Source organism: Kribbella sp. NPDC056345 (genome assembly GCF_042262745.1).
In the GTDB taxonomy this organism is placed as follows: Bacteria; Actinomycetota; Actinomycetes; order Propionibacteriales; family Kribbellaceae; genus Kribbella.
Genome location: NZ_JBHJQQ010000003.1, coordinates 345,076 through 458,783, shown reverse-complemented (window position 1 = coordinate 458,783; position 113,708 = coordinate 345,076). Strand labels below are relative to the sequence as shown.

99 protein-coding genes and 1 pseudogene (2 of these 100 only partly in view) are annotated in these 113,708 nt (G+C 68.1%); 44 read left to right on the top strand and 56 right to left on the bottom strand.

Annotation, left to right across the window (positions count from 1 at the left end):
* Window positions 1-259 carry the 5' portion of a class I SAM-dependent methyltransferase gene (locus ACFCV3_RS13000; protein ID WP_376029632.1) on the bottom strand. 428 nt of this gene lie to the left of the window's left edge, so only the first 259 of its 687 coding nucleotides appear in the window; its start codon is at window positions 257-259; the stop codon falls past the left edge of the window.
* A 213-nt stretch (window positions 260-472) separates the two neighbouring features.
* On the opposite strand from ACFCV3_RS13000, the gene ACFCV3_RS12995 reads away from it, so the two are divergent.
* A complete protein-coding gene (locus ACFCV3_RS12995; protein ID WP_376029630.1) occupies window positions 473-1,231 on the top strand; it encodes a carbonic anhydrase family protein in 759 nt (252 codons plus the stop codon).
* A 12-nt stretch (window positions 1,232-1,243) separates the two neighbouring features.
* Here the strand turns inward: ACFCV3_RS12995 and ACFCV3_RS12990 are convergent, their stop codons facing one another.
* From ACFCV3_RS12990 to ACFCV3_RS12980, 3 genes are all read right to left on the bottom strand, one after another.
* Complete coding sequence (locus ACFCV3_RS12990) at window positions 1,244-2,869, bottom strand: ABC-F family ATP-binding cassette domain-containing protein (protein ID WP_376029628.1); 1,626 nt, start codon at window positions 2,867-2,869, stop codon at window positions 1,244-1,246.
* A 193-nt stretch (window positions 2,870-3,062) separates the two neighbouring features.
* Window positions 3,063-4,472, bottom strand: a complete 1,410-nt coding sequence (locus ACFCV3_RS12985; RefSeq protein WP_376029626.1) for an amidase — start codon at window positions 4,470-4,472, stop codon at window positions 3,063-3,065.
* Window positions 4,473-4,532: 60 nt separating this feature from the next.
* On the bottom strand, window positions 4,533-5,348 hold the full coding sequence (locus tag ACFCV3_RS12980) for a helix-turn-helix transcriptional regulator (protein ID WP_376029623.1): 816 nt from the start codon (window positions 5,346-5,348) through the stop codon (window positions 4,533-4,535).
* 93 nt (window positions 5,349-5,441) lie between these two features.
* On the opposite strand from ACFCV3_RS12980, the gene ACFCV3_RS12975 reads away from it, so the two are divergent.
* Entirely contained in the window at window positions 5,442-6,224 is a 783-nt protein-coding gene (locus tag ACFCV3_RS12975) for an SDR family NAD(P)-dependent oxidoreductase (RefSeq protein WP_376029620.1), read from the top strand.
* Here the strand turns inward: ACFCV3_RS12975 and ACFCV3_RS12970 are convergent.
* Genes ACFCV3_RS12970 through ACFCV3_RS12960 form a run of 3 tightly spaced genes read right to left on the bottom strand, consistent with a single transcriptional unit; the run spans window position 6,215 to window position 10,715 of the window.
* Entirely contained in the window at window positions 6,215-7,567 is a 1,353-nt protein-coding gene (locus ACFCV3_RS12970; protein WP_376029618.1) for an acetyl-CoA carboxylase biotin carboxylase subunit family protein, read from the bottom strand. The two genes, ACFCV3_RS12975 and ACFCV3_RS12970, sit on opposite strands and share 10 nt — an antisense overlap.
* Window positions 7,564-8,775, bottom strand: coding sequence for an MFS transporter (locus tag ACFCV3_RS12965; RefSeq protein ID WP_376029616.1), 1,212 nt, complete (start codon window positions 8,773-8,775; stop codon window positions 7,564-7,566). Before ACFCV3_RS12965 ends, ACFCV3_RS12970 begins: the two co-directional genes overlap by 4 nt.
* Window positions 8,772-10,715 (bottom strand): PEP/pyruvate-binding domain-containing protein, encoded by a 1,944-nt coding sequence (locus tag ACFCV3_RS12960; protein ID WP_376029614.1) that lies wholly within the window; start codon window positions 10,713-10,715, stop codon window positions 8,772-8,774. The genes ACFCV3_RS12965 and ACFCV3_RS12960 overlap by 4 nt, the downstream gene beginning before the upstream one ends.
* A gap of 130 nt (window positions 10,716-10,845) precedes the next feature.
* Here ACFCV3_RS12960 and ACFCV3_RS12955 point away from each other — a divergent pair, with 130 nt between their 5' ends.
* Window positions 10,846-13,605 (top strand): BTAD domain-containing putative transcriptional regulator, encoded by a 2,760-nt coding sequence (locus tag ACFCV3_RS12955; RefSeq protein ID WP_376029613.1) that lies wholly within the window; start codon window positions 10,846-10,848, stop codon window positions 13,603-13,605.
* A gap of 3 nt (window positions 13,606-13,608) precedes the next feature.
* Here the strand turns inward: ACFCV3_RS12955 and ACFCV3_RS12950 are convergent, their stop codons facing one another.
* A complete protein-coding gene (locus ACFCV3_RS12950; RefSeq protein ID WP_376029610.1) occupies window positions 13,609-15,852 on the bottom strand; it encodes an NB-ARC domain-containing protein in 2,244 nt (747 codons plus the stop codon).
* Window positions 15,853-15,976: 124 nt separating this feature from the next.
* Here ACFCV3_RS12950 and ACFCV3_RS12945 point away from each other — a divergent pair, with 124 nt between their 5' ends.
* The gene (locus ACFCV3_RS12945) at window positions 15,977-17,140 is read left to right on the top strand and encodes a peptidoglycan DD-metalloendopeptidase family protein (protein WP_376029607.1); all 1,164 of its coding nucleotides are present in this window, start codon (window positions 15,977-15,979) and stop codon (window positions 17,138-17,140) included.
* 41 nt (window positions 17,141-17,181) lie between these two features.
* Here ACFCV3_RS12945 and ACFCV3_RS12940 read toward each other — a convergent pair whose 3' ends face one another.
* Window positions 17,182-18,357 carry an acyltransferase family protein gene (locus tag ACFCV3_RS12940; protein WP_376029604.1) on the bottom strand — a complete coding sequence of 392 codons (1,176 nt, stop codon included), beginning with the start codon at window positions 18,355-18,357 and terminating at the stop codon, window positions 17,182-17,184.
* Between the two features lie 407 nt (window positions 18,358-18,764).
* Here ACFCV3_RS12940 and ACFCV3_RS12935 point away from each other — a divergent pair, with 407 nt between their 5' ends.
* Entirely contained in the window at window positions 18,765-19,868 is a 1,104-nt protein-coding gene (locus ACFCV3_RS12935) for an acyltransferase family protein (protein ID WP_376029602.1), read from the top strand.
* On the opposite strand, the gene bla is transcribed toward ACFCV3_RS12935, so the two are convergent.
* Both bla and ACFCV3_RS12925 read right to left on the bottom strand, forming a co-directional pair.
* Window positions 19,869-20,774, bottom strand: coding sequence for a class A beta-lactamase (gene bla / locus ACFCV3_RS12930; RefSeq protein ID WP_376029600.1), 906 nt, complete (start codon window positions 20,772-20,774; stop codon window positions 19,869-19,871).
* Window positions 20,775-20,852: 78 nt separating this feature from the next.
* Entirely contained in the window at window positions 20,853-22,151 is a 1,299-nt protein-coding gene (locus ACFCV3_RS12925; RefSeq protein WP_376029598.1) for an epoxide hydrolase family protein, read from the bottom strand.
* Window positions 22,152-22,319: 168 nt separating this feature from the next.
* Between ACFCV3_RS12925 and ACFCV3_RS12920 the strand changes: the two genes are divergently transcribed.
* Genes ACFCV3_RS12920 through ACFCV3_RS12910 form a run of 3 tightly spaced genes read left to right on the top strand, consistent with a single transcriptional unit; the run spans window position 22,320 to window position 24,493 of the window.
* Window positions 22,320-22,787, top strand: a complete 468-nt coding sequence (locus ACFCV3_RS12920; protein WP_376029596.1) for a DoxX family protein — start codon at window positions 22,320-22,322, stop codon at window positions 22,785-22,787.
* On the top strand, window positions 22,735-23,403 hold the full coding sequence (locus ACFCV3_RS12915) for a response regulator transcription factor (RefSeq protein WP_132414066.1): 669 nt from the start codon (window positions 22,735-22,737) through the stop codon (window positions 23,401-23,403). The genes ACFCV3_RS12920 and ACFCV3_RS12915 overlap by 53 nt, the downstream gene beginning before the upstream one ends.
* A complete protein-coding gene (locus tag ACFCV3_RS12910; protein ID WP_376029593.1) occupies window positions 23,396-24,493 on the top strand; it encodes a sensor histidine kinase in 1,098 nt (365 codons plus the stop codon). The genes ACFCV3_RS12915 and ACFCV3_RS12910 overlap by 8 nt, the downstream gene beginning before the upstream one ends.
* Here the strand turns inward: ACFCV3_RS12910 and ACFCV3_RS12905 are convergent.
* The 6 genes from ACFCV3_RS12905 to ACFCV3_RS12880 all read right to left on the bottom strand — a co-directional run bounded on the left by ACFCV3_RS12905 (window position 24,441) and on the right by ACFCV3_RS12880 (window position 30,642).
* Window positions 24,441-24,884, bottom strand: coding sequence for a GNAT family N-acetyltransferase (locus ACFCV3_RS12905; protein WP_376029590.1), 444 nt, complete (start codon window positions 24,882-24,884; stop codon window positions 24,441-24,443). The two genes, ACFCV3_RS12910 and ACFCV3_RS12905, sit on opposite strands and share 53 nt — an antisense overlap.
* Window positions 24,881-25,489 (bottom strand): D-Ala-D-Ala dipeptidase VanX, encoded by a 609-nt coding sequence (gene vanX / locus ACFCV3_RS12900; protein WP_376029587.1) that lies wholly within the window; start codon window positions 25,487-25,489, stop codon window positions 24,881-24,883. Before vanX ends, ACFCV3_RS12905 begins: the two co-directional genes overlap by 4 nt.
* Window positions 25,486-26,505 carry a D-alanine--(R)-lactate ligase gene (vanA, locus tag ACFCV3_RS12895; protein WP_376029585.1) on the bottom strand — a complete coding sequence of 340 codons (1,020 nt, stop codon included), beginning with the start codon at window positions 26,503-26,505 and terminating at the stop codon, window positions 25,486-25,488. The genes vanX and vanA overlap by 4 nt, the downstream gene beginning before the upstream one ends.
* Window positions 26,502-27,485 carry a D-isomer specific 2-hydroxyacid dehydrogenase family protein gene (locus ACFCV3_RS12890; RefSeq protein ID WP_376029582.1) on the bottom strand — a complete coding sequence of 328 codons (984 nt, stop codon included), beginning with the start codon at window positions 27,483-27,485 and terminating at the stop codon, window positions 26,502-26,504. Before ACFCV3_RS12890 ends, vanA begins: the two co-directional genes overlap by 4 nt.
* A gap of 108 nt (window positions 27,486-27,593) precedes the next feature.
* Window positions 27,594-28,037, bottom strand: a complete 444-nt coding sequence (locus ACFCV3_RS12885; protein WP_376029579.1) for a hypothetical protein — start codon at window positions 28,035-28,037, stop codon at window positions 27,594-27,596.
* Window positions 28,038-28,140: 103 nt separating this feature from the next.
* Window positions 28,141-30,642 carry a tetratricopeptide repeat protein gene (locus tag ACFCV3_RS12880; protein WP_376029577.1) on the bottom strand — a complete coding sequence of 834 codons (2,502 nt, stop codon included), beginning with the start codon at window positions 30,640-30,642 and terminating at the stop codon, window positions 28,141-28,143.
* A 221-nt stretch (window positions 30,643-30,863) separates the two neighbouring features.
* Here ACFCV3_RS12880 and ACFCV3_RS12875 point away from each other — a divergent pair, with 221 nt between their 5' ends.
* Together ACFCV3_RS12875 and ACFCV3_RS12870 are read left to right on the top strand one after the other, a co-directional pair.
* Window positions 30,864-31,388 carry an EF-hand domain-containing protein gene (locus ACFCV3_RS12875; protein ID WP_376029576.1) on the top strand — a complete coding sequence of 175 codons (525 nt, stop codon included), beginning with the start codon at window positions 30,864-30,866 and terminating at the stop codon, window positions 31,386-31,388.
* An 80-nt stretch (window positions 31,389-31,468) separates the two neighbouring features.
* Entirely contained in the window at window positions 31,469-32,317 is an 849-nt protein-coding gene (locus ACFCV3_RS12870; RefSeq protein ID WP_376029574.1) for a hypothetical protein, read from the top strand.
* Between the two features lie 49 nt (window positions 32,318-32,366).
* Here ACFCV3_RS12870 and ACFCV3_RS12865 read toward each other — a convergent pair whose 3' ends face one another.
* Window positions 32,367-34,454, bottom strand: a complete 2,088-nt coding sequence (locus tag ACFCV3_RS12865) for a peptidoglycan DD-metalloendopeptidase family protein (protein WP_376029571.1) — start codon at window positions 34,452-34,454, stop codon at window positions 32,367-32,369.
* A gap of 171 nt (window positions 34,455-34,625) precedes the next feature.
* Here ACFCV3_RS12865 and ACFCV3_RS12860 point away from each other — a divergent pair, with 171 nt between their 5' ends.
* Window positions 34,626-35,450: an amino acid-binding protein gene (locus ACFCV3_RS12860; protein WP_376029569.1), complete on the top strand. Its 825-nt coding sequence runs from the start codon at window positions 34,626-34,628 to the stop codon at window positions 35,448-35,450.
* Window positions 35,451-35,458: 8 nt separating this feature from the next.
* On the opposite strand, the gene ACFCV3_RS12855 is transcribed toward ACFCV3_RS12860, so the two are convergent.
* Window positions 35,459-36,448: a YihY/virulence factor BrkB family protein gene (locus ACFCV3_RS12855; protein ID WP_376029568.1), complete on the bottom strand. Its 990-nt coding sequence runs from the start codon at window positions 36,446-36,448 to the stop codon at window positions 35,459-35,461.
* 52 nt (window positions 36,449-36,500) lie between these two features.
* On the bottom strand, window positions 36,501-37,193 hold the full coding sequence (locus ACFCV3_RS12850) for a GntR family transcriptional regulator (protein WP_376029565.1): 693 nt from the start codon (window positions 37,191-37,193) through the stop codon (window positions 36,501-36,503).
* A 184-nt stretch (window positions 37,194-37,377) separates the two neighbouring features.
* On the opposite strand from ACFCV3_RS12850, the gene ACFCV3_RS12845 reads away from it, so the two are divergent.
* Entirely contained in the window at window positions 37,378-39,168 is a 1,791-nt protein-coding gene (locus ACFCV3_RS12845; RefSeq protein WP_376029563.1) for an alpha-L-fucosidase, read from the top strand.
* Window positions 39,169-39,198: 30 nt separating this feature from the next.
* On the opposite strand, the gene ACFCV3_RS12840 is transcribed toward ACFCV3_RS12845, so the two are convergent.
* Together ACFCV3_RS12840 and ACFCV3_RS12835 are read right to left on the bottom strand one after the other, a co-directional pair.
* A complete protein-coding gene (locus ACFCV3_RS12840) occupies window positions 39,199-39,756 on the bottom strand; it encodes a sigma-70 family RNA polymerase sigma factor (protein WP_376029561.1) in 558 nt (185 codons plus the stop codon).
* A gap of 68 nt (window positions 39,757-39,824) precedes the next feature.
* Window positions 39,825-40,370 (bottom strand): hypothetical protein, encoded by a 546-nt coding sequence (locus ACFCV3_RS12835; RefSeq protein ID WP_376029559.1) that lies wholly within the window; start codon window positions 40,368-40,370, stop codon window positions 39,825-39,827.
* A 103-nt stretch (window positions 40,371-40,473) separates the two neighbouring features.
* Here ACFCV3_RS12835 and ACFCV3_RS12830 point away from each other — a divergent pair, with 103 nt between their 5' ends.
* Both ACFCV3_RS12830 and ACFCV3_RS12825 read left to right on the top strand, forming a co-directional pair.
* Window positions 40,474-41,889, top strand: coding sequence for a PepSY-associated TM helix domain-containing protein (locus ACFCV3_RS12830; protein ID WP_376029557.1), 1,416 nt, complete (start codon window positions 40,474-40,476; stop codon window positions 41,887-41,889).
* A 12-nt stretch (window positions 41,890-41,901) separates the two neighbouring features.
* Window positions 41,902-43,272, top strand: coding sequence for a sulfatase (locus ACFCV3_RS12825; RefSeq protein WP_376029555.1), 1,371 nt, complete (start codon window positions 41,902-41,904; stop codon window positions 43,270-43,272).
* A gap of 6 nt (window positions 43,273-43,278) precedes the next feature.
* On the opposite strand, the gene ACFCV3_RS12820 is transcribed toward ACFCV3_RS12825, so the two are convergent.
* Together ACFCV3_RS12820 and ACFCV3_RS12815 are read right to left on the bottom strand one after the other, a co-directional pair.
* Window positions 43,279-43,878: a hypothetical protein gene (locus ACFCV3_RS12820; protein WP_376029552.1), complete on the bottom strand. Its 600-nt coding sequence runs from the start codon at window positions 43,876-43,878 to the stop codon at window positions 43,279-43,281.
* 52 nt (window positions 43,879-43,930) lie between these two features.
* A complete protein-coding gene (locus ACFCV3_RS12815; protein ID WP_376029550.1) occupies window positions 43,931-44,503 on the bottom strand; it encodes an RNA polymerase sigma factor in 573 nt (190 codons plus the stop codon).
* Window positions 44,504-44,525: 22 nt separating this feature from the next.
* Between ACFCV3_RS12815 and ACFCV3_RS12810 the strand changes: the two genes are divergently transcribed.
* Complete coding sequence (locus tag ACFCV3_RS12810) at window positions 44,526-45,875, top strand: serine/threonine-protein kinase (RefSeq protein ID WP_376029548.1); 1,350 nt, start codon at window positions 44,526-44,528, stop codon at window positions 45,873-45,875.
* On the opposite strand, the gene ACFCV3_RS12805 is transcribed toward ACFCV3_RS12810, so the two are convergent.
* The gene (locus ACFCV3_RS12805) at window positions 45,857-47,017 is read right to left on the bottom strand and encodes a hypothetical protein (RefSeq protein WP_376029545.1); all 1,161 of its coding nucleotides are present in this window, start codon (window positions 47,015-47,017) and stop codon (window positions 45,857-45,859) included. The genes ACFCV3_RS12810 and ACFCV3_RS12805 overlap by 19 nt on opposite strands.
* Window positions 47,018-47,126: 109 nt before the next feature.
* Between ACFCV3_RS12805 and ACFCV3_RS12800 the strand changes: the two genes are divergently transcribed.
* From ACFCV3_RS12800 to ACFCV3_RS12770, 7 genes are all read left to right on the top strand, one after another.
* On the top strand, window positions 47,127-48,554 hold the full coding sequence (locus ACFCV3_RS12800) for an alpha-amylase family protein (protein ID WP_376029543.1): 1,428 nt from the start codon (window positions 47,127-47,129) through the stop codon (window positions 48,552-48,554).
* 25 nt (window positions 48,555-48,579) lie between these two features.
* Window positions 48,580-49,758: a serine/threonine-protein kinase gene (locus tag ACFCV3_RS12795; RefSeq protein WP_376029540.1), complete on the top strand. Its 1,179-nt coding sequence runs from the start codon at window positions 48,580-48,582 to the stop codon at window positions 49,756-49,758.
* A gap of 114 nt (window positions 49,759-49,872) precedes the next feature.
* Window positions 49,873-50,841 carry a penicillin-insensitive murein endopeptidase gene (locus ACFCV3_RS12790; protein ID WP_376029538.1) on the top strand — a complete coding sequence of 323 codons (969 nt, stop codon included), beginning with the start codon at window positions 49,873-49,875 and terminating at the stop codon, window positions 50,839-50,841.
* Window positions 50,842-50,852: 11 nt separating this feature from the next.
* Window positions 50,853-51,785, top strand: coding sequence for a peptidoglycan-binding protein (locus ACFCV3_RS12785; RefSeq protein WP_376029535.1), 933 nt, complete (start codon window positions 50,853-50,855; stop codon window positions 51,783-51,785).
* Window position 51,786: 1 nt separating this feature from the next.
* Window positions 51,787-53,004, top strand: coding sequence for a glycoside hydrolase domain-containing protein (locus tag ACFCV3_RS12780; protein ID WP_376029533.1), 1,218 nt, complete (start codon window positions 51,787-51,789; stop codon window positions 53,002-53,004).
* 17 nt (window positions 53,005-53,021) lie between these two features.
* The gene (locus tag ACFCV3_RS12775; RefSeq protein WP_376029531.1) at window positions 53,022-53,432 is read left to right on the top strand and encodes a hypothetical protein; all 411 of its coding nucleotides are present in this window, start codon (window positions 53,022-53,024) and stop codon (window positions 53,430-53,432) included.
* 110 nt (window positions 53,433-53,542) lie between these two features.
* Entirely contained in the window at window positions 53,543-54,538 is a 996-nt protein-coding gene (locus ACFCV3_RS12770) for an ArsR family transcriptional regulator (RefSeq protein WP_376029528.1), read from the top strand.
* On the opposite strand, the gene ACFCV3_RS12765 is transcribed toward ACFCV3_RS12770, so the two are convergent.
* The 5 genes from ACFCV3_RS12765 to ACFCV3_RS12745 form a co-directional block, all read right to left on the bottom strand.
* Window positions 54,539-56,089, bottom strand: coding sequence for a mucoidy inhibitor MuiA family protein (locus ACFCV3_RS12765; RefSeq protein ID WP_376029526.1), 1,551 nt, complete (start codon window positions 56,087-56,089; stop codon window positions 54,539-54,541).
* 57 nt (window positions 56,090-56,146) lie between these two features.
* Window positions 56,147-59,485, bottom strand: coding sequence for a S8 family serine peptidase (locus ACFCV3_RS12760; RefSeq protein ID WP_376029523.1), 3,339 nt, complete (start codon window positions 59,483-59,485; stop codon window positions 56,147-56,149).
* 471 nt (window positions 59,486-59,956) lie between these two features.
* Window positions 59,957-60,214 (bottom strand): hypothetical protein, encoded by a 258-nt coding sequence (locus ACFCV3_RS12755; RefSeq protein WP_376029520.1) that lies wholly within the window; start codon window positions 60,212-60,214, stop codon window positions 59,957-59,959.
* A 50-nt stretch (window positions 60,215-60,264) separates the two neighbouring features.
* Complete coding sequence (locus ACFCV3_RS12750; protein ID WP_376029517.1) at window positions 60,265-61,419, bottom strand: hypothetical protein; 1,155 nt, start codon at window positions 61,417-61,419, stop codon at window positions 60,265-60,267.
* Between the two features lie 95 nt (window positions 61,420-61,514).
* Window positions 61,515-62,354 carry an SDR family NAD(P)-dependent oxidoreductase gene (locus tag ACFCV3_RS12745; protein ID WP_376029515.1) on the bottom strand — a complete coding sequence of 280 codons (840 nt, stop codon included), beginning with the start codon at window positions 62,352-62,354 and terminating at the stop codon, window positions 61,515-61,517.
* Between the two features lie 75 nt (window positions 62,355-62,429).
* Here ACFCV3_RS12745 and ACFCV3_RS12740 point away from each other — a divergent pair, with 75 nt between their 5' ends.
* Both ACFCV3_RS12740 and ACFCV3_RS12735 read left to right on the top strand, forming a co-directional pair.
* Window positions 62,430-62,852, top strand: a complete 423-nt coding sequence (locus tag ACFCV3_RS12740; protein ID WP_376029512.1) for a MarR family winged helix-turn-helix transcriptional regulator — start codon at window positions 62,430-62,432, stop codon at window positions 62,850-62,852.
* A complete protein-coding gene (locus tag ACFCV3_RS12735) occupies window positions 62,852-63,127 on the top strand; it encodes a DUF167 domain-containing protein (RefSeq protein ID WP_376029509.1) in 276 nt (91 codons plus the stop codon). Before ACFCV3_RS12740 ends, ACFCV3_RS12735 begins: the two co-directional genes overlap by 1 nt.
* A gap of 13 nt (window positions 63,128-63,140) precedes the next feature.
* Here ACFCV3_RS12735 and ACFCV3_RS12730 read toward each other — a convergent pair whose 3' ends face one another.
* Window positions 63,141-63,875 carry a FadR/GntR family transcriptional regulator gene (locus tag ACFCV3_RS12730; RefSeq protein WP_376029507.1) on the bottom strand — a complete coding sequence of 245 codons (735 nt, stop codon included), beginning with the start codon at window positions 63,873-63,875 and terminating at the stop codon, window positions 63,141-63,143.
* Window positions 63,876-64,061: 186 nt separating this feature from the next.
* Here ACFCV3_RS12730 and ACFCV3_RS12725 point away from each other — a divergent pair, with 186 nt between their 5' ends.
* Entirely contained in the window at window positions 64,062-66,446 is a 2,385-nt protein-coding gene (locus ACFCV3_RS12725) for a ricin-type beta-trefoil lectin domain protein (protein WP_376029504.1), read from the top strand.
* A gap of 19 nt (window positions 66,447-66,465) precedes the next feature.
* Here ACFCV3_RS12725 and ACFCV3_RS12720 read toward each other — a convergent pair whose 3' ends face one another.
* The 4 genes from ACFCV3_RS12720 to ACFCV3_RS12705 form a co-directional block, all read right to left on the bottom strand.
* Window positions 66,466-66,660: a sigma factor-like helix-turn-helix DNA-binding protein gene (locus tag ACFCV3_RS12720; RefSeq protein ID WP_376029501.1), complete on the bottom strand. Its 195-nt coding sequence runs from the start codon at window positions 66,658-66,660 to the stop codon at window positions 66,466-66,468.
* An 8-nt stretch (window positions 66,661-66,668) separates the two neighbouring features.
* On the bottom strand, window positions 66,669-67,862 hold the full coding sequence (locus ACFCV3_RS12715) for a hypothetical protein (RefSeq protein WP_376029498.1): 1,194 nt from the start codon (window positions 67,860-67,862) through the stop codon (window positions 66,669-66,671).
* Window positions 67,859-69,355: an amino acid adenylation domain-containing protein gene (locus tag ACFCV3_RS12710; protein WP_376029495.1), complete on the bottom strand. Its 1,497-nt coding sequence runs from the start codon at window positions 69,353-69,355 to the stop codon at window positions 67,859-67,861. Before ACFCV3_RS12710 ends, ACFCV3_RS12715 begins: the two co-directional genes overlap by 4 nt.
* Before the next feature lie 83 nt (window positions 69,356-69,438).
* Window positions 69,439-70,437 carry a glycoside hydrolase family 5 protein gene (locus ACFCV3_RS12705; RefSeq protein WP_376029492.1) on the bottom strand — a complete coding sequence of 333 codons (999 nt, stop codon included), beginning with the start codon at window positions 70,435-70,437 and terminating at the stop codon, window positions 69,439-69,441.
* A 426-nt stretch (window positions 70,438-70,863) separates the two neighbouring features.
* Here ACFCV3_RS12705 and ACFCV3_RS12700 point away from each other — a divergent pair, with 426 nt between their 5' ends.
* The 6 genes from ACFCV3_RS12700 to ACFCV3_RS12675 are packed head-to-tail and all read left to right on the top strand — an operon-like array spanning window position 70,864 to window position 81,067.
* Window positions 70,864-72,333, top strand: a complete 1,470-nt coding sequence (locus tag ACFCV3_RS12700; protein WP_376029490.1) for an endo-1,4-beta-xylanase — start codon at window positions 70,864-70,866, stop codon at window positions 72,331-72,333.
* Between the two features lie 21 nt (window positions 72,334-72,354).
* Window positions 72,355-73,857, top strand: a complete 1,503-nt coding sequence (locus ACFCV3_RS12695) for a non-reducing end alpha-L-arabinofuranosidase family hydrolase (protein WP_376029487.1) — start codon at window positions 72,355-72,357, stop codon at window positions 73,855-73,857.
* Between the two features lie 54 nt (window positions 73,858-73,911).
* Complete coding sequence (locus ACFCV3_RS12690) at window positions 73,912-76,749, top strand: PQQ-dependent sugar dehydrogenase (RefSeq protein WP_376029486.1); 2,838 nt, start codon at window positions 73,912-73,914, stop codon at window positions 76,747-76,749.
* 1 nt (window position 76,750) lies between these two features.
* Window positions 76,751-78,454, top strand: coding sequence for a ThuA domain-containing protein (locus ACFCV3_RS12685; protein WP_376029484.1), 1,704 nt, complete (start codon window positions 76,751-76,753; stop codon window positions 78,452-78,454).
* A gap of 11 nt (window positions 78,455-78,465) precedes the next feature.
* On the top strand, window positions 78,466-79,749 hold the full coding sequence (locus tag ACFCV3_RS12680) for a ricin-type beta-trefoil lectin domain protein (protein WP_376029482.1): 1,284 nt from the start codon (window positions 78,466-78,468) through the stop codon (window positions 79,747-79,749).
* A 25-nt stretch (window positions 79,750-79,774) separates the two neighbouring features.
* Window positions 79,775-81,067, top strand: coding sequence for a ricin-type beta-trefoil lectin domain protein (locus ACFCV3_RS12675; protein WP_376029480.1), 1,293 nt, complete (start codon window positions 79,775-79,777; stop codon window positions 81,065-81,067).
* 236 nt (window positions 81,068-81,303) lie between these two features.
* Here ACFCV3_RS12675 and ACFCV3_RS12670 read toward each other — a convergent pair whose 3' ends face one another.
* From ACFCV3_RS12670 to ACFCV3_RS12660, 3 genes are read right to left on the bottom strand one after another with little or no spacing between them, the layout of a single operon-like run.
* Window positions 81,304-82,539, bottom strand: coding sequence for a nitric oxide synthase oxygenase (locus ACFCV3_RS12670; RefSeq protein ID WP_376029477.1), 1,236 nt, complete (start codon window positions 82,537-82,539; stop codon window positions 81,304-81,306).
* On the bottom strand, window positions 82,536-83,006 hold the full coding sequence (locus tag ACFCV3_RS12665; RefSeq protein ID WP_376029475.1) for a hypothetical protein: 471 nt from the start codon (window positions 83,004-83,006) through the stop codon (window positions 82,536-82,538). The genes ACFCV3_RS12670 and ACFCV3_RS12665 overlap by 4 nt, the downstream gene beginning before the upstream one ends.
* Window positions 82,954-84,249, bottom strand: coding sequence for a globin domain-containing protein (locus ACFCV3_RS12660; protein WP_376029473.1), 1,296 nt, complete (start codon window positions 84,247-84,249; stop codon window positions 82,954-82,956). Before ACFCV3_RS12660 ends, ACFCV3_RS12665 begins: the two co-directional genes overlap by 53 nt.
* Window positions 84,250-84,550: 301 nt before the next feature.
* Here ACFCV3_RS12660 and ACFCV3_RS12655 point away from each other — a divergent pair, with 301 nt between their 5' ends.
* A complete protein-coding gene (locus ACFCV3_RS12655) occupies window positions 84,551-85,201 on the top strand; it encodes a UdgX family uracil-DNA binding protein (protein ID WP_376029470.1) in 651 nt (216 codons plus the stop codon).
* Here the strand turns inward: ACFCV3_RS12655 and ACFCV3_RS12650 are convergent.
* Window positions 85,198-86,037, bottom strand: a pseudogene (locus ACFCV3_RS12650) (epimerase); the annotation flags it as partial. The gene ACFCV3_RS12655 and the pseudogene ACFCV3_RS12650 sit on opposite strands and share 4 nt — an antisense overlap.
* Window positions 86,038-86,200: 163 nt before the next feature.
* On the opposite strand from ACFCV3_RS12650, the gene ACFCV3_RS12645 reads away from it, so the two are divergent.
* Window positions 86,201-87,445 carry a glycoside hydrolase family 18 protein gene (locus ACFCV3_RS12645; protein ID WP_376029468.1) on the top strand — a complete coding sequence of 415 codons (1,245 nt, stop codon included), beginning with the start codon at window positions 86,201-86,203 and terminating at the stop codon, window positions 87,443-87,445.
* Window positions 87,446-87,480: 35 nt separating this feature from the next.
* On the opposite strand, the gene ACFCV3_RS12640 is transcribed toward ACFCV3_RS12645, so the two are convergent.
* From ACFCV3_RS12640 to ACFCV3_RS12625, 4 genes are all read right to left on the bottom strand, one after another.
* Complete coding sequence (locus ACFCV3_RS12640; protein WP_376029466.1) at window positions 87,481-88,164, bottom strand: class F sortase; 684 nt, start codon at window positions 88,162-88,164, stop codon at window positions 87,481-87,483.
* Window position 88,165: 1 nt separating this feature from the next.
* Window positions 88,166-89,059, bottom strand: coding sequence for a hypothetical protein (locus ACFCV3_RS12635; RefSeq protein WP_376029464.1), 894 nt, complete (start codon window positions 89,057-89,059; stop codon window positions 88,166-88,168).
* Between the two features lie 133 nt (window positions 89,060-89,192).
* Window positions 89,193-90,131: a zinc metalloprotease gene (locus ACFCV3_RS12630; RefSeq protein WP_376029463.1), complete on the bottom strand. Its 939-nt coding sequence runs from the start codon at window positions 90,129-90,131 to the stop codon at window positions 89,193-89,195.
* A gap of 111 nt (window positions 90,132-90,242) precedes the next feature.
* Complete coding sequence (locus tag ACFCV3_RS12625; protein WP_376029460.1) at window positions 90,243-92,384, bottom strand: bifunctional polysaccharide deacetylase/glycosyltransferase family 2 protein; 2,142 nt, start codon at window positions 92,382-92,384, stop codon at window positions 90,243-90,245.
* Window positions 92,385-92,420: 36 nt separating this feature from the next.
* Between ACFCV3_RS12625 and ACFCV3_RS12620 the strand changes: the two genes are divergently transcribed.
* From ACFCV3_RS12620 to ACFCV3_RS12610, 3 genes are all read left to right on the top strand, one after another.
* Window positions 92,421-92,573, top strand: a complete 153-nt coding sequence (locus tag ACFCV3_RS12620) for a hypothetical protein (protein ID WP_376029458.1) — start codon at window positions 92,421-92,423, stop codon at window positions 92,571-92,573.
* A gap of 560 nt (window positions 92,574-93,133) precedes the next feature.
* Window positions 93,134-93,634, top strand: coding sequence for a hypothetical protein (locus ACFCV3_RS12615; protein ID WP_376029457.1), 501 nt, complete (start codon window positions 93,134-93,136; stop codon window positions 93,632-93,634).
* Window positions 93,635-93,810: 176 nt separating this feature from the next.
* The gene (locus ACFCV3_RS12610; RefSeq protein WP_376029455.1) at window positions 93,811-95,490 is read left to right on the top strand and encodes a DUF885 domain-containing protein; all 1,680 of its coding nucleotides are present in this window, start codon (window positions 93,811-93,813) and stop codon (window positions 95,488-95,490) included.
* On the opposite strand, the gene ACFCV3_RS12605 is transcribed toward ACFCV3_RS12610, so the two are convergent.
* Window positions 95,435-96,112 (bottom strand): phosphatase PAP2 family protein, encoded by a 678-nt coding sequence (locus ACFCV3_RS12605; protein ID WP_376029454.1) that lies wholly within the window; start codon window positions 96,110-96,112, stop codon window positions 95,435-95,437. The two genes, ACFCV3_RS12610 and ACFCV3_RS12605, sit on opposite strands and share 56 nt — an antisense overlap.
* A gap of 4 nt (window positions 96,113-96,116) precedes the next feature.
* Window positions 96,117-96,413 carry a hypothetical protein gene (locus ACFCV3_RS12600; RefSeq protein ID WP_376029451.1) on the bottom strand — a complete coding sequence of 99 codons (297 nt, stop codon included), beginning with the start codon at window positions 96,411-96,413 and terminating at the stop codon, window positions 96,117-96,119.
* A gap of 60 nt (window positions 96,414-96,473) precedes the next feature.
* Here ACFCV3_RS12600 and ACFCV3_RS12595 point away from each other — a divergent pair, with 60 nt between their 5' ends.
* Entirely contained in the window at window positions 96,474-96,947 is a 474-nt protein-coding gene (locus tag ACFCV3_RS12595) for a MarR family winged helix-turn-helix transcriptional regulator (protein WP_376029448.1), read from the top strand.
* The gene (locus tag ACFCV3_RS12590) at window positions 96,944-97,330 is read left to right on the top strand and encodes a MerR family transcriptional regulator (RefSeq protein ID WP_376029445.1); all 387 of its coding nucleotides are present in this window, start codon (window positions 96,944-96,946) and stop codon (window positions 97,328-97,330) included. The genes ACFCV3_RS12595 and ACFCV3_RS12590 overlap by 4 nt, the downstream gene beginning before the upstream one ends.
* 3 nt (window positions 97,331-97,333) lie before the next feature.
* Here the strand turns inward: ACFCV3_RS12590 and ACFCV3_RS12585 are convergent, their stop codons facing one another.
* The 4 genes from ACFCV3_RS12585 to ACFCV3_RS12570 form a co-directional block, all read right to left on the bottom strand.
* Window positions 97,334-98,281 (bottom strand): aldo/keto reductase, encoded by a 948-nt coding sequence (locus ACFCV3_RS12585; RefSeq protein ID WP_376029444.1) that lies wholly within the window; start codon window positions 98,279-98,281, stop codon window positions 97,334-97,336.
* Between the two features lie 42 nt (window positions 98,282-98,323).
* Complete coding sequence (locus ACFCV3_RS12580; protein ID WP_376029441.1) at window positions 98,324-98,827, bottom strand: nuclear transport factor 2 family protein; 504 nt, start codon at window positions 98,825-98,827, stop codon at window positions 98,324-98,326.
* Window positions 98,828-98,884: 57 nt separating this feature from the next.
* Entirely contained in the window at window positions 98,885-99,844 is a 960-nt protein-coding gene (locus tag ACFCV3_RS12575; protein WP_376029439.1) for a hypothetical protein, read from the bottom strand.
* Between the two features lie 341 nt (window positions 99,845-100,185).
* Window positions 100,186-100,635 (bottom strand): Lrp/AsnC family transcriptional regulator, encoded by a 450-nt coding sequence (locus tag ACFCV3_RS12570; protein WP_132414440.1) that lies wholly within the window; start codon window positions 100,633-100,635, stop codon window positions 100,186-100,188.
* A 156-nt stretch (window positions 100,636-100,791) separates the two neighbouring features.
* On the opposite strand from ACFCV3_RS12570, the gene ACFCV3_RS12565 reads away from it, so the two are divergent.
* A complete protein-coding gene (locus ACFCV3_RS12565; protein WP_376029437.1) occupies window positions 100,792-104,277 on the top strand; it encodes an indolepyruvate ferredoxin oxidoreductase family protein in 3,486 nt (1,161 codons plus the stop codon).
* Here ACFCV3_RS12565 and ACFCV3_RS12560 read toward each other — a convergent pair.
* On the bottom strand, window positions 104,274-104,897 hold the full coding sequence (locus ACFCV3_RS12560; protein ID WP_376029435.1) for an SAM-dependent methyltransferase: 624 nt from the start codon (window positions 104,895-104,897) through the stop codon (window positions 104,274-104,276). The genes ACFCV3_RS12565 and ACFCV3_RS12560 overlap by 4 nt on opposite strands.
* Window positions 104,898-104,997: 100 nt before the next feature.
* Between ACFCV3_RS12560 and ACFCV3_RS12555 the strand changes: the two genes are divergently transcribed.
* Entirely contained in the window at window positions 104,998-105,789 is a 792-nt protein-coding gene (locus ACFCV3_RS12555) for an alpha/beta fold hydrolase (protein ID WP_376029432.1), read from the top strand.
* On the opposite strand, the gene ACFCV3_RS12550 is transcribed toward ACFCV3_RS12555, so the two are convergent.
* The 3 genes from ACFCV3_RS12550 to ACFCV3_RS12540 form a co-directional block, all read right to left on the bottom strand.
* Window positions 105,776-106,597 (bottom strand): hypothetical protein, encoded by an 822-nt coding sequence (locus tag ACFCV3_RS12550; protein WP_376029430.1) that lies wholly within the window; start codon window positions 106,595-106,597, stop codon window positions 105,776-105,778. The genes ACFCV3_RS12555 and ACFCV3_RS12550 overlap by 14 nt on opposite strands.
* Window positions 106,598-106,607: 10 nt before the next feature.
* The gene (locus ACFCV3_RS12545; protein ID WP_376029428.1) at window positions 106,608-107,990 is read right to left on the bottom strand and encodes a hypothetical protein; all 1,383 of its coding nucleotides are present in this window, start codon (window positions 107,988-107,990) and stop codon (window positions 106,608-106,610) included.
* A 117-nt stretch (window positions 107,991-108,107) separates the two neighbouring features.
* Complete coding sequence (locus tag ACFCV3_RS12540) at window positions 108,108-109,058, bottom strand: zinc-binding dehydrogenase (RefSeq protein ID WP_376029425.1); 951 nt, start codon at window positions 109,056-109,058, stop codon at window positions 108,108-108,110.
* Between the two features lie 72 nt (window positions 109,059-109,130).
* On the opposite strand from ACFCV3_RS12540, the gene ACFCV3_RS12535 reads away from it, so the two are divergent.
* From ACFCV3_RS12535 to ACFCV3_RS12525, 3 genes are all read left to right on the top strand, one after another.
* Window positions 109,131-109,706: a TetR/AcrR family transcriptional regulator gene (locus ACFCV3_RS12535; RefSeq protein ID WP_376029423.1), complete on the top strand. Its 576-nt coding sequence runs from the start codon at window positions 109,131-109,133 to the stop codon at window positions 109,704-109,706.
* Between the two features lie 84 nt (window positions 109,707-109,790).
* The gene (locus tag ACFCV3_RS12530) at window positions 109,791-111,089 is read left to right on the top strand and encodes a serine/threonine-protein kinase (protein WP_376029421.1); all 1,299 of its coding nucleotides are present in this window, start codon (window positions 109,791-109,793) and stop codon (window positions 111,087-111,089) included.
* A gap of 43 nt (window positions 111,090-111,132) precedes the next feature.
* The gene (locus tag ACFCV3_RS12525) at window positions 111,133-111,831 is read left to right on the top strand and encodes a GAF and ANTAR domain-containing protein (RefSeq protein ID WP_376029418.1); all 699 of its coding nucleotides are present in this window, start codon (window positions 111,133-111,135) and stop codon (window positions 111,829-111,831) included.
* On the opposite strand, the gene ACFCV3_RS12520 is transcribed toward ACFCV3_RS12525, so the two are convergent.
* From ACFCV3_RS12520 to ACFCV3_RS12510, 3 genes are all read right to left on the bottom strand, one after another.
* Window positions 111,828-112,511 (bottom strand): ANTAR domain-containing protein, encoded by a 684-nt coding sequence (locus ACFCV3_RS12520; RefSeq protein ID WP_376029416.1) that lies wholly within the window; start codon window positions 112,509-112,511, stop codon window positions 111,828-111,830. The two genes, ACFCV3_RS12525 and ACFCV3_RS12520, sit on opposite strands and share 4 nt — an antisense overlap.
* 233 nt (window positions 112,512-112,744) lie before the next feature.
* A complete protein-coding gene (locus ACFCV3_RS12515; protein WP_376029413.1) occupies window positions 112,745-113,122 on the bottom strand; it encodes a VOC family protein in 378 nt (125 codons plus the stop codon).
* Window positions 113,122-113,355: a CDGSH iron-sulfur domain-containing protein gene (locus tag ACFCV3_RS12510; protein ID WP_376029411.1), complete on the bottom strand. Its 234-nt coding sequence runs from the start codon at window positions 113,353-113,355 to the stop codon at window positions 113,122-113,124. Before ACFCV3_RS12510 ends, ACFCV3_RS12515 begins: the two co-directional genes overlap by 1 nt.
* A 75-nt stretch (window positions 113,356-113,430) precedes the next feature.
* Here ACFCV3_RS12510 and ACFCV3_RS12505 point away from each other — a divergent pair, with 75 nt between their 5' ends.
* Window positions 113,431-113,708, top strand: partial view of an iron-containing redox enzyme family protein gene (locus tag ACFCV3_RS12505; RefSeq protein ID WP_376029409.1) — the start only. The gene runs 709 nt beyond the window's last position; only the first 278 of its 987 coding nucleotides appear in the window; its start codon is at window positions 113,431-113,433; the stop codon falls past the right edge of the window.

Below are 113,708 nucleotides of genomic sequence, written 5' to 3'. Positions count from 1 at the left end.
CGCCGAGCAGGTACTCGATCTCGCCGGGTACCGACTCGGCGATCGCGATCATCTCCGCGGACAGGTCGACCCCGACCACCCGGTCGGCTCCTTGCGCGGCCCACAACCGGCTGTAGAAGCCGGTCCCGCAGCCCACATCGAGCACGGTCCGCCCGGCCAGCCCGCCGACCTCCGCGAGTACGACGTCCTGCTGGAACTGGCCGGCGACGGACAGATTCCATTGGTCGTAACGGCCGGCCAGCGTCGCGTACGTCTCCATACCGTCCCCCTCGTTGCCTGATGCATCGAGTCTGCCAGCCGTCGTGCGACGGTTGCCGGGAGTGGACCGGACGGACCCGACACCGGCCCCTTCGGGCAGCTCCCAGGGGCCCGAATCCGGGGGTGTTGTCATCCTCGTCAGGGACCAGGCAGATACTGCTGCAGGCGACCGGATGAGGCCGGCCGCCTCGATGCCACAGTTCGGAGTACATCAATGCCCGGTTTGTCCCGGCGTTCCGTTCTTTTCGCCGTACCAGCCGCTGCCGCCGCAATCGCGTCCCCAGCCCTGATCAGCAGAGCGACCGCCTCCACCCCACACCAGAGCCCGATCGACATCCACCGGCAGGGCGCTGTCGTCAGTCCCCATCTGCCCGCACTGCACGTGCACTACCCGCACTCGCTCGATCTCGACATCCGTTACGAGAGCAAGGACCAGGGCCAGCCGGACGGCTGCGAGCACCGCACCGCCGAAGAGACTGTGCTGGCCGAGATCCCCGAGGGCGCCGCGTGGGTGACGCTCGCCGGCGTCCGCTACAACCTGGCCAACTTCCACTTCCACACCCGCTCCGAGCACCGGCTCGACGGGCACCAGTTCCCGCTCGAGCAGCACTGGGTCCACCTCGGCCCGAACGGCGAGCGCCTGGTGATCGGCCAGTTCATCACCACCGGCGGTCACGGCGGCACCCTCCAGGACCAGGCCCTGGCCACCGTTCCCGAGGAGTGCGCCGAGGACGTCCGCCTGCACGGCGCCAACCTGGCCGCGGCGCTTCCGACGGACCTCTCCACCTTCCGGTACGACGGTTCGCTGACGACCGCGCCGTACTCGGAGCCCGTCTCGTGGCTGGTGCTGAAGCACATCCGCGAGATCAAGGCGTCCTCGCTGGCGCACTTCCAGTCCCGCTTCCCGGACGGCGACAGCCGCCCGTTGCAGGCGCTCAACGGGCGGACCGTCCAGTACCGGCCCCAGCACTAAGCACTGGTTGATTCAGAGGCGTTGCTCGGGCCAATCGGCCAGGTCGCGGAGAAGCTGCCGATCGTGGGTGGCGATGACGACTGCGGCCGATGTGGTCCGCAGCGCCTCGGTGAGCTCGTCGACCAGGGCGATCGACAAGTGGTTGGTCGGCTCGTCCAGCAGTACGACGTGCGGCCGGGCGGCCAGCAGCACCGCCAGATCGAGGCGGCGCTGCTGGCCGATCGACAGTTCACCGATCGGCCGGGATGCCTCCCGCGAACCCAGCAGCCCGAGCTCACTCAGCGACACTTGCTCGGACTCGGCGAGCTTGCCCGTACTGATGAGCCGGCCGACCGCTGCGTCGTACACCTCATGTGCACGGCGAGCGGACGGTTCCGGCGACTCCTGACTCAGCAACCCGATCCGGACGTTCGGTCCGTGCTGAACCACACCCGTTGCCGGAGGCAACTGACCGGCCAGGAGTGACAGTAGGGTCGATTTGCCCGCACCATTCGGACCGGTCACGACGAGCCGATCACCCGACTGCAGCAGCACCGATCCGACCGGTTCGAGCCGGCCCGGTACCCCGGCATCGGTGGCCTGCACCAGCGTCGCGCCTGGCCGCGAACCGAGCTCCGGCATCCGGAACCGCATCGGCGGCCGGGGGACCGCGATCACATGGGCGTCGAGATCCTCCTGCCGACGATGCACCGCCCGCACCAGCGCAGGCGCACGAGTCGCCCGGACATGTTTGCCCGTGCCTTTGGGCGGACGCCAGCCAGTGGACAACCGGTTCTGTGCGGTCGACAGGTCGTTGGCAAGTTGCTGGCGTTCGGCGACCTGAGTTCGGTACTCGTCCTCCCAGCGGTCACGTTCAGCCGCCCGGCCGTCCTGGTACCCGCGGTAGCCGCCGCCGTACGTCCGAGGCAGGTCATCGCTGGTCGGATCCAGATCAAGAATCGCCGTGGCGACATCCGAGAGCAGGGCACGGTCGTGGCTGACCAGAACCACGCCGCCGGGATGCGCTTGCAGCTGTGCGGTCAGATACGCGAGACCGCCCGCATCCAGGTGGTTGGTGGGCTCGTCGAGCAACAGCAGTTCGTGCCCGGCGCCCAGCAGACAGGCGAGCCGGATCCGGTACCGCTGCCCGACCGACAGCGTCGACAACACGCGACTCCGATCGTCGATCGCACTCAACGCAGCGAGCGCGATATCGACCCGCCGATCGGCGTCCCACGCATCCAACGCCTCAGCGACTGCGAGAGCATCGGCGTACTGATCGTCCGCGCCAGGCCGCTGCTCAGCAAGCGCCGCAGCCGCAGCATCGAACGCCGCCAAGGCAGCGCGAACATCGGTCAACTCGACATCGATCAGATCACCGACTGTCCGGTCGTCGCCGACCGGCATCTCCTGGTCGGCGATCCCGATCCCACCAGTACGGCGAACCTCACCGGAATCGGGAACGAGCCGCCCGGCCAGGATCTGGAGCAACGTGGTCTTCCCGCGACCGTTCTCGCCAACCACCCCGAGCCGATCCCCGGCCGACACAGTCAGATCAACCCCGTGCAGAACGCTGTGACCGCCCCGAGCGATCCCGACCCCGCTAGCCGTCAGGTGCGCCCGGGCACGCGTAGGCAGAACAGTAGTAATGCTGGACATACTTCCTCCGAAGCGAACCCAGGCAGAGCTCGGCCAGGGTTCGATGACATGGGTGAACAGCGGACACAAGAACCGCGGCCAAGCCCGATCAGGGCGCCGCAGGGTCCGGCTGTCAGAGGAAGTACAGATTTTGCATACCCAAACCCTACCAACCGCCCTACCCCCGAGTCCCCCCAATTTCGCGGGACGGGGGTCAGCGCGACTGCGGTGGGTGGAAGCCGCCGATGGCGTGCTCGAGGAGTTCGGCGAGCTGGAGCGGGGTGCAGTCTTCGAACATGAGGCCGATGAGTTGCACTCCGACCGGGAGGCCGTCGGGGGAGAGGCCTGTTGGTACGGCGGTGGCGGGGAGGCCGGGCATGGTGGGGAGGCCGGCCCAGACGAGTTGGTCGAAGTACGGGTAGTTGACGCCGTCGATGTCGAGCCGGCGTGCCAGCACATCAGGATTGTGGTCGTGGGGGAACGCGGGGGTCGGCGTGATGGGGCACACCACGGCGTCGTACTCGGTGAAGAACTGTCGCCAGCCGTGGCGATGCAGTTCGCGTTGGTTGTTCACCGCGAGCCAGTCGTGGTGGCTGAAGGCCATGGCGTGCAGCCGTGCGGCGTCGAGGCTCTGGTCGTCGACCGGGAAGCGTGCGACCGAACCCGAGAACAGGAGCTGCAGGTAGAGGGTCGCGGCCTCGGTCAGGTCGGGCAGCAGTGGGCTGTGCCGTACGACGTGGGCGCCGGCGTCGACCAGTACGTCGGCCACCCGGTTCACGGCCGCCCGCACGGCGGACCCGGTCGCGATCACCGGATGCTCGTCGAAGACCAGGACCCGGAAGTCGCTCAGTCGCTGGTGACGTGCGGGCGGTACGACGAACGCAGCCGCTTTGCCGAGCGTCAGCGGGTCCGGACCGGCCATGACGTCGAGCAGGAGCGTGAGATCGCGGGCCGAGCGTGCCATCGGACCGACGACGGCCAGGTCGAGGTCGATCGGCAACGCCGGTTCCGGCGGTACGACCATGCCGCGGGTCGCCGCCAGCCCAAGCGTCGGCTTGTGCGCGTAGATGCCGCAGAAATGCGCGGGCGTGCGCAGTGATCCGGCGAGGTCGGAGCCGATCGACAACGCGCCGAACCCGGACGCCAGCGCGGCCGCTGACCCGCCGGACGAACCACCCGCCGTACGAGTGTGATCCCACGGATTGCTGGTCGTGCCATAGATCTCGTTGAAGCTCTGAATGTCCTGCAGCCCCAAGGGCACATTGGTCTTCCCCAGCACCACCGCGCCCGCGGCCTTGATCCGCGACACCTGTACGGCGTCCTCGGTCGGCACGTAGTCCCGATGCTCCGGCAGGCCCCAGGTCGTCGGCAGCCCGGCCATGTTGTAGCACTCCTTGACCGTCACCGGAATCCCCAGCAGCGGCCGATCCGCACCGCGACCACGCAATGCGTCGGCATCCCGCGCGGCCGCCCGCGCAGCGTCGAAGTCCCGCACGCAGATCGCGTTGATCACCTCGTCATCGCGCTCGATGCGCGCAATCGCCTCATCCGTCAGTTCCACCGACGTCACTTCACCGGCCCGCAACGCCGTTGCCATCTCTTCGGCCGTCTGAAAAGTCTCCATGAATCGGACGCTATCGATGGCCGAAGCAAGCCACGAAATGTTGCTTCCCGCAACGGGAGATCAGGTGTGGACGGTGGTGAGCAACATCAACTTGTCGGCGTCGGGAGAGTGTGGCTCCGCGGTGTAGACCATGATTCGGAGGTCGTCGCCGGCCACCTGTAGTACGTCGCAGTCAAGGGTGATCGCGCCCGCGACGGGGTGGTCGATGATCTTGCGGGTGGCGTGATGTTCCGCGACGACACCCGACTCCCAGAGTTCGCGGAAGCGGGGTGAGCGGCGGAGGAGTTCGTCGATCAGGGCCTGCAGGTTCGGGTCGTGCGGATAACGGCCCGCCGTACGGCGAAGGTCCGCGACCTGCAGCTCTTGCAGCTGCCCGAGGGAGGCCGGGGTCTGCCGAACGCGCGACGCGGAACCGAGGAAGTTCCGCCAGGCCGCGTTGAGCTCGTTACCGGTCCGCTCGCCCATCAGCTCGATGTAGAGCGCGTTGGCGTGCAGCTCGGTCTGCATCGCGTCGAACACTGCGACCGGCGTGTCGTTCAGCCGGTCGAGCATCCGTTGTACTCCTGGTGAGATGGACCGCGGGATGCGATCGGGAGCAGGCGTAGCCAATCCGGCCAGCTGGTAGAGGTGACCGCGCTCGTCGGCCGTCAGCTGCAGAGTCCGGGCGAGCGCCTCGACGACCTGTGCGGACGGGTTGGCGGCTCGACCCTGCTCCAGCCGGGTGAGGTAGTCGGCCGAGATCCCGGCCAGCTGGGCAAGCTCCTCACGACGCAGACCCGGCGTACGGCGCGCGCCCCGCTCGGGCAGGCCGACATCGCCAGGCGCTACTGCTGCCCGCCATGTCATGAGCGCCTCGCCGAGGCTTGTCCGCGCCATCACCCTCAGTATGCACCGAGCTTGCCTGGCCCTGACAGTCCTAGGAAGGAGGGACAACTACCTGTCCGAGGATCGCGGGCGGACCGTAGAGACATGAACCCATCGAACAAACTTGCTCTCGTCACCGGCGCCACCTCCGGCATCGGCGCGGCCTTCGCCGAGCGCTTGGCCGCCGACGGCTACGACCTGATCCTGGTCGGCCGCCGGAAGGACCGCCTCGACGAGTTCGCCGCTGCGCATCCGGAGGTGGCGGTCACCGCCGTCACCGCGGACCTCTCGACCGACGACGGCATCGATACCATCGCCCGCCTCGCCGCGACCGAACCGCTGGACCTACTGGTCAACAACGCCGGCGTCTCGCACTACATGCCGATGGCTGAGCTGCCGGCAGACAAGGCACGTGAGCTGCTCGGAGTGAAGGTGCTCGCCCCCACCCTGATCACCCGGGCCGCGGTCGGCCCGATGCAGGCGCGTGGCGCCGGGGCGATCATCAACGTCGCCGGGATGATCGCGTTCAGCGGACCGGCGGACAAGTCCGTGATGCCACGACGAGCGACGTACGCCGGAACGCTGGCGCACCTCGTCGCGATGTCACAGGCCTTGAGCGCGGAACTCGACGGCACCGGCGTCCAGGTGCAGGTCCTCTGCCCGGGAGTCGTCGCGACCGAGTTCCACACCCGGCAAGGGCTGGATCTGAGCGCCATACCGCGGATGAGCGCGGCCGACGTGGTCACCGCCGGCCTGCGCGGTCTCGAACTCGGCGAGGTCGTCACCGCTCCTGGAGTCGAAGACGCCGGCCTGCTCGACGCCGTCTTCCAGGCCGACCTTGCCGCCTTCGGTGGTCAGAGCACCCACCTGGCGACCCGCTACCGCTGAGCTAGCGCGGTCTCCATACCGTCGAGGATTGCCCGGCAATCGCGCAGCAACGTGGGGGCGTCGTTCGCCGTGAGGAGGAAGACGCCCAGCCAGTTGCGTGATCCGCCGGACGGGTCGAACTGGGGGACCTGGGTGCCGGTCGGCAGCATGAACGCGGGCACCGGCTCGACCGTGCTGCCTGCGGAGAGCAGTCGTGACCAGTCCACCTGCTCGGGGTCCCACACGGGCTGGGTCTGCCAGGGTGTGCCGTCGGCAGCGGCTGGGACGACTGCGACGGAGGCGGCGGCGCGGCCGCCCTCGACCAGCATGGCCGGTGGGTACTCGACCTCTTCACCGAGCTGCTCGCGGATCAGCATGCCGATCGGGTCCAGCTCGAACGCGATCTCGACCTGCCGCGTGGTCAGCAGCCCACCGAAGCGCGCGCCCACCTCAATGACCACCAGCGAACCGTCCGCCCGCAACTTGAGCTCGGTGTGCGTACCGCAGGTGTCCAGCCCCAGCGCGTCGACCGCCCGCCGGGAGACATCCTCGATCCGGCGCTGCAGCTCCTCCGGGAGCACGCACGGCGACGTACTGGCGACCTCGATGTACGGCGGGACCGTCGGCAGCTTGGCGGTGATCGCCAACGGGTGGTAGATGCCCTTGGCAACAATACCCTCGACACTCAGGTAATCGCCGTACCCGTCCTCGGAGTACCAGCCCTCGGTCGTGCCGTCCATGATCTCTTCGACCAGGCGGTCGCCGTCGGTGTTCTGCTCGAACAGTTCGTTCATGCCGACCTGCCCGCCACGCTCCAGGGCCTGCTCGATCTCCGCCCACGCGTCGGCGACCTGGTCCTGCGAAGTCAGCACGAGCTGCGCCACCGAGCCCGCACCCCACGCGGGCTTGAGCAGCAGCGGCGGGGTCAGCGCGGCCAGCGCACCCCGCAGATCAGCCGCCGAATCGACCCGGCGGAAGCGGGGGATCGGCACACCCGCAGCCTGCCAGGCCTGCCGCATCAACCGCTTGTCCCGAGCCGCCCGGATCCCCGGACCGGCCCCAGCCAGCCCGAGCCGGTCGGCAGCGTTGGCCACCGCCAGTACGGCGAACTCGGACAGCGTGAACAGCGCATCCGCCCCGATCTCCTGCGCATGGGCCATGATCGCCTCGACCACCGGCTCACCCGGCGTCAGACCACCCGGGTGCACGGTGATCGACGTACAGCAGGGCGCCCAGATAGCCTTCGCGGCCTCGGGGAGCGGCGACAGGGCGAGCACGTGCAGCTCACCGCAGGCCGCGAGCCGCGGGAAGGCGGTCTCGAGCGGGGCACCGCCCTTGACGTAGACGTACAGGATCTTCTTCACGCGAGGCTCTCCTTGGTGGCCGCGCGGTCGCGGCTGCGAGTGACGAGTACGGCGAGGGCGACCATCGCGACCGTGACGGCGGCGGCCAGCGCGACCAGGAACTCCGGCATCGCGCCCCGGGCGAGGAACCCGCCCATGACGAACACGACCAGCGCACAGACAGCGCGGTCGGCGAGGGATTCGATCGACAGCAGGGTCGCGCGGCGGGCCGGTTCAGTGATGGCCTGGTTGACGAGCTTGCGCTGCACCGGGAACGCGAGGCCCGACGCGAGTGAGAACACGGCGAGACAGGCCATCGTGCCGACGAGCCCCAGCGGGATGACCGAGGCCAGCGCGACCGCCATCAGCACGGTCAGCGCCAGCACGACCCGGATCTGTCCGAAACGCGCCAGTACGGCGGATCGCGCGGCCCCGGCGACCTCGAACACGGTGGTCGCGGCCATCAGCACCCCGAACCAGTGCAGCGGCAGATCCTTCGACTCCAGGATCGGCTGGAACAGATTGGCCTGCCCGATCCGGACCAGCGTGAACACCGCGATGCCCTGAGCCATCAGCAGCATCAGCCGCTTCGACTTCGCCAGCGACCGCATTGCACCCACCAGGGCCGGCCAAACCGGCTCAAGCTTCGCAGGACCCGTTGCAGGCAAGGCTGGGAAGCCCAGCGCGATCACAGCCGCGATCCCACAAGTCACCGCGGACAACACATACGGCGAAGGTCCCCACCAAGCCGTCAGGAACCCGGCCGCCGGCAGACACACGATCCGCCCGATCAGCGTCCACGCTCGCGCCGATCCTTCAGCACCCTGGTACGACGCTTCGTTCCCCGTCCGCTGCAGATACTCGTACAGGTAGGCGCTGCCCGCACCCGAGAACAGCGAGTGCGCCAAGGCGATCAGCAGGAACTGAACGAGGAACCCGGTGAACGTCGGCTGCCAGACCGGGATCACGTTCGCCACCACGAGGATCGCGGCACCGGCTTGCAGGCAGCGCCGGTAGTCGAGGCGGTCGGCGATCATCCCGGTCGGGATGTCGAACAGACAGAACGCCAGGTAGAAGATGCTCTGGATCGAGAAGATCTCGGTGTCCGACAGCCCGGCGGACCGCTGGAACACGTAGAAGACCGGCAACCACCAGAGCAGTCCGGCGAACAGCTGGAAGGCGTTGTAGCGACGAATCACCCGCGCCGCATCGGGGGTGCGCCCGATCACGCGGCGAGCTGGTACGGACGGCACTGCAGCAGCACGATCCGGTCACCGTCGACCAGCCACTCGACGTCCACCGGCGCGTCCACCGGGCCGTCGGCGCCGGCGAAATGGGCCTGCAGCAACCGTCCGATCAGCGCGAGCCGGCCGAGGGTGGCCTTGGCCTGGTCGTCGACATCGACACCATCGGTGCCCAGGGCAACCGTTCGGCTGCCGCCCTCCATCGTGTTGTAGAGGTGCTGCAACGGGTCACCGGCACCGGAGACGACATCGTCGACCGAGTTGCGCGCCAGGTTCAGCAGGACGGACCGGAAGTCGGCCCGGTCGAGCGGGTTCGTGGTGACCATGACACCGCCGAGCGCGCCGTCGAGTTGCTGCTGGATGACGACACCCATGAAGCAGTCGGACAGACCGATCCCGGCCTCGTCGCGGAGCAGCACGCCACGCGTCGTCACCAGCGACGCCCAGACCCGCTGGATCGCGTGCACCACGTCCTCGATCGACTCGACCTCGGGGATCGACTCGTAGATCCCCGCGGCCGAGAACCCGATCAGGTCCTCGGCATTCGACGAGCTGCGCACGACGACCCGGCCCGCGCCGGTGAGGTGCCGCAGTACGGCGTCCTCGATCAGCGTGCGCAGATCCGCCGGCAGCGGGGTGTCGCGGATCAGCGCGCCCAGCTCGGCGCACAGCCCGTCGACCTCACCGCCGAGGGCGAGTGCCATCTTGAGCTTGCCGATGGTCTGCTGGATCGCCGGTGACGACTCCAGGAACTGCTGCTGCAACGCGAACGGCAGCGCAACCCCACGCGGCACGGTCACATACCGATGCACCATCCGCAGCGCGGCCTGAGACAGCACGCCCGGGTCGGTGTCACCGACCCCGAGGTGCCGCGCCAGGTACTCGAGCAGATGCGGCCGCGGCGGCCGCGGTGCGGTGTAGAACCCAAGCCAGTAAGGCGATCCGTCCCGCAGTACGGCGGTCAGTTCGCCGAGGTTGGCGGCCTTCGTGCCGAACCGGTGCGCGTCGCTGGCCCGCAACTCCTCCAGCGGCAGGATCTGGGCCGCGGCCAGGTCGGGCTTGCCGATGTCGACCTGCGTGATCGCCCACGCCGGACCGGCGTCGATCGAATCCGGCCGCGAGATCTCGTCGACCGAGACCGCCGCGGCGGCCGCGTCCACGGTCACCGCGACCCAGGCGCCGTCGAGAGCGGCGAGGCTGGTCAGCGCGTCGATCTGGATGGCGTTCGGGATGCCCCAACCGGCCGCGAGCACGTTCGTGTGCGACAGGGGAGTGGTGTGCCGGGAGTTGATCAGCCCCGAGACCCGCGGGATGTCATCGGGCATCCGGTCCATCACCAGTACGTCGTACCAGCGCACGGGATCGGTGGTCGTCCGGTACGCCTCCTCGGACCCGAAGACGCGCAGCCGGCCGGTCGTCGTACCGGGGTTGAGCGGCACGTACGGCGCGGTCGAGTACAGCTCGTGGGCGAGGATCCGCGGCAGGTCGCCGAAGTCGAAGCTCTCCTGCAGGTGGTTGGCGGGCTTGAGCAGCACCGGCACCGAATCGACCACGAGCGCGCGGACGGTGTCGTAGAACCTGCGCAACAGGTCGGCGCTCATCGTGTCGACCTCGACGGTTTCGAGGCTGAAGAACAGCCCGCCGTACTCCGGCCGGTTGTGCAGCGCGAGGGTGCCGAGCAGGAAGCGCCGGTCGTCGGCGCGGTAGACCGAGTCGTTGAAGGCATCGAGGTTCCGGGCCAGCTCGGCCCGGGTCATCCCGAGGATCCGCTCGGCGACGTACTGGACGTGCAGCAGGCGATCGGCGCCGTCGATGAGGTGCACGATCGACGTCTCTTGGTCGAGCACGAGCTTGACGTACGGATACCCGGCGACGGTGGTCGCGAGGCCTTCGAAGTCGGCCAGGGTCAGATGGGCATGGGGCAACGCGGGAACTGTGGGGGCGGAGGACACAACAGATCACAATAAGGTGAAGGCTCGAACTCACGGTAGTTTGCGTGACCCTCTGTGAGCACAATCACCAGACCACGGGGCTGAGATCAACTGGGAGTAGCCGATGCAGTTCGGAGTGCTCGGCCCGCTGGAGGTATGGGTCGGCGGGAATCCGCTGACGCCGAGTCGCGCGCAGGCGCGGCTGCTCGCCGTCCTCCTGTGCCGGCCCAACCAGTGGATGCGCGCCGACGCGTTGATCGACCTGCTGTTCGGCGCCGACGACAGCAACCCGGCGCGCTTGCAGGTGCTGGTGTTCCGGCTGCGGAAGTCGCTCGGTGATGCCGAGCGGATCGAGCAACGCGAGGGCAGCTACCGGATCGTCGTCGGCCCCGGCGAGTTCGACGTCGACCGGTTCCAGAGCTTTCGGCAAGCCGGTGCCGCCGCGCTCAACCGGGACGACCCGGAGTCGGCGGCGGTGCACATGCGAGCGGCCGTCGAGCTCTGGCGTGGAGACCCCTTCGCCGGGATGGATGAACCGGCCTTGGTCACTGCCGAGGCACTGCGCCTCAGGGGCGAGCGGATCGCCGTACAGGAGGCCCTCTACACAGCAGAGATTCAGCGCGGAGTGGCTGCGGAGATCATCGGCGAGCTCTCGGAGCTCGCCGCGCAGCATCCGCTCCGCGAGAGTCTGACCGCGCTGTTGCTGCGCGGTCTGCATCAGTGTGGGCGCCGGGCCGATGCACTGACCGTCTACCAGCGGACTCGCGCGCAGCTGATCGAAGAGCTCGGGCTCGAGCCCGGCGAGGAACTGCGCGCGACGCAGGCGATGCTGCTGACCGATGCCGAGGATCCGCCGGCCGAGCAGGCAGTGGTCCGCCCGCGGCAGCTGCCGCCGGAGCCGACCGGTATCGCCGGGCGTTCCGAGGAGCTCGCGCAGCTGACCGATCTCGTGCACAAGCACGGTACGGCGTCCGCGCCGCTCGTCATCGCGGTCGACGGGCCGGCGGGAATCGGGAAGACGACGTTCGCCGTTCATGCCGCGCATCAGCTGCGCGAGTTCTACGAGGACGGTCAGATCTTCGTCGACCTGCGCGGGTACTCGTCCGGCGAACCTGTCGATCCCGCGACCGCCGTACGGTCGATCCTGCTGGCACTTGGCGTGCGGCCGGCGGCGATTCCCGAAGGACTGGACGAGCGATCGGCGATGCTGCGATCCGGCCTGGCCGGCAAGCGGCTGCTGATCGTGCTCGACAACGTGCGGGGCGCGGAGCAGGTGCGGCCGCTGCTGCCCGCGTCCGACTGTCTGATGCTGGTGACGAGCCGCAGTCAGTTGCGCGGTCTTGCTGTCCATGACCGTGCGCACCGAATCACGTTGCGTCCCTTGGTGCCCGAAGCGGCTGGTGACGTCCTGGCCGGTGTGGTCGGAAGCAGCAGGGCCGCCGGCGATCCGGACGCCGTGGCGAGGCTCGTCGAGTTGTGCGGCCGGATTCCGCTCGCACTGCGGATCGCCGGCGAGCGGGCGTCGCGTTTCCCCGGGGACGGGTTGTCCGCGCTGGCGGCCGAGCTGTCCGACGAGCATCGGCGACTGGATCGGCTGGCCGACGCCGACGACCCGGCCGCGGATCTCCGGGCAGCGTTCTCCTGGTCGTACCGGGCGCTCGCGGCCGAGGATGCGCGGACGTTCCGGTACCTCGGACTGCATCCGTCCGGCGCGATCGGGCTGCCCGCGATCGCCGTACTCACGCAAGGCACGCCGCGCGAGGTCCGCCGGTCCGCCGATCGGCTCGTTTCCCAGCACCTGCTCGAGGAACCGCAGCCCGGCCGGTTCAAGCTGCACGACTTGCTCCGCCTGTACGCGGCCGAGCTCGCCGCCGAACAGGAGAGCGCGGAGGGCCTCCTAGCCACCACTCGCCGGATGCTGGACTGGTACCTCGCGACACTGGGAGCCGCCAACAACGCTGTCCGTCCGCGAGGTGCGGCGGCACCGGTCGTCGACGCCGCCGGACCTGAGGCGGGGCCGCTGCGGTTCGCCGGCGCCGCGCAGGCCCTCGACTGGTTCGAGATCGAACGCCCGGTCCTGGTCGAGCTGGTGCAGCGCGCGTACGACGAGGGTCTCGACGATCACGCCTGGCAGTTCGCCTGGGCCCTGAATGTGTTCTTCGCAGCCAGGCTCCACTTCGACGATTGGCGAACCGTCTCGGCGATCGGCCGGCGCGCTGCCGATCGGTCGGGCGCCGAGCGCGCAATCATGTTCACCGCGATCGTCGAGGGCATCATGCATCTCGAGGCGTCGCGGCTGGACGAGAGTGAGGCCTGCTATCTGACGGCGCTCGACCTGGCGGAGCGGTCCGGCGACCTGACGCGGCAGTCGTCGGTGCTGTCCAACCTCGGTCTCGTCGCCTCCCGGCGTGGTCAGCACGAAAGAGCGCTGGAGCTGCAGGAGAAGGCCTTGGCTGCGCAGGATGAGCTGCCGGAGCACGAGAGTGCGATCCTGCACACCGCGCTCAACCTGAGTGCCGCACACGGTGCCATGGGCAACTTTCACGAGGCGGTCCGGTACGGCGAGCTCGCGCTTGCGCACTTCCGCCGGCATCGCAACAGCACGATGGAACCGCTGGCCTTGGCGAATATCGCCGAGGGTCATCTCGAGCTCGGCGATCCGGAGCAGGCTCGTGCCCGCTGCCTGGAAGCCCTTGAGCTGTTCAACGCTCTGGACGCCAAACTGGGCCGGGCCAACACGCTCACCGTGCTCGGCCGCGCACACCAAGCCGCCGGGGAACCGGCACTCGCCGGTGAGGCCTGGAGGCAGGCCCGCGACCTCTTCCTCGAGGCCGCCAGCCCTCGGGCCGCCGAAGTCGATTCGCTACTGGCTACGCTGCGGTGACATCTAACGGCGGTTGATCTCTGCGAAGGCGGCGGTGGCTTCGGCCAGCCGCTGCCATTCGCCGACTTCCTCGAGACCTCGAACGGCCGTCCGGTACGCCGTTGCTGCCTCGCGGAGGCGGCCGAGTCCGGCCAGGGCGCGACCCAGTTCGTAGTGGGTGACCGCCGTACCCCATTGGTCGTCGTGGGCCTCGAACACCGCGAGCGCCCGGTTCCCGCGCAGGAGTGCCTCTTCATGGTGGCCCTGATGGTTGCGCAGGGCACTGAATCGGTACTCCGCCATCGCGACGCCGCGCTCGTCGCCGAGTCCGGAGCGCATCTTGAGTGCGAGCTTGAGACAGGCAGCAGCCTCGGTGTGCCGGCCGAGCATCTGCAAGGTGTGCGATCGCCGACCGACCGCGGCGGCCTCGCCGAACTTGTCACCGAGCACCCGGCACCGCTCGGCGTGATCAGCGTGCCGCGCCTCGGCTTCGGCGTACTGTCCGAGTCCTTCGTAGGCGAGGCCCATCCGGCCGAAGAGCTCGGCCTCCTCGGCGGCGAGTCCGGAGGCACGGGCGTCGGCCAGGCCGAGTTCGCACGACGCGAGGGCGGCGCGGTACCGATGCTGGCCGAGCTGCCCGAGGCCGAGCATGCTGTAGGCGAAGGCGCGTTCGGCGAGATCACCCGCGCGCTCCGCGACCAAGCGGGCGTGCTCGGCCACCTCGACCATGTCGGACCACCGGCAGCGCAGGTCGTAGTACCAGGGGATCAGCTGGGTCAGCTCTTGCAGCAGGACGTCGTACTCGCCGTCGGTGCGCTCGCTGATCCGCCGTACGGCGCCAAGGATCGTGCCTGCCTCGGCATCCAGCCAGACGACCGCGGCCGACCGGCCGCCCGGATGGTCGGCGGACTCAGGGGAGAGGGCTGCCGCGGCTCGGCGCGTCTCCTCGAAAAGCCAACCCAGTAAAGCCTTCTCGGCCTTGTCCCGGTGTGCGTCCTCTTGGAGCAGTTCGCACGCGTAGAGCTGCAGCAGATCATGCATGCGGTACCGCCCCGGCGTCGCTGCCAGCCCGATCAGGCTTGCGCCCGCCAATACCTCCAACGCGGCCTCTGCAGGTTCTCCCAGCAACGCACTGGCTGCCTGTACGTCGAAGTCGGCGCCTGGCGTGAGCGCCAGCCGCCGGAACAACCGGCCGGCCACGGGGGAGAGCTCGCGGTAGGACAGCGCGAACGCGCTGCGCATGGCCAGGTCGCCTGCGGTGAGGCGACCGAGCCGGTTCTGTTCGTCGCGCAGCAGTTCGGCGAGATGGGCGATCGACCAGTCCGGCCACGACGCCAGCCGATTCCCGGCGATCCGCACGGCCAGCGGGAGCCGACCGCACGCAGCCACGACCTCGGCCACCGACTCCGGCTCTGCTTCCGCACGGCTCGCGCCCACGATTTCGGTGAGCAAGGCCTGGGCGTCCGCGGGCGTCAGCTCAGCCAGGCTGACACGTCTGGCACCGGCCAACCCGGTCAGCCGCTGGCGGCTCGTGACCACGACGAGCACCGGGCCGGGGCCTGGCAGCAGCGCGCGAACCTGTGCCTCGTCCCGTGCGTTGTCGAGCACGAGCACACATCGACGCCCAGCCATCCGGGAGCGGAACATGGCCGCGGCCTCGTCCACCTCGGTGGGCAGCTGCGCATCCGGTACGCCGAGCGCCCGGAGCAGCCGGCGTTGTACCGCCTCGGGCTCGGCAGCACCCAGTTCGACGAAGAACTGGGCATCCTGCAGCCCGAGCCGGAACGCCTGCTGGGCGGCGCGCACCGCCAGGGTCGTCTTACCCGCGCCAGGCTGTCCGGTCACCACCACCGTCACCGGGCCACGCCCGGCCAGACAGTCGGCGGCTGCCGCGAGCACGGATGCAAGCTCCGCATTGCGGCCCTGGAAGTCGGCCGGGACAGCCGGCAGTTCGGCGATGGTGGCGGCGGGTGGCGCGGCGCCGTCGGTCCTGCCGGTGGCGTGTTCGGTGCTGTCGGACTTGCTGGTGGCGCGTTCGGCGAGGGCCGCGGTGCGGAGTGCGCGGAGCTCACCGTCGGTGATCTGGAGCTGCTCCTCGTACCGCTCGATCAGGTCGGCCGGGGCCAGCCGCCGACCCTTCTCGTAGTCGGACAGTCCGCCGTGACCTTGCATGCCGAGTCGCGCGGCGAGCTGTCGCAAGGACAGGCCACGGGCCAGGCGATAACGCAGCATGGCGGCGCCAAGCGCTGCCAGAGCCGAGCTGTCCATGACCTCACCTCACCCCAGTGGACAGTCTCTGGACGCTGATCAAGCCACAAGATAGCCGACTGTCCGTAGTCGGCGGATAGCTTTTCGCCACCGATCCTGTTCCGTCCCATCAGGAGGACCCGTTATGACGTTCAACTCGAGAGTGCGCTGGGCAGCAGTGCTGACCACCGGCGCTCTGGCAGTCCCGGTGACTGCCGCCGCCGCACCGCAGCAGCCAACCCTGCAGCAGGCCGTGACGGCGAAGGTCAGTCTGGCCAAGACCAGCAAGACGAAATCTGACATCCAGGTCAACGTGACCCGCGGCGCCGGGACCGGCACGGTCTTCGGCACCACCGTCGCGCTGGTGCCGAAGGGCCAGGACTCGCACCCCGAGGGCTGGCTGTTCGCGGCCCGGCTCGTCGACGGCAAGTGGCAGGTCGGCCTCGAAGGCGAGCGTGCCTTCACCGAGCTGACGGCCGCGTCGCCGGTGGTCTCGGCGAAGGAGAAGCAGCTGTTCGGCCAGCAGGGGTTCGCTCCGCAGGCGGCCGGCGGTGACTTCCGGACCGGCATGCGGCTCCCGTTCGCCAACGGCACCTCGTGGAGCATGCCCGGTGGCGCACACGGCTGGGCCGGGACAGACACGCCGTACAGCGCGTTGGACCTGGCCGGCGGCAACGGTCAGGTGCTCGCGGCGCGCGGCGGCACTGCGTACACGATGTGTGGCAACGGCAAAGGCTGGATCCGCGTCATCCACGACCGCGGCTACGCGACGGACTATTACCACCTGTCCGGCAACATCGCGGCCAATGGACTGGCCGTTGCCGAGGGCAGGTTCCTCGGCAACATCGGTACCGACGTCTCGTGCGGCGGCTCGGCCAACGGCCCGCACGTGCACTTCGCCCTGCGCCAGAACAGCGCGTACGTCGGCATCGCCGGCCACAACGTCGGCGGCTGGGTCTTCCAGAACGCCGCAACCGCCTACAACGGGACCGCACTGCACGGCAGCACGGTCCGCAGCCCCGGCCAGCAGCTCTACAACTACGGAGCGCTCGGCTTCACCCAGGGCATCATGGACGCCTTCGGTGGTGGCACGGTCAACAAGCGCACCGGACCGGGCACCAACTACGCACTCGCAGGAAGCGTGGCCGACGGTACGACGGTCAACATCTCCTGCTCCAAGAACGGCACCTCGCACAGCGGGCGCTGGGGGACCACCAGCCTCTGGAACCGGCTGAGCGATGGCACCTGGGTCAGTGACGCCTTCATGTGGACCGGACTGTCGACTCCGGTCAACGGCACCTGTCCCTGACCTGAGGTGGCCGGGGTGCCCCCAGCACCCCGGCTGTCAGGTCAGGCCAGTTTCGTGCTGATGAAGCGTTTGCCGACGTTGATCATCGGCTTCTCCACCCACAGGAAGCACAGGTGCGCCATCAGGATCGACATCAGCGACACCGCGACGAACGGCACCGGGCTCTTGCTGAGGTTCGCGCCGAACAGCAGGTAGAGCGCCACCACCGCCTCGTGCGCGATCAGCTGCACCAGGTAGATCGAGTACGAGCGTTCGCCCAGGAACACGAACGGCCGCATCGACAGCAGCCGCTGCGGGAACGCGTTGGCGAGCAGCGCAGGCAACAGCAGGAAGCCGACCAGTACGACGTACGGCGGGGGGACCGCGATGAAGCCGGGCACATCACCGGCCAGGTGGTGCTTGTCGATGAACGAGGCCCACAGGTGCACGGTCGCGTGGATTGCGACGAACGCGGCAGCCGCCGTACAGGCGACCCACGGCCGGGTCAGCGGCTTGAACAGGGCGTAGGTCCGGCGGTTGTGCATCAGGATCGCGACCAGGCAGCCGACCAGGATCGAGAAGTAGTGCGCGGTCCAGCCGCGCGGGTCGCCGCCCATCGACAGCGGCACCATGACGAGCATGATCGCCATCAGCACCAGCGTCAGGCCGATCCGGCCGCGGAACTTCCGGCGGCGCTGGACGAGGATGGCGGAGAAGGCCAGCAGTGGCCAGAACAGGTAGAACTTCTGCTCGATACCCAGTGACCAGGACTGCCCGTACTGGCCGCCTTGACCGAACTCGTTGAAGAAGAACAGGTAGAGCGGCAGCTCGGTCCCCGGCGGGTTCTTGGTCAGGGTCCCGTGGAAGAACTGCAGAAGCAGCGTGACCCCGAGCAGCACGAAGTACACCGGCAGGATGCGGAAGATCCGCCGGGCGTAGAACTTCTTGAACGAGATCTGCCCGGAGCGGTCCTCTTCGCGCAGCATCAGCGTGGTGATCAGGTAGCCGGAGATCACGAAGAAGATCTGGACGCCGATCCAGCCCTGCACCCAGTCGGGGCCCTGGTTGTGGAAGACCACGACCATCAGGGCGGCGATCGCACGCAGCCCGTCGAGGGCGGGGAACCGCTTGAGCCCCAGGTACTCGGCGTGGCTCATCGGCTGGTTCGAGGCGCCGATGCGCCGGCCGGCTAGGTCGAGCTCACTCGATACAACGTCGGCGGTCGGCGTGGACGTCATCCTTGTCGGGCTCCTCTACGTCGCCCGCGGTGTCGGGCAGGGGTCGGGCAAGTGAACAGTGGGACGCCGGCGCCGAGAGAAAAGTTCAGACCGTTACACCCAGATACCGGACGGACTATATCCGTCGCGATGGGTCACCGCCCAAACGTACCTATTGGTACAGCGCCGGGGGCCGGCTGTGACACGGCTGTGAAACGACGGTGAGACGCGGGCCCCGCACGCTGGCGTTGTGATTCGGGCCACGCCGCTCAACCTCGCGCGCCCTCCAGGTCCTCTTTCCTGACGCCGGGCCGCGGGTGGTTGCCCTTTTGGCGTACGGCGACGGGTCCGTGTCAGACCACGGGATGACATCGGCTGCCGCCTCGGGGCTGATGGCGTGCGGCCTTGATTTCCCTAGTTTTTAAGACATGTCGACGGCGGATGCGACCGCGGAAGGAACTGAGATGCCGGAGCGGAACCGCGTCGCCTGGGCGGATGTTGCCAAGGGCGTCTGTATTTTGCTGGTGGTCCTGTGGCACGTGCTGATGAAGCACTACCTGCAGATCGACTGGCACATCGGCGGCCAGATCAAGGGCGCTTGGGGCACCTTCGGGGAACAGTTGCTGCCCTTGCGGATGCCCTTGTTCTTCGCGGTCTCCGGCTTCTTCGCGGTCCGCGCGGTCCATCGGACCTGGCCGGAGGTGCTGCGCACCAAGGTGGCGAAGTTCTACTACCTCTACGTCCTGTGGCTGATCATCCACACCGCGATCCTGGCGTTCGTGCCGGACTTCGGCACCGAGAGCGCCGACGGGCCGCTGAAGTTCGTGGCCCAGCTGTTCATCACACCGTCGAACCTCTGGTACCTCTACGCCCTCGCGCTGTACTTCCTGGTCGCCCGGGCCACTCGCCGGGTGCCGCCCTGGGTGGTCCTCGGGCTGGCGTTCCTGCTATCGGCAACCGCTTCGGCCGAGCTGGTTCCGGTGCCGGGTGACCGCGCCGGCGTCTATCAGAACCTGGTCTTCTTCCTGGCCGGTATCTATGGAAAGACCCTGATCGAGAAGCTCGCCGCCCAGGCGAGCTGGTTGCGACTGGCCCTGATCGCAGTCCCGTACGCCGTACTTCTGGCAGTGGTCGCCCTGTTCGACGCGAAGACCTGGTTCGGGCTGTGGCCGCTGGTGAGTGGGGTAGCGATCCTGCTCGGCGTGACCGCGGCGGGCCTGGTGACGCGCTGGGAACGGCTGAGCAACGGGCTGGCGAGTATCGGGCGGCGGACGCTGCCGATCTATGTGATCCACATGCCCGTGCTGGCCCTGATTCACGAGGCGCTGCTGAAGCCGCTGTCGTCCGCGAGCCCGACGATCCAGCTGGTCACGCAGATCGTCGAGCCCGTCGTACTGACGGCGTTCGTGGCCTGGCTGTGCTTGTTCGTCTACAAATACTTGCCGAAGGCCCTCTTCGAGCTCCCGTTCGGGCTCGGTGTCAGCCGCAGTGCCCCGCCCGCGCATCGGCGGACCGCACCTGCGTCGCGGTGATCAGCCCAGAGCTTTGACGGCCGCTGCTGCGGCGGCTGCGATCAACGCATCGTCCGTGGGGGCGTCCTTCACGCCCTTGGTGGACATGATCGCGAGCATGATCGGCGCGCGGTTCGGTGGCCAGACGACGGCGACGTCGTTGCGGCCGCCGTACCCGGCGGTGCCGGTCTTGTCGCCGACCTTCCAGTCCTTCGGGACACCGGCGCGGATCGTCTTGTCACCGGTGGTGTTGGTCAGCAACCAGTTGTTCAGGATCGCCTGCTTGGCCGGCGGGAGTGCGTGGCCGAGGGTGAACTTCTGCAGGCTGGTCGCGAGCTGACGCGGTGTCGTGGTGTCGCGCCTGTCGCCGGGCGTCGCCTCGTTGAGAGTCGGCTCGTTGCGGTTGACGTTCGAGACCCCGTCACCCAGCTTGCGCAAAGCCCGCTGCAGACCAGCCGGACCGCCGAGCTCGACCAGGACGAGGTTCGCGGCGGTGTTGTCGCTGTAGCGGATCGCCGCATCGCACAGCTCCCGCAGCGTCATCCCGGTGCCGACATGCTTCTCGGTGATCGGAGAGTAGGTGACGAGATCAGCCGCGGTGTACCGGATCAGCTTGTCGAGATCCTTCGTCTGACGCAGCAGCACGCCGCACGCCAGCGCCTTGAACGTCGAAGCGAACGCAAACCGCTCGTTCGCCCGATAACTGACCGTACGCCGACTCCCCGTGTCCAGCGCATACACCCCGAGCCGAGCCGAATACTGCTTCTCCAACTCCTGAAACGGCACCACCCCCGGCCGCACCGTCGCCGAGACAGTGGCCTCCGGCGTCGGCGCAGCCACCGCTCCAGACGAACAAGCAGAACCAACCAGCAGAACAGCGGACACCCCAGCCAGCACGAATCGACGCATGCCGCCCAGGCTAGTCAATCGTTGGAATCAGTCGAAATCGAAGATCGAGTTGCTGGGGCTGTGGCTGGGGTGCGTGATGCTCGAGGTCGTGGGGGGTTAGCGGAGGTAGGTGAAGGCTGCTCGGAGTTCGGTGGTGAAGAGGGTGGGTTCTTCCCAGGCGGCGAAGTGGCCGCCTCGGATGGGCTTGTTGTAGTAGTTGAGGGTGGGGTAGGTCTTCTCGACCCAGCTGCGGGGGGCCTGCATGATTTCGCCGGGGAAGGCGCTGAAGCCGACCGGTACGCCGACCGGGGGTGGGGGGACCGGGGCGGTGGCTCGGGCTCGGGCGCTTTCCCAGTAGACGCGGGCGGCGGAGGCGCCGGTGCCGGTGAGCCAGTAGAGGGTGATGTTGTCGAGGATGTGGTCGCGGGTGAGGTTGCCGGCGGGCATGTTGTGCACGAAGGCCTTGGCGATCTTGTAGTAGCTGTCGGTGTCGTGGTCGAGCATCCAGGCGGCCAGGGCGACGGGGGAGTCGAGCAGGGCGTAGCCGATCGTCTGCGGGCGGGTGGTCTGCTCGATCCGGTAGCCGTTGCCGGTGGCATTGAACTCGGCGACGGCCGCGGCTGCGGCGCGTTCCTCGTCGGTGTTCGTCGGCCAGCCGACTCCGCCGAGCGCTGCGCCGAGCAGGTTGACGTGGATGCCGAGCAGCCCGTCCGGGGCCTGGCGGCCCAGGTTGTCGGTCACGGCGGAGCCGACGTCACCACCCTGAGCGACGTACTCGGCGTAGCCGAGTCGCAGCATCAGCTGGTGCCATGCCTTCGCGGTGCGGCCGGGGTCCCAGCCGATCTCGGTCGGCTGGCTGGAGAATCCGTACCCCGGAATCGACGGCAGCACGAGGTGGAACGCGTCGGACGCGCGACCCCCGTGCGCGGTCGGGTTGGTCAACGGGCCGATGGTCTCCAGCAGCTCCACGAACGAGCCCGGCCAACCGTGGGTCATGATCAGCGGCAGCGCGTCCCGGTGTGGTGAGCGCACGTGGATGAAGTGGATGTCGACGCCGTCGATCTCCGTCGTGAACTGCGGCAGCTTGTTGATCTTGGCCTCGAACCGCCGCCAGTCGTACTTGCCCAGCCAGTACTTCGCCAGTGCCTTCGTCGTTGCCAGCTGCACGCCCTGGGAGCGATCACTCACCAGCTCGGCGGTGGGCCAACTCACCCCGGCGACCCGGCGCCGCAGGTCGGTCAGCTGCTGCTTCGGCACCGAAACCCGGAAGGGACGGACCCCCGCGCTCCCACTCAGCTTCGCAGGCGGCGCAGCGCTGGCCACTCCGTTGCCCAGTGCGGTCAGGCCGACTCCGGCCACAATCCCGCCCTGCAACACCGCTCGCCGCGAAGGTCCGACCCCATCCGTGAAGCGCATCCGTCTACCTCTCCCAAATCCGGCAATTCCTGCTGACCCCTTCACCCTCGCGGGACCGCGGCCCCGTCGCACCCGTGAAACCCCCTGGTTTCAGTGGTGGCTACGGATGTGCCCACCACACCGCCGGCGGGAAGGTCGTCGTACAGATCAACTCCCGTGGAGGTAGTGATGAGTACGACGATGACGACAGCCCGCAGGGTCCGGCCGGGAACCGTGGCCTTGTGGGTACTGCAGGTGTTGCTGGCCGCCTCGTTCGTGATGGCCGGCCTGCCGAAACTGTCCGGTGACCCGGTCATGACCGAGATGTTTGCGGCCATCGGCGCCGGTCAATGGCTCCGCTACGTGGTCGGCGTGCTGGAGCTCGCCGGTGCGATCGGGCTGCTGATCCCGCGGCTCTCCGGTGCAGCCGCGCTCGGCCTGGTGGGGATCATGGTCGGGGCCGTGGTGACGAATGTGGCCGCGCTGGGAGTTCCTCCGGTGGTCCCGTCGGTGTATCTCCTGCTCGCCGCCACGATCGCGTGGTTCCGGCGGCCCAGCCCTGGACGATACGTCCGCGATACCCCAGGCCTCGTAGCATCGAGGCATGCGGGTGCTGATCGTGGAGGACGAGCCGGAGATGGCGGAGGCGATTCGTGACGGGCTGCGGCTGGAGGCGATCGCGGCCGACATCGCCGGTGACGGTCACACCGCGCTGGAGCTGCTGAGCCTGCACACGTACGACATCGCCGTACTGGACCGGGACATCCCCGGCCCGTCGGGCGACGAGGTGGCGGCGAGCATTGTTGCCTCGGGCAGCGGCATGCCGATCCTGATGCTCACCGCCGCTGACAGGCTCAACGACAAGGCGTCCGGGTTCGAGCTCGGCGCCGACGACTACCTGACCAAGCCCTTCCACCTGCAAGAGCTTGTACTGCGGCTGCGCGCGCTCGACCGTCGTCGGGTCCACAACCGGCCACCCGTCTGGGAGATTGCGGGGCTGCGGCTCGATCCGTTCCGCCGCGAGGTCTACCGGGACGGCCGGTACGTCGCCCTGACGCGGAAGCAGTTCGCCGTACTGGAGGTGCTGGTCGCGGCCGAGGGCGGAGTGATCAGCGCCGAGGAGCTGCTGGCCCGGGCCTGGGATCAGAACGCCGACCCGTTCACCAACGCCGTCCGGATCACGGTGTCGACGCTGCGGAAGCGGCTCGGCGAGCCCTGGCTGATCGCCACGGTGCCCGGTGTCGGGTACCGGATCGGCACCGAGGATGACTAGGCCGCCCGGCCTGAGCATCCGGCTGAAACTCACCCTCAGCTATGCCGGCTTGGTGATGGTGACCGGCATCCTGCTGATGGCGGCAGTCGCGCTGTCGCTGAAGCTCACGCGGCCGGACGGCCTGGTGATGACCGTCAAGTACGACTACTACGAAGGTATGCTCAGGCGCTTCGTGCCCGCGGCCGGAGTCACCGGGGTGCTCCTGCTGATCTTCGGGCTGGTCGGCGGCTGGTTCCTGGCCGGCCGGATGCTGGCGCCGGTGTCGCTGATCACGGGCGCCACCCGGCAGGCCGCGACCGGGTCGCTGTCGCATCGGATCCGGATGCCGGGCCGCAACGACGAGTTCCGCGAGCTGGCCGACAGCTTCGATGCCATGCTCGCCCAGCTCGAGGCGCATGTCGCCGAGCAGCGCCGGTTCGCCGCGAACGCTTCCCACGAACTGCGGACCCCGCTGGCGATCACGCAGACCCTGCTCGACGTAGCGCGTAAGGATCCGAAGCGCCCGCCCGATGACCTCGTCGATCGCCTGCATGCCGTGAACGCGCGGGCGATCGAGCTCACCGAAGCGCTGTTGCTGCTCAGCCGCACCGAGCAGGGAACCTTCACGGCGGAGGATGTCGACCTGTCCCTGGTCGCGGAGGAAGCGGCCGAGGCGCTGCTGGCCCACGCCGAAGAACGCGATGTGCTGCTGGAGACCTCCGGCGAGATGGCCTTCACGGTCGGCTCCCGCGCGCTGCTGCTGCAGCTGACCACGAACCTCGTGCACAACGCGATCGTTCACAACACGGCCGAAGGCGGCATCGTGCAGGTCGAGACTGCGGTCTGGCCGGAGTCCGTCGTACTGACCGTCGAGAACACCGGCGCTGAGGTCACCCCGGAGTTGCTCTCGACGCTCACCGAGCCGTTCCAGCGCGGGGCCGAACGTATCCGCAGCGATCACGGTGGCGTCGGCCTCGGCCTGGCCATCGTCAAGCGGATCATCGAGGTCCACCAGGGGACGCTCAGCCTGATGGCCCGCGCCGACGGTGGCCTCCGCGTCACCGTCGAGCTACCTCGCGGCGGAACCACGACGAACGTCCGGTCTGGTTGACGTAGCCGCGGCCCTCGTAAAAGGCGTGCGCCTCGGTACGGCGGTCCGCACTGCTCAGCTCGATCCGCACGCACCCGGCGGCAGCCGCGAACTCCTCCGCGACTGCCATCAACCGGCCACCGACACCCTGCCCGCGGACGTCCTCGGAGACCACCAGCGCGACCACGCGCGCCCAGTTGCCGGTGCGTTCGAAGTACGGGCCGACGTGGACGGCGACCACCCCGAGAAGGTTGCCGCCGGCATCGGCCACGTACGCCGTACTGGACGGATCTGCCTGCCAGGCCCGAATCCGGGCAACGGTGGATCCGGTGTCCTGGTCCGGATAGCCCAGCTGCGCGAAGAGGACGTTGATCGCCGCGGCATCGGCCGGTTCGGCAGGCCGGACGATCATGCGATCGGGAAGTCGAAGTAGCTGTCCGGGTACGGCTCGTCCTTCAAGGTGTAGTGCCACCACTCGTAGTCGTAGCGCTGGAAGCCGGCCGCCTCCATGATGTTGCCGAGGTGCTGCCGGTTGCGGGCCTCGGTCGGCGTGATGCCGGTGGCACCGTGGTGGGAGATCGAGTCCATCAGGTCATGGTCGCCACCCATGGGGGCAAGCTCGCCGGTGTCGAGGTGGTACAGCGTCAGGTCGACCGTGCTGCCGCGGCTGTGCCCCGACCGCGCCGACACGTAACCCTGGACGAACATCTCGGTCCGGCCGATGTTCGGGTAGTGCCTGGATTTGGTCCGGCCGTCCTCCGGCTCGTTGGCCCAGCGCAGGAAGCGATCCACGGCACTCTGCGGACGGTAGCCGTCCCAGATCAGCAACCCGAAGCCGAGGGCGGCTGCCTCCTCGCGGCCCTTGGCCAGAGCCGCGGCCAGGGCCTTGGTCCCGACAACCCGGTTGGCGAGATAGCCGTCGACCGGGCGGCCGGTGAAGTTGTCCCAGGTCGCGTACTTGGCGTCCCAGCGAATCCCCGAGACGAACTCGTCCAGGTAGACGAAATCGGCCTTCATCGCGAGCTGCCTCCCATCGCCAGCGCCACCATCCGGTCGATCACGTCACCCAGCGACAGCCCGGCTGCCGCCATCATCCGCGGGTACCGGCTGTACGACGTGAGGCCGGGCAGCGTGTTGACCTCGTTCAGCACGACCGTGCCGTCCTCCTTGAGGAACATGTCGACCCGGGCCAGGCCGCGGCAACCCAGCGCGCGGTAGATCGCCATCGCCGTCTCCTGGACCAGCTTCCGGGCGTCGTCCGGGATCTGGGCGGGCACCACCGGGGTCGAGTTCTCCGAACCGGTCTCTGGCGTGTCCTCCTGGTGGATCCGGAAGAAGCCGTGCGTCAGCGAGATGTGGTCGAGTTCGCCGGTGACGAGATCCCCGTCGTTCCCGAGGATCGCGCAGCCGATCTCGCTGCCGACGACACCTTCCTCGATCAGCACCTTGGCGTCGTACTGCCGTGCTGTCGCGAGTGCCTCCGGCAGTTCGGCCGGTCGCAAGACCTTGCTGACTCCGAACGACGATCCCGAGCGGGCCGGCTTCACGAAGACCGGGTAGGGGAGCTGGAACGGGTCGACGTCGTCATCCGCCGTACCGGTCCAGAAGGTCGGCGTCGCGATCCCGGCGCTGCGCGCGACGGTGTAGGCGAGCGACTTGTCCATGCACACGGCCGAACTCTGGATGTCGCAGCCGACGTAGGGGAGTCCGGACAGTTCCAGCAGCCCCTGGATGGAACCGTCCTCGCCGGTCTTGCCATGCAGGACAGGCAGTACGACGTCCAGGCCGATCGTCTCGTACCGGCCGTCCTCCAGTACGAGCAGTCCCGGCGCGCTCCGGTCCGGCGACAGCACCGCCGGCCGGGCCGAGTCGAAGCTCGGGCCGTCACAGAGTCGCCAGGCGCCGGCCTGCGTGATCCCGATCCAGACAGGCTCGTACTTCGCCGGGTCGAGGTGCTTCGCGACCTCCTGCGCGGACTTCACCGACACCGGGTGCTCCTCGCCGGCGCCGCCGAACAGGATTCCGATCCTCATATCCACTCCCGCTTTCTGCTGTCGAACTTGAGGCAATTGATGATGGAGTTCTCGACCGTGTCGCTCAGGGCGTGGTCGGTGTAGTAGGCCGTGTGCGGACTGACGATCGCGTTCGGCAGTTTCTGCAGCCGCAGCAGCAGATGGCTCTCCAGCGGCTTGTCCCGGTGGTCGGCGTAGAAGATGCCTTCCTCGCCTTCGAGTACGTCGAGTGCCGCGCCACCCAGCCGCCCGCTCTCCAGGGCCTCGACCAGCGCCTCGGTGTCGAGCAACGCGCCGCGTCCGGTATTGATCACGAACGCGCCGTCCTTCAGCTCAGCGATCCGGGCGCGATTCAGGAGATGGTTCGTCGTCGCGGTGAGCGGAGTGTGCAGCGTCACCACGTCGCTGATCCGCAAAAGCTCGTCGAGGGGAACGTAGTCGGCCGATGTCATCGGATTGGTGTCATAGGCAACGACATGACAGCCGAACCCGCGCAGCCGGTCCATCACGGCTGCACCGATCCGACCGGTGCCGATGACTCCGATCCGCAGGTCGCGCAACTCGCGCCCGCGGACGTCCGTCAGCCGGTAGTCGTGCAGGTCGACGCGTCTGATCATCGACTTCGCGTTGCGCACGGCCATCAGCATCAGCATCAACGTGTAGTCGGCGACGCTGTCCGGTGAGTACGCGACATTCTGTACGGCGATGCCGAGGGTGTCGGCGTACTCCACGTCGAGGTGGTTGTAGCCGATGCTCCGGGTCGAGATGTAGGTGACGCCGGCCTCGCTCAGTGCCTGCAGGGTGTTGTTGCTGATCCGGGACTTGTGCCCGACGCTGATGCACCGGTTGCCGGCCACCAGGTCGATCGTGGCCTCGGTGACCGCGGCCGGCGTGATCGTCGGCACCACCCCGAAGCGAGCCGCCAGCTCCCGGAACAGGACAGCTTCGTCCGGCTCACAGCCGTAGACCGTGATTCCCAGTCCTGGTTCGTGATACGTCATGCCGGCAAGTCAAGCCAGCTTGGCGTTGTAGCTCCGTATCCGCCTTTTCATATGCTCACGAAATGCGTCTGGGCCGGACCCCGTGGTCCGGCCCAGCCGATCGTTCGGTCAGCCGCGAGGGAGGAACGTGCTCTCACACTTCAGCGAGGGGCCGAGGTCGACGCAGACCTGGATACCGGCCTTGACGATGCTGGCGCTGGTGTTCAGCTCCTTGTTGTCGTACGGGCCCCACGGCTCGCTCGTGCACGTGCCGTCGTCCTCGTGCCAGACGCCGTTGGCCCAGTTGCCGTTGCTGAGCAGGGCCCGGGCGCGCGCGATCACGCGGTAGCCGTCACCGGGGCAGGTGTCGTTGATCACCCAGTTGTTGTAGACCACCTGCGTCGAGGACGTGAAGTTCAGGTCGGCGTACGACGAGCCGCCGGCATCACCGCCGGCCGGGCTGACGACGTGCACGTAGACGTGGCCGTCCGCGGCCATGGCCGGGCTCATACCGGCTGCGAGCATCGCGGCCGAGGCCGCGGCGATACCGAGTGTTCTGGTGGGAAAGCGCATAGCACAACTCCTTGTCACTGGGCGGGACATGTCCTGATAAGGACAGCGGGCCCCATGCTCACGGTGACCGGAGTGGGCTGTCTCGGTTTCCGATCAAACTCGGTCAGGCCGACAGGGCGGCCAGTTGGGTCGCCACCGCATTGGCTTCTGGGGTCTGCAGGCGGTCGAAGATGGTCAGCGCCTGCCGGAGCTGGGCCTGCGCGTTCGACGGGTCGCCGAGCAGGACGAGGGCCCGGGCACAGCCTTGGTGACTGCGGGCCTGTTCGTACGGGTCGCCGACCTCGGTCGAGATCGCCAGCGCGGCCCGGTGCCGCTCCAGTGCGGTCGCGGGCGATCCCGCCGTACAGGCAACCGTGCCGGACTCGTTGAGGGCGAGCGCCTCGGCGTCGCGGTTGGCGACCTCGCCGGCGATCTTCAGGGCGAGCTCCAGCCGGGCGCGGGCAGCGTCCAGGGCGCCGAGTGCGCAGAGGGCTCGGCCGAGGGTGATGAGCGCGTAGGCCTCGCCGGTCCGGTTCGCGGTCTCGCGGGCGATGCTGATCGCCGCCTCCGCATCGGCGCGGGCCTGGTCGTACCGGCCGAGGCTCAGATTGACGCCGGCCCGGCTGTTCAGAGCGCGGCCCTCGGTCACCCGGTCACCGGTCTCGTGCAACATCGAGAGGCATTCCTGAACTCGTTCGTACGCCTCGTCGTACCGGCCGAGCCGTTCGGCCAGGTGGACGACGTTGTGCAGGGCGTGCGCGGTGCCCAGGTGCGAGCCGATCGTGGCCGCGATCTCGATCGACTGCAGGTAGTTCCCGTACGCCTCGCTGTACGCGCCGACGCGTTCGAGGACCAGACCGAGGTTGATCAGGGCGCGGATGTGTTCGCGGTGATCGCCGCTCGTGGACGCGATCGCGAGCGACTCGCCGTACACCTCGCGGGCCGCCTCGAACCGGCCGAGCCGCCAGTGGACGACGCCGAGGCTGCTCAGCGCCCGGCCACGCTTGGACCCCGAGGTTGCCCGCGCGGCGGCCGCGTGCAGCACCTCGCCGTCGGAGTAGTGGCCGGCGTCATCGAGGTAGCGGTAGAGGATCGAAGACAGATCTGCCGTGTGATCGGCCAGATTCTGCTCGGCCGCGCGGAGCGCGCAGGCGACCAGATTGACCCGCTCGGCCTCGAGCCAGGCCAGCGCCGCGTCCCGGTCCGCCGGCGGCTCGGCGGAGGATGTCTCGGGTGGACGCCACTTGGCTTCGTACGGCGCGTACACCGACATCGCGAGTGCGGCCATCGACCGGTAGTGGTCGGCCAGCCGGATGAACGCGGCCCGGCGAGCGCTTGCCGGATCCTCGTCGCTCCCGCGTCGAGCGGCGTACACGCGGACCAGATCGTGCATCTCGAACCGGCCGGGGGAGCGCTGCTGCAACAGGCTCCCGGCCAGCAGATCGCTCAGCAGGACGGCCGTCTCGGCCTCGTCCGCACCGGCAAGAACAGCCGCCGCCGACGTGTCGAAGTCGGCGCCCGGGTGCAGCGCGAGCATGCGCAGCAGGGTGCGATGGGCATCCGGGAGGCTGCTGTCCGACTGGGCGAGCGCGATCTCGACGGCGTCGTCCAGGCACAACGTCCGACCGCGCTCGACCAGCCGCTCCAGATGATCGGACAGACTCCAGGCGGGCGTCGCGTCGATCCGGCCGGCCACCAGAGCCAGCGCGAGTGGAAGCTGACCGACCTGTACGGCGATGCGCCCAGCCGTGGCCGGATCCGCGCTGACCCGTGCCGACCCGATCGATCTCCGCAGCAGCTCGTCGGACTCGGCCGGAGTGAACGGGCCGAGGTGCAATCGCTCCGCCCCAGGTAGGTCGAGGTGCCGACGGCTCGTGACCAGCACCAGGCTGCCGGGGACACCGGGCAGGAGCGGTACGACCTGCTCAGCCGATCCGGCGTTGTCGAGCAGGATCACCGACCGCTTACCAGCGAGCGCCTGGGCGAGCTTCGCCGTACGGGCGCTCTGTGGGGCGCCGCGCACGCCGAGCACGCGGAGAAAGGCATCGAGTACGGCGCCTGGTTCGGCCGGCTGCCGTGGGTCGAAACCGCGCAGGTTGACCGCGAGGACCTGGTCGACGCCGTCCAGCTGGTGCGCGAGGTGCACGATCAACCGGGTCTTGCCGACACCGGCCATCCCGTCGACCGCGACCACAACCGGACCGGACCGCCCGTGCAGCACCGGCCGAAGCTTGGCCATGGCCTTGGCCCGTCCGATGAAGACGTCGAGGTCGTCCGGGAGCCTGTCGGTCACGTTCACCACGGCGGCATCGGACGCAGCTCCACACGCCAGTTGGTAGGCCTGCCGCCAAGCGAGGACGACGCACTCGTCCGCGTCCCCGGTCAACGCCCGTACGACGTCGACCACCAGCTCGACGTCCAGCCGGATCCGCCCGGGCTGCAGACACCGGTAGACGGTGTCGTACGCCGGTACCTCGGCCACGCCCCGCGCCGTACGGCTCCGGACGATCCGCCGGTGCAGCTCCCGGTAGGACACCCCGGACCAGACCCGCAGCTCCTGTAGCCGCGCCCCGAACTCGGTCAGCTCCGTGACCCCGTCCGGCGCCGGCTGTGCAGTTCCAGACATCCCGCGTGCCTCCCGTGGTTCCCCCGACCCCTGCTCGCCGAGCGAGGTTAACGCCTGACCGGGCCCAGCGCGACCGTTGGAAGGGCTTTCCGCCGGACGGGATTGCGGTACCGGCCGGTCTCGCTGACCGCATTGCGTCGGGGTGGCTGGTTACCCGCTGTGGCGGCCGGGTAGGAGCGGCGTACCGAAGTGGGCGTTTGAAACGGTAGGGGGCGGGGCGGATGGCGAGTGAGTTCCAGCGGCGCAAGGTGGCCGGTGTCTTCGAGGCAATGGATGCCGACGGCAACGGCTATCTCGACGAGTCCGATTTCGAGGCGCTCACCGAGCGCTGGGTGGGCCTCCGCAGCACCACGGCCGACCACGAGCGGCTGCGGACCATCATGATGGGCTGGTGGTCCGCGATCTCCACCCTGTCCGGCGCCGAGAACTCCGACCGGGTCTCCCTCGACGAGCTGATGAACGTCGTCGACCAGCTGCCCGGGATGGCGGACGCGGTCCACGCCACCGCCGACGCGATGTTCGACGCAATCGACGAGAACGGCGACGACCGGATCGCCCTGACCGAACACAAACAGGTGGTCTACGCCTGGAAGGGTTCCGGCGACGACATCGAAGAGGTCTTCCCCCAACTCGACATCAACGGCGACGGCCACCTCTCCCGTGCCGAGTTCCGCGACCTGTGGACCGGCTTCTGGAGCGGCGACGACCCCGACTCCCCGTCCCAGTGGGTCTTCGGCCCGTACTAGCGATCGGCAGCGCGGCGTACAGACATCGGACCGTGGTGCGATCACCATGGAGGGAGGGGAACTGATCGAGGAGGACGGCCATGACGGACAGGCGACTTGGGATGGCGCTCGCGACCGTGACGATGATCCTGCTGACCGGCTGTTCGGACGATCAGGGCGCCCCCGACCCAACTCCCAGCGGCAGCGCGCCGCAGCCGAGCTCCACACCCCAGCCGAGCGCGACTCCGACGGCCGTCCCCAGCACGCCGCCGGTCCCGACCACTCCGCCGGGTACGTCGACCACTCCCACCGCCCCGCCCACCACCTCGGCGCCGGGGCGACGGATGTTCCGCTATCCGGCGGCCTGGCCGTTCACCTCCGAGGCGCGTGCCGCGGACTGGCAGCGGTCGTACCGCAGCGGCGGTCATCAGCCCTGGCACCTGGACGCGGCCGAGACCGCCTTGGCATTCACCCAGAGTTTCCTGGGCTTCAAGGACATCAAGCTGATCACCTCCCGCAGCATCCAGGGCGATGAGGCCCACATCGGCGTCGGCTACCAGATCGACACCGGCCGCAAGTTCACCGCTGCCGTGGTCCACCTGGCGCGCATCGGCCAAGGCAAAGACGCCCCGTGGCAAGTCGTCGGCACCCGGGACACCGACCTCTCCCTGACCTCTCCCCGGTACGGCGCCACCGTCGGCTCACCGCTCACCGCGGGCGGCCGCATCACCGGCGTGGACGAGGCCATCCGCATCGAGGTTCGCCAGGCCTCCACCAGCGCGCCCCTCGGCACCCTGTGCTGCGTACCCGCAGGCGGCGAACGCACCCCCTGGGCCGGCCGCGTCACCTACCGCGGAGCCACCGACCCGGTCCTCCTGGTCGTCGCCTCAGCCGGCGGCCACAACGCCCACATCGAACGCTTCGCGATCACTGCGGTACGCCGCTCGTAACGCGAACCAGCCCGGTACGGCGATCGCCGTACCGGGCCGTGGTGGTGCTTCAGCAGGCGGTGGCTGTGTAGGTTTCGCCGCGGAAGAGGGCGTTGCCGGGGATACCGCAGATGACGGGGTTGCGGTTGAGGCCCGCCATGAAGCCGGCCGAGTTGATCGGGCTGGCGAGGTTGTAGGGGACCGACACCTCGAAGTGGAGGTGGTCGCCGCCGGCCTTGCCGACGTCGCCTTCGAGGCCGAGGACGGTGCCGGCGGCAACGAAGTCACCGACCTGGTGGCCGCGGCTGGTGACGGAGTTGGTCCGGACGTGGCTGTACTTGCTCCACTCGCCGTCCGGGTGCTCGAGCCAGACGTAGTTGTTGTCCTCGGTGGGTTCGGCGTTGGTGTCCACGATGTACTTGATGACGCCGCCGCGGGCGGCCACGATCTCGTAGTCGGGGCCGGCGTCGACACCGGACATGTCGATCCGTCCGAGCGGGCTGTGCGCCAGTACGTCGTTCGTCACCTTGACCTTGGTCCCGGACGCGAAGCCGAGGCGGTACTCGCCGATCGACATCGCGGGACCGCCGAACCGGTCGTTAGCCTGCGCGACTCCCTTGACGTCCGGGCTCTCCTGCGTCCAGATCTGGTCGTTCGTGGTGGAGAGGAAGCCGGAGGTGCCGTAGAGGACGTTGACCGCGCCGCCACTCGACTGATTGCCGACGGCCTCGCCGGGAGCGCCGGCTGCGAGATCGACACGGCCGTTGCCGTCGAAGTCACCGGCCGCCAAGGCATAGCCGAGGTAGTCGCCCGGTTCGGACGCGCCTTCCATGCTGTTCACGCCTTGGCTGAGGTGCTGGACGACATTCGGGGACAGGCCTTCGCCGCCGCCGTACAGGACAGCCAGTCGGCCGGCCGCGACATTGCCGTTCACGATGGTGCCGGGGGCACCGATGGCGAGGTCGGCACCGGCCTGGCCGTTGAAGTTGCCGGCGGCAAGCGCCGTACCGAACTGGTCGCCGGAGGACGCCGTACCACCGGAGAGCAGCCCGGCCCGGGTGAAGATCTGACTCCAGTTCGCCTGCAGGCCGTTCGCCGTACCGTACGTGACGTTGACGGCTCCGGCGTCGCGGGTGTCGCCGTCGTTCTCGCCTGGTACGCCGACGGCCAGATCGTCGCGGCCGTCGTTGTTGAAGTCGCCCGCCGCCACGGACTGGCCGTAGAGATCGTTCTGCTCCCACTGGCCGGGGACACCTTCGGTCGACTGGTTGAGGACGTGGTTGCCGGTTGCGGTGAGTCCCGTGGTCGATCCGTAGATCACGTTGACCGTGCCCGCGGCAGCCTGGTCGGCGATCGCCTCACCGGGAGCGCCGACGACGAGGTCGGAGCGGCCGTCGTTGTTGAAGTCGCCGGTCGCGAGCGCTGTACCGAAGCTGTCGCCGCCTTCGACGTCACCGGCGATGCCGGGGGAGCCCTGGTGCCAGTTCTGGCTACCGGTCGTCGAGAGGCCGAGGCGGCCGCCGTACAGGACGATCACGTTGCCGGCCTGGTTGGAGCCGCTGTGGTTCTCCTTGGGTGCGCCGATGGCCAGATCGTCGCGGCCGTCGTTGTTGAAGTCGCCCGCGGCGACCGCCGTACCGAACTCGTCGGTCCGCTCGGCGGCGGCGTCGGGCATCCCGGCGGAGGACTGCGTGAAGAGCTGGTTGCCGGTGGTGGCGAGCCCGGCCGCGGATCCGTAGAAGATGTTGACCGAACCGGCGTCGTACACGTCGCCCGTCGCGACCTCCACGCTCTCGTGCGGTGAACCGACGGCGAGGTCGGCGAATCCGTCGTTGTCGAAGTCGCCGCAGGCGGTGGCATGACCGAAGGCGTCACCGCGCTCGGCCACGCCGTCGATGCCGGGGGTGTCCTGGTTGATCAGCACGTTGCCGGTCGTCGACACGCCCGCGGCGGATCCGTACAGCACGTTGACCGAACCGGCGCTGTCGAGGCTGCCGACGCTCTCGCCGGGTGCGCCGATGGCGAGGTCATCGCGGCCGTCATTGTTGAAGTCGCAGGCCGGACCGGCGATCGCGTTCGCCGAGGCAAGCTGTGGGTGGGCCAGTACGGCGGCGGTGACGAAGACCGCGGCGGCTAGTCCGGCCGTTGATTTTCTCATCTCAAGTCCTTCGGAAGTGGGCGGTACTCTCACCCACGACTCTGCTGGAGACGCACCCCCCAGGGCATGAGGGACAACCCCTCATTCACCGTCCTGGGGGTGCCCCTCTCATGGCGGTGAGTTTCATCTGACGGCAACAGCGGGGCAATAAGCGGACGCCATTCTGGCCGCATGGACTCGTTGCGTACGGCGCTCGTCGGCGGGGAAGCGTGTGAGGTCTGCGGCCGCCTCCCGCACCCGCGGCGGCTGCGATTGACGGTGGCCAAGCTCCTGGCCGTGTTCCCGGTCGAGCTCGCACTGCACGCAGTCGTGCTGGCGATCCACCCGCCGTACGTCGTCGCTGTCGCACTGCTCGTGGTCACGACAACCGTGCTGGTGATCTGGGTGGTCGAGCCGTCCGCGATGCGTTTCCTGCGGACCTGGCTGCACGCACCGCAGGCGCGACCGGGGACCGGCATCGACGCGTTGTGGCGCATTCGCGTCACGCTGCCAGACAGCGTCGGCTCCCTCGAGCGCCTCGCTCACGGGCTGGCCACGGTAGACGCGAACATCCTCGGCCTGCACGTCCACACCATCGAGGACGGCGTCCGCGACGAGCTGGTCGTGTCCGCCCCCGAAGCGATCCGCTCCGGTGCACTGTCAGCTGTCGTCGAGGCTGCGGGCGGAGGCGACGTCCAGGTCTGGCCGACGACAGCCCTAGCCCTGATCGACGGTCAAACCAAGGCCCTGAGCCTGGCCGCCCGCGTAGTCAGCGACCCAACCGAGCTGCCACACGCAGTAGCAGAACTCCTCGGCGCCCAACTGGTCACCGACCGAGCACACCTGGCCGGCCCACTCCCCACCGACGGAACCATCCTGAAGATCCCCTCTCCCTGGGCCGGCTTCTTCGCCTTCACCCGCCCCACAGAACCCTTCACCCCCGCCGAATCCGCCCGAGCCCACCGCCTGGCCCAACTCGCCGAACTCACCCGCGGACATCCCTGTGACGCCCACTGACGCATTGCTCAGTCGGGGGTGGGTTTGTGGGGTTTGAAGGTGACGTCGATGGTTTCGGCGGCTTTGTGGCGTTGGGCTTGGGCGTACATGGCGTAGGCGCGGTGGTCGGCTGGGGTCAGGTTGGTGGCTGAGTCGGTGAAGAGGGCCAGGAGGGAGCGAGGGTAGAGCTGGTGGGCGATGACCGAGTTGAGTTCGGCGCCGATCACCGCGATCACCGAGGCGGCGTAGATGAGTCCGATCAGGCCCAGGGTCAGGGCGAAGATGCCGTTGACCTCGCTTGCCTTGGCCAGTACGTCGTTGACGTAGATGCCGCCTAGGCGTTCCAGCAGGTGCCATCCGAGGGCGGTGAAGAGTGCGCCGGGGAGGATTTGCCGGAAGGGTGGGCGAGGTCGTCGGCCGGGGCGCAGGCACAGGGTCAGCATTGCGGTGAGCACCAGGATCGAGCCGATTGAGACGAGCCAGCTCAGGTCGGCGGCGACTGCGCCGGCTAGGGAGGCTTGGCTGCCGGCGAGGACTGTCAGGGTGGCGAAGCTGAGGACCGTGAGACCGGCCAGCGACAGCAGTGCCCCGGAGCGCAGCCGGCCGCGGAAAGGGTTGGGGCGGACGTTGCGGGGGACGCCCCAGGTGACGTTGACCGCGTTCTGGACTGCTTGGCCGAGCCCGATGATGCCGTACAGGGCGGTGATCGTGCCGACGATGACGGCCGCCGTACTGCCTTGCAGGCCCTGTGGTGTTGCCAGCTGGGTCCCGACGATCGGGAACTCCTTCAGTGCGGACTGCAGCACGGCGCGCTGGAGATCTTCGTCGCCCTGGAGCACGAACCCGAGCACCGACGAGGAGATCAGCAGCAGCGGGAAGATCGCCGCGAAGGCGTAGTAGGTGATGATCACCGCCAGGTAGCTGCCCTGGTCGTCGAAGAACTTGTACACCACGGCGAGCGGGAACCCGAGCCGCCGGCGCCGCCGCTGCGCAGCATCCAGCCGCTCCAAGGTACTCACGCCTCAACCGTACGATCCCCACCCTGGATCACCTCAACGGCACCCCGGGGCGTCAGACGTCGTCGTAGGCGGCGAGCAGCCGGATCCGGGAGTTCTCGAGGTGGGTCCGCATGGCCTGTTCGGCGCCGGCCGGGTCGCGGCGGTGGATCATGTCCCGGATCGTCTGGTGCTCGGTGGTGGTGACCTCGGCGATGCCGTGCCGGAAGTACAGCCGGTACGAGTGGGTGTGCGCGCGCAGCCGGTCGAGCGTTTCGGCGATCAGTGGATTGCCGCCGGCCTGAGCGATCGTGCCGTGCAACTTCGCATCCTCTTCCGCGAACTCGCGATACGCCTGATAGCCGTCACCCGGTACGGCGGGAGCCATCGCGTGGACGGCGTCGTCGATGTCCTGCCGGTGGTGATCGGTCGCGGCGGTTGCGGCGCGCGCGGCGGCCGTGGGTTCGAGCAGCAGGCGGAGGTCGTAGAGGTCGAGGAGCGCGTCGCGGCCGAGCAGGGGAGCGACGTGGTAACCCGCGTTCGGTCGGCGGACCACCAGACCCTCGGCCTCGCAGCGGAAGAGTGCCTCCCGCACGGGTGTCTGGGAGACCTGCAGGTCACGGGCCAGACCGTCGATCGACAGCCGGGTGCCGGGCTCGAGGTCGTTGTCCATCAAGAGGCGTTTCAGCGACTCGTACACGCTCTCGCGCAGCATCAGCCGCGGGGCGGGCTGCAACTTGGGCGTCTGCTGTGGAGCTGCTCCGCGCACGAGGTCTCCTCCGGTCCCGGCCATTGACACCGGCCTGGTTCACTCCTAACTTCCAATATCGTATCCGATTTGTCGTGCCCCTGTCCCGCCCGACCGAAAGGCCACGCCGATGTCTGATTCCGCCGATGGTTTACGCCGCCGCTCGATCCTTCTGGGCGCACCAGCACTAGGAGTTGCCGCCACGATGTTCGGTTCGACCACCGCAGAGGCGCACGCCGAGCCGGCACCATCGGCTGGGCGCCGGGTGGATGCCCAGGAGGCCTTGGCGAAGCTGCGGTTCGGGTTGTTCGTCCATTTCGGGCCGGCCAGCCTGACGCAGGTCGAGACCGGGTGGGGGCGGAAGGCTTATCGGCCCGGGCGGCCGGACGACGGAGCGCCGTACAACGATCCGTCGGTGAAGACCGATCCCGTGTACGACGCGGCGTACAAATCGTTCTTGCCGGCCACGGGGTGGGCCGAGGGGCTGGCCGATGTCGCGGTGTCGGCGGGGATGAAGTACCTGGTGCTGACGAGTAAGCACCATGACGGCTTCCCGATGTTCCGGGCGCGGAACTTCGCCGAGTCGTTCTACCCGGACTTCGCGAACACGCCGCTGGGGAAGTCGGGTCGCGATCTGGTCAAGGAGGTGGCGATCGCCTGCCGGTCGCGGCGGATCGAGTTCGGGCTGTACTACTCCGGCTGGGACTGGACCCATCCGAAAGTTGTCGCAGGCAACTATGGCGACTACTACGGCTACATGATGGACCACCTCGACCAGTTGCTGCGGAACTACGGTGACATCTCCTTCCTCTGGTACGACGGCATCATGCCGGCCGAGTTGAGCGTGTATCGGCCGCCGACGTTCCACTCCGTACCGCGAACTCTCCAGCCCGGACTGCTGATCAACAACCGCGGCTACGCACTCAACTGGGCGGACGCGCCGGCCACGTTGAACGGCGACTACACGACTCCCGAACAGCGGATCGGCTCGTTCGATGTGGCGCGCGCGTGGGAGTCGTGCATCACGATCGGGAACCAGTGGTCGTGGCGGGAGGACGACGTACTGAAGTCCCCGGCGACGATCATCAAGACACTGGTCTCGACGGCGACCGGCGACGGGAACCTGCTCTTCAACGTCGGCCCCAAGCCGACCGGCGAGGTGGACAAACCACAACGCGACCGGCTGGCGGAGGTCGGTCGCTGGACGAAGTCCTACGGTGGCGCGATCTACGGCACCCGCGGCGGCCCGATTCCGCCGAGCGGTTTCGCAGCAACGACGTTCCGCGACCGCACGATGAACCTGTTCCTGTTCTCGCGGTCCACCGACCAGCAGGTGACCGTCCCGAACCTGAACAACACCTTGCGTGCCGCGAAGACCTCCAAGGGCAAGTCCATCCCGTTCACGGTCAGGGCCGACGGCCGCGTCGTACTCAACCTGACCGGTGTCGACACCGCCGCGGGCCCGGTCGAGCTCGTTCACCTGACGTACGCCGATCCGCTGTCGCACGAGTACGTGACCTCCGAGACGATCACCAAGCCCACCCGCCCCGGCAACCTGGCCCTGCGGAAGCCGGCCACCCAGATCTCCACGGACTACGGCGGCGACGCGGCCCGCGCGGTCGACGGCAACACCGACGGCGAGTACGGCAACAACTCGGTCACCCACACCGCCGTCGACGCCAAGGAAGCCTGGTGGCAGGTGGACCTCGGTGCCTCCGCACCCATCGGCGATGTCGAGGTCTACAACCGCACCGGCGGTTTCGAGTACCGCCTCACCAACTTCTGGGTCATCATCTCCGACAACCCCATCACCGCCCCCGACCTGGCCGGCGCCCGCGCCACCTCCGGCGCGACCGCCCAACGTCACCCCGGCGAAGGCGGCACCCCCACCACCCTCAACTTCGCCGGCGCCTCCGGCCGCTACGTCCGCGTCCAGCTCGAAAACCAGAGCGGTCCGCTCTCCCTGGCCGAAGTCAGCATCTACAAACAGGCCTGACGCCCTTCTGGACGCCAGGCCTGGAGGTGGTCAGGCGGCGGTGACCAGGTTGGCGAGGGTGGTTCGGGCGCGGGCGACTCGGGAGCGGATGGTGCCGGTGGGGCAGCCGAGGTGGGTGGCTGCTTCGGCGTACGGGAGGCCGGCCAGTTGGGTGAGGACGAAGACCTCGCGGCGGTCGGTGGGGAGTTTGTCGAGAAGGTCCGTGAGGGCGATGCCGTCGTCGAAGCCGGGGAGGTTGCGTGGCTGGGCTTGTTCGGCGGCCAGTTGCCAGTCGTGGTCGGAGATTCGGGGCCGGGAGGCCTGGTGGCGGAGGTGGTCGGCGACGGTACGGCGGGCGATCGACAGCAGCCACGTTCGTGCGGACGAGCGGGCCTCGAAGCGGTGCAGGCTCTTGAGGGCCCGCAGGAACGTCTCCTGGGTGAGGTCGTCGGCTGCTTGCGGGTCGGCGCTCAGGTAGCTGACATAGCGCCGTACGTCGAGGTGCAGTGCGCGGATGAAGTTGTCCAGGGCAACGAGATCGCCGGCGCGGGCGGCGAGCGCGAGGCGGGTGGTGGTTTCGTCGGGCGGTTGGTGCAAGGCGGAAGTCATCACGGGAATCCTTCGGTGGTCCAGGCAAGCGGAAAGCCCCTGCCGGTGCGGCAGGGGTGGGTCGGCCGTCAGTTGACGGGGACTCCGCGTGGTGGACCTCGCGAGATGATGGCGTGCACAAGCAGAAAGAGCCGCAGCGGCCTGGGGGAGTAGTGCGGCCGGACCCGCGGGTGGTGCGGAGTGAATCCTGGGTGGGCGATCAGTCGCAGTGAGACCAGTAGCCGAGTCGCGACCGCCTGCAGGACAATGAAGGCGGCCCGCTCGCCGTAGGCCAGCCAGAGACCACTCAACAGCGCGGCCAGCAGGTGGACCGCGAGCATCCCGTACGACGACGTCCCGGTCATGTGGTGACCCATGGGATGGGCCTGGGCGGTCGAGAAGACCGTGTGCAGCATCGCCTGGACCATCACCGTGGAGACGAGCACGAACGGGATACCACGTTCGCAGTCGGTGACGAACCAGGCGGCCACGCCCACCACGACGAGGGCCAGGGCAATCGCCCAGCCCGGAATCGGCGTACCGGACATCAGCACGTGGCCGAGTACCGCGAGCAGCACACAGGTGGCCGCGAACATCGCGGCCCGCGCTGCTCGGAATCCCCAGGCCTGTCGCATGGCCGCACCATGGTCGCACGAAATTCCACCTGTGCCCCAGGTCACAGGAACTGAACGCACCCGCCATCCGACTACTCCCGAGAACTGCGAGCGAGGAGTGGACGTGGGTGAAGTGGCGACGGCCCCGGTGCCGGTCGAGGCGGAGAAGGCCGGGCCGCGGGAGAAGGGATCGGGCTTGTTCCGGGCCTTCTGGCGGTGGCATTTCTACGCGAGCTTCCTGGTCATCCCGGTGCTGCTGATCCTGGCGGTCACCGGGCTGATCTACCTGTTCCGGTTCCAGATCGAGCCGGTACTGCACGCCGACCTGATGAAGGTCCAGCAGCCACCCGGCCTGGTCGCGCAGCCGTACTCCTCCCAGCTCGAGGAGGTTCGGCAGGCGTTCCCGGATGCGACCGTGGTCTCGATGACCGAGCCGTCCGCACCGAACCGTTCGACCGTCTTCTCCGTCGACACGGCGGCCGGACCGCGGGATGTCTTCGTCGACCCGTACGAAGGCAAGGTGCTGGGCGCGCTGAACCCGGACACCACGCTGTCGGGTGGCGCGATCCTGTTGCACGGTGAGCTGATGGCCGGCCGGTGGGGCGACTACGTGATCGAGATCGCCGCCTGCTGGGCGATCGTGATGGCGATGACGGGCTACTACCTGTTCTTCCGCGGCCGCGTCGCTCGGGCACGACGACGAGCAGCCGGTGCGGCGGGCGCCGTACTGCGGTCCCGGCACGGCCGCACCGGCTCGGTTCTCGGCATCGGACTGCTGTTCCTGATCGTGTCGGGGCTGCCGTGGACCGGAGTCTGGGGCGAACAGACCCAGAAACTCGCGACCCAGGGCGGTACGTCGTTCTGGGCCGAGGACCACGGTGCGTTGTCGAATCCGACCTCGACCATGGACGAATCCCTTCCGCACAGCCACTCGGTGCCCTGGGGGGTGGGGAAGTCCGGCGTACCGCGTTCGGATCCGGCGGACAAGCGCCGATCGGTGGCGACCGTGGACACCGCGATCGCGGTCGGTGAGCGCAACGGGTTGCGCCGCCCGATGACGGTCGCGCTGCCCGCCGACGAGGAGGGCGTCTACTCGGCGATCGGGTACGCGTTCAACGACCCGGCCAAGGAACGCAGTCTCCATGTCGACCAGTACGGCGGTCGCGTCGTGTCGACGTATGGGTACGGCGACTATCCGGCCCTGGCGAAAGTGGTTGCCCAGGGCATCGCTCTGCACGAGGGCCGGCGGTTCGGCACACTGAACCTGTGGGTCACCACGGCGTTCTGCCTCGGCGTCGTCTTCATGTGTGTCACCGGGCCGCTGATGTGGTGGCGCCGCCGTCCGAAGGGCAACGCGCTCGGCGCGCCCCGCGGCCGCCTCCCGCTCCGGGCGACGCCCGCCTTGGCGGTCCTGGTCGTCGCGCTCGCGCTCTTCCTCCCTCTGTTCGGCATCACGCTCGCCGTGGTTCTCTTGCTCGACCAACTCGTTCTCCGCCGCGTGGCCGGGCTCCGGGCCTGGTTCAGCGTGGTGCGAACCTGAGAGGACCGGCCGTTGCCGAAACCCAACATCCTGCTCATCGTCTCCGACGACCACGGGTACGCCGACCGCACCGCGCTCGGAGTCCACGCCGACGTCCGCACCCCGGCACTCGACCGGCTGGCGGCCGAGGGGGTCAGCTGCACGGACGCCTATGTGACCGCGCCGATCTGCAGCCCGTCCCGGGCCGCGATCATCTCGGGTCAGTACCAGCAGCGTTGGGGAGCCGAGTGGTTCGGATCGTCGTCGTTCCCGCCGGACGACGTACCGTCGCTCGCGGAGCGGCTGCAGGACCAGGGCTACCGCACCGGCTACTTCGGCAAGGTGCACTACGGCGGTGAGCAGGTCGGCGACCGCGCCTGCCCGCCGCATCACGGCTTCGAGACGACGCTCTACGGTCTCGCCGGTCAGTCCTTCGGCCGGTTGAACTACCTGCACCACTCACAGGAGGCACAGGCCGAGTACGGCGATCCGGCGGCGGTCCACATGGCCGTCCAGCCGTTGTTGTCGGGGGACGATCCGGTCGAGCACGAAGGTTTCCTGACCACCGAGATCGGCCGCCGGGCCGGTGAGTTCATCAGCGACCCGAACGAGGACCGGCCGTACTTCTGCATGGTCGCGTTCAACGCCGTCCACAACTTCTGCTGGCAGTTGCCGGACGAGGAACTCGAGGCCCGCAACCTGCCGAAGTTCAGCGACTGGACGCCCGGCACCGGCCTGGCCTTCGGCGACTGGTACGACGACGTCATCGTGCCGAACCTTCCGCACGGCCGCGAGTACTACCTGGCCCAGCTCGAACTCATGGACGCCGAGATCGGCAAGCTACTCGCCAGCATCGACAGCACCGGCGCGGCCGAGGACACGATCGTCGTCTACGTCACCGACAACGGCGGTTCGACCTGCAACTTCGGCGACAACACGCCCCTGCGCGGCACGAAGTACACGCTGTGGGAAGGCGGGATCCGGATCCCCATGCTGTGGCGGTGGCCCGGCGTACTCCCCGCCGCACGTTCCTGCGACGGCCTACTCAGCACACTCGACCTGGTACCAACACTCACAGCCGCCGCCGGCGCCGCCCCCGGCACGACCGACGGCATCGACGCGTTGCCCATCCTGCAAGGGATCAAGCCGGACCAGCGCACCCTGCACTGGGACTGCGGCTTCCAGTGGGCCGTCCGCGACGCCGACTGGAAGCTCAGCTGGGTCGGCGACACCGAAGACAGCCGGCACCTGCAAACCTACGAGCACGCACCGATGGGCAACGGCCTGTTCCTCGCCAACCTCACCGACGACATCGCCGAACAACACAACCTGATCGACAGCGAACCGGAGCTCGCAGCCCGGCTCACGCAACTCCATCAGGAGTGGCGAGCCGAGCTTCACTGACCAGGATCAGTCGCAGGTGTCGCAGATGCCGCTGGCGGGGGTCTGCAGGTTGCACTTCGGGCAGGCCTTGATCGGGCGCTCGGCGATCGCGGCCTTGCGGGCGCGGGCACGAGCGGCACCGAGCTTGGCCGGGATCATCGCGCTGCCGCCGTCGGACGGCAGGTTGCCGGCCTCAAAGTAGCGGTAGGCGGCGAGGCGCTCGTGGGAGGCGTGCGCGTCGGGATCGGCGGGAGTCTCACCGGTGGCGGCGCCGACGATCGCGGCGTACCCCTCGAAGACGCTCTCGTCCGGGTTGACGCACAGCGCCGGCAGCATCGGCTCACCGCGGCGCAGGTTCTCGGCGTAGACCTCGGCGAGGGTGCCGCCGATCCACAGCTTGGGGAGCTGCTTGGTCCGGATACCGGTCTGCTCCTGGACGCCGACGGCGAGGTCCTTGAGCTGCACCAGCGACTGGTACTTCTTGGCCGCGACGAGCAGCAGCTCGCGCGCAGCACCGGCCCACTCGATCCGCGCAGCGGCCACTCCGATATCGGACACCTCACGCCAAGCGCGCTCTTCTACTTCCGGCAGATCTTGGTCTGATGTGGCGACATCGTAGATAGACACGTTCGAAACCCTACGGGCCCGCGGCCGATCGGCGAAACCGTCAGGTGTGAGATCACTCCTGACGGGGGAGTAATTGTGCCTTAAGCGAGACCCTGGCCCGGCTGATCCGGGACTTCACGGTCCCGACCGGGATCCCGACCTGGTCGGCGATCTCGTCGTAACTGAGCTCGTAGATGTCTCGAAGGACCACCGAAGTGACAGTCTCGGGCAGTTCGGTCTCGAGCTGTTCGAGCGCGTCGAGCAGATCCAGCCGGGTGCCGGCAACCACACTGGTTGTCCGCGGGTCGGGACGGTCGTATCTCGCCGGCCGGTCATCGTCCTGCCAGGCGGCCGTGTTCTCGACCGCGCGCCGCTTCAGCCGGCGGTAGGTCTCGCGGGCCGCGTTCGACGCGACCACATGCACCCAGGTGCTGAACCGGCTCCGCCCCGAGAAGGTGCCGACCTTGGTGGCGATCGCCAGCAGCGCGTCCTGGCAGGCGTCCTCGGCGTCGGCGCGATGCGGCAGGACGCGCTGGCAGATCCGCATCACCTGCGGCTGCACCTGCCGGATCAGTTCGTCCAGCAACGCGGGGTCCTGGGCAGCGCGCCGGGCCAGGTCGTCGAGCGCGTCCGCGTCGTCAGACATGCTCGTGACGATAATGGGCGCCATGGTTCAGCCCTCTCATTTTGGCCGGTACGCCGTGATCCGGCGATTGGGCAGTGGTGGTTTCGCGGCGGTCTGGCTGGCTCGGGACGAGGACCTCGACGCGGAAGTCGCGGTCAAGGTGCTGGCCGAGCACTGGGTCGACGATCTCGACGTACGGCGGCGCTTCGTCGAGGAGGGGCGGTTCCTGCGGAAGGTCGAGTCGCCGTACGTCGTCGGCGTCCACGACACCGGGACCACCGATGACGGCCGCCCGTTCCTGGTCCTCACCTATGCCGACCGCGGCACGCTGGCGGATCGCATCAAGGAGGGCCCGCTGCCGCTGGCCGGCACGCTGGAAGTGATCGAGAACGTCAGCGCCGGCTTGCAGGAGCTGCACGACCGCGGTGTTCTGCACCGCGACGTCAAGCCGGAGAACGTGCTCTTCCGCAGTACGCCGGCCGGTGAGCGGGCCATGCTCGGCGATCTCGGTCTGGGCAAGTCGCTCGACAAGGTGTCGCGGGTGACGATGCCCGGCGGTACCCCGGCTTATGTCGCACCCGAGCAGGTGCGCGGCGACGTACTCGATCCGCGCGCCGACCTGTATGCGCTGGCCGCGGTCACGTACGCCGCGCTGGCCGGGCAACCGCCGTACGGCGCGACCACGCTGGCCGCCGTACTGGCGGTCGATGGTCCGCCGCCGCCGTTGGAGACCGTCCCCGCCGCGGTGGACGAGGTGATCCGGCGTGGGCTGAACAAGGACAGGGAGCAGCGCTGGCCCGATGTCCGCTCGTTCGCCGAAGCCCTGCGGACAGCCGCCGAGCTGCCGGAGGCCGCTCGCCGGTTCTCGATCAATCCCTGGGTGGCGGCGACCGTCGCGGCCGCGCTGCTGGGCAGCGCCGGCGGCTACCTGGGCTGGCAGTACGGCGTTCAGCGGCAGTGGGTACGAGTCGTGGATCAAAAGAACGTCCTGTCTGTCGAGCTTCCTCGGGAGTGGGCCGCCAACCGGAGCGGCAGCGGCTGGCAGCCGCAGGGTGCGACCGGCCGGCTGCCCGGCCTCTTGGTGAGCGCCGACAACAGCGCCTGGAGCGGGCCTGGTGCGAAGACCCCCGGTGTCTTCGCCGGTGTGCTGCCCGGTGATCAGGTTCCGTCGGCCGCCGCACTTCCGACTCCGGTGGGTTGCGCGGCCGCACTGGATCGCAACGAGAACGCGGACACGGCGACCGCGAAGTACGCCGAGTGCCCGGCCGGAATGACGACGTACGAGCGGGTGAAGAAGATCAACGGCTCGCTGATCCGGATCCAGGTCCGGGCCGAGGACGCTGCCCAGGCTGAGCAGGTCCTCGACTCGGTGGACTACCTACCGATGAAGTAGGGCCGGTTGTCGGTGTCGCCGGTGCCCTTCTTCAAGGGGGCGGCGAGCTCGCAGGTCCCGGTCTTCGGCGTGCAGCGGGCGATCGCGGTCTTGCCACCCTGCTCGGCCAGCACCAGCACGTGATCGGTGTCCTCCATGACCGTGGAGATGATCGCGACCTTGGAGCCGCCCGACCACTCGCGGATGGCCCGGCCGGTCCGCATGTCCACAGCAGCGAACAGACCGTCACCGTACCCGTCGCGGTACGCCGGTCCGCCGAGCGCGAAGCTGCTGCCGCCGAGCATCTCGTCGATCGCGTACTCACACGTGCCCCAGCGCTTGGCGGCTGCCGCGATGTCGACCAGCGTGGTGCAGCTTCCGTCATCGGTCGTCGACACGACCGATGCACCGAACTGCAGATCCGACGACACCGCGGACGGCATCGGTACGGCGTTGATCGGCTTCGGCGCGTCCTCGCCGGCGATCCACTTGTAGAGCGTCTCCTTCGCGCCCTTGAACGCGCTGAAGTAGACCTCGCTGCCCTGGACGGCGTGCACGATCGGCCCGTGCTCGCCCGTGCGCTGCAGCGAGTACTCCTCACCGCTGGGGTTGTCGCGCCAGACCAGCGTGAACCGCGGCAGCTCCGCGCCGTCCGCGGTGGTCGGCTGGACGCCGTACGCGCTGGTTGCCTGATCGGCCGCGGAGCGCACGGTCGAGACATCGGTGACGGAATCACCGCGAGTGCCATCGCTCCAGGTGGTGAGGACGTTCTTGCCGTCGTCCTTCGGCCGGTGCAGGATCAGCGCGCTGTTGGACCCCGTCCGGGCGACCTCCCAGACCTGACCGTCGGACGCGGGCAGCGTGAGCTTGTTCCCGCCGACGTGCATGGTGCGACTGTCGCCGTACGACGTCTTCGGTGCTGCACCCTGCTTGAGCTTGGTCAGGTCGAGTGTCAGCTTCACCGCACCGCTTGGTGCAGACTCGCTCGGTGTGGTGGACGGCGTCGTCGACGCCGTCTTCGTGACGCTGTCGATGGGCTTGGCGCCGTCGTTGCTCGCGGCGGCCAGCGTGGGGGTCTGCTGAGCGGCAACCAGCGCGCCCGCGACCACTGCGGCGATGGAGACCCCCGTCACCAGGCCTGCCAGCTTGATGCTGCGATTCATGATCATGCCCTCCGGAATTCGTCCTCAGTGTGTCGTACTGGAGGGCTTTGATGGCCGGGCGACACGTTCGGTTCACGACAGGCGGGGAATTCGCTGCGAGACTGATTCGATGATCCGTCAGGCACTCGTCGTACTGCTCGTCGCCAGCGGTTTGTCAGTAGCTGCGCCCGCGTCGGCCGCACCGGCCGGGCCGCGGGACGTGATCGTCCAGTTGTTCGAGTGGAACTGGAAGTCGGTCGGTCGCGAGTGCGGTGCGTTCCTCGGCCCGCGAGGGTACGGCGCAGTGCAGGTGTCGCCGCCGCAGGAGCATGTCGTGCTGCCGGGGCAGGGGTATCCGTGGTGGCAGGACTACCAACCGGTTAGTTACAAGCTGGACAGCACGCGCCGGGGGACCCGTGCGGACTTCGTGGCGATGGTGAACAGCTGTCACGCGGCCGGTGTGAAGGTGTACGTCGACGCGGTCATCAACCACATGACCGGCGGGTCGGCGGGCGGCACCGGGAGCGCGGGATCGCCGTACACGCACTATGACTACCCGGGGCTGTTCCAGACGCAGGACTTCCATCACTGCGGGCGCAACGGGAACGACGACATCGTCAACTACGGCGACCGCTACGAGGTGCAGAACTGCGAGCTCGTCGACCTCGCGGACCTCGCCACCGGTTCGGACTACGTGCGCGGCCGGATCGCGGCGTACCTGAACGACCTGCTCTCGATCGGGGTCGACGGGTTCCGGCTGGACGCTTCCAAGCACATGCCGGCCGCGGACATCGCCGCGATCAAGGCGCGGCTGTCGCGACCGGCGTACCTGTACCAAGAGGTGATCTACGGCGCGGGGGAGCCGATCACGCCGGACGAGTATGTCGGGAACGGCGACGTACTGGAGTTCCGCTACGGCAAGGACCTGGCGAAGATCTTCAACACCGAGCGGCTCGCGTACCTGAAGACCTTCGGATCACCGCTGGCGTCCGACCGGGCTGTGGTGTTCACCGACAACCATGACACCCAGCGTGGCAGCGACGTGCTGACCTTCCGCGACAACGGCCGGTATGCGATGGCGAATGCCTTCATGCTCGCGTGGACCTACGGGACGCCGAAGGTCATGTCGAGCTACGAATACAGCTCACACGACCAGGGACCGCCGGCTGCGAGCGACGGTCGCACGACCGACACCACCTGCTTCACCAACCGCTGGCGCTGCGAGCACGAGTGGCGCGTGATCGCCAATATGGTTGCCTTCCACAACATCACCCGCGGCACCGCGGTCACCGAGTGGTGGGACAACGGCAACGACGCGATCGCCTTCGGCCGCGGCGACAAGGGCTACCTCGTCCTGAACGACGAAGGCTCGGCGCTGACCGGCCGCAGCTTCCACACCAATCTCGCACCGGGCCGCTACTGTGATGTCTTCCATGGCGACTTCACCTCTGGCAACTGCAGCGGCCCGATCTACACCGTCGACGCCGGAGGCTGGTTCCGCGCCGACATCGCCGCCCAGGACGGACTGGCCCTGCACGCGGCGGCCAAGGTGAGTTGACCGCCGAGATGGATACGGTGCCGTAGTGAAACGCGCAGGTGAGGTCGTCGGGGGCCGGTACCGGATCGTCGCGGCGATCGGTCGCGGCGGGATGGGCGACGTCTACCGCGCTGTCGACGAGGTCCTGCAGCGCGAGGTCGCGTTGAAGCTGGTGCGGCCGGAGCCGCGGACACTGATGGATGCCGAGCGCTTCCGGCGCGAGGCCCGCGCGATCGCGCAGATCTGCGACCCCCAGGTGGTCGCGGCCTACGACTTCGGCGACGAAGGCAACTGCTGGTACCTGGCCATGGAGCTGAGCACCGGCTGCTCGGTAGGGGAGGAGCTCCGCGAGAGCGGGCCCTTCGAGCCGGGCCGCGCCCTGTACGTCGTACGCCAGGCCGCGGCCGGATTGGCGGCGGCCCATCGGCAGGGCGTCGTACATCGCGATATCAAGCCGGACAACCTGTTGCTGGGTGACGACGGTTCGGTCAAGGTGGCCGATTTCGGCATTGCCCGCTTCCTGAGCGAAGCGACCACGACGATGACGTCGAGCGGCGAGATCGTCGGCACCAGCTACTACCTCTCACCCGAAGCCGCCCGCGGCCGGGCGGTCGGTCCGCCTTCCGACATCTACGCCCTCGGCTGCGTCCTGTACCAGCTGGTCACCGGTCAGCCGCCGTTCATGGCCGACGAACCGGCCGCGATCATGTACCAGCACGTCGAGTGCGAACCGGCAGCGCCGACCGAGCATCGCCCGGAGCTGACGGCCGACCTCGAAGCCCTCATCTTCTGGATGCTCGCCAAGGACCCCGCCCAGCGCCCGACCGCCGACCAGGTCGCCGCCGGTGCCAAGCCGCCGGTCCGCCACCGGGCCGACCCGAACGCCGTCCCGACCAAGATCCAGCCCAGGCGCAGATCCACCCCGAAGGTCCTGCTTCCAGCCGGCCTCGCCGTGCTCGTCCTCACCGCCTCGGTAGGCGCCGGCCTCGCCCTCCGCGGCGCTGTCACCCCGGCCCCGGCCAACCTGTCCCCGCAGCAGACCCCCACAGTCGCGCCGCCCAGCACCACCCGGCCCCCGACAACTACAGCGATACCGGTCCGGACGAAAGCGGTCGCCCCGCGGACCACCGCGAGCGTGACCAAGCCCGCCAAACAGGCCGAACCCAGCGCGGACAACTCCAAGAAGCCGAAGAAACCGAAGAAGACGAAGCAGCCCAAGCCCTGAGTCCAGCAGCTCCATCGCAGGGGAGGGTTTCGGCGGTCGGCGAATCCCTTGGCGGGGAGCAGGGCCTGGTCGCCACGCTGAGCCGGTCAGATCCGGCTCACGCGAAGGAACACCATGTCGAGACGAAGCGTGCTATCGCTCGTGCTGGTCCTCTTCTGGCTGGCGGCGACCAGCCTCACCGCCCACGCCTTCCCGCAGGCCGCGTGGCCGACGCAGAGCAAGGGCAGCCGCGGCGCGGACGTGGAGGCGATCCAGCAACTCCTCGTGCACGCCGGCCAGTCGGTCGCCGTCGATGGCGACTTCGGCTCCGGGACGGACGCGGCAGTTCGCGCCTTCCAGACCGCGCGAGGGCTCGGAGCCGATGGACGGGTCGGCCCGAACACGTGGGCCGCGCTGGCCATCACGGTTCGGCAGGGAGACAACAACCACGCCGTCCGCGCGTTGCAGCGTCAGCTCAACGTGAAGCGGGGGCTGGGGCTCAGCGTCGACGGTTCCTTCGGTCCCGCAACCCACACTGCAGTAGTCGACTTCCAGCGGCACGCTGGGATCGAGGCCAACGGTGAGGTCGGCCCGATCACCTGGCGGAACCTGATCTGGCACTTCCAGCTCGTTGATCGTCCTGATGTGGCCGCGGTCTGCACCAAGGCGTCCGACGTGAACGGGGACAGCGCGCATTGGGGTACGGCGGCAGCCGTCGGGCAGCTGACGGTCGCTGCCGAGCGCGTCAGCTCGAGCGGCTACGGACCGGTCGCCGTACGAGACCTGAGCTTCGAGCACGGCGGCAACATCCCCGACCACAGCAGCCACGAGGTCGGCCTCGACGCCGACATCCAGCTGATGCGCAACGACCGCGCCCAGTGCACCGGGATCAGCCGGATCAGCAGGTTCGACGCGCAGTACAGCCGTACGGCGACGCGGCAACTGGTCCAGGCGATCCGGGCCACCGGCCGGGTGAAGGTCATCTTCTTCAACGATCCCGTCCTGATCGGCGAAGGGCTGGTCCAGTCGCACGACAACCACGACGACCACCTGCATGTCCGCTACTGCGAATCCGTGCACACGAACTCCAACTACTCCTGCTGAAGGGACCTCCAGTGACCAGACGCACCACACTGCTCGGCCTGATCACGGCCGTGCTCACTGTTGCCGCCGGCCTCGTGCTGCCTGCTACCTCCGCTGCCGCTCTGCCGGCTTGGCCCAACCTCGTCAAAGGCCAGTGGGGCCCGATCGTGACGACGGCGCAGTACCTGCTTCGGCACCACGGCCACGACATCAGCGCGGACGCGGACTTCGGCGGCGGGACCGAGGCCGCGGCGAAGGCCTTTCAGTCGGCCAACGGCTTGGGGTCCGACGGCCAGATCGGTTCGAACACTTGGGGCAAGCTGATTGTCACCGTGCAACGCGGTTCGAACGGCGAGGCGGTCAAAGCGCTGCAGGTCGAACTCAACCGGTACGGGCACGGCCTGACGGTCGACGGTGACTTCGGCGGCAACACCGACACCGCCGTACGGGCGTTCCAGACCTCACGCGGCCTCGACGCGAACGGTCAGGTCGGACCGCTCACCTGGCAGACCCTGGTCGGCGACTTCCCGGGATACCCGCCCGGCTTCAGCTTGCCGCTCGACCGGGGCGCGCTGCCGCGGACCGAGTACGACGATCCGCACCACACCTACCCGGCCACTGATTTGCCGGTGCGGTCCGTCCCGGCTTACGCGGTCGTGGCCGGCACTGCGAGCCGGATCGACGAGCCTTCCGGTTGCGGGTACGGCGTGAACATCGACGTCGGTAGCGTTCGCTACACGTACTGCCACTTCTCGGCGATCTCGATCAGCAACGGGCAACAGGTCAGCGCCGGCCAGCGCATCGGGACGACGGGCAACACCGGCAACTCGACCGGGCCTCACCTGCACGTCCACATCAAAGTGAGCGGTGTCCGGCGGTGCCCGCAGAAGTTCATGATCGCCCTGTACGACGGTGCCGTCCCGCCGCCGGTGTCGAGCCTGCCCACGACCGGTTGCTTCTACTGACATGCGACCGCTACGCATCGCGGCTCTGAGCCTGGCAATCCTGGTCGTCACCCCGGCGCTCACGTGGGCAAGTCCGACATCCTTTGCAGGTAAGGCGTTCGACACCTGCGATACACCGTCGTCGGCGACCATGCAGGCCTGGCTGTCGTCGCCGTACCGATCGGTCGGTGTCTACTTCGGCGGTGACGGGCGCGGCTGCAAGACCCAGGCGAACCTGACCGCTGCCTGGGTCAGCGAGCAGACCTCCGAGGGCTGGCACCTCCTTCCCCTGTACGTCGGTCGCCAGGCCCCGTGCACGACCACCCAGTCGTTCAAGATGTCCGCCGACCCAGCGACGGCACGCTCACAAGGTCGTGCCGAAGGCGGCGACGCGATCACTCGCGCCGGAAACCTCGGTCTCGCGGTTGGGACGACGCTCTACAACGATATGGAGCACTACGACAGCTCGAACACGGCCTGCCGGACCGCGGTGCTCAGCTACCTGACCGGATGGACCGAGCGGCTGCACGAGGCGTCGTACTTCTCCGGGGTCTACTCCGGTGCAGCCTCAGGCATCCGCGACCTGGCAGGCGTCTACCGATCAACGACGTACGCGCGGCCTGACTTCATCGACTTCGCATGGTGGAACGGCAAGGCGGACACCGACGCGGGTTCGTACGTGCCGGCGACCTACTGGTCCAACCACCAGCGGATCCATCAGTACGCCGGTGACCACAACGAGACGCACGGCGGTCGCACGATCAACATCGACAGCAACCAGGTCGACGTCCAGCCACCGGTGAACCGCGACTTCACCAGCTATCCGGAAGTCAGCAGCGGTGCGAGCGGCCCATTGGTCAGCGCACTGCAGTACCTGCTGAAGGACGACGGCCGCGATGCGGGAACGGTCGACGGCAACTTCGGCAGTCGCACCGATACCGCCGTACGGGCGTTCCAGTCGGCGCACGGACTGGGCGTGGACGGCGAGGTGGGCCGCCGGACCTGGACCGCGCTGTTGTCGGCGGGCTGGCAGCCGAACCTTGCCCGCGGATCAACCGGGTTCGAGGTCCGCCGTCTGCAGCGTGCGCTGACCGCCGCGCTCGGCCGCCCGATCGGGATCGACGGCGACTTCGGGTCCGGTACCGAGCAGGCCGTCCGTGACTACCAGACCAGCCGCGGCCTCCCGGTCGACGGCGAAGTCGGTCCACAGACCTGGACCGCTCTCCAATCAGGTCAATGAAACAAGGGAGAACTGTGATGAAGAAGGCTTTGTTGCGCTCGGCTGTCGCCACCGCGGTGCTGGCCGGCGCCACCGTCTCGGCCGCACCGGCCGCGAACGCCGGGTCGTGTGTCGGCTCGATGTGCGGCACCGTGGTCAACCAGACCAGCCTCGGGATGCGGGTCGCGATGGGCTGGTGCAGTGAGGACGACCGGTACGAGCCGCTCGGATCGTCCTGCCCGAGTGGCATCCGCGGGCTCAGCCCGCACAGCAGCACCGACGGGTGGGGTGACGTCGACGCCTACGAGATTCCGTACCGCTGCACGTTCTGGGTCGACATCAAGAACTTCTGGGGCTGGGAGGGGACCAAGGTGCAGGGCGCCGGCTGGTACAAGATCGACACCGACGACGTCGCCTACATCCGCAACTACGAGTGCCGCGGCGTCTGATTCCTTTCGGCACCGATCGATCCTTCCCACCCACCGGCCGAGCCTGCATCATGGGACCTCGGCGCGCCGGCTCCCGCCCTGCCGCGCGCCGCAGGGGAGGCACGGCAGCGATGGGGACAGTACGGATTCACTTCACCGCGGCGGATCTGGCCCGGACGCACATCGCGCCGGAGCCGGATCCGCTGTGGGAGCTGATGCTCAGCCTGCACCTGCTTCAGGGCGAGAAGCCCCGGCAGCCGCAGTACTTCGCGCAGTGGCGCCGGAGTCTGCCGCGCGACGAGAGCTTCCACCAGATGATCCGTACGACGCTCGCCCCGGCCGCGCCGGCGGGTGCGTACTTCCCCGACTTCATGACACCGATCGAGGGGCTGGCCGGATTCGAAGCCGGCCTCGAGACCGTGCTGAGCACACCGCGGCAGCGGATGCGACGCGAACTCGACCTCGTCACACCACCTCGCGGATCGGCCGCCTGGATCGCCGCGCTCGCCAACGGCCGAGCGGCCGACATCGCCACCCTCGGCGCGGCCATGCAGACGTACTACGACCGTGCACTCGCACCGTACTGGCCGACGATCCGGGCCCGCATCCGCGCCGAGTACCTGTTGCGCACACGGCTGCACAGCGACGACGGCATCTCCGGCCTGCTCGGCAGCCTGCGCCCGGCATTGCGCTGGGAACCACCAGTGCTGGAGGTCAACGGGCCCACCAGCCGAGACATCCATCTGAACGGCCGCGGGCTGACGCTGATCCCGTCGTACTTCAACTGGCACAACCCGATGACGATGTACGACCCCGAGCTGCCACCCGTCGTCATCTACCCGTCCGGGCGCCTCGGCTGTCCGCAGCCAGTTGCCCCAGGCAAAGGCCTCGCCGACCTCATCGGCAGTACCCGCGCCGCCGGCCTGGAGGCAATCGCCAACGGCTGCACGACGTCAGAGCTCGCAGCCGCTCTGAGCATCTCCCGCTCGACGGCCAGCGAACACGCCACCGTCCTCCGCGGCGCCGGCCTGATCACGACCGAACGCCAAGGCCTGGCCGTCTGGCACTCGCTGACCGCCCTCGGCACCGCAGTCCTCCAGGGCAGCCGCTCCCGAGCGAACGCGTAGCTACTCGCGCCAGCCCGCGAGGTCGACGGACTTGGCGGTTTCGACGCGGTAGGCAAGGTTGACCGTGGTCTGCTCACCGGGCGGGAGGTCGAGCTTCCAGGTGATGATGCCGAGCTCGGTGGTCTCGGCGGGGTCGGGGCTGGCGGTGATGGGTTTGACGGTGATCTCGTGGTCGCGGGCAACCGGTAGCTGGTCGAGGACGGTGATGCGGGCGGCGCGTGGGGTGTGGTTCTCGATGCGGGTTGCGTACTCGACCTCGCGGCGGCGGGTCGATCCGAGGGTCGCCTTCGTCGCAGTACGGCGTACCAGCTCGCGCTCGACGCGGATGCGGTCGTCGAGACCGAGGGCGAGCTCGACCTCCTCGCCGGGTGCCCAGAGGGGGAGGGCGGCGGATCCGACGAAGTCGGCTTCGTGGAAGACGGCTGCCTTGCCGGCGGGCAGTGTGTGGGTGCTGGAGTTGGCGACGGTGGCCCGGAGGTGGACGTCGGTCGAGCGGATCGGGGCGGTGATGTAGTCCAGCTCGGAGTCGAGCTCGATGGAGGCGATCGTCGCGCGGTGGGCAGCGCCATCGGCGGGTACGGCGACCGGTCGTGGCGGCGTGTAGGTCGCGGCCGTGGTGCCCTGCTCGACGGTGGCGCTCTGCTCGACCCATTCAGGGGCGGCGCCTGCGGGCTCGGGGGCACCGCCGTACGCCGCTTCCGTCCGCGCCATGGCGAAGCTGGCGGGTGCTGCTGGGACCGGTGGGCGACGGCGGTCGAGGTACCACGGGTCGAGCTCGGGCACCTTCGCGTTCACCGCGGGCCGGGCGGTCGACAGCGTGAGCTCGCACTCGGGCCAGTCCTCGCCGGTGTACTGGGTGATCAGACCGAACCAGCCCAGGGTCAACCGGTCGCCGGCCAGGCGGACGTCGTACGTGCTGGTCCAGCCGGCCCCGGGGACGACGTACGACAGCTCGATCTCCACCTCGGCGTCGGCCTCGAGGTTCAGCGCGACCGCTACCGAGCGGCGGTCGGGGACGCGCTGCTGTGCCACCTCGGCCAGCCGGCGGTCGATCGCCGCGAGCCGCTCCTCGGCGTCCTCCCGCTGATCGGCGAGCTCACGCCGCTTCGACCGTACGGCGGTCAGCCGCGTCGCCAGCGATTCGGTGAACTCACCCAGGTCGGCGCCGGCCTCCCCGGCGGCAAGAGTTCGGGCGAAGGTGCCACCGGCCCGGCGTCCCAGCTGAGTCAGGAACAGGTCGAGCCGGTCCTGGACCTCATCGGCATCCGCGAGCCCCGCGACCTCGTTCGCCGCCTGCCGGCGTTGGCGTTCCAGGTCGGCGACGGTCTCGTCCGGTGCCTGCGGATGATGCCGTACGGCGAGGTCCACGCCGAGCACGGTCGCCGGCCCGCGACCCGCGACCCGGACCGAATCGTCCTGCAACGTCAGCGGCAGCGAGTCGACGTACACGGTCTGATCGCCGGCGGGGAGGGTGAGACGCCCGCGCCGGGTCACCCGGGCGCGGTCGGGGTAGACGGCGACGGCGACGATCGGTGCATCGAGTTCGGTCATGCTCCGACAGTAGTCCGGGCCGGATCCACGTGGACCCGGCCCGGACCGATCAGCTGACTAGTTGACGGTGATCTTGTCGACCTCGATGGTGAGGCCCTTCACGAGTGGCGTGGAGGTCCCGGTCGTGACCGTGCCGGTTCCCTTCTGCACACCCTTGACGTTCATCGAGTACGTCATCGAGCCACCGGGCGCGCCCGGCGTACTCGTCACCCGGTAGTCCTCGACCGGCGGACCGGTGATCTGGCTACCGGCCGTACCGTCGGCGTTCTCGGCACCGACGGTCAGCCCGTACCCGGCCGGCGGGCTGCCGGGCAGGTTGCCCGGATCGTAGGCGTAGGTGATGTCCTCGGCGCCGTTGAGGCCGATCCACTGCTGGAACACCTTCTGGCTGGTCGTGCCGAACAGGTTCACCCGCCATTCGAGGACGAGCCAGTCGCTCACCCCGTCGGTCAGGCTGGCCGCGAAGACACCGGCGGTCCCGGTGCCGTCGAGGTCGGTCCAGTACGGCGCGAGGACGTTGTTCGGCCGCGCGATATCGGGCAGGTTCTGCGGTGCGAACTGGACATCTTCCCCACTCGACGTGCCGCCCGCGACCGAGTATCCGTTGGAGACCACGCCGATCCGGTTGTAGGTCTGCCCGGCGAACACGTACGGCGCGACGTTGAAGTTCAGCGCCTGCTCGTCACCGATCGGGGTCGGTGTGATGCCGAATGTGTCCAGCGGGATGTACCCGGCCAGCGATCCCGGTGCGATCACCGGCTTGTCGGGCTGGCGTGCGGCCAGCGTCGCGGTCTTGGTCGCGATCTGAGTGCCGATCTGGGTCGCACCCGTCACGCTGTTGAGCCGCAGCTGCGAGCTCAGCGTGCTGACCGCCGTCACCTGCGTGCTCTGCAGGCTGTTGTTCTGCACGGTCACCGTGCAGGTCGACTGACCGGTGTTCCGGGCGATCGTGCTCGGCGTACAGGTCTGATCGATCGGGACAATGCCTTCCTGGCGGAAGAACGCGACCGGCAGGTGCAGGGCGCGGCTGCCGCCGGCCTGCTTCAGGTTGACCTGGCCGAAGTACTGGCCGTCCGGCAGGTCGGGTGCGGTGATCGCGATCGTCAGCTTCTGCGTCTGACCGGGCTTCACCGAGAACCCGCCTGGTATCACGGTGATCTTCGCTCCGCTGACGGTCGTGCCGCTGGCGGTGAAGTTGAGCGTCTGGTTGGTGACGTTCTTGACGACGCGCGTGGCCGTGATCAGGCCAGGCATGGTCGGTGCGTTCACCGACGGCAGGTTGAGGTCGATCCGGTTCAGCGGATCGGCGGCCGAGGCCGCGTAGTTCGCCGCCGACTCGTCCAGGGTCAGACCGGGGTCACCGGCCTTGGTCAGGTCGATCCGGCCGCCGCCGTGGTCGAACGGGTCGGCCGGGGTGACCCGGTCGGACTTCTTGACGTTCGTCCTGGCCGTTGTCTCCAGCGCGGACTTCACCTGGCCCGGCGTCCACGACGGGTGCAGCGCGATGACCAGGGCGGCTGCGCCGGCCACGTGCGGTGACGACATCGACGTACCGGCGATCACCTGGTAGAGGTTCCCGGGCGGGCCCAGGGTCGGGGACTCGGTCACCGGTGTCTGACCGGCGAGGATGTGCAGACCGGGCGCGGTGACGTCCGGCTTGAGGAAGTCACCTCCGGGACCGCGCGACGAGAAGTTCGTGATCACGTCGCCCTGCCAGGTGGTCTTGTTTCCTTGGGTCATCGTCGCCGTAGCCCCTGGATGTGCCGCGAGGAACGCGAGCAGGACGTCGGCATCGGGCTTCTCGAGCTGAGCAGTCGGCAACCAGTGGTTGTCGGTGAAGACGTCGGACGGGAAGGTCGTGTTGTACATCAGCATGCCGACCGCGCCACCCTGCTTGACGTTGAACCCCTTCATGACGCGGCCAGGGGTGAACTGGCAGGCGACGATCTTGCCCGTGAGCGTGCCGGCCGGCGCCGCGGTGTTACAGGTCGCGTCCGTGTAGCCAGGGGTGGACCCAGCCAGTACGACGGGGGTCGCCGTACCGATGCCTGCGGTCACCGACGCACCGGTGATCGTGGCGGTCGCGCCGCCACCGGCCAACGTGATCGTCGAGCGGAAGGTGCGTGTCTGGGTGGAGGCCGCGACCGTGGTGACCCACGGGCTGCGGTGGTTGGTCGTGTTCGCGCCCGGACCGGAGTTGCCGGCCGAGGCGGCCACGAAGACCCCCGCGGCGTACGCATCCAGGAAGGCGAGCTCGACCGGGTCGCTGTAGGGGTCGTTGCCACCGGAGATCGAGAAGTTGATCACCCGGACGCCGTCCAGGATCGCGCGGGCGACAGCCGCCGTCGAGTCGGACGGGAAGCAGCCTTGGGCACCGCAGACCTTGTAGACCGAGACAGCCGCGGCCGGTGCGATCCCGCGGATCGCGCCGCGGTTGATCCCCAGCGGGTTCGCGTTCGCGACCGGACCACCGGCCGAGGTCGTCGACGTGTGCGTGCCGTGGCCGTTCGAGTCCCGAGCGGAATCGGGGAACATGTCGCCGCCGATCACCGCGTTGTAGGTGTCGAGGAACGGCCGGCCACCGATCAGCTTCCGGTTGCAGACGAACTCGTCACTGGCCGGCGTCAGCGGGTTGTCGCCGAAGTCGCAGACCCGCGGCGTCCCGTCGGCGGTCGCCGGGGGAGCGGGCAGCGTGCCAGGATCGGCGTACGACGGATGCTCGGGCCACGAACCGCTGTCGAGGATGCCGACGATCACGCCCTTGCCCGCGGAAGCCGAACCGCCGAGCTGGTTGTAGATCGTCGGAGCGCCGATGAACTCGCCGCTCGAATCGGTCAGCAGCTTCTGCGGAGTGTCCTCCTGAACCGCGGCGACACCCGGCAGCTTGAGCAGCTCGCGGGCCTGGTTCGCCGGCACGCTGAGCGCGATACCGCCGTACACGGTGCGCAGCTTCTGCCCGGCCCGGGCGCTCGGAACCTTGCTCTGCATGGCTGCGAGGAAGTCGTTCTCCAGCGCCGTCACATGCTTGAGGTACTTGGTCGCGTTCGCACCCTTGGGGTCGAGACGCTTCCCGGTGACCGCGGGGCTGGTGCCCGGCAGCCCCTTCAGGCCACCGCGATACGCGGCGAGCGAGTCGTAGTCCAGCTTGACGACGACCCGCACCTGCTTGGCCGACGTGCTGTTGATCAGCGCGGGATCACTCTTGGCGAGCTGCCCGCTGGGCGACTTGGCGCCACTGACCGTGTCGGCAACCTGCAACGGCGTCGCAGTCCAGGCCCGGCCGCCTGGTGGCGGATCGGCAGCGGCCGCTCCGGCCGGGGTCAAGGTGGCGGCGAACAGCAGACCGGCGGACACAACGGCCGTGGTGGTGCGTCTTCTGTGAATCCGTGACCTCATGCGGTGGCCTCCCGTGAAGGCAGATGAAGCCGTCACCGCGAGCAAGACAAAGCGTGGCCCCCCAGAACACCCCGCCCCCGAGCCCCCCTCGGAACGGCATACCGGCCGGCACCCCCACGGTGCCTGCCTGACCAGAATCTAAGCCCAATCTTTCACGTCGGCCAGAGCTCACAACCCCAAAAAGCTCTAGCCCACTCCCCGCCGTGACCGGCTCGGTCGTGAACACCAGCTGGCGTGTTCAGGCATGCCGGTCATCCCGGGGGAGCTGAGCCAGTACCTTTGCCAGGCAATCCTCGAATGTCTCGCAGTCCCGGACCTGAATACCCCCGGTCGGCGCGCCCGGTCCAGACGCCATCGCGATCCACGGGGCGGCACCGGCCGTGAGACGTGCCTCGTCGATTTGGACCAGCAAGGTCACGCCCGCCGCTCCGAGCCTCTCGAAGAGCTCTTCGACCTCAGTGGCGCTCGGGCTCATCGGTAGAGCTCCAGCCACGCCCGGTCCCCAGGGACCGACTCCAAGTGGCTGATGACCGCACGGAGGCATTCCTCAAGGGTCCGCAGATCCCCCCGCATGACCACTGAGCCCGCCGGCTGTGGTGCAGAGAGGAGCACGGTCCATGGCTTGCCGCGGTCACGCAGCCGCTCGTGATCGATCTTGAGCATCATGGTGAAGCCGGCCCGGCCGACGTCCTGCATGAACTCACCGAGATCGAACTGATCCAGGTTCATCGCCAGGAGCCTAGTCACTCCCGGCGACGAGGTGGGTCACCGAATCACTGTCAGGGGATGCTGATGCCGAAGTCTCGGTTGGCGGTGGCGAAGTCCTGGAAGCCGATGCGGGCGCCGGCGGTGCGGGTGACGGTTCCGTTGGCGATCAGGCCGGCGGAGCCGCGGGAGTAGACGGGGCCGCCGGAGTCGCCGCCGCGGGCGGCGGGCTGGCCGTTCATCTGCTCGCCTTCGACGAGGTCTTCGCGGTCGTTGTAGAAGAAGAGGACCTTGATGTTGCAGACCGGTCCACCGACGACGCCCGCACTGGTCTGGCCGCTCTGGCAGAGGAACTGGCCGACGTAGACGTGGCCCCAGTAGGGGACGTTCTCGATGAGGTTGTCGGTGCTGTTGCCGACGTAGGCCTGGAAGTCGACGGCGTTGGTCGGGATCAGCGCGACGTCGTGGTCGCTGTGCTTGGCGCCCATGTTGCCGATGTACTCACCACGCCCGTCGGCGAACTGCTGGCCCGGCTGACCGCAGTGGCCGGCGGTGAGGATGTACGGACGGCCCTGGCCGTCCTTGACGCCGAAACCGGTCGTGCAGATGGCACCCGCGGACTGGTTCCAGAGCCGGGCACCGCCGATCCAGGGCGACCAGTCGTCGTCCCGTGACGCCGGTTGGAGCGGTTCCTCCGCGACAACGCGGACCGGGACGCCGGTACGGCGGTGCAGCGTCGACCCGAGTTCGGCGGCCGCGCGACGTGCTGGCCGGACGCCCAGGACGAGGCCGCTGCCGTCACCGGGGTTCTTGACCGCGTCGATGCCGTGACCCGGGTTCTGTTGCTGCCAGGTCGCGATCGACCGGGCGGCTCGGTCGAGTTCGGCCTTGGAGTGGACCGCCTTCGCGATCCGGACCGGCGCGCGCTCGGCGGCGGAGATGACGGCCTGCCGGATCCGGGTGGGCGGCGTACCTTTCCACCACAGTACGACGGCATCCGCGGCGAGCGTGATACCGGCGTACCCTTGCAGGCCTGGCGATTCGGTGACCGCGGCGAGCTGGTCGGCGGCCTCGACCAGTGGCCGCTGGGCCAGCATCTGCCGGTCCGCGGCCGAGAGTGTCCTGACCTCGGTCCTCGATTCCGGGCTGGCCTCGAAGGCCTGGGTGGGGAGTGCGGTGCAGGTGGCCAGCAGGGCGACAGCCGTGATGGCAACAGATGTTCTACGCATGAGCAAGTCCTCACACTGGGGGCGGTGTCCGCCCACTGTGAGGAGTCAGTTACACCCTGTCAATACATCGTTGTCATCGCCGGGTGGAATGACCATTACCGGCCGAGATTGCCTATGAGCTCGGCGGTCGCCTCCCACAGTTCCCTCTGTACGGCGGCGCTGCGCCCCGCCTCCGGGCACTCCAGCCGGGCCGCGTTCTTGACGGAGAAGTAGCCGTCACCGATCGCCGGGTCAGTGGCCAGCCGCGTGATGATCCCCGCACCCCGGCGCGGATCGCCGATCCGGAAGGTGTTGAGAATCCGGGCCAGCGGCTTGGCGAACGGTAGCTCGCGGCCGATCCCACTGGTGTTGAACCCGGGATCGCAGCAGTTCGAGACGACACCGGTGCCGGCAAGCCGGCGTACCAGTTCTTCGCTGAACATGATGTCCATCAACTTCGTCCGCCCGTACCGCGCCATCGACCCCCGTCGCGTGTACTCGTCGGTGCGGGTCAGATCACGCCCCGGATCGATGCTCCCCGCCTGCAACGCAGCCTGCGAGGCCACCGTGACGACGCGCCCGGTCACTGTGCCCAGCAAGGAATTCGTCAGCACCCAAGGCGCCAGATAGTTCACCGCCGTCATCTCGTCGACGCCGTCGGCGGTGACCCGCGCGCTGAACGCATGCAGCCCGGCGTTGTTGATCAGTACGTCGATCGCCGGGTAGTACTCGGCAATCTCCCGACCGGCCCGCGCCACCTCCCGCACCGACGTCAGATCCGCGACGAACGCCTTGGTCCGGGTCCCCGGCGCCACCGTCTGGATCTCCTGCATCACCGAGTCCGCCTTCTCCGGGCTCCGCGCCACGATCCCCAGCCGGAACCCCTGCCGAGCCAGATCGAGCGCCACCAGCCGCCCCAGCCCGTTGGTCGCTCCGGTGATGACAGCAGTACTCATGGTGCTCCATTCGTTGAGGTACCTCACTAATGTTGCACATGCTGAGGTACCTCACAAATCTGATACCGTCGAGGGGTGACCAGTGCTGAAGAGGTTGGGCTGCGGTACCTCGAGTTGTCGTATGCCGTGCGGCGGGCGGTGGACGAGCGGATGGCCGCGTCGGGGCCGTCCTTGTCACGGGTGAAGGTGCTGCGCGTGCTGGGGGAGTCGGGGCCGCAGCGGCAGGTTGCGCTGGCCGAAGCGTTGAGCCTGGCGCCGCGGTCGGTGACGCAGACCGTGGAGGCGCTCGAGCGAGAGGGGCTGGTCTCGCGAGAGGTGGACGGTCAGGATGCGCGCGCCAAGGTTGTCGCACTGACTGCCCTGGGCAAGAAGTCGCTGCGCGCCGGTACGGCCGCGGGGGAGCAGGTGCTGCGCGACATCTTCGGCCCGTTGGGGGAGCCCGGGATCAAGCAGCTCGGCCGGCTGCTGGAGCGGATCGAATCCGCGGTGAGCTCTTGATGAGAGTCCTGCTGCGGGTCAAACCGGGCGCGTCCCGGACTGCGGTCGGTGGCCGGTACGACGGCGCTGCCGGTCCTGCCCTGATCGTCGCGGTGTCGGCCCGCGCGGTCGAGGGGCAGGCGACGAAAGCCGTGCTGGAGGCGGTCGCGGCGGCGTTCGGGGTTCGTCGTACGGCGGTGACTTTGGTGCGTGGGGCAACGAGTCGCGACAAGCTGGTCGAGGTCGACGGGGACGACGCAACCCTCGGATCACGACTGGCCGAGCTGCTCGGGTGAGCGTGGCGAAGGGTCAGCCGAAGACTCGGCGCTGGATCTCGCGGCGGTAGTCCTCGAGGGTGTTGTCGAGGTGGACCGCGGTGGCGTGGGCTGCTGCTTCCGGGTCGCCGTCCCGGATCGCCTGGTAGATGGCAGCGTGTTCCTCGGTGGCTTCCTGGGCGTGGCCGCCGACGGTGCCGTGCAGGCCGATCGCGGTGGACTGGTACTGCAGGCGGCGGGCCTCGCGGACCGAGGCGACCAGGAAGCTGTTGTGCGAGGCGGTGGCGATGCCGAGGTGGAAGTCGTCGTCGCCGCGATCGAACAGCGCGGCCTGCCCGGTCAGGTGGCCGTGCCGGCAGGTTTCGGCGGCGGCTTCGATGGCGCGCAACTCGGCCGGGGTCGCGCGGGTGGCGGCCAGCCGGCTGGCCGCGGTCTCCTGGGCGCGGCGGAACTCGAACAGCATGTAGACGTGGTCGAGATCGGTGGGATGGAAGAAGCCTCCCCAGCGTCCGGAACCCAGCATCCCGTCGTCGTCGGAGACGTAGAGGCCGCGGCCCTTCTGGGCCCGGACCCGTCCGATCGCCGACAGGATCTTGACCGCTTCGCGCACCATCGTCCGGCTGGTGCCCAGCTGGCCGGCCAGTTCGTTCTCGGTCGGCATCCGGTCGCCCGGGCGGAGTCCCAGCTCAGCGATCAATTGCAGGATCCGCTCGGCCACGAGCTCGTAACCCGGCCGGTACGGCCCGGCCGGAACGGACACGCTGTCCACCTGCCTGCCTCCATCCAGTAGGTACCGCCAGACAGAGTACGGGGTTCCAGGCTCCGGCGAACCGTGATTGGTCAGTCTCATCTCTTGACGCGCTGCGAGCCGACCGCTGTCATGGGCTGAAATGAGTACCACACATTCTAACCGACCGGATCATTCAACCCGCCCCTCCGGAAAGGTGAAACACCTATGCCACGTACCCGCTCGTTGATCGCCGCGCTCGTCGCGGCGCCAACCGCCCTCATCGGGCCGATGCTCGCCGGCACTCCGGCACAGGCCGCAGAAACCGCGGTCGTGCGGATCGTCGTCGCTCCCAACGGCAACGACCGCAACCCAGGTTCCACCGCCAGCCCAGTCGGTTCGCTCGCCAAGGCACAGGAGTTGGCGCGCGCCCACTCCGACCAGGCCGACGTCGTCGTGGAGCTCGCCGGTGGTGTCCACCGGCTCTCCGAACCGCTGAAGTTCACCGGCGCCGACTCCGGCCGCAACGGCCACACCGTCACCTGGCAGGCCAGTCCTGGCGCAGCGCCCACGGTGTCCGGCGGTCAGCCGGTCACCGGTTGGACGCAGCACGACGCCGGCGCGAACATCTGGGTCGCCTCGGTACCGCAGGGTCTCGACTCCCGGCAGCTCTACGTGGACGGAACACTGGCACCGCGCGCCTCGATCCCCATCTCACGCAACGATGTCCGGATCACCACCAGCGGTATGACGATCCTCAACTCCGCACTCAACTACCTCGCCACACTGCCCCAGCAGAACCGGATCGAGCTGGAGAGCCTGAACTCGTTCACCAACAGGTACGCCCCGGTGCAAAGCATCAGTGGTACGACGATCACGATGCAGCAGCCCGCCTGGAACAACAACAACTGGGGTTACGACACCCTCGCCAGGCCGTTCGCCGGCGGCGGTCTCACGCTGCACAACGCCTACTCTTTCCTGCGGACGGCCGGACAGTGGTACCTGGACCCGCAGGCCGGAAAGCTCTACTACAAGACGGCATCCGGCCAGTCTCCCGTCGGTCGCGACATCGTGCTGCCGCGCCTGACCTCACTGGTCCAGATGAGTGGCACGCTCGCGAACCCGGTCCGCGACATCACCATGCGGGACATGGTTTTCGAGCACACCACCTGGCTCCAGCCCGGTACGTCGATCGGGTACGCGAACCAGCAGAGTGGCGCGTTCATCCCGGCCGGCTACCAGATGCCCGGTGACTTCCTGACCTCTTGTCAGTCGGGTTGCCAGCAGTTCGAGGCCACTCGCAACGGCTGGGGTCAGGTACCGGCCGCCGTACAGGTCTCGGCCGCCACGGGAATCACCTTCACCAACAACATCTTCCGCCACCTCGGCCAGGTCGGTCTCGGGATCGGCAACGACGCGAACGCGCACCAGTCGGGTGTCGGCCTCGGCGCGTCGAACATCACCGTCACCCAGAACACCTTCACGAACCTCTCCGGTGGCGGAATCCTGATCGGGGGAGTGCGGCCGGACGCGCACCACCCGTCCAATTCGGCGATGGTCAACCGCGACATCCTGGTCAAGAACAACCTGGTGACGGATGTCGCGAAGGACTACAAGGACATGGCCGGCATCCTGTCGACGTACACGACCCGCGCGGTGATCGAGCACAACGAGGTCTCCAATCTCGCGTACGACGGGATCGACATCGGCTGGGGCTGGGGTGCCAACGACGCCGGTGGCAGCCAGGACTACCGCAACCGCGGTCTGTACAACTACCAGCCGGTGTACACGACTCCGACGACACTGCGGGAGACGGTCGTCCGGTACAACGTGGTCCACGGCACCAAGAAGTCGCTGCACGACGGCGGCAGCCTGTACAACCTGTCCGCCAACCCCGGCGGCTCGTTCGACCACAACCTCGTCTACGACAACCGCAGTACTGTCGGTCTGTACCTCGACGAAGGTTCGCGGTACGTGTCGGTGTCGAACAACGTGGTCATCGACAGCGGAGTCTTCGCCTTCACCAACGCCAGCTCCACCAACAACACCAACGACAACGTGTTCGCCGACAACTGGTACAACACCGGCGCGACCAACGTGGCCACCGGGCCGCCGCACAACAACGTTGTCCGGGGCAACGTCCAGGTCAGCGGCTCCTGGCCGACGGCCGCGCAGCAGGTGATGGCACAAGCAGGGATCGAACCCGCCCTGCGTCCCCGCACCGGTGAGCTCTTCGCGCTGGCCGCGGGCAAGTGCCTGGACGTACCGAACAACAGCACCACTCCAGGCACGCAGGTCCAGATCTGGGGATGCTCCGCGGCCGCCAACAAGACCTGGACCCGCACCGCGACGGGACAGCTGACCGTCTACACCGGCGGCAACACCCGGTGCGCGACAGCCTTGAACAGTCAGACCACCAACGGCACTCAGGTCGTGATCTCGCAGTGCACCGGCGCAGCCAACCAGCAATGGCAGTTCAACACCAATGGCACCATTACCGGTGTCCAGTCCAGGCTCTGCCTGGACGTGAGTGGTGCAGGCACCGGCAATGGCGCCAAGGTTCACCTGTGGACCTGCCACGGCGGCGGCAACCAGCAGTGGGCGCTGTCCTAAGCCCACCGCGACAGGTCCGCTAGTCGGTCGTTGACTCCTCCTGAAGGGCGATCCGGAGCGCGTGCAGGCCGTGGTGCAGCCGGGAACGGACGGTGTCCCGCGGCACGTTCAGCGCCTCGGATTGCTCGGCGACGGACTGACCCAGGTAGTAGGCCCGGACCACCACCGTCCGGTGGTCCGGTGCCAGCCTGTTCAGCGCTTCGGCGACCTCCACGATGCTCCTCAGGAATCCCAGATCGCGCCGAAGGCCGGGATACCGCGTAGCTCCAGCTCTTCGACGATGTGCCAGGTGGTCGACTTGTTGGAGATGCAGATCACGGCCTCGGCACCGGACTGCAGATAGGCCTGATAGGTCAGCGCGAGCAGGTCGGGTTTACCTGCGGCGTCGGTGTCCCAGATGACCGCATCCGGTTGTACGGCGAGGATCTCGTCGACCAGCGCGTCGCCGTACGTCTGGCGTGGGTGCCTGGTCGACCAGACGAGCAGCGACGGCGTTTCAGCGGAGAGGAGATGCGGCAGGCAGGGGCCGATGCCACTGCCGGTCGCGACCCAGACGACTTTGCGGAACAACTTGTCGATGTTGCCGACCCCGGCGGTCGGGATGCCTTTGACCCACAGGTACGGCGGTACGTCGTCGATCAGAGCGCCGGTCCAGTCGCCCGCCCGGGATATCGTCAACCGGAACCCGGGCTGTCCGGGCGTCGGCACGTTCGCGAAGGAATGCCATTCGAGCAAGGGATTCCGGCTCACCGCGGTCGACGATCCGGCGAACGGCGTCACCCCGTAGCCGAACCGGACGAGCGCGACGTGCCGCGACGGCCGGTCGATCCGGACCGGTACCCGGCGCAATCGCAGCCACGGCAGGAGCACGCTGAAGGTGACGACCGCGAGCACCCAGAGACTCGCCGTACTGGCTGTCGCTGCCGCATGAAGCGCGAACAGGACCAGGACGGACCAGCCGCCGAAACGGTGGGCCCGTTCGAACCAGTTGTGCTGCCGGGCCCGCAGCACCGGCAATGCCAGCACGATCATCGCCAGCAGCAGCGCCAGAATCACCCAGGTCAGGGCGAGGGATGGCGCGGTGAAGGGAAACCAAGCGGTCGCGCAGATCGATGCACCGACATGCAGGCCGCCGAAGTGATAGACCTTCCCCATCGTCCACCGGATCCGCAGCGGCCAGTGGGTGGGCACCCGGGTCGCCAGCCAGAACAGCAGATTGATCACGTACTGCTGGCGGATCAGCACCGCCAGAGCGAAGTTGGCGAGCACCATCGACGACGGGTCGGCGATCGGGATCGATGCCACATTGACCAGTACGACGGCGGCGGCGAGCCGATTGTGATGGGTGAACGGACGGCGCTTGGCTCGTGCGCGCAACGACCGTCCCGGGGCGGGGAGGCTGAGCTGCGTGGTCATGCCACACCTGACCCGACGACTCGAGCCAGCCGGGATACCAGCGCACGCCGATCGATCTTGCCGCGCTCGGTGACCGGTAGCTTGTCGACCGCGACGATCAACGTCGGCGAGCAGTAGTAGGGCAACAGCTCCTCGACGACTCGCCGGGCTACCTCGGGCTGGACAGTCGCCGGGCTGACGAAACCGACCAGCCGGTCCTCGTGCAGCACCGCGGCGGCACTGGCGCAGCCCGGAGTCTGCTCGAGTGCCGAGGTGACCGCGTCCAGCTCGATCCGGAATCCCCGGAGCTTCACCTGGTCGTCGGTCCGGCCGTGGTGTTCGAGCTGCCCGTCTGCGGTCCAGCGGGCCAGGTCCCGGGTGCGGAACATTCGGTTGGTGCCGCCGAGGAACGGATCCGGCCGGTACCGCTCGGCGGTCAGCGTCTCGTTGCCCAGGTACCCGTCGGTGACACAAGCACCGCCGGCCCACATCTCGCCGATCTCTCCGATCGGACACGGCCGCAGGTCGTCGTCCAGGATGTACACGGTCGTGTTGGGGACCGGCCGGCCGATCGTCAGCGCGCCGTCGTAGCGCTGCACGGTGTTGACGATGGTGACCTCGGTCGGGCCACAGCCGTTGTGGAAGGCCGCTCGCCGTGACCAGGCCACGGCCAGACTCTGTGGGCATCGCTCACCGGCGACGGCGACAGTGTGGACCGCCGGGCAGGCGGCGGGATCCAGGGTGGACAGGATGCTCGGCGTGGCGATGACGACGTTCAGACTCTCCGCGGTCCGGGCCAGGTCGTTGCCTCGGACAACCAAGGTGCCGCCGTGGGCGAGCGTCCCGAGGATCTCCCAGGCGGCCATGTCGAAGGCGATGTTCAGCAACTGCCCGACCCGGTCACCGGGCCGGATGCCCAGCGATCCCGGCTCGGTGAGCAGGACGTTGCACAGGTTCGCATGGGTGACCTGGACGCCGTTCGGCGCTCCGGTGGTGCCGGAGGTGAAGATCACCACGGCCGCGTCGCCGTCCTGCTCGGCTCGAGGTGGGTCGGCCTCGGCGGTGACGGTGTCGATCGCGACGATCTTGCCCAGTTCGGAGGGAACGTCGTACTCGCTGGTGGTGAGGACGACCCGGATGCCGGCCGTGCTGACGACGTGTCGCAGGTGATGTGGGGGAGTGATCCGGATGTCCTGCGGCACATAGGCGGCGCCGGCCTTCAGGATCGCGAGGATCCCGACCACCATCTGCGGTGATCGGGTGAGGAAGAGGCCGACCCGGTCACCCGCCCGGACACCCAGTACGGCGAGCCGGTCGGCGAGGTGCTCGGCCTGCTGGTCGAGTTCCTGGTACGTCAGGCGAACGCCTAGGTGCTCGACCGCGATCTGCTGCGGATGATTACGCGCCTGCGCTTCGATCGCGTGGTGGATGCGATGGAAGTCCGGCCGCTCGACGCGGCCGCATCCGTAGTGCTGGAAGAGAACTCGATCGGTGGGAGTGAGTTGGTCATACATGACGACCTCCAGGTTCGGGGCGAAACCGAAAGGGCAGATCGGCTCTCGCCGACCTGCCCTTGATCTGATGTCGTGCTGTCCTTTTACAAACCCCAGCCGTACCTGATTCGGTCGCGGCCGGAGGGATTTCGGACGGCCAGGTTGAGGTTGGTGCCGCTGCCACTCAGGGCGAACATCGAGTACCAGTCGTAACCGCCGCCGTCGGTGCGCTTGCCGCCCAGTGCGGGCCAGTAAGTGCCGCCCATCTGGTTGTCACGCATCACCTGGGTGGCGGCGCGCAGATAGCGGACGAAATTGTCGGTGCTGGACGCATTGGCGTAGTTGAGTCCGTTGGACATCGGCGATCCGTATTCGGTCATCACCGCGCGCGAGGCGCAATTACCCAGCCGCGTCTGCATGTGGCTGCGCCAGCCGTCGTACGTCATCGGGCCGGTGAAGAAGGTGTAGGTGTGGAACGACATCAGCGTGCCGTTGAAGCGGCTGTCGTTGCAGATGTCGCGCAGATCCTGGCTGAAACCGGTCCCGCCGATGAGCACCCGGCTGGGCACGGCCGAGTAGTGATACCTGAGCCACTCGGCAGCGACATTTCGCCAATCCGCCGAGCTGTAGCCGTGCGGCTCGTTCATCGGCTCGAAGTAGACTCCTGTGTTGGAACCGTAGGTGCTGGTCACACGCGACCACATCGTGTTCCAGGCGGCGTAGTTCGTCACCTTGCCGCCTGACGCGGCACCGTCCTCCCAGTAGGCGAGGATGACCTTGAAGCCGCGCGCGGTCGCCGCGTCGACGGCACCCCGGTAGGCCTCCCACCAGGCGGTGCCGACGGTGTGCGTGTTGATCGGCAGCCGTACGGCGTTCACCCCGATCGCCGCCATGTCGTCGTACAGGGCGTTGGCCTTGGCCCGCACGGTCGCATTGCTGTCGGTCGAACTCAGGCCGGAGATGACGAGCGGACTGCGACTGAAGTTGTCACCCAGGACAGCCCAGTTCATGCCGCGGAACTGGTTGGTGGCGGCGCTCGCCGGTGCCGAGGTGGCGACCACACCAGTGAGCCCGAGTGCTGTCACCACCAGGAGATTCAGCATTCTTCGGATCATGTTCTCGCCCCTTCTGAGCGGGTTGAGGGGATGCGATGTGCAAGAAATATCGGCCTCGCACCGGGCGGTGTCCATCCGGCGATCACAGATGGGCGCGATCGTTCAGATCCGAACATCGGCCTCGATGAGACTGAATCATTCAAGTAGGAAACTGAATGAGACTGAAGCATTGCGCAGTCTGTGATCTGTCCCGTACGGTCTGCAACTGATCGGATCGGATCGACACCCACCGCCCCGGGGGTCCCCATGGTTCAACCGCCCACCGCTGCTACCGGCGCACTCGCCGCCGGCCGCACGCTCTCGCCTCCAGCACAGGACTGATCATGCTTCGCCGCTGACGTCCTGACTTTCTGCCGGCCGAGCGTGGGAGCGCTCCCGTCAGCACCGTACGCCCTCACTGACCAAGGAGGAAGTATGAAACCGCAGATCGATTCCACCCGATGGCGTCGGCCACTGCTCCGCCTCGCGGCCGGCGCGCTCGCTGCCACCACCGCGTTCGCGCTCGTTCCCAACGCGGCCGCCAACGTCGAAGCCGCCACCACCCTCGGGGCCGCGGCAGCGCAGTCCGGCCGGTACTTCGGGGCCGCGGTCGCCGGCGGGAAGCTGGGCGACTCGCAGTACACGACGATCCTCAACCGCGAGTTCAACTCGATCACCGCCGAGAACGAGATGAAGTGGGACCACACCGAGCCGTCCCGCAACAACTTCACCTTCGGTTCGGCCGACCGGATCGCCAACCACGCCCGCAGCCAGGGCAAGCAGTTGCGTGGGCACACGCTGGTCTGGCACTCGCAGCTGCCCGACTGGGTCAAGGCCATCGGGGACGCGAACACCCTGCGCAGCGTGATGAACAACCACATCAACCAGGTGGCCGGACGGTACCGCGGCCAGATCCATTCCTGGGACGTGGTGAACGAGGCCTTCGAGGACGGCGGGAGTGGCGCGCTTCGTTCCTCTGTGTTCCGCAACGTCCTAGGCACCGGGTTCATCGAGGAGGCGTTCCGGACCGCCCGTACCGCGGATCCCGCCGCCAAGCTCTGCTACAACGACTACAACATCGAGGACTGGAACGCGGCCAAGACCCAGGGTGTCTACCGGCTGGTCCGCGACTTCAAGGCTCGCGGTGTACCGATCGACTGTGTCGGTCTGCAGGCCCACTTCGGCAGCGGGGGTGCGCCCGGCTCGTTTCAGACCACGGTGGCGAACTTCGCCGCCCTGGGCGTCGACGTACAGCTCACTGAACTCGACATCGCCCAGGCCTCACCGACCGCTTACGCCAACACCGTCCGGGCGTGCATGAACGTCGCGCGGTGCACCGGCATCACCACGTGGGGCGTGCGGGACAGCGACTCGTGGCGCGGGAGCGAGAACCCGTTGCTGTTCGACCGGAACGGCAACAAGAAGCAGGCGTACGACGCCGTCCTCACGGTACTGAATGGCACGCCGACCGGCAGCCCGATCCAGGTCGGCGTCAACTACCGGCTGGTGGCTCAGCACAGCAACAAGGCCGCCGACATCGCCAACGCCTCCACTGCCGCGGGCGCCGGACTGCAGCAATGGGCGGCCAGTGGTGGAACCAACCAGCAGTTCGACTTCCTCGACGCCGGCGGTGGCTACTACCGGATCCGGGCGCGGCACAGCGGTCTCGTCCTGCAGGTGTCCGGGTCAGGGACCGGGGCTGATGTGACACAGCAGCCGGACACGAACGCCGCGGCTCAGCAATGGCAGGCCACCGATCACGGCAACGGGGTGGTCAGTCTGGTCAACCGGATGAGCGGCCTGGCCCTGGACGTGTGGGCGGCGTCGACCGCCGATGGTGCACGCATCTCGCAGTGGAACTACAGCGGCAACGCCAACCAGCGCTTCCAGCTCCAGCGCCTCTAGGAGGAGACCGATATGTATCGGATGAAGAGACCCCGCTCGACGGCGCTGGCAATGGTGCTAGCACTGGTGGCCGGCCTGGTGGCAGCCGTCGGTGCGGTCCCGGCCCACGCAGCCACTGTGGATCCGAGCGCTTGGTACGTCCTGGTGAACCGAGCGAGTGGCAAGGCCTTGGACATCTCCGGCGCGAGCACCGCCGACGGTGCCGCGGCTCAGCAATGGACGCGGCACGACGGCACCAACCAGCAGTTCCAGTTCGTGGATTCCGGTGGTGGGTACTACCGGCTGCGGGCACGGCACTCGACCAAGGCGCTGGATGTCTTCAACGCCTCGACCGCCGACGGCGCCGCGATCGTGCAGTGGACCGAACACAACGGCGGGAACCAGCAGTTCCGGCTGGCCGACTCGCCCGACGGCAACGTGCGACTGATCAATCGCAACAGCAACAAGGCACTCGAGATCCCGAATGGTTCGACCGTGAACGGGACCGGGCTCGTGCAGCGTTCCGACAGCGGTGCAACCCATCAGCAGTGGCAGCTGGTTCGCCTGGACAGCAACCCCAGCGGTCCGCTGCCGTCCACCTTCCAGTGGTCGTCCAGCGGAGTGCTCGCCGGGCCGAAGGCCGATGCGCAGCATCCCAATCGGTACTCGGTCAAGGACTTCTCGGTGGTCCGCCACAACAACCAGTGGCTGATCTACGCAACGACGGCCGGGGCGAACGGTTGGGGTCTGGTGAACTTCAACTTCAGCGACTGGTCACAGGCGGCCGCCGCGCCGCACACCTACCTGGACACGGCATCAGCGATCGGGCCGGGCTACCGGGCCGCGCCGCAGCTGTTCCACTTCGCGCCACAGAACCTCTGGTATCTGGTGTACCAGACCGCGCCGCCGACGTACTCGACCAGCACCAACCCGGCCGATCCGCGGTCGTGGTCGGCGCCGAAGACGTTCATCGCGCAGGAGCCCGAGATCGTCCGGCAGAACAAGGGCGACGGGACCTGGATCGACTTCTGGGTCATCTGTGACACCGCGAACTGCTTCCTGTTCTTCAGCGACGACAACGGTCACATCTACCGCGCCCAGACCACCCTGGCCAACTACCCGAACGGGTTCGGCAACACCCAGATCGTGCTGTCGGACTCCAAGTTCGCCCTGTTCGAGGCGACCAACGTGTACAAGGTGGCCGGGTCCAATCAGTACCTGCTGATGCAGGAGGCGATCGGCGGCACCGGCCGGCGGTACTTCCGGTCCTTCACGTCCACCAGCCTGACCGGCAACTGGACGCCGTTGGCCGCAACCGAAAGCCAGCCCTTCGCCGGCCGGAACAACGTCACGTTCCCCAATGGTGCGTGGACGCAGGACATCAGTCACGGCGAGCTGATCCGGGCCAGTAACGACCAGACGCTGACGATCAATCCCTGCAACCTGCAGTTCGTCTACCAGGGTCAGGACCCCGGTGCCGGCGGCGACTATCTCAAGTTGCCCTGGCGGATGGGCCTGCTCACGCAGACGAACTCGGCCTGCTGACCTGCTGACCACCCCCGCTCCCGCCTGACTCAGATCAAAAGGGTGTGACCTGCTATGCGATTCAAACTCAGAGCGGCGATCTCCGCCGCCCTCCTGATAGCCGCCGGTACGACGGCGAACGTGATCACCTCGGCGCCCGAAGCCGCGGCGCATGCGGTCAACCCCGCCGATTTCCAGCAGGTCGAGCTGGCGCGTGGGGTGGCCGAAATGGGCGAACCGATGTCGCTGGCGGTACTGCCGGACCGTTCGGTCCTGCACACCGCCCGCAACGGGACACTACGCCGTACGACGGCCGCCGGGTCGACCAATGTGATCGGCTCGGTGCCCGTCTACTCGCACGACGAGGAGGGTCTGCAGGGCATCGCGGCCGACCCGAACTTCGCCACCAACCGCTTCATCTACCTCTACTACTCGCCACCGCTGTCCACACCGGGCGGTGACGCCCCGGACAACGGGACCAACTTCTCGGTGTGGAACGGCGTCAACCGGTTGTCGCGCTTCACCCTGAACGCCGACTTCACCCTGAACACGGCCAGCCAGGTGACCGTGCTCGACGTGGCGACCAGCCGCGGGATGTGCTGCCATGTCGGCGGCGACATCGATTTCGATGCCGCAGGCAACCTGTACCTGTCCACCGGCGACGACTCGAATCCGTTCGCCTCGAGCGGCTACACCCCGATCGACGAGAGCGCCAACCGCAACCCCGCGTTCGACGCGCAGCGCAGTTCGGGGAACACCAACGACCTGCGCGGCAAAGTCCTGCGGATCAAGGTGAACGCCAACGGGACGTACTCGATCCCGGCCGGCAACCTGTTCGCGCCGGGCACCGCACGGACCCGCCCGGAGATCTACGCGATGGGCTTCCGGAACCCGTTCCGGATGAACGTGGACAAGGCCACGGGCGTGGTCTACCTCGGCGACTACGGACCGGACGCCGGTACGACGAGTTCGAGCCGGGGCCCGGCCGGACAGGTCGAGTTCAACCGGATCACCTCCGCCGGGAACTACGGGTGGCCCTACTGCACCGGCAGCAACACCACCAGCGAAACCTACGTGGACTACACGTTCCCGTCCGGGCCGTCGGGGGCGCGGTTCAACTGTGCCGCACCGGTCAACAACTCGCTGAACAACACCGGCCTGACCAACCTGCCCGCCGCGCGACCGGCCTGGATCAAGTACGACAACTGTTCGCTCGCGGCGTTCGGCTGCGGGTCCGAGTCCCCGATGAGTGCACCGGTTTATCGATACGATGCAGCGAACCCGTCGTCGGTCAAGTTCCCGCCGGCCCTGGACGGCCACGTCTTTGCCGGTGAGTTCGGCCGGCGCTGGATCAAGGTCATCGACGTGAACTCCGACGGCTCGGCCGGCCAGATCAACCCGTTCCCGTGGCGTGGAACCCAAGTCATGGACTCGGCCTTCGGCCCGGACGGCGCGTTGTACGTCCTCGACTACGGGACCGGCTGGGGGAGCGGTGACGCGAGCTCGGCGCTCTACCGCATCGAGTACAACCCGGCCGGTAACCAGGCGCCGGTCGCGCGGGCCGCCGCCAACCGCACGTCCGGATCCGCGCCGCTCGCCGTGACGTTCTCTTCGGCCGGCTCCACGGATCCCGAGGGCGGTGCCCTGACCTACGCCTGGAACTTCGGCGACGGCAGCACCTCCACCGCGCCGAACCCGAGCCACACCTACACCACGAACGGCCAGTACACGGCCACGCTCACCGTGACCGATCCCGCCGGCCGCTCCGGCAATGCCAGCGTGATCATCTCGGTCGGCAACACCGCCCCGACAGTCACCTTGACGACACCCGCGAACGGAAGCCTGTTCAGCTTCGGGGACACCAAGAACTACACGATCACGGTGTCCGATCCGGAGGACGGCACGATCGACTGCAGCCGGGTCAAGCTGAGCTACCTGGTTGGTCATGACAGCCACGCGCACCTCATCACGTCCCGGAACGGCTGCACGGGCACCCTGCCCATCCCGGCGGACGGTGAGCACGACACCGCAGCCAACCTGTACGGCGTTTTCGACGCCGAGTACACCGACCTGGGTGCGAACGGCCAGCCGCCGGTGACCACCCATACGCAGCACGTCCTGCAGCTCCGACACCGCCAGGCCGAGCACTACGGCACCCAGTCGGGCACCGCCACGTACGACAAGGCGGTCGCTGAAGGCGGTAAGACGGTCGGCGACATCCACAACGGTGACTGGATCGCCTTCCAGCCTTACAACCTCGCAGGTGAGACCCGGTTCTCAGCTCGGGTTTCCTCCGGTGGCTCCGGCGGCACGTTGTCGGTGCGGACCGGTTCGCCGACCGGCGCCGTACTCGGGACAGTGACCATCCCGAACACCGGTGGCTGGGAAACCTTCACCAACGTCGCGACAACGCTGACCAATGTCCCGGCCGGCACTGGCACGCTCTACCTGACCTTCGCCGGCAGCGGCACGGGCTATCTGTTCGACGTCGACGCGTTCACCTTCGGTACGTCGACCGGTAGTGGTGCCGGACAGATCACCGGTATCGGCGGAAAGTGCATCGACGTCAACGGAGCCACGTCCACGGACGGCGCCAAACTCCAGTTGTGGACCTGCCACGGCGGCGCCAACCAGCAGTGGACCCGCACCGGCAACACCTTCCAGTCCCTCGGCAAGTGCATGGACGTCACCGGCGGCGCGACCGCCGACGGCACCCCGGTGCAGCTCCTCACCTGCAACGGATCCGCGGCGCAGAACTGGTCCGTGCAGGCCGACGGCACGATCCGCAACGGCACCAAGTGCCTCGACGCCAACGGAGCCAGCTCTGCCGACGGCACCCAATTGATCATCTGGACCTGCGGTGGTGGCACCAACCAGCGCTGGGTTCCTGCATCCGGAAGCTTGGTGAGTTGAGATGAGGAAGTCCATCAGTCGGCGCGTGCTCGGTCTGGCCGTTACGGCGGCCGCCGTCCTCGCGGTCACCACCGGCCCACCGGCCGGCGCCGCCGATCCGCCGTACGACGTCCTGGTGTTCTCCAAGACCGCTGGATTCCGGCACGACTCCATTCCGCAAGGCATTCAGCTGATCCGGGATCTTGGCGCGGCCAACAGCTTCACCGTCGCCACGACCGAGGACGCGAACGCGTTCACCGCCACGAACCTGGCGCAGTACGAGACGGTGGTCTTCCTCAACACCACCGGTGACGTTCTGAACGCAACCCAGCAGAGTGCGTTCGAGACGTACATCCGAGGCGGTGGCGGGTACGTCGGCATCCATTCGGCCGCCGACACCGAACACGACTGGCCGTTCTACGGCGAACTGGTGGGCGCGCAGTTCGCCTCGCATCCGGCCATCCAGCAGGCGACCGAGCGCATCGAGAGCCGGGCACACGCGGCGACCGCGCATCTTGGCCAGTCCTGGGTCCGCACCGATGAGTGGTACAACTTCCGCACCAACCCCCGCTCGTCGGCCAAGGTCCTCGCGACGCTGGACGAATCGACGTACTCCGGTGGGTCGATGGGCGGCGATCATCCGATCACCTGGTGCAAGAACGTCCAGGCCGGTCGATCCTTCTACACCGGCAATGGCCATACCCAGGCCAGCTATGCCGAGCCAGCCTTCCGGTCGCAGGTCCTCGGTGGCATCCGGTACGCCGCCAACCGGACGAAGGCGGACTGCCGCCCGGAGACCGGCTACACCTCGCTGTACAACGGATCCACCACCGGCTGGTCGCAGTCCGGACCAGGCAGCTTCACCAACAGCGACGGCACCCTGACCTCCACCGGCGGGATGGGCATGCTCTGGTACGGCGCCAAGGAGTTCCGCTCGTATTCGCTCAAGCTGGACTGGCGGATGCCCGGTGACGACAACTCCGGAGTGATCGTCGGGTTCCCGGCAGGCAGTGACCCGGGCACCGCCCTCAGCCAAGGCCACGAGGTGCAGATCGACGCCACTGACACTGCTGACAAGACCACCGGCGCGATCTACGGGTTCAAGTCCGCGGACATCGCCGCCCGCGACGCCGCGCTGAACCCGCCGGGGGAGTGGAACACCTACGAACTGCTCGTCGAAGGCGAGCGGCTGCAGGTGTTCCTCAACGGTGTGAAGATCAACGACTTCACCAACACCGACCCGGTGCGCTCGCTCACCTCCGGCCACATCGCCATCCAGAACCACGGCACCGGCGACGACGTGTCGTACCGCAACATCCGGATCAAGGAACTCGGTGGCCCGATCTCACGCACCGGGCCGATCACCGGACCGGGCGGAAAGTGCGCCGACGTCAACGGCGGCAGCACGGCCGACGGCACCAAGATCCAGCTCTGGACCTGCACCAACGGGACCAACCAGCAATGGACGGTCACCGGCGACACCTTGCGTGCCCTCGGCAAGTGCATGTCCGTCGCCGGCGGCAGCACGGCCAATGGTGCGCAGGTGCAACTGTCCACCTGCAACGGCAGCGGCGCGCAGAACTGGACGGCCGGCGCGAACAGCGCTCTCGTCAACCCCCAGTCGAACAAGTGCCTGGACGCGAACGGCGGCAGCACGGCCAACGGCACCCAGCTCATCATCTGGACCTGCCACGGCGGCACCAACCAACGCTGGACCCGGCCATGAAGGGCCCGTCAGTGACGAATCACGCAGCCCGCTGGTGGACACCGATCATCGCCGCGGCCCTGATCTTCGCCGGTACCGGCGCCGCCGAAGCCCAGCCGGCACCCGAAGCGGCCGCCCCGCTTGCCGCATCCGCCGGTTGCGGCAAGGCGCCGACACTGACCAGCGGCACGCACACCATCCAGAGCAGCGGGAAGAATCGCACCTTCATCCTCAGGCTGCCCGACAACTACAACAGCAGCACCCAGTACCGGTTGATCTTCGGCTATCACTGGCGCGGCGGCACGGCCAATGACGTCGACTCGGGCGGAACCGACGGTTTCAACTGGTCCTACTACGGACAACGGCGGCTGGCGAACAACAGCGCGATCTTCGTTGCACCCCAAGGCATCGGCAACGGCTGGGCCAATTCCGGTGGCGAGGACGTCACGCTGACCGACGACATCATGCGCCGGATCGAGAACGACCTGTGCGTCGACACGGCCCAGCGTTTCGCCCTCGGCTTCAGCTACGGCGGCGGCATGAGTTACGCCCTCGCCTGCGCCCGGGCAACGACCTTCCGTGCGGTCGCCGTCTACTCCGGCGCGCAGCTGAGCGGCTGCAGCGGCGGGACCCAACCGATCGCCTACATGGGGATTCACGGCATCAACGACTCGGTGCTGAACATCTCCGCCGGACGGTCGTTGCGCGACACGTTCGTCCGGAACAACGGCTGTACGGCGCAGAGTCCGCGCGAACCCGCGGCGGGCAGCCGCACGCACATCACCACCACCTATTCGGGCTGCCGTGCCGGATACCCGGTGGTCTGGGCCGCCTTCGACGGCGGCCACGGTCCTGGTCCGATCGACGGTGGTGGCGAGGGCTGGCGGACCTGGACCTCCGGAGAGGTCTGGAACTTCTTCACCGGGAACACCACCCCGACTCCGACGGCGTTCCGGTTGCGCAACGAGGCGGCCGGGCGCTGCCTGGATGTGAACGGCGCGAACTCGGCGAACGGTACGGCGACCATCGTCTGGGACTGCCACGCCAACGCCAATCAGCAGTTCATCCGCAGCGGTCAAGCCCTGCAGGTGCTGGGCAAATGCCTTGAGGTGCCGATCAATGCGGGCAGTGGCACTCCGTCCCGGATCTGGGACTGCAACGGCGGTGCCAATCAGCAATGGAACGTCAACGACAACGGCACCATCACCAGCGTCCAAGGCGGTCTGTGCCTGACCGCCAACGGAACCGCCAACGGCTCGGCCGCGACCGTCGCGAGCTGCGGCAATGTCCCGAGCCAACGCTGGACCCGCTCATGAACCCAGCACAGAACAGGAGCACTTCATGAAGCACAGACATCTGGTCCGCCGCTGGCTCGCACCGTTCGCCGTCGCCGCGCTGGTTCTCAGCGGCGCAGGCGTGGCGGAAGCCAAGCCGGCACCCGCGGAGGCCGTTCCCCTCGCGGCGTCTCCCGGTTGTGGCAAGGCGCCGACGCTGCAGAGCGGCACGCACACCATTCAGAGCAACGGCAAGAACCGCAGCTTCATCCTGAGCGTTCCCGCCAACTACAACAACAACCAGCAGTACCGATTGGTCTTCGGCTACCACTGGTTGGGTGGCACTATGCAGCAGGTCGCCGGCGGCGGCAGCGACGGCGAGGTCTACGCCCACTACGGCCTTCGGGCGCTGGCGAACAACACCACGATCTTCGTTGCGCCGCAGGGCCTCAACAACGGTTGGGGCAACTCCGGCGGTGAGGACGTCACCTTCACCGACGACATGATCCGCCGGATCGAGAACGACCTCTGCGTCGACACGGCTCAGCGGTTCGCCCTCGGCTTCAGCTACGGCGGCGCGATGAGCTACGCCCTCGCCTGTGCCAGGGCAACGACGTTCCGTGCGGTCGCGGCGATCGCCGCACCCGGTGGGATCAGCGGCTGCAGCGGCGGTACCCAACCGTTCGCCTACATGGGGATCCACGGCATCTCGGACAACATCGGCGCCGGACGCGGGATGCGGGACAGGTTCGTCCGGAACAACGGCTGTACGGCGCAGAACCCGCCCGAGCCGGCCGGGGGCAGCCGTACCCACATCACCACCACCTACTCAGGATGCCGTGCCGGATACCCGGTGGTCTGGGCCGCGTTCGACGGTGGTCACCAGCAAGGTCCGGTCGACGGTTGCGCCGGCTGCGAGAGCGGCGCCAGGAGCTGGGTGAAGAACGAGGTCTGGAAGTTCTTCACCGGTGACACCACCCCGACCCCGACCGCCTTCCGGCTCCGCAGCGAGTCGGCCGGCCGCTGCCTCGACGTGAACGCCGCGAACTCCGCCAACGGCACCGCGACCATCGTCTGGGACTGCCACACCAACGCCAACCAGCAGTTCACCCGCAACGGTCAAGCCCTGCAGGTACTGGGCAAATGCCTCGAGGTGCCGATCAACGCCGGCAGTGGCACCCCGTCCCGGATCTGGGACTGCAACGGCGGTGCCAATCAGCAATGGAACGTCAACGACAACGGCACCATCACCAGCGCCCAAGGCGGCCTGTGCCTGACCGCCAGCGGTACTGCGAACGGCGCAGCCGCCACCGTCTCAACCTGCACCTCCACCCCCAACCAACGCTGGGCCAAGGCCTAACCACCCCCTAGGGGGTGTCTCTTAAGCCCACGCCTACTGCGCTGCACCCGGCACGGCACCTCGCCGCACTGGAGGAAAGGCCACGATGGAAAAGCATCGAGGCCTCCCCTCCAGCGCACCGATGCACCGCGCCGGGCACATGCTCGCTACGGCGCGGACTTAAGAGACACCCCCTAGACGCACGGCGGTCCCACCGGCGCGGGGGCCGCCGTGCTCCCTTGCGGTACGGCGGGTCGTCAGCGGAAGGCAGGCGGACCGCCGTACAGGCCTCGGCGGGTGGCGTCGGCGTCGGTGACGAAGTTGGGGAGTTGGTCTTCCGAGTCGTAGTAACGGTGGAAGACCGGGGTCTGTGAGCCGGACAGCGGTGGGACGATCCAGGTCCAGTCGGCTGGGCAGGTGCGGCCCGCTCGCTCTTCGCGCTCCAGGTGGATCAGGAAGCGGCGCGACTCGGTGTGGTGGTCGGTGATGCTGACGCCGTGGGAACGAAACGAGTGCAGTACGGCGCGATTGAGCTCGACCAGCGCCCGGTCGCGCCACAGGGTTGCCTCGGTCGACGTGTCGAGGCCCATCCGCTCCGCGATCTCGGGGACCAGTGCGTAACGGTCGCTGTCGCCGAGGTTGCGGGCACCGATCTCGGTGCCCATGTACCAGCCGTTGAAAGGCGCGGCCGGGTAGGAGACACCGCCGATGATCAGCCGGTTGTTGCTGATCACCGGCACCGCGTGCCACCGCAGTCCCAGCGCGGCGAACCACGGCAGCTCGGGGTGCGCGAGCGGAACCTCCTGCACCGCCGACCCCGGCAGCTCGAACATCCGCACCCCCTCGTCAACTGTCTCCACGACTAGCGGGAGTACGTCGAAGTCTCCTGGCGAGGCGGGTGGTCGCCAGCCGCGCTGGACGAGTTCGGTGGTGAATGTGCGGTAGCGGGGGTCTCCGAGGATCCGGCCGTCGAGCTGCTGGTAACCGGCGTACCGGACGAGTTGCTCGCTCCAGATTCTCGGTGCAGGGCGGCCTGGCGTCTCCGGCGCGAACACGCTGATCATCGGGCGGATCTTGCCGCCGTTGTAGGCGACGCGGAGGTGGTCGAAGCAATGCGCGGCAACGTCGCCGGCCTTCGCGACTGTCCGGAGGTCGCGCACCTGCAGGCTTTGCCAGTACAGCCGTCCGATGCAGCGCGCGTTGTTGCGCCAGGCGACCCGGGCACCGAAGACCAGCTCCTCGGCGGTGTGCCAGTAGGTGCCGGTCAGGTCGATCTCCCGCCTGACTGCGGCGAGCCGTGGCTCGATGATCCCGGGGTTCTCGGTGTGGAAGAGCTGCAGGAACTCCTCGGCGGCGGCCTGGACCGCCTGAGTATCGGCATCTGGTTCCACGACGGGTCTGGGGCGCGCCTGGACTCGCCCGGGGCTGGGGGCGGCCAGCCGGCCGGCTCGTGGCGCCCGGCGCCGGCCGGCCCAGATCCGAACCACGCTCATCGATCCGCGGCACCCGGCGTACCGGGTGGTGGGGTGTCGGCGAGGTGGTTGACCTCGTTCGCGAACGACTCCACGATCGACTGCATCTGCGCCTGAGCTGTCTGGGCGTAGGTCCGCACCTGCTGGCCGGCAGTATCCATGGCCTGTGCGACGATCCGGCGCTCGTGCTCGCGCGCCTGGCCGATGCGTTCGCGGGTGTCCCGGCTGACGTCCTGCACCATCTCCTCGACCACCAGCTGCGCCTGGCTGAACATCTGGACGACCTGTTCGTTCACCCGGTTGCCGGCCTCCTCGTAGTGAGCCAGCTCCGCCTGGACACGCTGGAGCTCGGCCCGCCCGCGCTGCAGCTCGGCGAGCAGCCGCTCGTTCTTCGCGCGCGCGTCGTTGAGCTCCAGCTCGGCGGTCTGGACCTGATCAGCCAGCAGATCGAGGTATCCGTAGACCCTGGCCGCGTCGAGACCGCGCATCCGTCGCCGGAACTCCGCGGCCCGGATCGCCCGGGGCGTCTGGTACTCCGATGCGTGGCGGCTGAGACTGTGCTTGCTCATCGTCACTGGGTATCTCCTGACCCGCGGCGTGCTCGCCCGCGGCCGCATAGTAGAAGTGCTCGTACTGGATGTGCTCGGGCTGCATCCCGGCGGCGGCCAGCTGCTCCAACGTGTGCGCGACCATCTGCGGTCCGCCGCACACCATCGCGGTCCGGCCGATCAGCAGCTGCCGCGCCGCGACGGTGCCGACCTTGCCGCGAGTGCCGGGATAGGACGCGTCGTCGGACACGACCTCCGTGTAGTCGAACCACGGCCGGAGCTGGGCGAGTTGCCGCAGCCGCGGGCGGTCGTACAGATGCCAGGGCATCCGGACGCCGTGGAGCAGGTGGACCATCGGCCCGATCCCCGAGCGCTGCCACTCGTTGTCGATCTGTTCGAGAACGGCGAGGAGTGGCGCCAGGCCGGTCCCGCCGGCGACCAGCAGCAGCTCCCTCCGATCGCCTTCACACCAGGTCAACCGCTCGCCGACCGGCGCCCCGAGCTTCACGGTGTCACCGGCCTTCACCGACCGCACCACCGCGGGGCTCACCTGACCGCCATCGATCTGCTGGACATGCAGATCGATGGAGTTGTCAGCTCGTGGAGCGTTGGCCGGACTGAAGTACCGCCACTGCCGAGGGCGTTGCGGGATCTCCATCGACACCGACTGACCCGGCCGGAAGGCGAACGGGCTTCGCGGGCGAACAGTGAGCAGCGTCAGGTCCATCGTCCGCCGTTCGGCCGACACCACGTCGGCCTCCCAGTAGTCGGGGCTGGACTCCGACGACATCTCCGCCGCCTCGACCATGATGCGCGCAACCACCTGGTACGCCGCCGTCCAGTGCCCGGCGAGTTCCTCGTCCCACTCGGGCCCGAGGAAGTGCATCAGCGTGGCGCACAACGAGGCGCCGACGACGTCGTAGTGCTCCGCGAGTACGGCGTACTTGCGGTGATCACGACCGAGATGCCGCAGGAACGCGGCATCCTTCTCGATCTGGTCGGCGTGACTGACGATCCGCCCGAGCGCGCCGACGAACTTGTCCCGCTGGTTCGACATCGACAGCGGGAACATCGCCCGTACCTCGGGATGAGACACGAACAGGTGCGAGTAGAAGTACAGCGGTACCTGGTCCCCGTGGGTGGTGACCCGGTCCCAGCTGCGTTGCAGGGCATACGCGTCCATCGGGTGTCGCTATCCGGCTCGGAACGGCGGCTCCTCGAGAGCAACGGACGGCCCGGACAGCTGCTGTGGTGACAAGGGTTCCCTCCCAATCAGTCCCCGAGTCGGTGTGCGGACTCCATAGTCTCGAAAATCGGACCAGAGCAAAACCCCTTGTACACAAACAAAACGCTTGATGCAGACCACTCGTCACCGCCGCGGCGCGCCCACCGTAGACCCGCCCGGCCGGTACTGGCTAGACCTCGCCGCCACCGTTGCTAGAAGCAACTAGTTTGCCCACTGGGCCCATGGGTACGGGAAGAAGATGAAGTTTGCAGGTGCCGACGAATGGGTTCCCGCGCGAGGTGGTCTGCCCAAACTCCGCGCTGCCCTGCCGGACTGCCGCGGCTGTGACCTGTGGGAAAACGCGATCCAGGTCGTGCCGGGGGAGGGCCCGCGGCAGGCGTCGATGATGCTGGTGGGCGAGCAGCCGGGGGATGTCGAGGACAAGGAGGGGCGGGTGTTCGTCGGGCCGGCCGGGCGGTTGCTCGACAAGGCCCTCGGCGCGGCCGGGATCGACCGTGACTCCGTCTACCTGACCAACACGGTCAAGCATTTCCGCTTCGAGGAGCGGGGTAAGCGGCGGATCCACAAGACGCCGGCGGTCAGCCAGATCGTCGCCTGTACGCCGTGGCTGTCGCGGGAGCTGGAGATCGTCAAGCCCGACCTGGTCGTCGTACTGGGGTCAGTCGCCGCGCGCGCCCTGCTCGGCACGGGGTTCAAGGTCACCGAGCGCCGCGGGCAACCCGTGGAGCTGCCGGACGGGACCGCCGCCATGGCGACGGTTCATCCGTCGGCGGTGGTGCGGTCGGAGGAATACCGCCGAGACTTCGGCCTGTTGGTCGACGACCTCCGCTCGGCGAGGTCCTTGGCCGCGGCCGGCCATTCCGGGAAGTCGAAGGTGAAGCCTGCTTGAGTGAGTCGGCCCGGGATGACCCGGCGGCTCTTCAGCAGCAGTTCGGTGTCGGAGCGCAGGACGAGGGCGCCGAGCTCGGCCATCCACTTGGTCGCGGGCAGGCCGATCGGCATCCCGACTGCTTGGCGGAGGGATCGGACGAAGTCGCGCTGGGGGAGTGGGTTCGGTGCCGCCAGGTTCACCGGGCCGGTGAGCTCGCTGTCCAGGAGGAAGGTCACTGCGCGGGCGAGGTCGGTCTCGTGGATCCAGGACATGTACTGCCGGCCACCCGCGATCGGCCCGCCGAGCCCGAGCTTCGCCATCCGCCGGAGCATGTCGAACGCCCCGCCACGATCCGGCGACATCACGATCGCGGTCCGCAACGCGACCTTCCGCGTCTCCGGCGTACGGGCCAGCTCCTGCTCCGCCTCCCAGGCCGTCGCGATGTCGATGCTGTACTTCCAGTACGCCGGTACGCCGGGCTCGTATCCGCCGAGCACACCGTGCTCATCGTGGGCAGGCCCGAACGTGTGTGCGTAGATCGTCGCCGTACTCATCTGCAGCCACACGCGCGGCGGCGTACCGGCGGCTGCGATCGCCTCGCCGACGACCCGCGCGGAGTCGACCCGGGAATCCATCATCACCTGCAGGTTCGCCGGGGTGTAGCGGCAGCTGACGCTCCGGCCGGCCAGGTTGATCACCGCGTCGGCGCCGTCGAGCTCCTTCGCCCAGGGCCCGAGCGTCCGCCCGTCCCACCGCACCGCGGACGACCGGCCGATCACGACGACCTCGTGCCCCTGGGCCGCGAAGTACCTGGTCAGCAACGATCCGATTTGCCCGGTCCCGCCGGGGATCACGATCTTCACGGCTCGACCGTAGCAGTGGAATTGAACGTGTTCAACTCCTAACCATCCGACCCTGCTGGGTGGTGAATGAATTACTTTAGGAACTTTTGTTTCTTAACCTACGGTGCTGGGGAGGATGCGGGCAGTCGCACCTGTCATAGCCGGAGGAACCCCTATGAGAATCCGCCCCATCTCATCCGTTCTGACCGCGGTCGCGCTGCTGGGGGCCGGTCTGGTACCGGCCGTCGGCGCTTCCGCCGCACCTCAGGCCCAGCCGAGTGAGCAGTCCGCTGCCGCCCCGGCGGCCACCAAGCGCGTCGTCGGCTACTTCACCGAGTGGGGGGTCTACGACCGCAACTACCACGTGAAGAACATCAAGACGAGTGGATCGGCCGCCAAGCTCACCAACATCGTCTACGCCTTCGGCAACACCACCGGCGGCCGCTGTGTGATGGGTGACGCCTACGCCGCCTACGACAAGGCGTACGACGCGGCCGGGTCGGTCGACGGTGTCGCCGACACCTGGGATGCCGGTGCGCTGCGCGGCAACTTCAATCAGCTTCGGAAGCTCAAGCGCCAGTACCCGAACATCAAGGTCGTCTGGTCGTTCGGAGGCTGGACGTGGTCCGGCGGCTTCACCCAGGCCGCGCAGAACCCGGCCGCCTTCGCCGACTCCTGCTACCGCCTGGTCGAGGACCCGCGGTGGGCCGATGTGTTCGACGGTATCGACATCGACTGGGAGTACCCGAACGCCTGCGGTCTCTCGTGTGACACGAGTGGTCCCAATGCGTTCAACAACGTGATCACCGCACTGCGCAACCGCTTCGGCTCCTCGGCCCTCGTCACCGCGGCCATCACCGCCGACGGCACCAACGGCGGCAAGATCGATGCCACCAACTACGCGGCGGCGGCCGGCAAGCTCGACTGGATCATGCCGATGACGTACGACTACTTCGGCGCCTTCAGCGCGCAGGGCCCGACCGCGCCGCACTCGCCACTGACGTCGTACAACGGCATCCCCACGGCCGGCTTCCACAGCGACGCGGCGATCCAGAAGCTGAAGAGCAAGGGCATCCCGGCCTCGAAGTTGCTGCTCGGTATCGGCTTCTACGGCCGCGGCTGGACCGGCGTCACCCAAGCGGCGCCAGGTGGGCGTGCAACCGGTGCAGCGCCGGGCAAGTACGAGGCAGGGATCGAGGACTACAAGCTGATCTCGACCCGCTGCCCGTCCAACGGGACCGTCGGCGGAACGGCGTACGCGTTCTGCAACGGCCAGTGGTGGGGTTACGACACCCCGGCCACCATCCGCAGCAAGATGACCTATGCCAACGGTCAGGGCCTCGGTGGCGCGTTCTTCTGGGAGCTCTCCGGCGACACGGCGAGCGGCACTCTGATCACGGCCGTCAAGACCATCGGCTGACCAGGCCTGACAGCGCCCGTCTGCCCCGGGCGCTGTCAGCTGGTTCGCTGGGCGATGACCACCACGTTGCTGAGATAGACCTTGCCGGTCCAGTCCTCGCAGGTGATCAGGACCAGGCGGCCTGGCACAGCCTGGTCGAAGATGCGGGCCGCGTTCTTCGCCAGGGCTTGCTTGCGGTACGTCGTCACACTCGTGACCCGATAGCCGAGCTGCCCCTTGGCCGTGGTCACGCCCACCACGTCGCCTGGTCGAAGTTTCTCCAGGTTGTCGAACGCACCTCCACCGGCGTGCACCGTGTGTCCGGTGATGACGGCCGACCCGCGCCGCGCTCCCGGGAAGGCGCCATCGTTCCACCACCCCACCTTCCGCGGGTTCGACGGTGGGATCAATTCACCTTGCTGAGTGGAGATTCCCAGTACGCCGGCCGCTACCTGCAACCGGGGAATGGACAGCCGCACGGGTTTACCCGGCCGGGCGGCCGGCGGCTGGGATGTTGCCGCCGGGCTGGGTCGGGTGGTGGTTGGGGTCACGCGCTTGGGGGCGGGTGGCGGGCTTTCGTCGTACATCACGGGTGACGAGGTTGGTTCCGGTGTGGTTGCGCCGGCTCGGTCGCCGAGCTGGAGGTAGCCGCCGGCCAGGGCGAGCGCCGTACCGGCCAAGGCGATCGACCCGCCCCATCGAAGTGGAGCGGGTCGACCGCAATGCCGGCCTTTCGTCACGTCAGCTACTGTGCCGGCCTCGACGTCGGAGGACGATCGCCGCACCGGCGGCCAGCATCAGCCCGCCGGCCACGAGCAGACCGCCGCCGAGCAAGGAGATCGGGCTGCTGTTCGGCGCGCTCGGATCGCCACCGATGCCCGCGTCGACCACTGTCGGTACGACCGCGGTCGGCTCGTCCGAACTCGTCGTCACCGGCTGACGGGTGGTGGTCGAGCTCTGTCCACCGGTCGGCTTGGTGGGGGGAACCGTGGTCGGAACCTTGGTGGGCTTCGTGCTCGGGGGCTTCGTCGGCGCTGTCGTCGGGACAGTGGTGGGAGCTGTTGTGGGCACGGTGGTCGGGGGTGTGGTCGGAGGGGTGGTGGGCGGGTTGCAGCCCTCGACCCAGAAGACCTTGTGCTTGGTGTCCGCGCCGATCGAGCCCTCGGCGTGGATGGTGATCTTCACGTGGAAGCCCTGCTGCGGATGCGGCTCACCCGTGAACGACAGGGTGTAGGTCTCCTTGGCGTCCAGGTCGTTGCCACCACCGGCTTCATCGTCGCCGATGAAGGGTGTCAGGTCACCGGACTCCACCTGCAGACCGCCGTCCGCGGTCGGTGCCTGATCCGCGAAGTCCACGGTCGCGAACAGGTCTCCCTTGTCGTAGTTGTAGAACTCGACCACGAACGTGCACCCCTGGTGCGGGTTGTTGTCCGGCGGGCCGCTCTGGATGTCGACACCCTCGATCTTGATCGTGCCGTTGTTCCCCGGGGCTTGGGGGCCGGTAGCAACGAGTGGCGGAGTGACCGACGCGGCCGCCGGCACCGCGAGGGCAGCAGCGCCGCCGAGTAACGACAAGGTCCCGGCGGCAGCGACAAGGCTGCCCAGCCGGGACCTACTGACTGACAGTGTGACCATGCTGGGCCTCGATTCCACGCGCTGGACCAATCGGAACTCTCAGTAGCAGTATGCGCGTTTCGTTGCCCTAGACAACCACTCACGGTAACGATTGAGGGGTCGAATCCATCAACTGGTCACTGACTGTGACTGGTCAGGCGCGGTATGCCGTCCACATGTCACTGATCCGGGTGCTCTGGCCCGGGGTGAACTGGTTGTAGCAGGAGTCGTAGGAGTAGTCCATGTAGTTGTGGATCGGGTCCAGGCCCGGCAGCGAGCAGGAGTCCCGGCCTTCCGGGCAGCCGCTGGTCGAGCTGCTCTGTGCGGGCGTGTCGCCGACCGAGTCGTTCGTGGTCGTGCAGCCGCCCTGGAACGTGTGGTAGAGCCCGAACCAGTGCCCGGCCTCGTGGGTCGCGGTCTCACCGAGGTTGAAGTTGGTCGCGCTACCGCCCGGCAGGGACGTGTACTGGACCCGGATCCCGTCGATCCCGGGGTTGCGCGAGTAGTCCCACGGGAAGGTCGCGATGCCGAGGTAGGAGAAGTTGACCAGCCAGATGTTCAGCGCGTTCGCGCCACCCTTGCGGGTCTGCTTGCGGTAGGTGCTGCTCTGCTTGTCCTTGTGCCAGTTGTTGTTGTTGTAGCGGAAGGTCCCGGCCAGGTTGAACGTGAAGCCGGTGTTCGCCGCCGCCGATGACTCCTGACCCGCGAACGTCTTGTTCAGTACGTCGATCTGCTGCGCGATCTGCGTGTCGGTCACGTCGCCGTTGCCGGCGGTGTCACGCATCACGTGCACGTAGACCGGGACATTGGCCGCGGCCAGTGCACCCTGCGGAACAGCGATGCCACGAGCGGCCTTTGCCTTCAGCAACTGAGCGGTCCGGGCGTCGATGGCCCGCTGCTCGGTCACGCTGACCTCGCGGGTGTCGGCGCCGCGACCGCCCTTGGCGGACGCGCTGGCCGGCGGCACGAAGCAGTCGTTGACCACGTCGGCCGGCAGCTTGGCCGTCGCCTGGCCGGTGACCGGGCTGAAGGCCAGCGCCGCGCCGGTCAGGACGACGGCCAGCGCGCGGGGACGGGCGATGAGAGATCGCATGGGGGTGCGCTCCTCCGGGGATCGGGCCGCTTTGGGCGGGCGGCCGGTTGACCGGAATACTGCGATCCCAATCCCTGATGCGGAAGCGATCAGCCGGAAAATTCGGGAAACTCAGGGAAATCCTTCGGTCGCCGAGGCCTTCGGCGGGACTCCGAGACTCCCGTAACGCTCCATTCGCTGCCACCGGAGCCGCGACCCGGCGAGCGCTGTGAAGACCGACTGGATGACCACCAGGTACATCAGCTGCCGATACACGAACTGCTGCAGCGGGAGGCTCCACAGCGGCCCGGCCTTCTCGCCGTCCAGCCGAAACGCATACAGGCCCATGCCGAACTGCAGCGCCAGGAAACCGGCCCAGACCACGCCGACCCGCCACGGATTCAGGAAGAGCAGCCCGTAGAGCGCGAAGACGTCCACCACAGGCGCGAGCAGGGGCAGCAGTACCTGGAACAGCAGCAGGTAGGTCAGTCCGCGCCGGCCCAGCTTGCCCGCCTGACCGCGCTGCACCCAGGCGCCGCGATGCTTCCACATCGCCTGCAGCGTCCCGTAGCACCACCGGTACCGCTGTCGCCACAGTGCTCCGAGACTCGCCGGTGCCTCGGTCCACGCCCGGGCGCGTTCCTCGTACACGACTCGCCAGCCGTCCCGGCAGAGTGCCATCGTCAGGTCGGTGTCCTCCGCGAGCGTGACGTCGCTGAGCCCTCCGATCCGTTCGAGCGCGCTGCGCCGGAAGCCGCCGATCGCGCCAGGCACGGTAGGCATGCACTCGGCCAGGTCGAACAACCTGCGGTCCAGGTTGAAGCCGACGACGTACTCGATGTGCTGCCATCGGCCCAGCAGACCCTGACGGTTGCCGACCTTCGCGTTCCCGGACACGGCTCCGACGGCAGGGTCGGCGAACGGCTGCACCAGCATGCGGATCGCGTCGGGCTCGAAGACGGTATCGCCGTCCACCATGACGACCAGTTCGTACGACGCGGCGTGGAGCCCGGTGTTCAGCGCGGCCGGCTTACCCGCGTTCGGCTGCCGGATCACGCGGACGCCCGGTAGGCGCAGCGACTCCACCAGGTCGGCGGTGCCATCGCTCGAACCGTCGTCGACCACGATCACCTCGACCGGATGGTCGGAGGCGATCAGCGATCGCACCGCCGCCTCGATGCCGGCCGATTCGTTGTAGGCCGGCACGATCACCGAGACCGGTTCGGTCACCGGCTGACCCCGCGACGAGTAACGGTCGCGGGCATGCCGCTTGGCCGCGACCACGGTCGTGATTGCGCGCAACACGCTGAGCGCGCCGGCGGCGTACAGAAGCCAGGTGATGATGCCGAGTGCGCCGTCACTGAGTCGCATCGCGCCGATGACCGCCAGCCCGCGTCCGCGTTCCAGCTTGCTCGCTGGGTGGACCGGCTGTGAGATTCCGACTGTGTCCGACACGGTCGCGAACCGGAAATGCCTGGCCTTGAGTGCCGGGATCAGTCGCTTCAGCGCTTCCAGCGTCTGGGTCCGATCACCGCCCGCGTCGTGCATCAGCAGCACCTGTCCGGCGGTACCCTTCGGCGTCGAGTTGGCGACCACTCGAGCAGTGCCCGGCCGACGCCAGTCCTCGCTGTCCTGGGTGGTCAGCACCGTCAGATAGCCGGCATCACGAGCCCGCTTGATCGCGGCCCAGTCGCTGTTGGTGAGGGCATTGGCCTCGGACGAGTACGGCGGCCGCAGCAACGACGTACTGACGCCCGTGGCGCCGGCCAGGATGAGCTGGCTCTGCCGTAGTTCGAGAGACCGCCGCCAGTCCGGCGCGCTGGCCAGATTCGCGTGGGTGAAGGTGTGCACGCCGATTTGGTGGCCTTCAGCAACAATGCGGCGTGCCAGCTCCGGATGGGCGACGACCTCGGTGCCGATCACGAAGAACGTCGCCTTGACCCGGTGCGCCCGCAGCAGATCCAGCACCTTCGGGGTCCACACCGGATCCGGGCCGTCGTCGAAGGTCAGCGCGATCGTCTTGGCCTTCGGTTTCGCCGAGCGCGGTGCGGCAGCCGTGGCGTCGATCAACGGCCCACCAGCAGCGACAGCCGCCGGTACGGCGTCGTGCGGGCCCGCGGCGGTCACCGCGCCATCGGGCGTAGTGCCGAAGAGATGATGCGTGTACCCGTGCAGCAGCAACGAACCGGACAGCGTGACCAGCAGGATCGTCAGGACGACCCAATGCGTCCGCAACGGCACATCGCGGGCGCGAGCTCGGCGGGCGCGCGTCACGGCTGCGTGGGCGACTTGGTTCGTCCGGGAGGCGCGGTGGGCTTCCCGTGCCGTGGAGTCGTGGTCGGCGATCCCGGAGTGCTGGGCGGTCCTGGAGTGGTGGACGGTCCTGCAGTGGTGGTGGTCGGAGTGGCACTGGCCGACGGTGTCACCACCGGCCCGCTCGACACGGGTGCGGTCGGACGCTGACTCGGCGGCGGCGTCGACACCGGCACGCTCGTCGTCTCAGCAACAGGCCGGACGCTGGATCGAGTGCCCTCGGGCACTGCCGGTGAAGTGGTCTTCGTCGCCGGCGGCGTAACCCGAGGAGCAGGCTGCGGCCTACCGGCCTCCGGCAACGGAATCAGCGGCGTATCCACCCGCGGCCCACCCAGCAAACTGCTCACCAGCAGAACGACGTACCCCACAACCGGTACCGCAACCACCGCCCCGACGCGGCGGATCCTGCGATGACGATGCCCGGACGAGTCCACGAACACCGGGCTCCGGGCGGAGAGCGGCTTCACAAACGCGGGATCCTACTCGCCTTCCGGCCCTCCACGCGCACTCTTACCGACAGTGAATCCGACCGCACCACGAGTACTCCGAAGTCCCGTAAATACGGGGAATTCCGGACGAACGTTTGATTCACGCCGACCCCTCTCGCGCGCGATCGGAGCGACGGGCTCGAGCGTTACAGACTTGCAGGAACTGACACTACTTCTGGGTAAACGTGGCGTGGACCTGTGCGCATCAGGCACTCTCCGCCCATGTCTCACCTCCGCCGTGCCCTCCTACCGGGGATGAACGCCGGAGTGTTGCTGGTGCTCTGTGTCGTGAGTCCGGTCCTGGTCGGCTGCTCGATACAGGAGGACCCGAACCCGGACCCACGTGCCTACACCGACTCCGCCGGCTACGTCACGCTCGACAAGGCACTGAAGGACAATGGAATCACGCTGCCCGAGGATGCGAGCGAGGTTCGGTTCGGGTCCTATGTCGGGCAGGACGAGAGCTTCGATCTTACTTTCGGCACGGGCTGTGGCAGTGTTCCCCGATTCCTCCAGGAAAGCTCGCTGAAAGGTGAACTCGAGCAGTCCACCTTGCTTCCGTCCCTGGTCGAGGGCGCTGGGAGCGCACACGGGTGGAAGATCGACAGCTACCGGGAGCCGCGTGGCATCGAGGACGACCGGTGGAAATCGGTGCTGCGCAGCGTCGTCGTCGCGAAGGATGCCGAGGGAGCCTGCAAGGTGTTCCTGTCGGCGTTGAGGTAGCCCGTGGGGTCACAGACGGCGTCGGTTGACAGGATCGGGATCGGCCGCTGCTGCTCCGGCAACGGTCAGTCCAACGTTGGGTTGAATTCGGGGGGTGGGAAGTGGGGGCGAAAGTCCGGGGAAAACCTGCGTAGTAAGGCATTCCGGGGGTGGTGGTTGCGGGGTACGGTCGCTCGATGACGGACTCGAGTGCACCGATCGACGAGGTATCCGAGCGGTTTCTGGTGGCTCATGCGGAGTTGTCGCCGGCGGCGGCGACGATGATGGGGATGCAGGGGTACGACGACAAGCTTCCGGATCGGTCGCCGGGCGGGTTCGAGGCGTTGGCGGAGTTGCATCGGTCGGCGATCGCTGAAGCGAAGGCGGTTGAGGTGTCTTCGTTTCGGGAGGAGACGGCCAAGGATGCGCTGCTGGAGCGCATTGAGCTTGAGCTCGAGCGGTATGAGGCCGGCGTTCCGCAGTACGAGCTGAACGGGATCTCTTGTGTGCCGGTCGAGCTCCGGGCGGTCTTCGATCTGATGCCGACCGCGACCGATCAGGACTGGGAGCGGCTCGGGAGCCGGTTGGATCAGGTTGGTACGACGCTCGACGGGTATCGGGAGACGCTTCGGCAGCAGGCCGCCGCGGGGCGGGTGTCGGCTGCTCGGCAGGTGCAGGTGCTGGCCGAGCGGATCGCCAGTTGGACTGGTGCCGAGGGCAACGATTACTTCCTCGGGCTGACCGCGGAGGCGCCTGAGGCTGTCAAGGCGCGGGTCGAGGCGGCTGCCAGACAGGCCAGCAAGTCGTTTGGGGAGTTCGGCGCGTGGCTGACCAGCGAGCTGTTGCCGCAGGCACCTGAGCGGGACGCGGTCGGACGTGAGGTCTATCAGCTCGCGTCTCGGTATCACATCGGCGCGACCCTCGATCTGGAGGAGGCGTATGCGTGGGGCTGGCAGGAGCTGGCCCGGATCGAGTCGGAGATGCAGTCCATCGCGGCCGCGCTGAATAGCGGCGACCGCAGTATCCCGGCGATGGCCGCCGTACTGGATGCGGACCCGGCCCGGAAGATCCACGGCAAGGAGGCGTTCCGGGACTGGATGCAGGAGCTCGCGGACAGCGCCGTACAGGAGCTCGGCGGTAAGCACTTCGACATCCCGGCGGCGATCGGGCGGATCGAGTGCATGATCGCGCCGACCTCGGAGGGCATCATCTACTACACGCCGCCGAGTGAGGACCTGACCACCCGGCCCGGCCAGATGTGGTGGGCCGTGCCGGCCGGTATCGAGGACTTCGCCACCTGGCGCGAGGTCACGACCGTCTACCACGAAGGCGTCCCCGGACATCACCTCCAGGTCGGTCAGACGATGCTGCGCGCCGACCTGCTGAACCGCTGGCAACGCGTCGGTTGCTGGGTGTCCGGCCACGGCGAAGGCTGGGGCCTGTACGCCGAACGCCTGATGGAGGAGCTGGGTTATCTCGACGAGCCGGGCGCCCGGTTCGGCATGCTCGACGCCCAAGGCTTCCGCTCGGCCCGGGTGATCGTCGACATCGGCATGCACCTCGAGCTGGAGATCCCGCGCGACAACCCCTTCAAGTTCCATCCCGGTGAGACCTGGAACGCGGACCTCGGCTTCGAGTTCCTCCGGGCCCACTCGCGGATGGAGACCGAGTTCCTGCAGGCCGAGCTGAACCGCTATCTGGGCTGGCCCGGCCAGGCGCCGTCGTACAAGCTCGGCGAACGCATCTGGCTGCAGGCCCGCGACGAAGCCAAGCAACGCCAAGGCGCCGACTTCGATCTCCGCACCTTCCACCGCGACGCCCTCAACCTCGGTTCCCTCGGCCTCGACCCTCTCCGTCGAGCCCTCGCTCGCCTCTGAGCGCGTGGGCTGTCCCGAGGAGGGCGAGCCAGGTGAGGCCGAGGGTCCAGCCTGCCAGTACGTCGGTTGCCCAGTGGTAGCCGAGGTAGATGCGACTGAGGCCGATGGCGAGGCTGAGGAGTAGGGCGACGGCGGTGGCGACGAGCTTGGTGCGGCGGGCGGCGTCCGTCTGCCACAGCAGGGCGGCGAGCAGCAGGAAGAAGACGGTTGAGCTCAGGCTGTGGCCGGAGGGGAAGGAGAAGCCGGTGTTGACCGTGCCGAGGACGATGGAGGCGTCGGGGCGGTCGCGGCCGATCAGGACCTTGAAGCCGTAGGTGAGTGCGGCGGCGCCCAGCATGCCGATGACAAGGATGATCGCCGGACGCCAACGACGGGTGAAGTGCCGGATCAGCAGCGCCACGACGATGGTGAGTCCGGTCAGGATCGGGATGTCGCCGAGGTAGGTGATGGCTCGGGCGAGCGGGGTGAGTTCGGCGATCCGGTGGTTCACGACGGTCGTGGTGAGCTGCGGGTCGAACGCGGCCAGGTCGTCGCCTTCGGTCGCGGCATCGGCCAGGTCGACGAAGACCGCCGTACCGAGACCGACGGCCGCCAGCCCGGCTGCCACGCGCACGATCCTCATACGGTTAGAAGATATACAAACCGGTCACGGCAGTCGGGGCGATGCCCAGCAGGAGCCAGGGCGAGAGCGGCGTCCGGCGGAAGATCGCGAGGATGCCGGCCACGGTGAGCAGGCCGATCACGCCGGACATGATCCAGAGGCCGACACCGCGGCCGAAGTCGTCGGCCGCGATGCCGATGCTGTAGACGGCCAGGGTGACGGCCGGGACGCTGCCGACGTGGAAGAGGATGGCGGAGGCGACCCAGCGCTGAACGGTCTCGATGTTCATCGGCCGAGGGGTGCGCCGGCGGGTCCGTTCCATGATCACTCCGATACTTAGTGGACTAATCATTAGTCTACATAAAGTTGCTACACTAAGCACATGACAGAGACCGAGATCACGGCGGAGCAGAATCCGCTCGCGCTCGAGCATCAGGTCTGCTTCGCGCTCGCCGTGGCTGCCCGGACGGTGATCGCGTTGTACAGGCCGGTTCTCGAGCCGATGGGGCTGACTCACCCGCAGTACTTGGTGATGCTCGCGTTGTGGGAGCACGAGCCGGTGTCGGTGAAGGACCTGTCGCGGATGCTCCAGCTCGAACCAGCGACCCTCTCGCCGTTGCTCAAACGCCTCGAATCCGCCGGCCTGCTGCGCCGCGACCGCTCCGCAACCGACGAGCGCGCTCTGGCTGTCGCCCTCACTCCCAAGGGTCGTGCGCTGCGCGACGAGGCGCTCGAAGTGCCGCCTGCCATTGTCGAGCGCCTGGGGATGGACGTCGACGAGCTGATGGACCTGCACGGCCGCCTCACCAAAGTCATCGCCGCGGCCACCGGCGGCGTGGAAAAATCGACCGCATGACACGGAACGGTCGGTACTCACCTGGCGAGGCGGCGGATCGCACCGGGCTCAGCTTGGACACGTTGCGGTACTACGAACGCGAGGCGCTGATCGGCCCGATCGAGCGGCTGCCTGGTGGTCGGCGGGTCTTCACCGAAGGCGATCTCGCCTGGATCGGTGTGGTGAGTTGTCTCCGCGACGCCGGTCTGGGGATTGCCGACATCCAACGGTTCACTGCCCTGCTTCGTACGGCGGGCGACCCGGCGTCCCGCGTCGACTTCCTGCGGGAGCGCCGGGCCGCGTTGCTGGAGCACATGGCCCGGATGGAGGCGGCCCTCGGCGTGCTGGACGACAAGATCGAGTACTACGGTGCCCGTCAGGCAGAGGAGTCGGCGAGCGCCTGACGGCTACCAGGCCGCGTCGAGCTCCGCACGTAGTTCAGGGGCGAGCTCTAGCCGAGCGCCGGTGATCGCGGCGGTGAGCTGTTCCGGCCTGCTCGCCCCGACGATCGGGCGCACCGGGGGAGTGTCGCCACACAACCAGGCCACCACGACACTGCTCCGGCTCACGCCGAGCTCAGCGGCCACCTTCCCGAGCGCCTCCAGCCGCCGGGTCGTGCCCGGGTGCTCGTAGGCTGCGTCGACCGGCCGATCATCCCGCTCGTAGGATCCCGACATCAGCGGGCTGTATCCCCAGAGCTCCCACTGCTGCTGGTTGGCGACGAAGTCCAGGACCTCGTCGGTGACCCACCCGAAGCGGTGATTGCTGATGTGGTCGCGGACGAACGGCCGCGGCTGCAGATACGAGTACCGCAACTGCAACGCACTCGGCTCGACCACGCCGAGCTGTGCCGCGAGTCCTCGCGCGCGCTCGACCCGCCAGATCGCCCAGTTCGACAAGCCGACCTGGCCGATCGTGCCTGCGGCGTGATGCCGCCCGAAGGCAGCGATCGTTTCGTCCATCGGTGTGTTCCGGTCGTCACGATGTGCCCAGTACAGATCGATGTGGTCGATGCCCATCCGCCGCAGCGATGTCTCGACAGCCGCGTCGATGGCCGCCGCGCCCAGGCCCTCGCACTGCTCCGGGAAACCACCGACAACCGTCGGCTCCCATCCGACCTTGGTGGCGATCCGCACCTTGTCCCGCACACCGGGCCGCTGCGCCAGCCACCGCCCCAGCAACTCCTCACTCTGCCCACCAAAGCCGCTCTCCGACTGCCAGAACGCATAACAGTTCGCCGTGTCGATCCACACGCCACCCTCCGCGACGTACTGATCCAGCAGGGCGAACGACGTCTTCTCGTCGATCCTGGTCCCGAACTCCATCGCACCCAAGGCAAGGTCAAGTCTGCTCATACCCGCAGCCTTCCTGCTGGAGCGCGCTCCAGGTCAAGCCGCTCAGAGAAACCTGGGCACCAGCCGGTCGGCGGCCCGGAGCGCCACGGCGATCGGCTGCGCCAGCAACCCGGCAACGGTTCCGTGCAGACGACCGCGACGCCTGGTCGAGACTCTCGGAGGAAGCGTCGCGAACAGCGTGGCGAGCGCCGGGAGCGGCCGGACGAAGATCGTGTTCTCGACGATCTGAGCCTGCGGATTGAAGCGCAGCAGATTGTGGGCCTCGAGCTGCACACCGCGAACCGTTGCGGTGAAGGAGAAAGACCAGGTGTCGCCGCGCACCAGCGGCTCGGTGGTCCGCAGATCCTCGAGTACGGCGAAGATGTCGCGATGCAGGGCCACGACCTCCTCCCGCCCCTCGAACGACAGCCGCATCGTGATGGGTGAGTGGAAGACCACCTCAGGTGCGAACAGTTCGGCCAGCGCGTCGGCATCCCCACGCTCCGCGGCCGAACGGAGAGCAGCAACAGCCGCCGAGGACCTGCCATCGGGCGTGGGCGCAGACATTCAGACCTCATTTCTGTGTGTGGTTTCCGAGCTACCTGATTTCACTACGTCCACGGGTCAGCGACTGAGCCAGCCGGCTTCGATGCGGTGCATGGCTGCTGAGAAGCGGGGGACACGTTTGAGGTCGGCTCTGCCCGTGCTGTAGTCGGTGAGCTGGTACCACTCGTTGTCTGTTGTGTAGTAGAGGTGCGGGCTGACGGGGCCTGGTGATTCGGAGTAAGAGCTGCTCGCCATCCTGGTCATTCCCAGCATGGCGTAGACGATCGCCGGATCCCGCATCACGTGCACGAGCAGCAGGTCTCGAGCGGGCATGGCGACGAGGCAGCCGAACGGGGGATTCTCGACGTGCAACGACTCGCGCAGGACTGTGTCGAAGACCAGTGCCCGGGAAGCCGTGAACATGGAGCCGCTGAGCATCGCGACCTCCGCGCCCTGGGCGTCGACGTACTCGACTGTGTCCTGGAGCCGACGAAGGTTTGCCAGCCCGATCCTGCTGATATCGGACCAGGGGATGCCGAGGCTGCCGAGGTCGAAGTGCATCGCGACCGATCGGCCGGCGTAGGTGGCGGGCGCCATGCGAAGGCCCGGCACGAACTCTGGTACGCGGTCGGCCCAGTCCGGGTTGATGGTGGACGCATCGACGAGGCGAAGGTACAGCTCGTTGTCCAGATCCTCCGGAATCGCCGGCGGACGGCCGCCCGGCGCCATCTGATCGAAGTGCGCCGCCACGGCTTCTCGCCAGCGCTGTCGTGGCAACCCGCCGACGGTACGGGCCAGGTTCGCGAGACCGGCGACCATGCCGTCGTCTACCGGAACTGCGTCGTCGCCGATCGGCAGCAGCGCATTCGACCCGTCGTACCGCATCGGGAAGCCGCGAGCTGCGGTCGCCTCCTCCGCCAGTCGCACCAGACGGTCCACCTGAGTCATCGTCAGCGGCAGCAGAACCGGGTGCAGCCGGTCTCCATCCGTGCACAACTTGCCGCCCACGCGGCTCTTGATCTTCCTGCCAGCGCTCATCGAGCACCTCCTTTACCCAAGAACATATGGGCGTCGGAGCGCCGAAAACCGGCGAATTCGCAATCTGTGGATAACCGCATCGCGTGCGCACTCCCCCCGCGATGTGTCCCATGGACTCCCAGGCGGACCTGCGCCACTGTCCAACCACCCGGACAGCCCGAGTGGAAGGAGCTTGCTGCCAGAAGTCGATATCCGGCAGCACAGTGCTCCCAGTCGACGACCCAGGGCGGGAAGGGGGCTGCCGGCAACCGTGGCCTTGAACGACAAACCGGGGGCTGGAACAGGTCATACCTTGTTCAGGGCCACCAGGGGCTGTCCCCGGCCACGACAAGTGGGCGGGGTCAGCCGCGGCGGGTCCATTGTTCTAGGACGACGAGGGTTTTGGTGCTGGCGATGGCTTCGGCGGAGCGCAGGGAGCTGACCACCCGGCGGAGGTCTTCGACACCTTCTACCTGGATGCGGACCAGGGCGTCGGGGTCGCCGGCCAGGGTGAGGACTTCTTTGACCTCGGGGATCTGGGCGACGAACTCCATGATCTGGGCGAGGTCGAGGTCGTCGGCGAAGTGGAGCTCGGTCATCGCCTCGATACCGGTGGCGATCCGGCCGTGGTTGATCTGCACGGTGTAGCGCTCGATGACGCCGAGCTTCTCGAGCCGGGCGATCCGGCGCTGGACCGGCGCGACGGTCAGGCCGACGGCGGTCGCGATCTCGCGCAGCGGGCGGCGGGCGTTCTCGCGCAGCAGGTCGAGGATCGCGCGGTCGGTGGAGTCGAGGGTCGCCGGTTCGGGCACGCAACGAACTCTACCTGGTACGCCGGATCTGTTGCGTTGGAAAGCGCTGAATCGGCGTGATGATTGCGGATCGTCGCCAAACTCGACGATGTCTCTTGTGACCGGGCCCACCAGCCCTCAGGCTCGTGGGAACCGCCGCGGACCCCTGGAGAGCCGATGACCACCATCGCCCCGGCCGAGATCACGCCTGTGCGGCTCGCCGCGCCGCCGTACGACCTCGGCGATCGTTTCCGGCCGTCCGGTCCGCCGACGCTGCTGACCGGCGTCCAGGCGATCGCGCGGCTGCTCGTCGAGCACCGCGCGCTCGACCGGCGCCGCGGGCTGCGGACGGCGTCCTTCGTCTCGGGCTATCAGGGCAGTCCGCTCGGTGGGCTCGACAAGCTGCTGGCGGATCTGCAGGACGTCATGGACGAGAACGACATCCGGTTCGTCCCCGGCCTCAACGAGGAGCTCGCTGCGACCTCGGTGTGGGGCAGCCAGATCGAGCTGCCGCTCGGCGCCGGCACCCACGACGGCGTCACGGGCTTCTGGTACGGCAAGGGCCCGGGCGTGGACCGCGCCACCGACGCACTGCGGCACGCCAACATGTACGGCGTCAACCCGCGCGGCGGCGCCGTACTGCTGGTCGGTGACGACCCGGCCTCGAAGTCGTCGACCGTGCCCGCGGTGAGCGAGCGATCCCTTGCTGCGCTGGGGATTCCGGTCCTCTTCCCGCGCAACGCAGCCGAGATCGTCACGCTCGGCCTGCACGCGATCGAGATGTCGCGGACGACGGGCTGTGTCGTCGCGCTGAAGATCGTGGCGGACGTCGCCGATGGCGCCTGGGCGGTCGGTGACGACACGGGCAAGGTCACGCCGGTCGTGCCGACGATCGAGTGGGAGGGCAAGCCCTACACCTACCAGCAGCGCCCGATGGTTCTTCGCCCCGACGCGATCGTGGGCGCCGAGGCGGACATGGTCGGCCCCCGCACCGAACTCGTCCGCCAGTACGCCGTCGTGAACGGGCTCGACGTCCTCGACATCGACCCGATCCACGCGCGGGTCGGATTCGTTGCCTCGGGCAGCTGTTACGACTCGATGCGCCAGGCCATGACCGATCTCGGGGTCACTCCCGAAGCGCTCACCCAGGCAGGCGTCCGGGTACTGCGACTCGGCCTGATGAGCCCGGTTGCCCACGGCACCATCCGCTCGTTCGCCGAAGGGCTCGACCGGATCGTCGTGATCGAGGACAAGACCTCGTTCGTCGAGACGCAGATCCGCGACATCCTCTACGGGACACCGAACGCGCCGCAGATCCTCGGCAAGCGCGATACCGGCGGCCGCACCCTGATCCCGGCCGACGGCGAACTCACCTCGGGCCGGTTGCTCGCGCCGATGCGGCACCTGCTGGCCGACCTGGTCGCGATCACACCGCCCGCCCCGAAGCGGATCCCGCTCCCGCTGCTGTCGACCAGCAGGTCGGCGTACTTCTGCAGCGGCTGCCCGCACAACCGCTCCACCGGACTCCCCGAGGGGTCGATGGGCGGCGGCGGTATCGGCTGCCACGCCATGGTTACCATCTCCGACCGGGAGGACAGCGCGGTCACCGGTGTCACCCAGATGGGCGGCGAAGGTGCGCAGTGGATCGGCCAGGCCTGGTTCACCGATGCCGGACACATCTTCCAGAACGTCGGCGACGGCACGTTCTTCCACTCCGGTCAGCTCGCCGTCCAGGCATGTATCGCCGCTGGGGTGAACATCACCTACAAGGTGCTCTACAACGACGTGGTCGCGATGACCGGCGCGCAGGATGCCGAAGGTGCGCTCAGCGTTCCGCAGTTGACCCACAAGCTGCACACCGAAGGTGTGAAGAAGATCGTCGTCTGTGCAGACGAGCCGGAGCGCCACCGTCGGCGCGACCTCGCGCCCGGAACCCTGCTCTGGAACCGCGACCGCCTCGACGAGGCCCAGCGGATGCTGCGGGAGATCCCCGGCGTGACTGTGCTGATCTACGACCAGCACTGCGCCGCCGACGCTCGCCGCCAGCGCAAGCGCGGCAGCCTGCCCACCCGCACGCAGCGCGTCGTCATCAACGAGGCGGTCTGCGAGGGCTGTGGTGACTGCGGTGTGAAGAGCAACTGCCTCTCGGTGCAGCCGGTCGAGACCGAATACGGTCGCAAGACCCGCATCGAGCAGACCTCGTGCAACACCGACTACAGCTGCCTCGACGGCGACTGCCCGTCGTTCGTGACGGTGGAGACCGCGCCTCGGCGCACGGCCCCGAAAACCGCGAAGCGCAAGACCTTCCCGAAGCCGCCGTCGGTCGCGCCGAGCAGCGCCGAAGAGCGAGTCACCAGCACCCAGAACGTGTTCCTGGCCGGCATTGGCGGGACCGGCATCGTCACGGTCAACCAGGTGCTCGCGACGGCCGCACTGCGAGCCGGGTACGCCGCTGAGTCGCTCGACCAGACGGGGCTGAGCCAGAAGGCCGGACCGGTCACCGGCCATCTGCGGTTCGCCGACGGCGACCTGGAGCCGGCCAACCGGCTCACCCCCGGATCCGCGGACTGCTTCCTCGGTTTCGACCTGCTCACCCTCGCCGAGGACCGGAACCTTGCCTACGGCAACGTTGCGTCGACCCGGACCGTCGTCTCGACCAGCCGCACCGCAACCGGCGCGATGGTGTACGACCCGGCCGTCCAGCACCCGGAGGAGGCTGGTCTGCTGGAGCGGGTCCGCACTGCCGGCGCGGAGCTGTTCGACTTCGACGCGCTCGAGGCCGCCGACCGCATCTTCGGGAACACGATCGCCGCGAACTTCCTGCTCGTCGGTGCCGCCTACCAGACCGGCGCCCTGCGGCTCCCGGCCGCGGCCATCGAGGAAGCCATCGAGATCAACGGCACCGCGGTCGCGTCCAACATCGCAGCGTTCCGGTGGGGCCGGGTAGCGGTCACCGACCCCGCGGCCTTCGCTGCCGCGGGCGCGGCCCCAGCCCGGCAGGTGGCGCGCGACGTACCGGCTTCGGTTGCGGCTGCTGGTCTGCAGGGGGAGCTGCACCGCCTGGTCGCCCAGCGTGCCACCGACCTGGTCGGCTACCAGAACGTCAAGCTGGCCAACTCGTACGTCGCCCTCGTGGCACAGGTCGCGGCCGCCGAGCAGGCGGTCACCACGGAGACGCGGTTCAGCGAAGCCGTTGCCCGCAACCTGTTCAAGCTGATGGCGTACAAGGACGAGTACGAGGTCGCCCGTCTCCTCACCGACCCGGAGTTCCTCGACTCCACCGGCGAGGCGTTCCCGGGTGGCGTGGTCTCGTTCAAGCTGCATCCGCCGGTACTGCGGGCGATGGGCCGCACGAAGAAGATCTCGTTCGGCCCCAAGTCCCACGGCATGCTCCGAGTGCTGGCCCGGCTGAAGCCGCTCCGCGGGACCCGCGCCGACCTCTTCGGCTACGCCCACCTGCGCAAGGTAGAGCGGTCACTCCGCGACCACTACCGCACGCTCGTACTCGACCTGGCTGCGGAGCTGGACCAGGCGTCGTACAACCGCGCAGTGCAACTCGCGGAGCTGCCTGACCTGGTCCGCGGCTACGAGTCGGTCAAGCTGCGCAACGTCGACCGCTACACCGAGGCGCTCCGGCAGTTGGGTGTCCAGCCGCCGGCTTAGACCGAGAGCCGGCGGGCCTTCACGGTGCCGTCCTGGTAGTGGACTTCCTTGCCGTCGATCACCTTGACGCTGTCGTGGGCGGCGGTGGTGAGGATCTCCCAGCGGCCGTCGTCGAGCCCGACGTCGGCGACGACCTCGGCCGGCGTCGGGAAATGGACGTCGGCATGGGCGTCGTGGCGGGACTTGTCCGGGAACTCGAGATGCCCCTCGACGAGCAGCACACCTCCGACAGCGACCGCCGCGGCCGCCTCCCGAAGGATCTGCTCCCGTGGCATCTCGACCGTCGAGTGCAGGAACTGCGCCGACACCAGATCGAAGGTTCCATCCGGGAACGTCTTACCCAACTCGTGCTGCTGCCACTCGATCCGATCCTCGACACCAGCCTCCTTGGCGTGCTCCGCCGCCCGGCCGAGCGCGACCGAGGAGACGTCAACAGCCGTCACCTGCCAGCCCTGCTGAGCCAGCCAGATGGCGTCCCCGCCTTCCCCCGAACCGAGGTCAAGCGCGCGCCCAGGCGCCAAGCCGGCCACCTCGACCACCAACGCGGCATTCGGCTTCCCGCTCCAGATCCGGGTGCTCTCGGCATACCGCGCATCCCAATGCTCTTCTGCAGTCGTCATGTGACCAGCCTCCTTCGTGCAAGCCTGATTGACAAACTCCATTGCCGTTCCGGCAAAACTGCGTCGGCGTGCCGCCGCGGCATGGGCTAGGGTCCGGACCATGTTCGAGGTGCGCGGCAGGACAGGCCGGTCGGCGTGGTACCGGACCGATGAGGCACCGGCCGAGATCGCCTTCCTGCACGGCTTCTCCGATTCTGCGCAGTGCTGGGAGCCACTGCTCGGCGCGCTGCCCGGGATCCGGGCGCTCGCGATCGACGCGCGCGGGCACGGCGAGTCCGGCCTTCCGGAGGAGGCCATCAGCTATGACGCACTCCGCGACGATGCGGCCGCCGTGTTGTCGAGCCAGCCTCGCAACGGCGGGATGGTCGTCGTCGGCCACTCGATGGGCGCGATGTCGGCCGCCTATCTGGCCGCAGCGAGGCCGGACCTGGTCCGTGCGCTGGTGCTGGAGGACCCGCCCGTCGGGCAGTCGCTCGCCGACCGGCAGGACAGGCCGTGGGCCGTGCCGAGTTGGCTGGCGGACCTTCAGGCCCTCGACCTGCCGGCCCGCATCGCCCACGGCCGATCCGGCGAGCCCAGTTGGCCCGAGGACGAGCTCGAGCCCTGGGCCGTGTCGAAGGCACAGGTCAACCCGCACCTGTTCGACGTACCGTTCCAGGACCCGGGACCGCTGACCGACCTGCTCGCCAGGACAACGTGCCCGGTACTGCTGATCCACGGGGACACCGAGCGCGGTTCGCTGATCTCCGCCGAGTACGCCGAGCGCTGCGCGCAAGCGGCGGCCGGCGAGTTCCGCGCGGTACATATTCGCGGCGCAGGCCATTCGGTACGCCGTGACAGCCGAACGCAGTACGTCGCGGAACTCACCGAGTTCCTTGTCAGGAACGGATGATGCCCTGGCTGCTGGTGTGGTTGCCGTCCCAGTCGCCGACCAGGGGGCGGTCGCCGGGGTCGCCGTAGCGGATCTTCTCGGTGGTTTCGGTGGGGTCGATACCGCTCATGCGGAAGTAGAAGGTGGCGTTGGCGGGGTTGTAGAGGCCTGGTTCGTCGCGGCCGTCGCCGTTCCAGTCGCCGGTCAGGGGCTTCCAATAGGGATCGCCGTAGACGAACGATCGGGTGGTGCCGTCGGGGAGCCGGAGTTCGAAGGTTGCGTCCGAGGCGCGGTAGATGCCCACGTCGTCGGTACCGTCGCCGTTCCAGTCGCCGACCAGTGGGATCCGGTACGGCGCGCCGTAGGCGAGTGTGGTGGTCGTTCCATCGGCCGCGCGTTTGGTGAAGGTGCCGGTGGATGGGGTGTAGGTGCCGACCTCGTCGGTGCCGTCGCCGTTCCAGTCGCCGACGATCGGCCGGTCGCCGACTGTGCCCAGGGCGATGGTGATCTGGCCGACGCCGCCGTTGAAGTTGTTGGTCAGGAAGAACTTGTTGTCGTCCGGGCTGTAAGCGCCTGGGGTGTCGCCGGCCACGCCGTCCCAGTTGCCGGCCAGCGGCACCATCGGAGTGTTGCCATAGGCAAAGGCCGGGATGGTCGCCGTTCCCGACGTCCTGCTGTTCGACAGGTACCAGTTGTAGACGCAGACGGCCGCGGGTGCAGCGGCCTGCTCGGAATCCTTGGAGAAGGCGTTCGGAACCGCGATGACGACCGCGGCGACGGCGGCCGCGACGCCGCCGGTGATCAGCTGGCCGAGGAGCTGGGTGCGCATCTCGTCCCCCTTATGCGTCGAGCCGGTACAGGGCCGCGGCCCCGGGTGCCAGGGTGGCGACGATCTTGGTCTTGTCCGCCTGCGCGGTGTAGGCGCGGGTCGCCGGATCGAAGACCGAGACCTTGGTGACCGTTGCCTGGTTCAACGAAACGGTCGTGGTCCCGCTCGCGCCCGCCTGGCGGTTGGCGATCAGCAACCAACGGGTCCGGGCGGCATCGGTCGGCCGGAACCGCCCGAGTACGGCGGGACTACCCGTCGTACCGCTGAGGTAGGTGTCCGGGGTGAAGCCGACCGTGCCTGATGGTGGCGTGTGATTCGCATGCACGGCCAGTTCGGAGATCAGCGGTTTGAGCTCGGCGCCGACCTGGCGGAGCCAGGTGGTGTTGATGGTCTTGGCGGCGTCGTACAGCGGCGTGTGCGTGCCGTCGAGGGTGGTGATGGCGCGACCGAAGTTCTCACCGCGAGCGGGGTCGGGCTGCCAGTAGGTGAAGTACTGGATGCCCTTGCAGCCGTACGCGAGGCTGGTGTTGATGTTCCACAGCAGCTCCGCCTGCGTCGGGAACCGGTGCCCGGAGTACTCGACGCTCTGCACGAACACCCAGGAAGGGATGTTCGCGCGCAGCGCCTCGGACCGGATGATCGCCCAGTTCTCGAAGTAGTTCGGGTCCTCGCCCGTGGTGAGCAACGGATACCGGTCGTACGACAGCATCGGCGGCCGGCAGAGGTCGACGTACCGGCGGACCATCGCCCGGTAACCGTCGCCCGCGCCCGGCACCAGATTCGAGTACGGCGTGTACGTCGGCGCCTGCTCGCGGGCGATCGCGAACGCCTTGCCCAGTGAGGGGACCTGCGCCTCCGGCAGCTCGTCGCCGAGACTGAATCCGGCGAACGACTCGAACCCGCGGTACTGGTTCAGCGCGTTGGTCAGCAGCGTCCGGGCGTCCGCCGTGGTGATCGACATCGGGACCGACCGGTCGTCGCTGATCGTGAACCGCCGCGCCATGTTCTGTACGTCGGGATCGCTGGAGACCAGCACCTTCAGACCGACCTGCTCGGCGATGGCCAGGGTGTGCCGGATGATCGCCTGATCGTCCACGTAGTTGCCGGTGATCACGAAGTTGAACCCGGCCGTGCGGATCTCGCCGTACCGCTCGACCGTCGTCTGGTACGGCGGCGGTGGCCAGAACACGCCGATCGGGTACTCGGCCCCACCGACCAGCGGCAGGTCCACACACGCGGCCGCCGGCGCCGTGGCCGCCGCGGGAACCTTGGCGGAACCGGTCAGACGATGAGCGAGCGGAAGCGGCGCGGCGGCCAGCGCCCCGATGACGGCGCCCCGCAGCACCGCTCGTCGGCCGAACCCGGTGGCCGCCCTGTGTTCAGGAATCATCATGCTCCTTCTCTCTGGTCACGACGCAGACCAGAACAGCCGAAGCCATGACGCACGGCAATCCTTTAGACCCAGAACGTAGTGAACGCCTGGCGGCCAATACCGGACAGCCGATGCACATCAGGGTTTGAGGACGATCCGTCCGAAGACCTGGCCGGCGTCCATCTGCTCGTGAGCCTTGGCGGCTTCGTCCAGACCGAGGACGTCATGGACCACGGCGTCGAGCTCGCCACGGGCCGCGGCCGCGAACTGGTCGCGGCGGACGAGCGCACGGGCCGGCACCGGGATCGTGTCGAGGCTGAACGTTGCCAGCGACAACGACTTCTGGAACGACTGCATCAGCTGGTCGGTGAGACCGGCCGGCAGTGGGCCGGCGACTGCGCCGAGCACGACCAGACGGCCGTTGGGGGAGAGCTTCGGGAGAAAGCTGGGGAGGTCGGGACCGGCGATCACATCGAGGATGACGTCGTACGTCGCTGGGCCGTCGCCGGTGCCTGATCGATCGAGGACGTGGGTCGCGCCGAGCTCGCGGAGGCGGCGACCGCGGTCGGGCGAGGATGTGGTCACAGCGATCGCTGACGCGGTGCGCGCGAGTTGGACCGCCAGCAGGCCGATGCTGCCCGCGGCTCCTCGGATCAGGACGGACTCGCCCGGGGCGAAATGTGCGTGCTGTAAGGCGAAATGGGCAACCGCGCCACTGCTGCCGAGCGCGACGGCGGTCTCGTTCGTCAGGCCGGCGGGAATCCGTTCGAGGTGGTCGACCGCCGCGACGGCCTGTTCGGCGTACCCGCCGCCGGTGCCGGTGAAGGCCCAGACCCGTTCGCCGATCCAGGACGGTTCGACGTCAACGCCGACGGCGGTCACGGTGCCGGCGACCTCCGAGCCGAGGATGTGGCCGCTGCCGAAGCCGTACCCGCTGAGCGTGCCGCGGCGGATCATGGCGTCGACGCCACCCACACCGATCGCCTCGACCGCGATGGTCACCTGCCCCGGGCCTGGCTCCGGCGCCGGTACGTCGACCATCGCCATTCCGTCCGGGGCTCCGAATGTCTGGACTGCAACCGCTCTCACTGGTCCACTCCTTCTGCCTGGTTTCTTCGGACGTTAACGGACGCCGGCGTCCGGTTAGGTAGAGTGAGAGCGATGACCGTCGAACTGTCTCGTTCCCTGCGCGCCGACGCCGCGGACAACCGCGAGCGGATCGTCGAGGCGGCGTACCGGCTGTTCGCGGCCGAGGGGATGACCGTGACGATGCGGGAGATCGCGCGGCAGGCAGGGGTCGGGCCGGCGACGCTGTACCGGCATTTCCCGACCAAGCAGGATCTTGCGGTCGAGGTGTTCGCCGAGCAGGTGCGGATCTGCCATCAGGTCGTCGACGACGGGCTGGCCGAGCCGGACCCGTGGACTGGCTTCTGTCAGGTGATCGAGCGGATCTGCGAGCAGAATGCGCAGAGCCGTGGTTTCACGGAGGCGTTCCTCGCGACCTATCCGGAGCTGGCCGACCTGCGGACACATCGTGAGCACACCCTGGGTGTGGTCGCCGAGCTGGCCAAGCGGGCCAAGAAGAGCGGGCAGCTGCGTGCGGACTTCACCCTCGACGATCTGATCCTGATGCTGTCGGCACACCGCAGTATCCCGGGCCGGACACCGCAGATCCGCCGGACGGCGTCGCGGCGGTTCGCCGCGCTGACGATCGAGGCCTTCCGTGCGCGATTCTGAGGTCTTTGGTCGCTCCAGGTAGTCTCGTGGTTTGGTGCCCGGGCGAGCGGGTTGCCGTGTCGACGGGGTGGGTACGAGGAACGGATGTTGATCGCAGGGCGGTACCGGCTGGGCGCGTCTCTCGGGCGTGGCGGCATGGGGGAGGTGCATCGCGCCACCGACGAGGCACTGGGCCGGGTGGTCGCGGTGAAGACGATGCTCCGGTCGAGTGCGGATCCGTCGGCTTCCGAGCGCTTCCGGCGGGAGGCGCGCGCGGCCGCGCGGTTGAGCGATCCGCACATCGTCGCGGTCTACGACTTCGGCCAGCACGACGACGCGTTCTACCTGGTGATGGAGCTGGTCGAGGGCCGGTCGGTCGCCGGCGAGCTGGCCGCGAGCGGACCGTTGCCGTGGCAGCGGGCGACCGAGATTGTCGAGCAGGCGGCAGCCGGGCTGATGGCCGCGCACGCGCAGGACGTTGTTCACCGCGATATCAAGCCCAGCAATCTGCTGGTCGCGGCGGACGGGACGATCAAGGTCGCGGACTTCGGCATCGCGCAGATGCCCGGGGCCGAGACCAGCGAGCTGACGATGACCGGTCAGATCCTGGGCAGTCCTTATTACCTGGCGCCGGAGCGGGCGCAGGGTCAGCAGTCCGGCCCCGAGGCCGACATCTATGCGCTGGGCTGTGTTCTGTACGAGCTGGTCACCGGGCGGCCGCCGTTCATGGGCGATCATCCGACGGCCGTGCTCTACCAGCACGTGGATGCCGAACCGGTTCCGCCCAGCGAGCTGCGGCCTGAGCTGGCCGGTCCGTTCGAGGGTGTGCTGCTGCAGATGCTCGCGAAGGATCCGGCGCAGCGCCCGACGGCCGCGCAACTCGCTGCGGGCAAGTGGTCGCCGGTTGTCACCGATCGACCGACCGAACCACTCGCAGTCGCCCCAGCTCCAGCACCAGCATCCGTGCCCGCCGTGCCGGCGAAGACCGGACCGCAGCAACGGACGACCTGGCTGATCGCCGCCGCCAGCGTGCTCATCATCGCCGGTGCGATCATCGCTGCTGTCCTCCTGTCGAACAGAGGCGACGACCTGCCGCCGACGGTCGACATCGGTCCGCGCCCGAGCACGAGTGTCGGTACGTCGAACACGCCGGACCCGACCGACCCGACGCAGCCCACCGAGCCGACCCGGCAGCCTTCGACGACACCGTCAGCCACGCCGAGCGCGACACCCACACCCACTCCCACGGCGCCGACCAGTACGCCGCCCACGCCGACCCCGACCCCGACGCCGCGTCCGACGCCGACTCCCACCCCGACGCCGACCCCGACGCCGACCCCGTCACCCACACCGACTCCGTCGCCCACGCCCACGCAGACTCCGCTCAACACCCCGCAGCCGTAGGCCACCAGGCTTTAGCCGCCCAGCCTTCGGGTACTGGACGGCCATGGATGCGACAGGACTGCTGGAGGCGAGTGAGCGACTGTCGAAGTCGCTGACGCCGGGTGATCTGGACCATACGTTGAGCCGGATCACGGCTGCGGCGGTCGAGGTGCTGCCGGAGGTCGAGTACGCGAGTATCACGGTGAAGCACAGTGACGGGCGGCTTGAGACGGTTGCACCGACCAGTGATGTCCTGTGGGGCGTGGATGCGGCGCAGTACGAGTTGCGGGAGGGTCCCTGTTACGACGCTGCAACGGATGGGGCACACATTCTGTCGCCCGATCTGGCTGCGGATCCGCGGTTTCCGCGCTATGCCGCGAGTGCGGTGGCGGCGGGGATTCTGGCTCAGGCCGGGTTGCGGTTGTTCGATGCACCGAAGTCGCAGGGGGCGTTGAACCTGTACTCGACGACCGTCGGATCGTTCAAGGACCTGGGCGCTGTCGGTGCACTGTTCACCCACCAGTCGGCGATGGCGATCGAGTACGCCCGCGAGATCCACAACCTGCAGGACGCGCTGCGCACCCGCCGTACCATCGGCAAGGCGATCGGCATCCTGATGGAGCGGTACACGCTGACCGATCAGCGGGCGTTCGCCTTCCTCGCGCGGCTGTCGCAGCAGCGCAACACCAAGCTCCACCGGATCTCCGCGGAGCTCGTCGAGGACGTCGAACTCCGCGGTGAACAGGGTATCGGCGCGCCCTAGCCGCGACCGGGAAGCTTGCGGGTGTCGATGAGTTCCTGGGCGACGTCGCGCAGTTTGCGGTTGTAGTCCTGGGAGTAGCGGCGCAGTACTTCGAACGCGCGGTCGGCGTCGAGGTCGTAGCGCTCCATCAGGATGCCCATCGCCTGCCCGACCAGTTTCCGGGCGTCGACGGCGCGCAGCATCGTCTCCTGGTGGCGGGCCGCGGCGATCGCGACCGAGGCATGCCGAGCGAGGATGTGCGCGACCGCCAGATCGTCGGGGGAGAACGCGTCACCGTACAGGTTGAGTACTGCCTGCGACCGGCCGGAGACCATCAGCGGTAGGTGCAGAGCGCTGTGAATCCCCAGCTCCTTGAGCCGGCCGATCAGTTCCGGCCACCACCTGGTCTCCACGCCGACATCAGCGAGATGAACGACCGAGTTCTCGAGGATTGCGGTCAGCAACGGCCCGGCACCCACGTCGATCTGCTCCTGGTAGAGCTCGGCCAGCGCCGGATCGGTCGAGGCCACCACCTCGGGGCGGCGTCCCTGGGCGATCAGCACCACCGACGCGAACTGGCACGACAGGGCTTGCAACGCGAACTGGACGACGGCCTCGACGGTCTCCTCGATCCCGTCGACGGTCTGCAGTTCGGAGGCCAGCCGGGCGAATGCCTCGGCCGACGAGTAGTCCACGGACATGACGGATCTCCACACGCCTTGCGGCGGCAGTCACCCACCTTCCGGAGCGACCCGGGCCCATCCTGCCCGATGGTCACCCGTCTGCGAAAACCCACCCCGTGCGACTGGGTTGTTACAGCCGGGCGTCTGTGGGCACCAGAGAAGCAGGCGGCCAGCAGCCGCGCGCGGAAGGTGGTTCGCTAAGGTCACGTGCGTTACGAAAACAGCGCACGTGACCGCCCCACCACACGCACCTAGAAGCCCGGCAGGAACAGACACAGCACGTGGCCGTGCGGGTCCCGGATGACGCGGACGCCGTCGGGCTGAGGCTGGTGATCCTCCACCGTGGCACCGAGACTGACCGCGCGCGCTGTCTCCCGCTCGAGGTCGTCGACCTGTACGTCGAAGTGCGCCTGCATCTGCTGGCTCCCCGGCTGCTGGGGCCAGACCGGTGGCTCGTGATCGGTCTCCAACTGAAAACTGAGACCGGGCCGGTCGTCGTGGGGATGCCGGACACGGGCCCAGTGCGGTTCGCTGCTGGTCACCGGCCAGCCCAGCAGCTCGCTGTAGAAGACGGCCAGTGCCGGGGGATCCGGCGTACCGAGAACGGTGGCAACAAGTCTTGCGGGCATCAGACCTCCTGATCCGGTCGGGAGTGCGCTGCTCGGGTCGACGACAGCAGAGCGTGCGTGCCGTCACAGAGCGGGGCGAGGCCGGAGCGACCGCAGCGGCACAGGGCGACGGTACGGCGGGTGGTGACGGGCTCGCCGTGTTCGTCGAGCAGCTCGAAGTCACCGCGGATCAGAAGCGGGCCGTCGGGATAGGCGCGGATCACGGTGGCAGGGTCCTCGGCGTTCGTCGTCATAGGGAGGCGGTACCCACCGGTGAAGCGGTTTCCTCGCCGGGTACCGGTGTGAGGCTCACGAACAAGGAGACGCACATGCAGTTGCCACCCCCGCGGGGACCGCTCAGCGGCTGGTTGATCAGCCGGCTCGGCGGCCGCCGTACCGATGAGGTCGCCGTCGTGGGATCGGGCCCGTCCTGGGCGGACGAGGATCTGCAGCTCGCACTGTGGATCGCCTACGAGTTGCACTACCGGGGTTTCCAGGACGCGGCTCTCGATGGTCAGTGGGATCCGGAGATCATTGCCTTCCGCAACCGGTTGGAGCGGCCGTGGACGGCCTGGCTGGAGGCGAACTGCCGGATGATGCCGACCGG

Excerpts from the sequence above, each read along its gene's own strand:
- ACFCV3_RS12615 (WP_376029457.1), top strand. The coding sequence starts at position 93,134 with ATGTCTCACCTCCGCCGTGCCCTCCTACCGGGGATGAACGCCGGAGTG.
- ACFCV3_RS12610 (WP_376029455.1), top strand. The coding sequence starts at position 93,811 with ATGACGGACTCGAGTGCACCGATCGACGAGGTATCCGAGCGGTTTCTG.
- ACFCV3_RS12510 (WP_376029411.1), bottom strand. The coding sequence starts at position 113,355 with ATGACGACGAACGCCGAGGACCCTGCCACCGTGATCCGCGCCTATCCC.
- vanX (WP_376029587.1), bottom strand. The coding sequence starts at position 25,489 with ATGAAGGCCGATTTCGTCTACCTGGACGAGTTCGTCTCGGGGATTCGC.
- ACFCV3_RS12945 (WP_376029607.1), top strand. The coding sequence starts at position 15,977 with ATGACGTTCAACTCGAGAGTGCGCTGGGCAGCAGTGCTGACCACCGGC.
- ACFCV3_RS12810 (WP_376029548.1), top strand. The coding sequence starts at position 44,526 with ATGGTTCAGCCCTCTCATTTTGGCCGGTACGCCGTGATCCGGCGATTG.
- ACFCV3_RS12515 (WP_376029413.1), bottom strand. The coding sequence starts at position 113,122 with ATGCCCGCAAGACTTGTTGCCACCGTTCTCGGTACGCCGGATCCCCCG.
- ACFCV3_RS12630 (WP_376029463.1), bottom strand. The coding sequence starts at position 90,131 with ATGCGATCTCTCATCGCCCGTCCCCGCGCGCTGGCCGTCGTCCTGACC.
- ACFCV3_RS12715 (WP_376029498.1), bottom strand. The coding sequence starts at position 67,862 with ATGACCACGCAGCTCAGCCTCCCCGCCCCGGGACGGTCGTTGCGCGCA.
- ACFCV3_RS12660 (WP_376029473.1), bottom strand. The coding sequence starts at position 84,249 with ATGGACGCGTATGCCCTGCAACGCAGCTGGGACCGGGTCACCACCCAC.
- ACFCV3_RS12865 (WP_376029571.1), bottom strand. The coding sequence starts at position 34,454 with ATGAGAAAATCAACGGCCGGACTAGCCGCCGCGGTCTTCGTCACCGCC.
- ACFCV3_RS12605 (WP_376029454.1), bottom strand. The coding sequence starts at position 96,112 with ATGAGGATCGTGCGCGTGGCAGCCGGGCTGGCGGCCGTCGGTCTCGGT.
- ACFCV3_RS12980 (WP_376029623.1), bottom strand. The coding sequence starts at position 5,348 with ATGGCGCGGACAAGCCTCGGCGAGGCGCTCATGACATGGCGGGCAGCA.
- ACFCV3_RS12695 (WP_376029487.1), top strand. The coding sequence starts at position 72,355 with ATGAAGAGACCCCGCTCGACGGCGCTGGCAATGGTGCTAGCACTGGTG.
- ACFCV3_RS12595 (WP_376029448.1), top strand. The coding sequence starts at position 96,474 with ATGACAGAGACCGAGATCACGGCGGAGCAGAATCCGCTCGCGCTCGAG.
- ACFCV3_RS12780 (WP_376029533.1), top strand. The coding sequence starts at position 51,787 with ATGCGACCGCTACGCATCGCGGCTCTGAGCCTGGCAATCCTGGTCGTC.
- ACFCV3_RS12675 (WP_376029480.1), top strand. The coding sequence starts at position 79,775 with ATGAAGCACAGACATCTGGTCCGCCGCTGGCTCGCACCGTTCGCCGTC.
- ACFCV3_RS12635 (WP_376029464.1), bottom strand. The coding sequence starts at position 89,059 with ATGGTCACACTGTCAGTCAGTAGGTCCCGGCTGGGCAGCCTTGTCGCT.
- ACFCV3_RS12875 (WP_376029576.1), top strand. The coding sequence starts at position 30,864 with ATGGCGAGTGAGTTCCAGCGGCGCAAGGTGGCCGGTGTCTTCGAGGCA.
- ACFCV3_RS12765 (WP_376029526.1), bottom strand. The coding sequence starts at position 56,089 with ATGACCGAACTCGATGCACCGATCGTCGCCGTCGCCGTCTACCCCGAC.
- ACFCV3_RS12565 (WP_376029437.1), top strand. The coding sequence starts at position 100,792 with ATGACCACCATCGCCCCGGCCGAGATCACGCCTGTGCGGCTCGCCGCG.
- ACFCV3_RS12685 (WP_376029484.1), top strand. The coding sequence starts at position 76,751 with ATGAGGAAGTCCATCAGTCGGCGCGTGCTCGGTCTGGCCGTTACGGCG.
- ACFCV3_RS12645 (WP_376029468.1), top strand. The coding sequence starts at position 86,201 with ATGAGAATCCGCCCCATCTCATCCGTTCTGACCGCGGTCGCGCTGCTG.
- ACFCV3_RS12815 (WP_376029550.1), bottom strand. The coding sequence starts at position 44,503 with ATGTCTGACGACGCGGACGCGCTCGACGACCTGGCCCGGCGCGCTGCC.
- ACFCV3_RS12870 (WP_376029574.1), top strand. The coding sequence starts at position 31,469 with ATGACGGACAGGCGACTTGGGATGGCGCTCGCGACCGTGACGATGATC.
- ACFCV3_RS12845 (WP_376029563.1), top strand. The coding sequence starts at position 37,378 with ATGTTCGGTTCGACCACCGCAGAGGCGCACGCCGAGCCGGCACCATCG.
- ACFCV3_RS12915 (WP_132414066.1), top strand. The coding sequence starts at position 22,735 with ATGCGGGTGCTGATCGTGGAGGACGAGCCGGAGATGGCGGAGGCGATT.
- ACFCV3_RS12805 (WP_376029545.1), bottom strand. The coding sequence starts at position 47,017 with ATGAATCGCAGCATCAAGCTGGCAGGCCTGGTGACGGGGGTCTCCATC.
- ACFCV3_RS12925 (WP_376029598.1), bottom strand. The coding sequence starts at position 22,151 with ATGCGCTTCACGGATGGGGTCGGACCTTCGCGGCGAGCGGTGTTGCAG.
- ACFCV3_RS12600 (WP_376029451.1), bottom strand. The coding sequence starts at position 96,413 with ATGGAACGGACCCGCCGGCGCACCCCTCGGCCGATGAACATCGAGACC.
- ACFCV3_RS12555 (WP_376029432.1), top strand. The coding sequence starts at position 104,998 with ATGTTCGAGGTGCGCGGCAGGACAGGCCGGTCGGCGTGGTACCGGACC.
- ACFCV3_RS12725 (WP_376029504.1), top strand. The coding sequence starts at position 64,062 with ATGCCACGTACCCGCTCGTTGATCGCCGCGCTCGTCGCGGCGCCAACC.
- vanA (WP_376029585.1), bottom strand. The coding sequence starts at position 26,505 with ATGAGGATCGGAATCCTGTTCGGCGGCGCCGGCGAGGAGCACCCGGTG.
- ACFCV3_RS12690 (WP_376029486.1), top strand. The coding sequence starts at position 73,912 with ATGCGATTCAAACTCAGAGCGGCGATCTCCGCCGCCCTCCTGATAGCC.
- ACFCV3_RS12800 (WP_376029543.1), top strand. The coding sequence starts at position 47,127 with ATGATCCGTCAGGCACTCGTCGTACTGCTCGTCGCCAGCGGTTTGTCA.
- ACFCV3_RS12890 (WP_376029582.1), bottom strand. The coding sequence starts at position 27,485 with ATGACGTATCACGAACCAGGACTGGGAATCACGGTCTACGGCTGTGAG.
- ACFCV3_RS12935 (WP_376029602.1), top strand. The coding sequence starts at position 18,765 with ATGTCGACGGCGGATGCGACCGCGGAAGGAACTGAGATGCCGGAGCGG.
- ACFCV3_RS12545 (WP_376029428.1), bottom strand. The coding sequence starts at position 107,990 with ATGATGATTCCTGAACACAGGGCGGCCACCGGGTTCGGCCGACGAGCG.
- ACFCV3_RS12745 (WP_376029515.1), bottom strand. The coding sequence starts at position 62,354 with ATGAGTACTGCTGTCATCACCGGAGCGACCAACGGGCTGGGGCGGCTG.
- ACFCV3_RS12665 (WP_376029475.1), bottom strand. The coding sequence starts at position 83,006 with ATGCGCGGTCTCGACGCGGCCAGGGTCTACGGATACCTCGATCTGCTG.
- ACFCV3_RS12955 (WP_376029613.1), top strand. The coding sequence starts at position 10,846 with ATGCAGTTCGGAGTGCTCGGCCCGCTGGAGGTATGGGTCGGCGGGAAT.
- ACFCV3_RS12775 (WP_376029531.1), top strand. The coding sequence starts at position 53,022 with ATGAAGAAGGCTTTGTTGCGCTCGGCTGTCGCCACCGCGGTGCTGGCC.
- ACFCV3_RS12990 (WP_376029628.1), bottom strand. The coding sequence starts at position 2,869 with ATGTCCAGCATTACTACTGTTCTGCCTACGCGTGCCCGGGCGCACCTG.
- ACFCV3_RS12530 (WP_376029421.1), top strand. The coding sequence starts at position 109,791 with ATGTTGATCGCAGGGCGGTACCGGCTGGGCGCGTCTCTCGGGCGTGGC.
- ACFCV3_RS12905 (WP_376029590.1), bottom strand. The coding sequence starts at position 24,884 with ATGATCGTCCGGCCTGCCGAACCGGCCGATGCCGCGGCGATCAACGTC.
- ACFCV3_RS12705 (WP_376029492.1), bottom strand. The coding sequence starts at position 70,437 with ATGCTGAATCTCCTGGTGGTGACAGCACTCGGGCTCACTGGTGTGGTC.
- ACFCV3_RS12885 (WP_376029579.1), bottom strand. The coding sequence starts at position 28,037 with ATGCGCTTTCCCACCAGAACACTCGGTATCGCCGCGGCCTCGGCCGCG.
- ACFCV3_RS12985 (WP_376029626.1), bottom strand. The coding sequence starts at position 4,472 with ATGGAGACTTTTCAGACGGCCGAAGAGATGGCAACGGCGTTGCGGGCC.
- ACFCV3_RS12700 (WP_376029490.1), top strand. The coding sequence starts at position 70,864 with ATGAAACCGCAGATCGATTCCACCCGATGGCGTCGGCCACTGCTCCGC.
- ACFCV3_RS12575 (WP_376029439.1), bottom strand. The coding sequence starts at position 99,844 with ATGAGCGCTGGCAGGAAGATCAAGAGCCGCGTGGGCGGCAAGTTGTGC.
- ACFCV3_RS12760 (WP_376029523.1), bottom strand. The coding sequence starts at position 59,485 with ATGAGGTCACGGATTCACAGAAGACGCACCACCACGGCCGTTGTGTCC.
- ACFCV3_RS12560 (WP_376029435.1), bottom strand. The coding sequence starts at position 104,897 with ATGACGACTGCAGAAGAGCATTGGGATGCGCGGTATGCCGAGAGCACC.
- ACFCV3_RS12995 (WP_376029630.1), top strand. The coding sequence starts at position 473 with ATGCCCGGTTTGTCCCGGCGTTCCGTTCTTTTCGCCGTACCAGCCGCT.
- ACFCV3_RS12550 (WP_376029430.1), bottom strand. The coding sequence starts at position 106,597 with ATGCGCACCCAGCTCCTCGGCCAGCTGATCACCGGCGGCGTCGCGGCC.
- ACFCV3_RS12790 (WP_376029538.1), top strand. The coding sequence starts at position 49,873 with ATGTCGAGACGAAGCGTGCTATCGCTCGTGCTGGTCCTCTTCTGGCTG.
- ACFCV3_RS12860 (WP_376029569.1), top strand. The coding sequence starts at position 34,626 with ATGGACTCGTTGCGTACGGCGCTCGTCGGCGGGGAAGCGTGTGAGGTC.
- ACFCV3_RS12840 (WP_376029561.1), bottom strand. The coding sequence starts at position 39,756 with ATGACTTCCGCCTTGCACCAACCGCCCGACGAAACCACCACCCGCCTC.
- ACFCV3_RS12655 (WP_376029470.1), top strand. The coding sequence starts at position 84,551 with ATGAAGTTTGCAGGTGCCGACGAATGGGTTCCCGCGCGAGGTGGTCTG.
- ACFCV3_RS12920 (WP_376029596.1), top strand. The coding sequence starts at position 22,320 with ATGAGTACGACGATGACGACAGCCCGCAGGGTCCGGCCGGGAACCGTG.
- ACFCV3_RS12750 (WP_376029517.1), bottom strand. The coding sequence starts at position 61,419 with ATGCGTAGAACATCTGTTGCCATCACGGCTGTCGCCCTGCTGGCCACC.
- ACFCV3_RS12525 (WP_376029418.1), top strand. The coding sequence starts at position 111,133 with ATGGATGCGACAGGACTGCTGGAGGCGAGTGAGCGACTGTCGAAGTCG.
- ACFCV3_RS12910 (WP_376029593.1), top strand. The coding sequence starts at position 23,396 with ATGACTAGGCCGCCCGGCCTGAGCATCCGGCTGAAACTCACCCTCAGC.
- ACFCV3_RS12770 (WP_376029528.1), top strand. The coding sequence starts at position 53,543 with ATGGGGACAGTACGGATTCACTTCACCGCGGCGGATCTGGCCCGGACG.
- ACFCV3_RS12880 (WP_376029577.1), bottom strand. The coding sequence starts at position 30,642 with ATGTCTGGAACTGCACAGCCGGCGCCGGACGGGGTCACGGAGCTGACC.
- ACFCV3_RS12585 (WP_376029444.1), bottom strand. The coding sequence starts at position 98,281 with ATGAGCAGACTTGACCTTGCCTTGGGTGCGATGGAGTTCGGGACCAGG.
- ACFCV3_RS12975 (WP_376029620.1), top strand. The coding sequence starts at position 5,442 with ATGAACCCATCGAACAAACTTGCTCTCGTCACCGGCGCCACCTCCGGC.
- ACFCV3_RS12520 (WP_376029416.1), bottom strand. The coding sequence starts at position 112,511 with ATGTCCGTGGACTACTCGTCGGCCGAGGCATTCGCCCGGCTGGCCTCC.
- ACFCV3_RS12670 (WP_376029477.1), bottom strand. The coding sequence starts at position 82,539 with ATGAGCGTGGTTCGGATCTGGGCCGGCCGGCGCCGGGCGCCACGAGCC.
- ACFCV3_RS12580 (WP_376029441.1), bottom strand. The coding sequence starts at position 98,827 with ATGTCTGCGCCCACGCCCGATGGCAGGTCCTCGGCGGCTGTTGCTGCT.
- ACFCV3_RS12835 (WP_376029559.1), bottom strand. The coding sequence starts at position 40,370 with ATGCGACAGGCCTGGGGATTCCGAGCAGCGCGGGCCGCGATGTTCGCG.
- ACFCV3_RS12735 (WP_376029509.1), top strand. The coding sequence starts at position 62,852 with ATGAGAGTCCTGCTGCGGGTCAAACCGGGCGCGTCCCGGACTGCGGTC.
- ACFCV3_RS12950 (WP_376029610.1), bottom strand. The coding sequence starts at position 15,852 with ATGGACAGCTCGGCTCTGGCAGCGCTTGGCGCCGCCATGCTGCGTTAT.
- ACFCV3_RS12755 (WP_376029520.1), bottom strand. The coding sequence starts at position 60,214 with ATGAACCTGGATCAGTTCGATCTCGGTGAGTTCATGCAGGACGTCGGC.
- ACFCV3_RS12535 (WP_376029423.1), top strand. The coding sequence starts at position 109,131 with ATGACCGTCGAACTGTCTCGTTCCCTGCGCGCCGACGCCGCGGACAAC.
- ACFCV3_RS12710 (WP_376029495.1), bottom strand. The coding sequence starts at position 69,355 with ATGTATGACCAACTCACTCCCACCGATCGAGTTCTCTTCCAGCACTAC.
- ACFCV3_RS12940 (WP_376029604.1), bottom strand. The coding sequence starts at position 18,357 with ATGACGTCCACGCCGACCGCCGACGTTGTATCGAGTGAGCTCGACCTA.
- ACFCV3_RS12590 (WP_376029445.1), top strand. The coding sequence starts at position 96,944 with ATGACACGGAACGGTCGGTACTCACCTGGCGAGGCGGCGGATCGCACC.